The organism is Micromonospora sp. Utrum1 (assembly GCF_057197805.1).
This window is the reverse complement of record NZ_CM170071.1, coordinates 5,541,210-5,654,116: the sequence shown is the minus strand read 5'-3', so window position 1 is coordinate 5,654,116 and position 112,907 is coordinate 5,541,210. Positions and strand designations below refer to the sequence as shown.

The following is a 112,907-nucleotide window of genomic DNA, read 5'->3' as shown; positions in this document are numbered from 1 at the left end:
CTCTGACGGTGGGATAGGAGACCCCGACGGCGCGGGCAGCCTCGGCGACGGTCGCCCCGGCAAGATAGAGCTGCCGTGCGCGGGCACGTATCTCGGGTGAGTGCACACGGACATCCTCGAACACCCGTACGACACTTTCGGTGTCCCCGGTGGGACTCGAACCCACACTGTCGGAGGTTTGAGCTCCGCTTCTCTGCCGATTGGAATACGGGGACAGGCTCGCCCGACGCTCTCGCGTCGCGGCATAGGTTACCCACTACGCTAGTGGCGGCGACACCCGGCAGGGCAGGTGTCGGGTTCGAACTGGTGGGAGTGGCTCGTGGGCGAGATGCAGACGGATGCCGAGCGCAAGCGCGTTCTGATCGCCGAGGACGAGGCGCTCATCCGGCTGGACCTGGCCGAGATGCTGGTGGAAGAGGGCTACGAGGTGGTCGGCGAGGCCGGTGACGGCGAGACCGCCGTCAAGCTCGCCGAGGAGCTCAAGCCGGACCTGGTCATCCTCGACATCAAGATGCCGATCATGGACGGGCTGGCCGCCGCCGAGCGGATCGCCGGCGCGCGGATCGCCCCGGTGATCATCCTGACCGCGTTCAGCCAGCGTGACCTGGTGGAGCGGGCCCGCGCGGCCGGCGCGATGGCCTACCTGGTCAAGCCGTTCCAGAAGAGCGACCTGGTGCCGGCGGTGGAGATCGCGCTGTCCCGCTACTCGGAGATCGCGGCGCTGGAGGCGGAGGTCGCCGGCCTCACCGACCGGCTGGAGATCCGCAAGACCGTCGAGCGGGCCAAGGGCGCGCTCATGACGACGTACGGGATGACCGAGCCGCAGGCGTTCAAGTGGATCCAGCGCACCGCCATGGACCACCGGATGACCATGAAGCAGGTCGCCGAGCGGATCCTGGCCGAGACCGCCGGCGGCGAGGTGGCTCAGCCCGCTTCCTGATTCCCGACCGCCCGGCCGTCCGGCATCGCCCGGTCGGACCGCTCCGGCGCGTCCCGTCGACCCGACGGAGGCGTCGGTCGGCGGGTTCCCCGCGTCGCGCCCGGTCGATACGATCGCCGCCATGCGGCGTCCCGTGGCGGTACTCGGCCTGGTCGTCGTGCTGCTCGCCGCCTGTCACTCGACCGGTCGCGCCGAGCCGGCCCCCGCGGCGATCCGGCCGTCGTGGCAGCCGGTCACCCTGCCCATGCCGTCCGGCCTGTCCGGCCGGCTGGCGTTGCGCGACGCGGCCGCCTGCGCCGGGCGCTGGTTCGTGGTGGGCGCGGTGGTGGACGCTGCGGGGATGACGCATCCGGCGGCCTGGTCGAGCGCCGACGCGGCCACCTGGACTCCGCTGCGGCCGGCGCCGCGCAGCCCGTACGGGGTGGAGAACGTGTTGACCGCGGCGGGTTGCCGGGACGGCCGGCTGGCCGCGGTGGGCGGCAAGAGCGGCGGGGTGCACGGCAATCCGCGGATCAGCACCTGGCGGCAGGTGGCGGACGGCTCGCTGGTCGAGGTGCCGGCCGAGTTCGAGGTGTTCGGCGGCGCGGACGCGGTGAACGTGGGCCGGATCGCGGGCGGGCCGCGCGGCTGGCTGGTCTCCGGCAACCGGGCCACCGGCGCGGCGGCGTGGGTGTCGCCGGACGGGGCGGACTTCCGGTTGGTGAGCGGGGTGCCGGGGCTGGCGACGAACGCGTCCGGCCGGCCCTGGGCGGCGGACGGCACGGCGACGGCGTCGGGATGGCTCATGGTGGGCTCGGTGCTGTCGTCGGGGCGTACCGGATCGGGGGCCGTGGTGTGGACCTCGGCGGACGGGTCGGCCTGGCAGCGCGCGGTGCTGCCGGGCGGCGGCGCGGCCGAGGATCTGCAGCGGGTGGTCCGGGTGGGGGACCGGACGGTGGCGGTGGGCCGGCGCGGTGACGGCCTGGGCGCCTGGCTGGGGGAGGGCGACGCCTGGCGGCCGGGCGGGGGCCTGGGCGGCGCGGGCACGGACCGGCCGGGCCGGGTGTGGGGGTTGGCGGCGCGCGGTGACGGTGTGTGGGCGGTGGCGGCCGGGTCGGCGGCGGGCGCGGGATGGTTCTCCGCGGACGGCGCGCGGTGGTCGCCGGTGGCGCTGCCGGTGGGGGTGCCGACGGCCAGTGACCGGACCGTGGCGGTTGCCGCGGCGGGTGAGGTGGCGCTACTGCTGGTGGATGACGGCGCGCGGGCCGAGGTCTGGTCGGCGCGCGGGCCGTGGCGGCCCGTCTGAGGCTCTCACCAGGCATTTTCGGGTCGCTGTCGGATGTCCGATTCTCGCTCCCACCAGTCCCGTGTGTTACAGCACATCTGTGAATCCGGCCACTCAACGTAACGGTTAGGTCAACCCCGCCGCTCAGGTCTACCTTCGCAGCCCACAGGTGGGATAACGTCCCGCCCCAGACCGGGATCGCGGTCGGCCCGGCCAACCCCCGCAAGGTCCAATTCGTGGTGGGTGGTTTCCGGGCCATCGGACGGAGGAGGGTACGAGCCGTGAGGCAGAAGCTCGCACGGGTGCTCGGTGGCGTGGCCATCGGCGCGCTCGTTTTCAGTGGCGCGGCCTGCAAGGCTGACAGTGGTAGTGATGCGGGTGGCAGCAAGGCCGCCTGCGACCTGAAGATCGGCTTCTTCGGCCCGCTGACCGGTGACGCCGCGGGTCTCGGTATCCACATGCGCAACGGCACCAAGCTGGCCATCGACCAGTACAACAAGGACAACGCGGACTGCAAGGTCCAGCTCTCCGAGTACGACTCGCAGGGCGACCCGGCCAAGGCCCCGGCCCTGGCGCAGCAGGCGGTCGGCGACGCCAAGGTCGTCGGCATCATCGGCCCGGCGTTCTCGGGTGAGTCCGAGGTTGCGGACCCGATCTTCGACGAGGCCGGCCTGCCGATCATCACCCCGTCGGCGACCCGTCCGAGCCTGAGCACCAAGAACTGGAAGATCTTCCACCGGGGCGTCGGTAACGACACCTCGCAGGGCCCGGCCGCCGGTCGGTACATCAAGAACGTCCTCAAGGCCGACAAGGTCTACGTGGTGGACGACCAGTCGGCGTACGGCGCCGGCCTGGTGGACGAGGTGAAGAAGGTCATCGGCTCGGTCGCGGGCGAGGACAAGATCCAGGTCAAGCAGACCAACTTCTCCGCCGTGGTCACCAAGATCCAGAGCAGCGGTGCGAACGTCCTCTTCTTCGGTGGCTACTACACCGAGGCCGGCCTGCTGCTCAAGCAGCTCAAGGGCGCGGGCTGGAAGGGCACGATGGTCGCCGGTGACGGTGTCAACGACGCCAACTTCATCAAGGTCGCCGGCGAGCAGGTCGCCGAGGGCACCATCCTCACCTGCCCGTGCGCCCCGGCCACTGCGGCCAAGGGCACCTTCGTGACCGACTACAAGGCGGCCTTCGACAACGCCGAGCCGGGCACCTACGCCGACGTGTCGTTCGACATCACGAAGATCTTCCTCGAGGGCATCAAGGCCGGTAAGTCCTCTCGCGCCGACCTGCTCAGCTTCGTGAACTCCTACAACGGCACCGGCGGCGCCACCGGCGTCACCTACAAGTTCGAGTCCAACGGCGAGCTTGACCCGGCCCAGGTGCTGGTCTGGGCGTTCAAGGTGAACGCGGGCAAGGTCGTCCCCGACATCGAGATCCCCAAGTCCTGACCGGTTCGTCCGGTCCCGGCACGGGACACCAGGCGTGCGGCCGGGAGATTTCCTCCCGGCCGCACCGCTTGGCCGCACAGTTGGAGCCCCCACTTGAACTTCGATGAGCTCTTCGGGAACTTCCCGGCGCTGACCATCACCGGCCTGGAGCAGGGCGCGATCTATGCGCTCATCGCCCTCGGCTACACCCTGGTGTACGGCGTTCTGCGCCTGATCAACTTTGCTCACTCCGAGGTCTTCATGGTCGGTACCTTCACCGCCCTGTGGACCTGGCAGGCCCTCGGCTACGACCAGAACTCGGCCGCCCCGGCCCTCGGCCCGCTGATCCTGGCGATCGTCGCCGGTCTCGTGGTCGCGATGGCCGCCTCGGCGGTCACCGCGGTCACGGTCGAGCTGGTCGCCTACCGGCCGCTGCGCCGCCGCAACGCGCCGCCGCTGGCCTTCCTCATCACCGCGATCGGCGCGTCGTTCGTGCTCGCCGAGTCGTTCGGCATCAGCACCAGGCGGGCCCCGTTCGGCATGCCGGACCTGATCCCGTCCAAGACGGTCTTCACCCTTTTCGGCGCCGCGGTGACCAACGTCCAGCTGCTCATCCTCGCCGTCACGCTGATCATGATGATCGCGCTGGACCAGTTCGTGAACCGCAGCCGGCTGGGCCGTGGCATCCGCGCGGTCGCCCAGGACGCGGACACCGCCGCGCTGATGGGTGTCAACAAGAACCGGGTCATCCTGCTGGTCTTCGTGCTCGGCGGCCTGATGGCCGGCGTGGGCGCCCTGCTGTGGGACCTCCGGTTCGGCTACACCAAGTTCAACGTCGGCTTCCTGATCGGGCTCAAGGCCTTCTCGGCCGCTGTGCTCGGCGGCATCGGCAACCTGCGCGGCGCGCTGCTCGGCGGCCTGCTGCTCGGCGTGGTGGAGAACTACGCGGCCGGCCTTTTCGGCGGCGAGTGGAAGGACTTCACCGGCTTCGTGCTGCTGATCGTGCTGCTGATGTTCCGGCCGACCGGTCTGCTCGGCGAATCTCTCGGGAGGGCGCGCGCATGACCGCCACCGTGGACAAGAAGAGGACCGCGGGCTTCAAGAGCCGCTGGGCGGCCATGCCCAAGCAGGTGCGCTGGGCGGCGATCGCCGCGCTGATCGTGCTGCTCTACATCCTGCCCAACAAGTGGTTCTACGAGTACCTCGGCTTCCCCATCGGCAGCGACTACTTCGCCTTCTACACCACCCGCTCGGACTTCGCCGGGGTGCTCTTCGACACCGCGGTGTTCGTTCTGCTGGCCGTCGGCCTCAACGTGGTGGTCGGCTTCGCCGGCCTGCTCGACCTGGGCTACTTCGGCTTCTACGCGCTCGGCGCGTACACCGTGGCGTTGCTGACCTCGCCGGAGAGCCGGTTCGGCACGAACTGGCCGTGGCTGGCGGCGGTGCCGCTGGCGGTGATGGTGGCGATGGTCTCCGGCGTGATCCTCGGCGGACCGACGCTGCGCCTGCGCGGCGACTACCTGGCCATCGTGACCCTCGGCTTCGCCGAGATGATCCGGCTCTACGCCGCGCGCCAGGACGGCATCGCGCAGGGCCAGCGGGGCATCCCGGCGATCCCGCACCCGCCGGGCACCGGCACCGACGGCAAGCCGCTGTTCGGGGTGGTGGACGCGCGGCCGTACTACTGGCTGATGCTGACGCTGATCCTGATCGTGCTGCTGCTGATCCGGAACCTGGCCAACAGCCGGGTCGGCCGGGCCTGGGTGGCGATCCGCGAGGACGAGGACGCCGCCGAGATCATGGGCGTGCCGACGTTCAAGTACAAGCTGTGGGCGTTCGCCATCGGCGCGGCGGTGGCCGGTCTGACCGGCGCGGTCTTCGCCGGCAAGCAGACGTTCATCAACTCCGACCAGTTCGTGCTGGAGAGCTCCATCCTGGTGCTGGCCGCGGTGATCCTCGGCGGCGCCGGCAACATCAAGGGCGCCATCGTCGGCGGCGCGGTCACCTGGTACCTGCCGGAGTGGCTGCGCGGCGTCGGCGACCTCATCGGGGTGGAGTTCGACGCCGCCGAGTACCGGATCCTGGTCTTCGGCCTGGTGGTCATCGTCATGATGGTCTTCCGGCCGCAGGGTCTGGTGCCCAACCGGCGGCGGGCGGCGGAGTTCGCCGACCGGCGCAAGGAAGCGGTTCCCCAGGAGACGGTGCCCAATGAGTGAGCCGCAGATGCACAGCGAGCGGGACGAGACCAGCGAGCGGGACATCGCCGACGACGGTCGCAGCACGGTCGGCACCCCGCCGGAGAAGGGCGCGGACACCCCGGTCGAGCCCACGCCGGGCGAGACCCCCGCGACCGGGCGGGAGCCGCTGCTGGAGGTCGACCACGTCACCCTCCGCTTCGGCGGTGTGGTCGCCCTCAACGACGTCGCCTTCACCCTGTACAAGGGTGAGATCCTCGGCCTGATCGGCCCGAACGGCGCCGGCAAGACGACCTGCTTCAACGCGATGACCGGCGTCTACCGGCCCACCGAGGGTGAGATCCGGTTCGCCGGGCAGCGGGTCAACGGCAAGCGCCGGAGCTGGATCACCAAGGCGGGCATCGCCCGGACGTTCCAGAACATCCGGCTCTTCCCGGAGATGACCGCGCTGGAGAACGTGATGGTGGGCGCGGATGCCCACCACAAGACCAGCGTGATCGCCGCGATGCTGCGGCTGCCGCGGCACTGGCGGGAGGAGCGGGAGGGCCGCGAGAAGGCGCACGAGCTGCTGCGCTTCGTCGGCATCGAGCGCCGCGCCGGGGACCTGGCCCGCAACCTCTCGTACGGCGAGCAGCGCCGGCTGGAGATCGCCCGGGCCCTGGCCACCGATCCGACCCTGCTCTGCCTGGACGAGCCGGCCGCCGGCTTCACCCCGGCGGAGAAGGAGGAACTGCTCGGCCTGATCCGGAAGATCCGCGACAATGGCACGACGATCCTGCTCATCGAGCACGACATGCGACTCGTCATGGGCGTGACCGACCGGATCGTGGTGCTGGAGTTCGGCAAGAAGATCGCCGAGGGCCTGCCGGCCGAGGTCCGGGAGGACCCGAAGGTGATCGCCGCGTACCTGGGGGTGCCGACCGATGCTGCTTGAGATCAACGACCTGACCCTGCTGTACGGGCGGATCCAGGCGCTGCACGGGATCAGCCTGACGGTCAACGAGGGCGAGGTGGTGGCCCTGATCGGCGCGAACGGCGCCGGCAAGACCACCACCATGCGGGCCATCTCTGGGCTGCGTCCGGTGGCGTCGGGCTCGATCGTCTTCGACGGCACCGACGTCACCCGGATGCGGGCCGACCTGCGGGTGGTCCGGGGCATCGGGCAGGCGCCCGAGGGCCGGGGCGTCTTCCCCGGCATGAGCGTCATCGAGAACCTGGAGATGGGCGCGTACACCCGCAGGGACCGGTCGGGCATCGCCGAGGACATGAAGATGGTCATGGACCTCTTCCCGCGGCTGGCCGAGCGGCGCAAGCAGCCCGGCGGCACGCTCTCCGGCGGTGAGCAGCAGATGCTGGCGGTGGGCCGGGCGCTGATGGCCCGCCCGCGGCTGCTGCTGCTCGACGAGCCCTCGATGGGGCTCGCGCCGATGCTGATCCAGCAGATCTTCGAGATCATCACCCGGATCAACGAGCAGGGAACCACCATCCTGCTGGTGGAGCAGAACGCCCAGCAGGCGCTCTCCCGGGCCCACCGGGGCTACGTGCTGGAGACCGGCCGGATCGTCAAGGAGGGCACCGGCCGGGACCTGCTGCACGACCCGGCGGTCAAGGAGGCGTACCTCGGCGTCGCCTGAGCGGTACCGTCGGCGGCCGGCCGTCCCCACCCGGGGCGGCCGGCCGCCGCTTTTCGCGGTGCCGCCGTCCGTCGGGTTGTCGGCGGTACGGACTAGAGTCGCTGCCGTGACAGCTACGACGCCGCGCCTGCTCCTCGTCGACGGACACTCCCTGGCATACCGGGCATTCTTCGCCCTGCCGGTGGAGAACTTCTCCACCACCACGGGGCAGCCGACCAACGCCGTCTACGGCTTCACCTCGATGCTGATCAACGTGCTCCGCGACGAGCAGCCCAGCCACATCGTCGTCGCCTTCGACGTCTCCCGCCGCTCCTTCCGCACCGAGAAGTACGCGGAGTACAAGGCCGGCCGCAGCGAGACCCCGACCGACTTCAAGGGCCAGGTCAGCCTCGTCAAGGAGGTCCTCGCGGCGCTGCGCATCCCGGTGGTGGAGAAGGAGGGCTACGAGGCCGACGACGTCATCGCCACCCTCGCCTGCCAGGCCCGCGACCAGAGCATGGACGTGCTGATCACCACCGGCGACCGGGACGCCTTCCAGCTCGTCGGCGACCGGGTCACCGTGCTCTACCCGCGCAAGGGCGTCTCCGACCTGGCCCGGATGGATCCGGCCGCGGTCGAGGCGAAGTACGGCGTCACCCCGGACCGCTACCGCGACCTGGCCGCTCTGGTCGGCGAGACCAGCGACAACCTGCCCGGCGTCCCCGGCGTCGGCCCGAAGACCGCCGCCAAGTGGATCAACCTGTACGACGGGGTCGAGGGCGTGGTGGCCCGGGCCGACGAGATCAAGGGCAAGGCCGGCGACAGCCTGCGCGAGCGGCTCGCCGACGTGATCCGCAACTACGAGATCAACTGCCTGGTCACCGACCTGGAGCTGCCGGTGCGCCCCGAGGACGCCCGCTGGCAGGGCTGGGACCGGGAGGCCGTGCACCAGGTCTTCGACACCCTCCAGTTCCGCATCCTGCGCGACCGGCTCTATCAGTACCTGGAGGCTGTCGAGCCGGAGGCCGAGGCCGGCTTCGACCTGGCCGGGCAGGTGCTCACCGAGCCGGGCGCGCTCGCCGGCTGGCTGGCCGCGCACGCCCCGGCCGGCACCCCGGTCGGCCTGGCGGCCAAGCTCGACACCGGGCCCAACCGGCGGCACACCGCCGCGGTGACCGGCATGGCGCTGGCCACCGCCGACGGCGCGGCGGCCTGGTTCGACCCGGCCGGGCTGGTGGAGGCCGACGAGGCCGCGCTGGCCGGCTGGCTCGCCGACGAGGCCCGGCCCAAGGTGCTGCACGACAGCAAGCCGGCGGTGCTCGCCTTCGCCGCGCACGGCTGGGACCTGCAGGGCATCTCCCGCGACACCCAGATCGCCGCCTACCTGGCCCGCCCCGACCAGCGTTCCTATGACCTCACCGACCTGGCCCTGCGCTACCTGCACCGGGAGCTGCGGGTCGACGCGCCGGAGAGCGGCCAGCTCACCCTCGACGGGCTCGGCGACGACGACGCGGCCGAGCAGAACCTGATGCTCCAGGCCCGGGCCACCCTCGACCTGGCCGACGCGATCGACGCCGAGCTGTCGCGCGACGGCGAGCAGTCCGCCCGGCTGATGGCCGGCGTCGAGCTTCCGCTGATGCGGGTGCTGGCCACCATGGAGCGCACCGGCATCGCCGCCGACACTGAATACCTTTCCGAGCTGGAGGCGCACTTCGCCGCCGAGGTGAAGGCCGCCGCCCAGGGCGCCTACGCGGAGATCGGCCGGGAGTTCAACCTGGGCTCGCCCAAGCAGCTCCAGGAGATCCTCTTCGGCGAGCTGGGCCTGCCCAAGACCAAGAAGATCAAGACCGGCTACACCACCGACGCCGACGCCCTGCAGTGGCTCTACGCGCAGAACCCGCACCCGGTGCTGGCGCACCTGCTGCGCCACCGCGACGTCGCGAAGCTCAAGATGACCGTCGACGGGCTGCTCAAGTCGGTCTCCGACGACGGCCGGATCCACACCACCTTCAACCAGACGGTGGCGGCCACCGGCCGGCTCTCCTCGACCGAGCCCAACCTGCAGAACATCCCGATCCGCACCGAGGAGGGGCGGCGGATCCGGCGCGCCTTCGTGGTCGGCGAGGGCTACGAGTGCCTGCTCACCGCCGACTACAGCCAGATCGAGATGCGGATCATGGCGCACCTCTCCTCCGACGACGCGCTGATCGAGGCGTTCAACTCCGGGCACGACTTCCACGCCGCCACCGCCTCCTCGGTCTTCACCGTCGAGGTCGACCAGGTCACCGCCGACCAGCGCCGCAAGATCAAGGCGATGAACTACGGCCTGGCCTACGGACTGAGCGCGTTCGGCCTGTCCCAGCAGCTCGGCATCACCGCCGAGGAGGCCCGCGGGCTGATGGAGAACTACTTCGGCGGCTTCGGCGGGGTCCGCGACTACCTCCAGGAGGTGGTGGCCCGGGCCCGGCAGGACGGTTACACCTCCACCATCCTGGGCCGCCGCCGCTACCTGCCCGACCTGGTCAGCGACAACCGGCAGCGCCGGGAGATGGCCGAGCGGATGGCGCTCAACGCCCCGATCCAGGGCTCCGCGGCCGACATCATCAAGGTCGCCATGCTGCGCGTCGACACCGCGCTGCGCGACGCCGGGCTGCGCTCCCGCATGCTGCTCCAGGTGCACGACGAGCTGGTCTTCGAGGTCGCCCCGGGCGAGCGGCAGACCCTGGAGGCGCTGGTGCGCAAGGAGATGGGGGAGGCGTACCCGCTGTCCGTGCCGCTGGAGGTCTCCGTGGGCGAGGGCCGCGACTGGAACAGCGCCGACCACTGACCGCCGGTCCGTCGGCGACACCGAGCGTCGCAGACCTCGGCATTCGGCAACCGCCCCTGTGCTGTGACCGCTCAGCCCAGAAGTGACTCTCCGGCGGTCGGGCCGCCGCCCTCCTGGACGAGCGCGGTCAGCTCGGCAACCTCCGTGTCGTTCTGGCGGATGCTCGCGGCGGCGAGGTTCTCCCGTAGGTGGGCGAGGCTCGTCGTGCCCGGGATGGGCAGCATCGCCGGGGAGCGGTGCAGCAGCCAGGCCAGCGCGATCTGCTGGGGCGTCGCCTCGTACCTGGCGGCCAGCGGCGCGATGGCCGCGGCGACCTGGTCGGCGTTGTCCCCGCCGTCACGGAGGCTGACCGGATGCCAGGGTGAAAACACCGCCCCGGCCTTCTCCGCGGCGGCGAGGAGCGGGGCACCGGCCCGGTTGCCGACGTTGTACTGGGCGGTCACCGCGGCGATGTCCGCGACCGATCGCGCCGCCTCGAACTGGTCCGGGGTCACGTTGGACAGCCCGATGTGCCGGATGTATCCCTCGTCCTGCAGCTTCTTCAGCTCGCCGACCTGGTCCTCGAACGGGGCGTCGGTGGCGTAGCCGCTGTGCAGGTAGTACAGGTCGAACCGATCCAGGCCAAGGCGCTGCAGGCTCAGCATCGCCGACTGCCGGAGGTACTTGGGGTTGCCCACCCAGCCGAGGGTCGACAGGTCGTACCCGCCACGGACGAAGCCGCCCTTGCTCGCGATGGCCAGGCACGGCCGGTAGGGGTACAGGGCCTCGCGGATGAGCAACTGGTTGGTGTGCGGTCCGTAGACGTCGGCGGTGTCGATGAAGGTCACGCCCTCGGCCACGACGGCGCGGAGCAGGGCCACGCCACCCTCGTGGTCGGGATAGGGGCCCCAGACCTGCCTGCCGGTGAGTTGCATCGCCCCGAAGCCGATATGGCCGACCGGCAGGTCGCCGCCGATGGTGATGGTGGGCAGGGCAGAGGTGGCTTCACCGGCCATGGTCCACTCGATCCAAGTCGGGCCCCGACGGGGCGGACGGAACCTCCGCCAGACCAGAGGCCGCCTCCGGCGACGGTGACGGGCGAATCAGCGGCCTGGTCCCCGGCGTTCCTTCGGCGGGGCGCCGTGCCGCTGCAGGGCCTTGCGGGACGGGCCGCCCGGCGGCGGGAGTGGGCCCTTGACCGGGTCGTGGCCCCAGTTCATCAGCGAGTAGCGCCACCGGGTCCGGCGTACGTCGCCGCTCGGGCGCTGGGCCATGTGCCGCCGGACGTACCCGACGACCTTGCGCATGTGTTTGTAGTCGGCGTCGGTGAGCTGGTCGCGCTTGCGGCGCAGCAGGTCGATGATCTTCCGGCCGGACTCGTGGCCCACCGACTCGCCGCCCGCGGTGCCCTTCTTCCGCCAGCCCACGTGCTTGGACTCTTCGGTCTCCAGCCACTTCTGCAGCTCGGTGGGCTTCATGTTCACCGCGTCGGTGAACTCCCGGTAGGTCTGCTGCGGGTCGTCACTTGGGCTCATGGCGCAGCACCTCCGGTCGGTGGGCGACGTCCCGGCCCGAGTCGTCGTTGCGGATCCGGTACTGCGGTTCCTCCGGCGAGGCGTTCACGGCGTGCCCGCGGACGTGCGTGCGCTCGGTGAGCTTCTCCTTGACGATCCCGTACGCCCGGCCGCTGTGGCTGGCCCAGGAGACGTGGTCGCCCCGGCGGAACTCCTCGTTCTCGGCCATGGCGTCCGGTTACCCGGGGCCGGCGGGCGGAAACGGCGGGCTCAGCCGGCGGCCGGCTTCTCCGCCACGAAGATGGCGGTGCCGGGGAAGAGCCGGCCGCGCAGCGGGCTCCACTGCCCCCAGATCCCCTCGTGCCCCGCCGGCCACTCCGGCTCCACCAGGTCCAGCAGGCGGAATCCGGCGCCGACCAGCTCCCGGATCCGGTCGCCGAGCGTGCGGTGCTGCTCGACGTACGTGGCCACGCCGTGCTCGTCCTGCTCGACGTAGGGGGAGCGGTCGAAGTACGAGTGGACGGCGGTCAGCCCGCCCTCGCCCGGGTCGTCCAGGAAGATCCAGCGCATCGGGTGGGTGACCGCGAAGACCCAGCGGCCGCCCGGGCGCAGCACCCGGGCCACCTCCCGCATCGCCGCCGCCGAGTCGTCGACGAACGGGATCGCGCCGAACGCCGTGCAGACCGTGTCGAAGGCTGCGTCGGCGAACGGCAGGGCGAGCGCGTCGGCCTGCACGAGCGGTACGCGTACCCCGGTCCGGACGGCGGCCTCGGCGGCGTGCCGCAGCATGCCGGCGGAGAGGTCCAGGGCGACCGGCCGGGCGTGCTGAGTGGCGAGCCAGCGGGCGGCGGCGGCCCCGCCGCAGCCGAGTTCCAGGATCCGGTGGCCGGCCACCTCGCCGAGCAGCCGGGCGTCGGCTTCGCGCAGCCCCTCCGGGCACCAGACGAAGTCCACCTCGCCCAGGAACGCGCCGTGCTCGGCCTGGTAGGCGTCGGCGTCCGTGTCCCACCAGCCCCGGTTGGCCCGGCGGACCTCGGCCGCGCCCACCCGGCGCCGGGTCACCCTGTCGTCGTCCACCCGCTCACGCTAGGCCCCCGGGTGCCGCCCACGGCGGCCGGGCGGGCCGTGTGGCGGGTGGGGCACTTGTGACGGACGAGACAGCTGTGGCACCTTACCGCGCGAAATCTCCGCTTTCGCAGCTGACGCGCCCGAGGAGACCCGGGAGGGCTTGCACGCTGTGGTAATGCAGCGGGTAGGCTAGACGATGCGCTCGCGGATCGTGTGCCTCGGCAGGGAGCAGGTGCGCGGTCACCGGAGCCACTAATGATCTTCTCATGGCGATCGTTCGGTGTGCCCGGCGACGGATCCGCTGGCGCGGACAGGTCACTGCGACGCCACGCCTGCTGTGACAACCCATCCGACCGGAGCAACCGCCCACATGACGAGCAGCATCGAGGCCCCCTCGAGCGCCAACAAGGTCACGCACGACGATCTCGGTTCCGAGGAGGCTTTCCTCGCCGCGATCGACGAGACCATCAAGTACTTCAACGACGGCGACATTGTCGAAGGCACCGTCGTCAAGGTCGATCGGGACGAGGTCCTGCTCGACATCGGCTACAAGACCGAGGGCGTCATCCCCTCTCGGGAGTTGTCGATCAAGCACGACGTGGACCCCGCCGAGGTCGTCTCGGTCGGTGACCACATCGAGGCCCTTGTCCTCCAGAAGGAGGACAAGGAGGGGCGTCTGATCCTCTCCAAGAAGCGGGCGCAGTACGAGCGGGCCTGGGGCACGATCGAGAAGATCAAGGACGAGGACGGCGTCGTCCGCGGCTCGGTCATCGAGGTCGTCAAGGGTGGTCTCATCCTCGACATCGGCCTGCGCGGCTTCCTGCCCGCGTCGCTGGTCGAGATGCGGCGGGTGCGTGACCTGCAGCCGTACGTCGGTCGCGAGCTCGAAGCCAAGATCATCGAGCTGGACAAGAACCGCAACAACGTGGTGCTGTCCCGCCGGGCGTGGCTGGAGCAGACGCAGTCCGAGGTGCGCACCGAGTTCCTCAACAAGCTGCAGAAGGGCCAGGTCCGCAAGGGCGTCGTCTCTTCGATCGTCAACTTCGGCGCGTTCGTCGACCTGGGCGGCGTGGACGGCCTGGTGCACGTCTCCGAGCTCTCCTGGAAGCACATCGACCACCCGTCCGAGGTCGTCGAGGTGGGCCAGGAGGTCGAGGTCGAGGTCCTGGACGTCGACCTGGACCGCGAGCGGGTCTCGCTGTCGCTGAAGGCGACCCAGGAGGACCCGTGGCGGCAGTTTGCCCGCACCCACGCGATCCAGCAGATCGTGCCGGGTAAGGTCACCAAGCTCGTGCCGTTCGGCGCCTTCGTCCGGGTGGACGACGGCATCGAGGGCCTGGTCCACATCTCCGAGCTGGCCGAGCGCCACGTGGAGATCCCGGAGCAGGTCGTGCAGGTCGGCTCCGAGGTCATGGTCAAGGTCATCGACATCGACCTGGAGCGCCGTCGGATCTCGCTGTCGCTCAAGCAGGCCAACGAGGGCTTCGTCGAGGGCGAGGAGCACTTCGACCCGACCCTCTACGGCATGGCCGCGACCTACGACGAGCAGGGCAACTACATCTACCCGGAGGGCTTCGACCCGGAGACGGGCGAGTGGCTCGAGGGCTACGACAAGCAGCGCGAGGCGTGGGAGCAGCAGTACGCCGAGGCGCGCCAGCGCTGGGAGGCCCACACCAAGCAGGTGCAGACCTCCCGGGCCGCCGACGCCGAGGCCGCTGCCAACCCGGCCCCGGCCGTGACCGGCACCACGACCACGACGACGGCCCCGAGCCGTCAGGCCGAGGAGCCGGCCGGCACGCTGGCCACCGACGAGGCGCTCGCCGCGCTGCGGGAGAAGCTCGCCGGCGGCAAGTGACCCGGTGACGACTCCAGCTCGGCCTGGCTGACGCTGGAGCAGTCGTTGACGACAGGCCCCGTCTCCGCGCGATCCGGTACCACCGGGTCGCCGGGGGCGGGGCCTTCGCCGTGCCCGGGGGAAGTTGGCACCGCGAACGGTGATCGGGTTGACTGTCCCGGTGCTGAAGGTGGGGTTGACCGGCGGGATCGGGTCGGGCAAGAGCGTGGTGTCCGACCGACTGGCCGCGCTCGGCGCGGTGCTCATCGACGCGGACCGGATCGCCCGCGAGGTGGTCGCTCCGGGCAGCGAGGGTCTCGCCGAGATCGTCGCGACCTTCTCCGACCGGGTCCTCGACGCCGCCGGGGCGCTGGACCGGGCCGCCCTGGGCGCCCTGGTCTTCGGCGACGAGGCCGCCCGCCGCCGGCTGGAGGCGATCACCCACCCCCGGGTCCGGGCCCGCACCGCCGCGTTGGTCGCCGCGGCGCCCCGGGACGCCGTCGTGGTCAACGACGTGCCGCTGCTGGTGGAGGTGGGGCTCGCGCCCACGTACCACCTGGTGGTGGTGGTGCAGGCGACGGTGGCCACCCGGCTGGAGCGGCTGGCCCGCGACCGCGGCATGGATCGCGCGGAGGCGGAGCGGCGGATCGCCGCGCAGGCCGACGACGCCCGCCGGCAGGCGGCGGCGGACGTGCTGCTGGGCAACGACGGCACGCTGGCCGACCTGCACGCCGCCGTGGACACCCTCTGGCACGAGCGCCTGCTGCCCTACGAGCGCAACGTCCGGGAATGCCGCGCGGTCCGGCCCGAGCAGGTGGTGCTCACCGAGCCCGACCCGACCTGGCCCCAGCAGTACGCCCGGCTGGCCGCCCGGATCCGCCACGCGGCCGGCCCCGATCTGCGGATCGACCACATCGGCTCCACCGCCGTGCCCGGGCTGGCCGCCAAGGACGTCATCGACATCCAGCTCACCGTGCCGTCGCTGGCCGAGGCGGACGGGCCGCTCGCCGACCGGCTGGCCGAGGCCGGCTTCCCCCGGCTGCCCGGCGACTGGTGGGACAACCCGCGGCCGCCCGCCAGCCTCCGCTGGGAGAAGCGGCTGCACGGCAGCGCCGATCCCGGCCGCCCGGTGCACCTGCATCTGCGGGTGGCCGACTCGCCCGGCTGGCGGTACGCCCTGCTGACGCGCGACCACCTGCGCGCCGACCCCGGGCAGCGGGCCGCGTACCTGCAGTTGAAGCGCGAACTGGTGGCCTCCGCGCCGGACAGCGCCACCTACGGCACGCTGAAGGACCCCTGGTTCGACGAGGAGCACCTGCGGGCCGAGGAGTGGGCCGCGCAGACCGGCTGGCGCCCGTGAGCCCGCTCAGCGGCGTTTCGCCGGCGGCCTGACCGGGCGCTCGGCGCCGGGCAGCGCCGGCACCCGCCCCGGCGCGAGTTCCAACTGGGCCCAGACGCCCCGCGCGGTCCGCAGCTCCAGCCGGCGCGGCAGCCCGCCCCGGTCGATCCACCAGCGCAGCCGGCCGCGTACCTCGATGACGTCCACCGTCCGGTCCGCCACCCGGTCACCGCGGATCCGGACCGCCCCGGCGGCCGGCACGGCGGTGCGGCCGGTCTGCAGCGCCGCGTCGAGCAAGCGCTCCACGTCGTCGCCGGGCGCTCGTCCAGCCGCCCTGACCAGCCCGGCCGGTGCCGGCAGCGGCGGGGCCGCCGCGCCGCCCGCCGGCACCACGAGCCGGGCCACGCGTCCCGGCCGCGCCCGCAGCAGCGTGCGGCGTCCCGGGTTCCCGACCTCGACCACCGAGAGGTACGCGGTGGAGCCCGCCCAGCTCAGCCAGCCGGTGCCGCCCAGGTCGGCGGAGGGGGCGGCCAGGGTCAGCGTGGCGCCGCCGGCCGCCCGCAGCCGGGCCGGCAGCCGGGCCAACCGGTCGGCCTCGGCGTCGGAGAGCGCCCGGGGCAGCCCGGGACGCCCGCCGAGCGCGTCCACCGGGCGCAGTGTGGGGCGGTCGGTGCGGGCCAGCTCGACGGTGACCGGGGTGCCGTCCGGCAGCCAGCCGGCCAGGCGGTGCAGCCGGGCGTCCCGGTCCACCCAGAGCCGGAGCGGCCGGTCGGGCGCCGGCCCCGCGCCGCCTCCGGACGCGGTCGGCCGAGGTGACGCGAGGCGGGCCTCGAGGACGTCCACCGGGACGCCGTCGACGGTCTCCCGGTGCAGCCAGCGCGCCTCGGGGCCGGCGGGCTCGACCCGGTCGGCGGCGAGGCCCAGCAGCAGGTCCCGGACCGCCGGCAGGCCCCGCCCGGCCGGCAGCTCCCGCAGCCGCCACCGGTCGGCCGGTGGCACCAGCGGGGGCGGCGCCGGGGCGGGTGTGGCGGCGGGATCGGGCCGGACCAGCAGCGTCGACGCGGTCGCCTGCAGCAGTCCCCGCTCGGCGCCCGCGCCGGGGCCGGCGACATCCAGGTAGACCAGCGGCCGAGCCCAGTCGACCCAGCCGACCAGCTCAGTACGCCCGCCGCCCTCGCCCACGGTGACCCGGACGCCGGCGCGGACGTCCCGCTGGTTGGTGACCCGCAGGGCGGCCAGCCGGTCGGCCTCGGCGACGGTGAGGGGGCGGGCCGGCTCGGCGGGGTCGGCCGGCTCGGGCGACCAGCTCAGCAGGCCGGCGACCAGGGCGGCCGCCGAGGCCGTGGCGGCCGCCGCGAGCGCGACCAGGGTGGCCCGGCGGCGGGTCGGCTCGGGTGGGTCGCTGCTCCCGTCCAGCTCGGGGTCGCCGGGCGGCTCGAACGAGGCGGCTGGCCGCCTGCCGACCGGATCGGCCCGCCGGCGGTGGCCGGGGGAGGACGCGCTGACGCTGGTGCGGGCGTGGCGGTGGCCCCGGCCGGGTTCGCGGGGGGCGGGCCTCGCCTCGGATTCAGGCGCGGTGGGGCGGCCCGGGCGGCTCGGGCGGATCGAGGTGTTGGTGCGGGGGTGGATCGACGGGACGGAGGCGGGGCCGGCGGGACCGTCCGGGTCGTCCGCGGCGGGGCCGGCGGGACCGGCGGGACCGTCCGGGTGGTCCGCCGCGGGGTCGGCGGGCGCGGGCGGCTCGCCCGGAGGGCGGTCGGCGTTGGCCGTGGGCTCGCCCCCGTGCGGGGCGGCGGACGGGAGGGGATCGGGCGGGGCGGGGTGGGTGTCGTCGGTGGGGAGCGGGCCGGTGCCGCGAGCCCGTCGCGGCCGGCGTCCGGGAGAGGTCTCCACGAGTGCCCAACGCGGCGGCCGGGTTTCGGTGACGAGCAGGGGCGCTCGCGGCGGCCGGTCAGCGCATCGAGCGCGACCACCTCGGGTGCGCACGCCGGTTTCTCGGGTGCTGCGACCCCCGGTGCCGGGGGCGGCCGGGCCCCGGAGGGGCGGCCACCTGCCCGGTCGGCCGCCGCGAGCGGCCTACGGTACGAGGGTAGTCCGGTGAGATGAGGCACACAATGGGAATATCGAAGCCGATCAGGGACGGTCCGTGCTCGGCCCGGAAGTGTCGGTCCTCCGGCGTACCGTTGAGGTCATGGCGCTCGACATTCCCCGGCTCGACGGCCGCTTCCAGGTCGTCAGCGAGTTCCAGCCGGCCGGCGACCAGCCGGCAGCCATCGACGATCTTGAGCGTCGGGTGCGACGCGGCGACCGTAACACGGTGCTGCTCGGCGCGACCGGCACCGGCAAGAGCGCCACCACGGCGTGGCTGGTCGAGCGGCTGCAGCGGCCGACCCTGGTGCTCGCGCCCAACAAGACCCTCGCCGCCCAGCTCGCCAAGGAGTTCAGCGAGCTGCTGCCGCAGAACGCGGTCGAATACTTCGTCTCCTACTACGACTACTACCAGCCCGAGGCCTACATCCCGCAGACCGACACCTACATCGAGAAGGACTCCTCGATCAACGAGGAGGTCGAGCGGCTGCGGCACTCGGCGACCATGTCGCTGCTCACCCGGCGCGACGTGATCGTGGTGGCCACGGTGTCGGCGATCTACGGCCTGGGCACCCCGGAGGAATACCTCGACCGGGCCGTGCGGGTCGCCGTCGGGCAGGAGCTCGACCGTGACCAGTTGCTGCGCCGGCTGGTCGACATCCAGTACACGCGCAACGACATGGCCTTCCAGCGCGGCACCTTCCGGGTCCGGGGCGACACGCTGGAGATCATCCCGGCCTACGAGGAGCTGGCCGTCCGGATCGAGCTGTTCGGCGACGAGGTGGAGAAGCTCTACTACCTCAACCCGCTCACCGGTGACGTCGTCAAGGAGGTCGACGGGCTTGTCATCTTCCCGGCGACCCACTACGCGGCGGGCCCGGAGCGGATGGAGCGGGCGATCCGCGACATCGAGGTCGAGCTGGCCGAGCGGCTGGCCGAGCTGGAGCGGCAGGGCAAGCTGCTGGAGGCTCAGCGGCTGCGGATGCGCACCACCTACGACATCGAGATGATGCGCCAGGTCGGGTTCTGCTCCGGCATCGAGAACTACTCGATGCACATGGACGGGCGGCTGCCCGGCAGCCCGCCGCACTGCCTGCTCGACTACTTCCCCGACGACTTCCTGACCGTGGTCGACGAGTCGCACGTGACCATCCCGCAGATCGGCGGCATGTACGAGGGCGACGCCTCCCGCAAGCGGATGCTGATCGACCACGGCTTCCGGCTGCCCAGCGCGGCCGACAACCGTCCGCTGCGCTTCGACGAGTTCCTGGAGCGGGTCGGCCAGATGGTCTTCCTCTCCGCGACCCCCGGCCCGTGGGAGCTGGAGCAGGCCCAGGGCGAGTTCGTCGAGCAGGTGATCCGCCCCACCGGTCTGATCGACCCCGAGGTCGTCGTGAAGCCCACCAAGGGCCAGATCGACGATCTGATGCACGAGATCAAGCTGAGGACCGAGCGCGACGAGCGGGTCCTGGTCACCACGCTGACCAAGAAGATGGCCGAGGACCTCTCCGACTACCTGCTGGAGAACGGCATCCGGGTGCGCTACCTGCACTCCGAGGTCGACACGCTGCGCCGGGTGGAGCTGCTGCGCGAGCTGCGCAAGGGCGACTACGACGTGCTGGTGGGCATCAACCTGCTCCGCGAGGGCCTCGACCTGCCCGAGGTCTCCCTGGTGGCGATCCTCGACGCCGACAAGGAGGGCTTCCTGCGCAGCGGCCGCTCGCTGATCCAGACCATCGGTCGCGCGGCCCGTAACGTCTCGGGCCAGGTCCACATGTACGCCGACAAGATCACCCCGTCGATGGCCCAGGCGATCGAGGAGACGAACCGGCGCCGGGCCAAGCAGATCGCGCACAACGAGGCCAACGGGATCAGCCCCGAGCCGCTGCGCAAGAAGATCCACGACATCCTCGACGACATCTACCGCGAGGCGGAGGACACCGAGAACAGCCGGGTCGGCGGGGCCGTCCGGCAGCTGTCCCGGGGCAAGGCGCCGGTCAAGGAGACCCGCAGCCGGGGCCGCGGCGGCGCGGCGACCCCGTCCCGGGAGGGGATGGCCCGGGCCGACCTGGCCAACCTCATCCAGGAGCTCAACGACCAGATGCTCGCCGCCGCGCGGGAGCTGCAGTTCGAGCTGGCCGCCCGGATCCGCGACGAGGTCGCCGACCTCAAGAAGGAACTCCGCGGGATGGACGCCGCCGGGGTGAAGTGACGGACCGGGGTCGGGGGAGGCCGCCGTGCTGACCGAGGCCGTGCTCGGGCTCCCCGACCCCCGGCTCCGGCCCTACGTGGACCGCTACCTCGGCTACCGCGAGCACGCGGCCGGCCCGCTGGTGCGCCGGGAGGCCGCCGGCGCCTTCGTGGTGCTGATCCTCGGCTGGGGCGCCCCGCTCGACGTCACCGATCCGCGCGCGGCCGACCGGGGCGCGCATGACACGAGCGCGTTCCTGGCCGGGCCGTTCGACGGCTGGTGCGCGACCCGTACGGCCGGCGAGGGCGTCGGGGTACAGGTGCTGTTGACCGCCCCGGCCGCCCGCCGGCTGCTCGGGCTGCCGCTGGGCGAGCTGGCCAACCGGGCGGTCCCGGTCGACCGGCTCGACCGCTGGCTGGTCCGGCTCCGCGACGAGTTGGCCGGTCTGCCCGACTGGGCGGGCCGGTTCGCCCGGCTCGACGCCGCCCTCGCGGCCCGGCTGGCGGTGACCGGGCCGGTCGATCCGCGCCTGCTGCGAGCCTGGCGGCGGCTCGCTGGAAGCGGCGCCGGGGTGGGCGTCGCCGCGCTGTCCGAGGAGGTCGGCTGGAGCCGGCGCCACCTGGCGGTCCGGTTCCGCCAGGAGTTCGGCCTGCCGCCGAAGACCGTCGCCCGGCTGCTCCGCTTCCAGCGGGCGTACGCGATGGTGGGCCGCACGCTGGTCACCGCGCCGGTCGGGGCCGCGGAACCGGCGGCCGGTCCGGACTCGCGTGGGTGGGCGGAGCTGGCGGTGCGCTGCGGCTACTACGACCAGTCGCACCTGATCCGGGAGTTCCGCGAATTCGCCGGGGCGACTCCCGCGGCGCTGGCCCGGCCCGGGTCACATTCGTCCAATCCGGGCTGACCCGTCCCCCGGCAGACTCGGAACCATGCGAAGCATCTATCCGGTCCTCCGGTATCCCGACGCCCGCGCTGCCGTCGACTTCCTCCGGTCCGCGTTCGGCCTCACCGTCCACGAGGTGCACGAGGTGCACGAGGGGCCCGACGGCACTGTGCGGCACGCCGAACTCGGCTACGGCGACGACCTCGTCATGCTCGGCCCGGGGCCGGCCCCGGCGACCCGGCCGGCCGACGACGACTACCGCGTCTACGTGGCCGTCGACGACGTCGACGCACACCACGAGCGGGCCCGGGCGGCCGGCGCGGAGATCGTGCGGCCGCCCTTCGACACCGACTACGGCTCCCGCGACTACGTCGCCCGCGATCTGGCCGGCCTGGTCTGGTCCTTCGGCACCTACCGTCCCTGACGCCCGGCGATAGCTCTCCGCGAGCAAGGTATTGCCGTGCGTGACGGTCATGCGTACTCTCCCTCGGTGGGGAGGCGCGCATGCCGTTGTCAGCAAGTCCTGTCGTCCGGCGGGTGCGGCTCGGCGCGGAGCTGCGCCGGCTGCGCCGCCGGGAGTCGCTCACCCTGGAGCAGGTCTGCGGCCGGCTCGGCTGGGCGTCCACATCGAAGCTGTCCCGCATCGAGCTGGGGCAGAGCCGGCCGGACCTGGCCGACGTGCTCGACCTGCTCGACGTCTACGCCGTGCCACCCCACCAGCGGGACGAGCTGATCGTCATCGCCCGGGACGCCGCCACCGGCCGCGGCTGGTCCAAGGCGCTGGGCGAGATGGGGGAGCGGCAGCGGGCGTACGCGGAGCTGGAGGCGGGCGCCGTGCGCATCGTGGACTACCAGCCGGCGCTCGTGCCGGGGTTGCTCCAGATCCCGGAGTACGCCCGGCTGCGGGTGTCCGCCGGCGCGCTGCTCGCCGACGACGTGGACGTGGAGGCCGACGTGCGCGCCCGCGCGGTGCGTCAGGAGGTGCTCTGCCGGCCCGAGCCGCCGCACTACACCGCCCTGATCGACGAACGGGCCTGCGACCCGGGCGGCCTTCCCGCCGAGGTCTGGCGGGACCAGCTCCGGCACCTGGCCGCGCTCGCCGAACGCCCGCACGTCACCATCCGGCTGTTGCCCCGCGACGCCTCCCCCTACGGCGACCTGCACCCCCTCGCGCCGTTCTCCTACTACGCGTACCCGGACCCGGCCGACCCGCGCACCGTGCTGGTGGAGACGCTCACCACCGATCTGCGGCTGGTCGCCGGGGCGGACGTCGCCCGCTACGAGCGGCTGGTCGACTGGCTGCTGGCGGCGGCGCTGCCGGAGGAGGAGACGGTGGAGCTGCTGACCCGCCGGCTCGGCCCCGCGGCGGTGCCCCGGCCCCGGGAACCGCAGGACGCCGACTGAGCGCTCAGTGGCCGCGACGTTGGCGCGCGGCCACCGGGCACGGCGCCCCCGATGTGCGTCGGGACGGCTGTGCTGCCCGGCGCGGCGTTGGGCGCGCGACCACCGGGCCCGGCGCCCCCGATGCCCGTCGGGACCGGTGGCCGGCGCGTCGACCGAAAACTATGTCAGGGGTACGACAGCTCAGGCCGGCACGTCGACGAAGTGCTCGACCAGCGGCGGGCCGGCGAAGTACGGCCCGATCAGCCCGCGCCACTGCCCGAACCGCTCGCTCTGCCGGAAGTTGACGTCGTGCGCCTCGACCGTGTTCCACTCGACCAGCAGCACGAACCGGGACGGCGACTCGATGCCGCGGGTCATCCGCACCGAGCGGCAGCCCTCGGTGCCGGCGAGGATCGAGCGCGCCTGCGCGTAGGCGGCGGCGAAGTCGTCTTCGTTTCCGGGCGTCACATCGATCAGCGCGACCTCAAGAACCATGCCCGAAAGCCTCGCACGCCGCCCCCTGCCCGGTACGCCCCGGGGGCTGTTCCGCGCGCCACACCCGCTCTAGGGTGGGCGCTCGGGAAACGGGGGAGGAACAGATGCTCGACCGGCTCACCGCCACGGCGTTCACCGTCCTGGGGGCCGGCACCACCTGGGCCGAGCTGCTCGGCTTCGCCACCGGCGTGGTCAACGTCTGGCTGGTGGCCCGGCAGCACATCGCCAACTGGCCGATCGGCATCGCCAACGTGCTGCTGCTGATGCTGCTGTTCTGGACCGCCGGCCTGTACGCCGACGCCGGCCTCCAGGTCGTCTACGTCGTCCTCGGCCTCTACGGCTGGTGGCACTGGCTCTTCGGCGGGGAGCGGCGCAGCCGGCTGACCGTGGCCCGGACCGGCCGGTGGGAGTGGTGGGCGCTGGGCGCGGCCGGAGTGCTGCTCACCGTCGGGCTCTGGGCGCTGCTGGACCGGGCCACCGACTCCACGGTGCCGCTGGCCGACGCGGTCACCACCGCGCTGTCGCTGCTCGCCACCTACGGTCAGACCCGCAAGCTGGTGGAGAGCTGGTGGCTGTGGATCGCCGCCGACCTGATCTACATCCCGCTCTACGCGTACAAGGGACTCTGGCTGACCGGTGGCCTCTACCTGATCTTCCTGGCACTCTGCGTGGTCGGGCTGCGGGAGTGGCGGGCGGACCTGAGCCGGCGCGCGGCCGCGACCCCGGTGCCGCCCGGCCCGGCCCCGATCGCCGCGTGAGCGGGGGGAGCGCTCCGGCCGGCTCCGCGGCCGGGAACCGGGGAGGCCCGGTGACGGGCGACGCGGGGCGTCGGTTCCGGCACGGTCTGGTGGTCGGCAAGTTCTATCCGCCGCACGCCGGGCACCACGCGCTGATCGAGGCGGCCGCGGCCCGCTGCGCGGCGGTCACCGTGGTGGTCGCCCCGTCCCGGCGCGAGTCGATCCCGCTCGACCTGCGGGTCGCCTGGCTGCGTGAGGCGCACGCCGCCACGCCCTGGGTGCGGTTCGTCGGGCGGTACGACGACCATCCGGTCGACTACGCCGACCCGGCGGTCTGGGACCTGCACTGCGCGGTGTGCGCCGACGCGCTCGGCGGGGAGCCGGTCGACGCGGTCTTCTCCTCCGAGGCGTACGGCGAGGAGTTGGCCCGGCGTTTCGACGCGGTCGCGGTCTGCGTGGACCTGGACCGGCGCGCCGTCCCGGTCTCCGGCACCGCCGTGCGCGCGGACCCGGCGGCGCACTGGCGTCGGCTGAGCCCGCCGGTGCGGGCCTGGCTGGTCCGCCGGGTCGTGGTGGTCGGGGCCGAGTCGACCGGCACCACGGCGATGGCCGAGGCGCTCGCCGCCCACTACGGCACCCGCTGGGTCCCGGAGCACGGCCGCGAGCTGACCGAGCGCAAGCTCGCCGAGCTGCGGCAGGTCCGGCCGGAGGCGACGATCTTCGACGTCACCTGGGACCGGGACGACTTCGTCGAGGTGGTGCGCGAGCAGCAGGCCGCCGAGGACGCAACGGCCCGGGTCAGCGGCCCGCTGCTGTTCTGCGACACCGACGCGCGGGCGACCGCGATCTGGGAGGAGCGCTACCTCGCGTCGTCGTCGGCGGCGGTCCGGGCGGCCGCCCGCCGGCCGGCGCTGTACCTGCTGACCGACCACGAGGGCGTGCCCTTCGCCGACGACGGCCTGCGCGACGGGGAGCACCTGCGGGCCTGGATGACCGAGCGGTTCCGGGCGGAGCTGGCCGGCTGCGGGGTGCCGGTGGTCGAGCTGCGCGGAGCACACGAGCAGCGGCTGGCGGTCGCCGTCGGCGCCTGCGACGCCCTGCTCGCTGCGGGCTGGTCCTTCACCGATCCGCTGCCACCGAGACCCTAGCCCCCTAGGACCCCCTAGGCTGCGCGAGGCCCGCCACGACGTCGGAACGTGACGACCGCGGCAAACGAGGGCCCCGAAGATGCGCCGACCCCGGCCGATGGTGAACAATGGCGGCCGAGGAGGGGAGTATTCCCTCGTGACGGAGTCGTCAGCACGGAAGAGCGCCGGCCCCCCGGTGGCACGACCCGGCTCCGTCGGTCACCGACCCTTTCCTGGGGCCGGTGGCGGAAGAGACCTCCGACAGTCACCAGAGTCAGCGTCGACGCACCCCGGCCCGTCACCCGACGTACGGTGTGCCCGACGCTGTGTGTCTGCCGGAGGATGGATTTGAACGTGTCCGGAATGGTGTGGGCAGGGACGCTGATCGCGCTGACCGCGGTCCTGCTGGTCGACCTGTTCATCATCGGTCGCCGCCCGCACGAGCCCAGCGTCCGCGAGTCGAGCCTGTGGGTCGGCTTCTACGTGGCGCTGGCCCTGCTCTTCGGGGCGGGGTTGTGGCTCACCTCAGGCCCCAGCGTGGCCGGCCAGTTCTACACCGGCTGGCTCACCGAGTACAGCCTCTCGGTGGACAACCTCTTCGTCTTCGTGATCATCATGGCCCGCTTCGGGGTGCCCCGGCGGTACCAGCAGAAGGTGCTGCTCGTCGGGATCCTGCTGGCGCTGGTCATGCGGGGCGGCTTCATCGCCGCCGGCGCCGCGCTGATCTCCCAGTTCTCCTGGGTGTTCTACATCTTCGGCGCGTTCCTGATCTACACGGCGATCAACCTGGCCCGCCAAGGGGAGCCGGACGAGGACGAGTTCAGCGAGAACGTGCTGATCCGGTGGAGCCGCAAGGCGCTGCCGCTGTCCCGTGACTACGACGAGGCGCGGATGACCACCCACGAGAACGGTCGGCGGCTGTTCACCCCGATGCTGATCGTGATGATCGCGATCGGCACCACCGACCTGATCTTCGCCCTCGACTCGATCCCGGCGATCTTCGGCATCACCCAGGAGCCGTACCTGGTCTTCACCGCGAACGTGTTCGCGCTGATGGGGCTGCGGCAGCTCTACTTCCTGCTCGGCGGCCTGCTGGACCGGCTGATCTACCTCAGCTACGGCCTCGCCGTGGTGCTCGGCTTCATCGGGGTCAAGCTGGTCCTGGAGGCCCTCGCCGACAACAACCTGCCGTTCGTCAACGGTGGCGCGCACGTGGGCTGGGCCCCGCACATCCCGATCTGGCTGTCGCTCACCGTCATCCTGGGCACCCTCGCCGCGGCCACCGCGGCCAGCCTGGTGAAGTCGTCCCGTGACCGGCGCCGCGAGCTGGCCGAGGCCCGCGGCTGATCGCACCTACGCGAAAGGGGCGCTCCCACGGTCGGGAGCGCCCCTTTCGGCGTACGGGGGTCAGATGCGATGAACGGCCACCAGGGTCGCCTCCCGGTCCGCGGGGAGGCGCTCCTCCACCACCAGGCGCTTGACGTAGCAGGCGTGCAGCATCCGCCGGATCTCGCCCTGCGGTTCGGTGCTGACGATGCCGACGTGGTGGATCCGCCGGCCCGGCCGAGCGAAGAAGTAGAGGTCGCCGGGGCGCTCCTGGCCCAGGGCGAGGGGTGTGGTCGCCTCGGCCTGGTCGTCGGCGTCCCGGGGCAGGGTGACGCCGTACCGCCGCCAGGCCAGGTGCACCAGGCCCGAGCAGTCGATGCCATCGGTGGACAGCCCGCCCCAGACGTAGACCAGGTCGCGCAGCCGCTCGGCGACGGCGAGCACCTCCTTGGCCTCCGGCCGTTCGCCGGGCAGCGGGACCAGGTCGCCCTCGGGAGCCCAGAGCGGATCGGCCCGGCCGGGCACGAGCACCGGTCGCCAGCCGTCCACCGGCCGCCCGGCCGGGGCGAGGCGGGTGCCGAGGACCACGCCGGTCAGGGCCGGCGGGCCGTCGGGGGCGGCGCGCAGCGCGGTGTGCCCGACGTCCACCACCAGCGGGGTGGCCGGTGGGCCGGGCTCCGCCGGGGCGGCCAGCTGGGCGGCGGGCAGCCAGCCGGGATAGCCGCGTACGTCGAGCTTGGCGGCGGGCTGCGCCAGCGCGACGACGTGCGCCCAGCCGTCCGCGCGCAGCTCGGTGACCAGCACCCGCTCGCCGAGCAGCAGCTGGGTCAGGACACAGTCGCCCACCTGTTGGTCGCGGTCCATGCCGGCGACCCAGGCGGCGACGTCCGGCGGGTCGGCCAGCGCGGGGCGGTCGACCGGTCGGACCGCCTCGGGGGCGCTCCAGAGGGTCGCCACCGGGACCCGGACGACGGCCTCGCGGCCCGGCTCAAGTTCCACGCCCACCCCCACCTCACAGCGCTCTCGAGCGACCCTATGAAAAATTCCAACGGCTCTCAACCGCGAGGCTGAACTTTTGCTTCACTCACGTTCTCGATCCCGAGGCCGGGGGCGTCCGGCAGCACGACGGTCGCGCCGTCGTACCGGAGCCCGCCGGCGACCGGCGACCAGGCCAGCCACCAGGCGGCATCGAGGTCCGACACGGCCGTGGTGCCACAGGCGGCGACCAGGCTCGCCGCCGCACCCAGGCCGACCTGGCTCTCCATCATCGAGCCGACGATGGTGCCCATGCCGTGCGCGGCGGCCAGGTCGAGCAGCGACCGGGCGGTGTGCAGGCCGCCGCACTTGGCCAGCTTGACGTTGACCATGTCGGCCGCCCGGCGGCGGATCACCTCGACCAGGTCGCGCAGGTCGAAGACCGACTCGTCGGCGAGGATCGGCAGCTCCACCCGGTCGCTGACCCAGGCCAGCCCGTCCAGGTCCCGCCGGTGCACCGGCTGCTCGACCAGCTCGACGTCGAGCCCGGCGTCCTCGATGCCGCGGATCACCCGGACCGCCTCGCGCGGCGTCCAGCCCTGGTTGGCGTCCAGCCGGATCCGCACGTCGGGGCCGACCGCGGCGCGGACCGCGCGGACCCGGTCCAGGTCGCCCCGCGCGTCGGTGCCCACCTTGAGCTTCAGCACGGTGAACCCCTCGGCCCGGCGCCGGGTGGCCGCCGCGGCGAGGTCGACCGCGTCGCCGGCGGCGAGGGTGACGTCGGTCGGGACGCGCAGCGTGGTGCCGCCGAGCAACCGCACCAGGGGTACGCCGAGCCGCCGCGCGGCCAGGTCGTGCAGCGCGACGTCGACGGCCGCCCGGGCCGACTCGTTGCCCACCACCGCGCGGCGCACCTCGGCGCAGCGGGCCTGGAGGTCGTCGGCGTCCCGCCCGGTCAGCAGCGGCCCGAGCAGTTGCTGGACGCACGCCTCGGCGCCGGCGATCGACGCCCCGGTCACCTGCCAGACCTGCGGGGCCTCGCCGAAGCCCGACCGCCCGTCGGCGTCCACCACCTCGACGACCAGGGTGTCCACGGTGGTGGTGCGGCGCAGCGCGGTGACGAACGGGGTGTGTAAGGGGGCCGAGAGCCGGTGGGTGCGTACCGCGGCGATCGTCATGTGGGGCACCCTATACGGAGCTGGCAGCGATCAGGGGAGGGCCGATGACCGGGCGGGACTGGGAGCTGGTGGGCGCGCCGAACGCCCGTGACCTGGGCGGGCTGCCCACCTCGGACGGGCGGCGGGTACGCGCCGGCCGGCTGATCCGCACCGCGGCGCTCGGCCGGCTCACCGACGAGGACCTGCCCGTGCTGGGCAAGCTGGCCCCGGCCTGCGTGGTGGACCTGCGGCACGCCACCGAGCAGGCGGTCGCCCCGCCGGACCGCCTGGCCGGCGAGCCGCGGCTGGTGCACCTGCCGGTCTACGACCCGGCCCACCCGGTGTTCACCTACGTCTCGGCGGTGCTGCTCGGCCACGACCTGAACGCGTACGAGGAGTTGGCGCGGGGCGGCATGCCGGGGGCGATGGCGGCGATCTACCGCTGGTTCGTCACCGGCGACTCGGCGCGGGAGGGGTTCGGGACGGCGGTGCGGCTGGCCGCCGACGCGGCGAACCTGCCGCTGCTGTTTCACTGCTCGGCCGGCAAGGACCGCACCGGCTGGCTGTCGGTGGTGCTGCTCACCGCGCTGGGCGTGGACGAGCCGGCGATCCGGGCCGACTACCTGCGGCACAACGAGCTGACCGAAAGCCTGCGCGAGGTGCTGCTGGCCGCGATGACCCGCCAGCGGCCGGACCTGGATCCGACGATGGCCCGGCCGCTGCTGGAGGTGCGCCCGGACTACCTGGACGCCGCCTACGACGAGGTACGGCGGGTGCACGGCTCCTTCGACGCGTACCTGCGCGACGGCCTGGGGCTGACCGACGAGACGCTGGCGGCGCTGCGCGCGAACCTGCTGGACTGAGCGGTCACCCGGCCAGGTCGTGCCGGGCCGCCCAGACCCGCGCGGAGACGTGCGCGATGAGGCGGCAGGCGTCGTCCTCGACCTCTTCGCCGCTGGGGCCGCCGTCGGCCAGGTCGGTGGTGGTGCAGACCACGACGGCGTACGGCGGGGCGTCGGAGGGGAAGACCACGCCGGCGCCATGCCGGACGCCGCGTACCCAGCCGTTCTTGTGGGCGATCCGGGTGCCCTCGGGCAGCCCGGCGGCGAGGTCCTCGCGGTGCTCCTGGGCGAACAGCACGTCCAGCATGGCCGCGCAGCCGGCCGGCGAGGCGAGCGGGCCGGGCCGGCGCGCGCCGAGCGCCAGCTCGCCGAGCAGGGCGGCCAGGTCGGCGGCGGTGACCAGGTTGTCGATGCCGGCGTCCCGGGCCGCGAAGTCCTCGATGCCCCGGCCGGTGACGCTGTGCCGGGCCCCGGCCAGCTTCCACGCCTCGGCCAGCGCGGGCAGCCCGACCTTACCGAGGCAGATGTTGGTGGCCAGGTTGCTGGAGCGGACGATCATCCGTTCGGCGAGCCAGCGCAGCGGCGCCTCGCCGCCCACCCGCGCCCAGACCTCGTCGTCGTTGTCGTAGTGCTGGGCGTTGCTGAAGCGGGGCGCGCCGGGCAGGGCGGAGTCGAACGCGTTGCGCACCGGGATCGGCCCGTCCAGGTCGAGGCGGCCGGCCTCGGCGGCGCGGTGCAGTGCCACCAGCACGGCGACCTTCATGGTGCTGGCCGCGTAGTGGGTGGCGTCGGCCTGCCGGGTCCAGGTGGGCGGGGCGCCCAGCCGCCCCACGTACGCGGAGATGGTGCCGGGCACCTTGTCCAGGTGCGCGTCGAGATCCTCCCAGGTCATGCCGGAGACCGTAGCGGATCATCGCGGCCGGCGGGGGCTGCGGTCCGGCCCGCGCCGGGTCTAGCGTGCGGAGATGACGACCGCCGCGTACGACGCCATTGCCGACTGGTACGACGACTACGTCACGACCACCGCCAACGACTACAGCGACCGGGTCCGGTCGGTTCTGGCCGAGCTGCTCGGTCCGGGCACGGGGCGCTGCCTCGACCTGTGCTGCGGCACCGGGGCGCACGCCGCGGAGCTGCGTCGGCTGGGCTGGCAGCCGATCGGGGTGGACCTGTCCGCCGGGCAGTTGCGTCACGCCGGGGCGCGGCTTCCGGTGGTCCGGGCCGACGCCACCGCGCTGCCCCTGCCGGATGGCGCCCTGCCGGCCGTGGCCTGCGTGCTCGCCCACACCGACATGCCGGACTACCCGGCGGCGATCGCCGAGGCGGCCCGGGTGCTGGCGCCCGGCGGGCGGCTGGTCCACGTCGGGGTGCACCCCTGCTTCGTCGGGGCGTTCGCCGACCGCTCTCAGCCGGGCCGGGCCGTGATCGACGAGGGGTACGCCGAGCGGGATCGCAGCTTCCGGTCCTGGAACTCCGTCGGCGTCCGCGCCCGGGTGGGCGCGTGGCACCTGCCCCTGGCCGACCTTCTGGACGCGGTCCCGGCCGCCGGCCTGACGCTGACCGCCGTCCGCGAGTCCGCCCCCGGCCCCCTCCCCGACGTCCTGGCCTTCCGGGCCACCAAACCCGCCTGACCCTCCACCGTCGCCGCCCGCCCGGGCCGCCCCTGCCGCGGTCGATCATGAAGTTGACGGCGATGTCGATCTCCGAAACCGCCGCCAACTTCATGATCGCCGGGACAGGGCAGCACAGGGTGGAAAGGGTGGAGCCCGGTCCGCCGGGGTGGGCGGGCCGGGCTCCGGGTGGCTGAGTGGTCAGCCGGCGTGCTTGCGGCGGGCGGCCATCCGGCCGCGCTGGGTCTGGTCCAGCACCACCTTGCGGATCCGCACCGCGGCCGGGGTCACCTCGACGCACTCGTCCTCGCGGCAGAACTCGAGGGCCTGCTCCAGCGACAGCTTGCGCGGCGGGATCAGCTTCTCGGTCTCGTCCGCGGTCGACGACCGCATGTTGGTGAGCTTCTTCTCCTTGGTGATGTTGACGTCCATGTCGTCGGAGCGGGAGTTCTCGCCGACGATCATGCCCTCGTACACCTCGGTGCCCGGCTCCACGAAGAGCTGGCCGCGCTCCTGGAGGTTGGTCATCGCGAACGCGGTGACCGAGCCGGCGCGGTCGGCGACCAGCGAGCCGTTGTTGCGGGTGCGCAGCTCGCCGAACCACGGCTCGTACGACTCGAAGACGTGGTGCAGGATGCCGGTGCCGCGGGTCTCGGTGAGGAACTCGGTGCGGAAGCCGATCAGGCCGCGCGCCGGGACCAGCCACTCCATCCGGATCCAGCCGGTGCCGTGGTTGACCAGCTGCTCCATCCGGCCCTTGCGGGTGGCGAGGAGCTGGGTGATCGCGCCCAGGTACTCCTCCGGGGCGTCGATGGTCAGCCGCTCGACCGGCTCGCAGGTCTTGCCGTCGATCTCCTTGGTGACCACCTGCGGCTTGCCGACGGTCAGCTCGAAGGACTCGCGGCGCATCTGCTCCACCAGGATGGCCAGGGCCAGCTCACCGCGGCCCTGCACCTCCCAGGCGTCCGGCCGCTCGGTGGGCAGCACCCGCAGCGAGACGTTGCCGACCAGCTCCTTGTCCAGCCGGTCCTTGACCATGCGGGCGGTGACCTTGGCGCCCTTGACCCGGCCGACCAGCGGCGAGGTGTTGGTGCCGATGGTCATCGAGATGGCCGGCTCGTCGACGGTGATCAGCGGCAGCGGGACCGGGTTCTCCGCGTCGGCCAGGGTCTCGCCGATCATGATCTCCGGGATGCCGGCGACCGCGATGATGTCGCCCGGGCCGGCGCTGTCGGCCGGCTTGCGCTCCAGGCCCTCGGTCATCAGCAGCTCGGAGATGCGGACCCGCTGGGTGCTGCCGTCGGTGCGGCACCAGGTCACCGTCTGGCCCTTGCTGATGTTGCCCTGCCGGACCCGGCACAGCGCCAGCCGGCCGAGGAACGGCGAGGCGTCGAGGTTGGTGACGTGCGCCTGAAGCGGAGCCTCCTCCTCGTACGCGGGGGCCGGGATGGTGTCCAGCAGGGTGCGGAAGAGCGGCTCCAGGCTGTGGCTGTCGCTGGGCACCGAGCCGTCGGCCGGCTGGGTCAGCGAGGCGATGCCGTCGCGGGCGCAGGCGTAGACGATCGGGAAGTCGATCTGCTCCTCGTCGGCGTCCAGGTCGAGGAAGAGCTCGTAGGTGTCGTCCACGACCTCCTTGATCCGGGCGTCGGGGCGGTCCACCTTGTTGATCACCAGGATGATCGGCAGCCGGGCGCGCAGCGCCTTGCGGAGCACGAACCGGGTCTGCGGCAGCGGGCCCTCGCTGGCGTCGACCAGCAGCACCACACCGTCGACCATGGTGAGGCCGCGCTCGACCTCGCCGCCGAAGTCGGCGTGCCCCGGGGTGTCGATGATGTTGATCGTCACCGGCTCGGAGCCGTCCGCCGGCAGGTAGTGCACGCCGGTGTTCTTGGCGAGGATGGTGATGCCCTTCTCCCGCTCGAGGTCCATCGAGTCCATGACCCGCTCGGTGTCCTCACCACGGGCGCCGTAGGCGCCGGCCTGCCGCAACATGGCGTCGACCAGGGTCGTCTTGCCGTGGTCGACGTGGGCGATGATGGCGACGTTGCGGAGGTCGGTGCGTAGCTGCATACCCTCCATACTCCTGTCTGCGGTTGCCGGGGCACGTCTCGGGGTCACCCCGAGATCGCCCGGATCTCTGCCGAAAGTGCTGTCCCGACCGTTCCAGCGACTGGCATGCTGGCTCCCGTGCGGGGGACCGGATGCCTGACCTGCTGAACTGGCTGCAGGAGCTGCCGCCTCTGCTGATCTACCTGGTCGCCGCGATGATCGTCGCGGGCGAGACCGCGGTGATCTTCGGGCTGCTGGTGCCGGGTGAGGCGACCCTGTTGCTGGTCGGCTTCTTAGCCTACGCGGGGACGCTGCGGATTATTCCGGCGCTGCTGGCCATGACGGCGGCCGCCGTGATCGGAGACACACTCGCCTATCGCGCCGGCCGGCGGTACGGGCCGAGACTGCGCGCCTCCGGCCTCGGTGCCCGGATCGGGCCGCACCGGTGGCGGCGCGCCGACTCGCTGCTCGACCGCCTCGGCGGCCGGGGCGTGCTGGCGGCCCGCTGGGTGGCCTTCGCCCGCACCCTGGCGCCCCGGCTGGCCGGTGCGGCCGGGATGCCGTACCGGCGGTTCGCGCCGTGGAACCTGGCCGGGGTGGTGACCTGGGTCGGCGCCTCCGTGCTGGCCGGCTACGCCGCCGGTGAGTCCTACGAGCGGGTGTCCCGGTTCCTGGGGCGGGCCACCGGTGCGGTGCTCGTGCTGCTGGTCTGCCTGGTCGGCGTGGTGCTGGCCGGCCGCTGGCTGGGCCGCAACCCCGACCCGGTGCGGGCGCTGGCCGCCCGGGCCGTCGCCCTGCCCCCGCTGCGCTGGCTGCGCGCCCGCTACGGGGTGCTGTTCTTCCTGATCGCCATGCGGTTCGGCCCGGCCGTGACGCTGCTGATCAACCTGGCCGCCGGGCTGCTGCTGCTCTTCGCCGCCGGACTGGCCGTCGCGGCGGTGCTGGAGGCGGTGGTCCGGCACAGCGGGCTCGGGGTGCTCGACGGGCTGGTCGCGGACTGGTTCGCCGCCCGGCGTACCCCCGGGGTGGTCGACACGGTGCTGGCCGCCGTCTCGGTGCTGCGTGGCTGGGTGCTGATCGCCGCGGTGGCCGTGGTGGCGGCGGTGGTGGCCTGGCGGAACCGGCCCTGGCGGGCTGACCTGCTCAGCGTGCTCGGCACGGTCGGGGCGTTCGTGCCGCTGGTGGTGCTGGTGGTGGTCGCCGACCTGACCGGGCCGGGCGGCCCGGACCTGCTGCCCACCCAGAACGCGGTGGTCACCGCGAGCTTCGGCACGCTGGCCTGGCTGCTGTCCCGGGGCGCCCGCTGGCCGGTGGCGGTGGCGGTCTGGACCGGCGCGCTGGTCGGTGTGGTCGCCGTCACCGGCGCCCGGCTCTACCTGGGGTGGAGCACGGCCAGCGGCACCGCCACCTCGGTGCTGCTCGGAGCGGCCTGGGTGACCGTGTTCGTGGTCGCCTGGGCCACCCGGGACCGCGCGGTCGGCGCGGACGACCCGTCGCCCGGCGAGCCGGCCGAACCGGCCACAGGAGACGGCCCGCCGCGGCCGCGGGGCTCCCGGCCGGCGTCGCGGGTACCCCGTCCACCCGTCGACCCCTGCTAGGGTGCGGCGGACGACCACGGGGGAGGTCTGATGCGTCGAGGAGTGGGTCGCTGGGCGACGGCGGCGGTGGCCGCGCTGCTGACGGCGAGCATGGTCACCGGGTGCGGCGGCGAGGAGCCGACCCGCGAGGTGGCGGTCGAACTGCCCAGCGAGGCGCCCGTCGAGGCCCCCGCGGACGGCCCCGCCGACCTGCCGAGCGACGAACCGCCGGCGGTCGCGGCAATGGGCGGGAAGCCCAGCGCCAAGCCCAGCCCGAGCGCGTCGGCGAAGCCGAAGCCCAAACCGACCCGCACCACCACCGGCCCGCTCGCCAAGCCGAAGCCGCCCACCGAGACCCAGGTGCCGCCGCCCCCGCCGAAGCCGCCGGCGAGCGGCTGCGAGCCGACCTACCGGGGCACGCAGGCGACCCGCAGCCAGGTGAAGTCGGCGCTGTCCGACGCTGCAGCGCGGACCTACTGGCCGACCTCCGCGCCGGACATCAAGATCCCGCTGACCCTGATGAAGGCGACCGCCTGGCAGGAGAGCGGCTGGCAGTCCAACATCGTCGCCTGCGACGGCGGCATCGGGCTGATGCAGGTCATGCCCGCCACCGCCGACTGGATGAACCAGCGGTTCGGCCAGTCCTACGACATCGACGACTACGGCGACAACGCCTACCTGGGCGGCACCTACCTGGCCTGGCTCACCAAGTACATCGGCGACATGTACTTCGAGTCGGACTACCGGCTGGACGCCTCGCTCTGCACGTCGGAGCTGAACTCCTGCCTGCTCAACGCCGTGATTTCGGCGTACAACTACGGGCACGGCGCGGTGGCCCGCGAGGGCGAGCCGCTGGCCATCCCCAACCCGCAGTACGTGCGCAACGTGCGGGCGCTGATGACCGAGTGCGTCTGCCTGAACTACTGAGCTGACGGAACGGGGCCCCGGCGGACGACCGCCGGGGCCCCGCCCGGTTCAGTGCCGCGCGCCGGCCGGCGTCACGGGCGCTGGGGGCGTCTCCGCCGGGGCGTCGGGTTCGCGGGCGATCCGCCCGGGCCACCAGAACCGGTCGCCGAGCAGGAACGCCAGCGCCGGCACCAGCACCGTGCGGACCAGCAGCGTGTCCAGCAGGACGCCGACGCAGACGATGACCCCGATCTGGGTGAGGGTGATCAGTGGCAGCACGCCGAGCACGGCGAAGACCGCCGCGAGCAGCACACCCGCGCTGGTGATGACGCCGCCGGTGACCCGCAGCGCGGAGCGCATCCCGTCCCTGGTGCCCAGCCGGCGGGCGTCCTCGCGGGCCCGGGTGACCAGGAAGATGTTGTAGTCCACGCCGAGCGCCACGAGGAACACGAAGGCGAGCAGCAGCACCGCGCTGTCCAGCGCCGGGAAGCCCAGCACCCGGTCGAAGAGCAGCCAGGCCGCGCCGAGGCTGGCGAAGAACGAGGCGATGACCGTCAGCACCAGCAGCACCGGGGCCAGCAGGCCGCGGAGCAGCAGCACCAGCACCGCCCCGACCAGGAGCAGGATGAGCGGCAGGATCAGCCACAGGTCCTTCGTGTTCGCCCGGTCGGAGTCGTAGGTGGCGGCCACCGTGCCGCCCACCAGCGCGCCCTCGGGGGCGTCGGCGCCGGTGACCGCGGGCGGGGCGGAGTCCGGCACGGCGGCGACCGCCTCGCGCAGCGCCTCGACGGTCCGGTCCGAGGCCGCGGTACCCGGCTCGGCCGCCAGCACCACGTCGACCTGGGCAACCCGGTCGCCGGTGGCGCCGGGCCGGGCGGAGGCGACGCCGTCGACCGCCCCGGCGGCGGCCAGCACCGCGGGCGCCGCGCCCGGGTTGGTGAGCACGGCGACCGGCTGGGTGGTGCCGGCCGGGAAGGCCCGGGCCAGCGTCTCCGCGCCGGCCACCGCCTCCGGCTTCACCCGGAACTGTTCGGTCTCCGACAGGCCGGTGCGGATGCCCAGGCCGCCGAGGGCGAGGGCGGCGAGGAGCAGGGTGGCCAGCGCGGCGACCGGCAGCGGCCGGCGGACGACGGCGTCGCCGAGCCGGCCCCAGAGCCGGCCCTCGCGCACCGCGCCACCGACCCGGGGTACGAACGGCCAGAACAGCCCCCGCCCGAAGAGCACCAGCACGGCGGGGAGCACGAGGAGCGCGGACGCCATGGCGAAGACCACGCCGGTGGCGCAGGCCACCGCGAGCGCCCGGTTGGTCTCCTGCTCGGACAGCAGCAGGGTGAGCACGCCGAGCACCACGGTGCAGCCGCTGGCCAGGATCGGCTCGGCGGTGCGGCGCAGCGCCGCTCGCATGGCGGTGAACCGGTTCTCCTCGCGGCGCAGCTCCTCCCGGTAGCGGGCGATCAGCAGCAGCGCGTAGTCGGTCGCGGCGCCGAAGACGAGCACGCTGGCGATGCCGGTGACCTGGCCCTCCTGGAGGTGGATGCCGAGCGCGGGGACGATCGTGTCGACGGCGCGCAGGGTGAGCTGCTCGGTCGCGGCGACCACGAGCAGCGGCAGGATCCACAGGAACGGGCTGCGGTAGGTGATCAGCAGCAGCAGCGCCACCACGCCGGTGGTGACCGCGAGCAGGGTGATGTCGGCGCCGTCGAAGACCTTGGTGAGGTCGGCGGTGAAGGCGGGCGCGCCGGTCACCTCGACGGTCAGCCCGTCGGGCAGGTCGGCCAGCGCCGCGCGGAGCCGGCCCACCTTGTCCACCACGGCCTCCTGGCCGCCGACGGTGGGGAGCGGCACGGCGACCAGCGCCACCGTGCCGTCGGGGGAGAACTGGGCCGGTGCGACCCGCCCCCCGGCGGCGAGCCGGCCCAGGGTGGCGGACGCGCCGTCGAGCGCGGCCCGGTCGGGCTCGCTCAGCGGGGCCCGGTCGGCGCGGCTGACCACCACGACGGCGGGCTGCACGTCGCTGGACGGGAGCTGGTCCTGGAGCCGTTCGACCTGCGTCGACTGCCACCGGACGGACAGCCCGGTGGCGGAGACGGGCTCGGGGTTGTCGGGGCGGGGGAGGCCGAAGACGACCGCGCCGACGACGAGCGCGGCGGCCACGGTGAGCCAGGCGGCCAGCCGGCCCCGGGCGACGCGGGTGAACAGTGACATCGGGGCTGCCCTCACGTGGTTTTTCTCGCCTGCCAAGTATCTTGATGGTCGAGATTATCGGCAGGGGTTCTATGCTGCAACCGGACGGTTCGGGCGGGGGGTGGCGGCGAGACGTGGGCGCGCAGGGCATGTACCGGCGGCGGGACGATCGGCGTGGGCGGATGATCGCGGACATCACCAGCGACCTGCGCCGCTACTCGGTCGACGCACAGCACATCGGGCACGCGTTCGCCGGCCTGCACGGCCTCAACGCCACCGACCTGCACGCCCTCCTCGCCGTGATGGACGCCGAGCTGCTGGGCGACCCGATCACCCCCGGGCGGCTGGGGGAGGCGCTCAACCTCTCCTCCGGCTCGGTGACCGCGCTCGTGGACCGGCTGGAGCGGGGCGGGCACATCCGGCGCGACCGGGACACCGCCGACCGTCGCAAGGTCTTCCTGCACTACGCCGACCGGGGCGCCACCCTGGCCCGCAGCTTCTTCGCCCCGCTGGGCCGGCGGACCGACGAGGTGATGGCCCGGTTCAGCGACGACGAGCTGGCCGTCGTGCAGCGGTTCATGGCCGAGATGGTGGTCTCGATGCGCGAGCACCGGGACGCCGTGCGCGCGGCCCGGGGCGAGCCCCGGCGGGGCGGCGCGGCGCAACGCCCCGCGGACTGAACGTGCGGCCATTGCTCACCCGGCTCGCCGCGGCGGCGCTGCGGCTGCCGGCCGCCCGGGTCCGGCGCATCACGGTCACCCGGGACCTGCCGGTCCGGGTCCGCGACGGGGTGACGCTGCGCACCGACCACTACGCCCCGGATCTGCCCGGGGCGGCCTGCGTGCTGATCCGCACCCCGTACGGGCGGGGCGGTCCGGTCCGGCTGCTCGGCCGCCTCGTCGCCGAGCGCGGCTACCACGTGGTGATCCAGTCCTGCCGGGGCACGTACGGCTCCGGCGGCGAGTTCGCCCCGCTGGTGCACGAGCGCGACGACGGGCTGGACACCCTCGACTGGCTGCGTCGGCAGCCCTGGTGGACCGGCGAGTTCGGCATGTTCGGCGCCAGCTACCAGGGGTTCGTGCAGTGGGCTGTGGCCGCCGAGGCGGGCGACGAGCTGCGCGCGATGGTCGCCGTGGTCACCGCCTCGGCCACCCGGGACTCGACGTACGCGGGCGAGTCGTTCGCGCTGGACACCGTGCTCACCTGGGCGGAGCTGCTCCAGGCGCAGACCGTGCCCTGGCTGGCCCGGCAGTGGGAGCTCAAGCGCGGGCAGCCCCGGCTCACCCGGGCGCTGGCCCACCTGCCGCTGGCCGAGGCGGACCGGATCGCCACCGGGGTGACCGTGGCGTTCTTCCAGGAGTGGCTGCGCCACCACACCCCGGACGCCGACTACTGGCGGACCCGCATCTTCGGCGACCGGATCGCCGAGGTCCGCGCGCCGGTGACGATGGTCAGCGGCTGGCAGGACATCTTCCTCCCCGCCCAGCTCGACGACTACGCCCGGCTCCGGGCGGCCGGTGCCCGCCCCCGGCTGACCGTCGGCCCGTGGACCCACGGCAGCCCCGGGCTCCTCGTCGCGGCCCTGCGCGAGGGGCTCGACTGGCTCGACCAGCACCTGGCCGGGCGCCCCGCGCAGCGCCGCGCGCCGGTCCGGGTGCACGTCGGCGGCGCCGGCGGCGGCTGGCGTGACCTGCCCGACTGGCCCCCGGCGGCCGAGCCGACCCGCTGGCACCTGCACGCCGGCCAGGTGCTCGCCCCCGCGCCGCCGGTCACCTCCGCACCCGACCGGTTCTGCTACGACCCGGCCGACCCCACGCCGTCGCTCGGCGGCCCGCTGCTGGTCGCCCAGCGGGCCGGCGCGGTGGACAACCGGCCGGTGGAGACCCGGCCGGACGTGCTGACGTACAGCAGCGCACCGCTGGTCGGCCCGGTCGAGGTGGTCGGCCCGGTGCACGCCGAGATCCACATTCGCAGCGAGCTGTCCTACCTGGACGTCTTCGTCCGGCTCTGCGACGTCGACCGGCGCGGGCGGTCCTGGAACGTCTGCGACGGCCTGGTCCGGGTCGCCCCCGGGCGCTTTCCGCGCGATCCGTCCGGTGTGGTCCGGGTGCCGGTCACCCTCTGGCCGGCGGCGCACCGCTTCGCAACCGGGCACCGGCTCCGCGTCCAGGTCTCCGGTGGCGCCCACCCGCGCTACGCGCGGAACCCGGGCACCGGCGAACCGCTCGGCACCGCCATCACTCTTCGTGCTGGCTGGCGGGAGATCCTGCACGAACCCGAGCATCCTTCGGCCTTGGTGCTGCCCGTCGTCCCGGCATCGTCCACAGCGGGCCCATAGTTCCAGATAGTGCTCTGAGCTGGGCATTCACTTGCCGGTGTGGATATCCTCGGGCCAAGTGCCCGGTGCCGTGCAGCCATCCGGTGGGGCGCGGCCCCGGATCGTGCGCCTTCACGTGTAGTGATTGTCGTGCCCCATCGGACCGATCCGAGGGGAGATCCCATGACGTCGGCCCCGGCGAACCTGTTGGCCGTCCGCAACCTGTTGCTCAGCTATCTCAACGTCGACAAGGACACCGTACGAAGTCAGGACCTGGAACCGGCCGAGGTCGGTATCGTCGGCGATCCCAACCACAGGGGCGGATACCACTGCGGTTCCGACCGGGTGGTGCCCAACGACTACTCGGTGGTGGAGTCCCGCCGGGACTCGTCCGGGCTGACCCTGCACGCCTCCGCGCTGGACGTCGGGACCTTCTCCGTCTCCTCCGGCGGCGCGACCCACAACCTGCGTACCTTCTCCACCTGGTGCGTGTCGCAGTGCGCCGCGGGGGCCGCGGACGCCCGCGACATCCGGGAGATCATCTACTCCCCGGACGGCACGACCGTGAAGCGCTGGGACCGGCTGGGCAAGCGCACCAGCGGGGACAGCAGCCACCTGTTCCACACCCACTTCAGCTTCTTCCGTGACTCCACGAAGGCGGGCCGGGACGAGACCCCCCTGTTCCGTCGCTACCTGACCGCGATCGGCCTGATCGCCCCACCGAAACCGGAGCCCGACATGGAACAGACCGACAAACTCCTCAACAACACCGGATACAGCAACCGGACCGTCGGCGACGTCCTGGCCGACCTGGAGAACCTGCGCAACTGGCTCATCTCGCCAGCCGGCACCACCGGGCTCGTCGCCCCACCCCAGGCCAACTCGCCGTTGCAGCAGATGCTGGCCATGGCGCGGGCCTGGCCGGCCCTCGTCGCACAGGTGACTGCGCTGTCCGGCAAGGACTTCACCGACGAGCAGCAGATCGTCACCGGGGTGCTCGCCGGGCTGCCGCCGGAGAAGATCGCCGAGGCGATCCCGCCGCAGATCGCCCGGGACGTGGCCGACGAGTTGTCCCGGCGACTGACCTCCTGATCCGACCCGGACCCGCGGCGAGTGCCGCGCCGCGGCCCCGGGTCTCGTGAGGGAAATCAGCAACAGATATTGCGCAACAGCTCTTGCGGATGTCACGCTCTCCCCATGGAAAAGCCCGCCGTCCGGCACGTCACCGACTCCCGCGTCCTCGCCGCGCTCGCCCATCCGTTGCGGCGCCGCCTCATGGACGTCCTCAAGGTGTACGGCCCGTGCACCGTCGGCGTGCTCGCCGAGCGCACCGGCCAGGCCCCGGCCAACGTCAGCCACCACCTCAAGGTGCTGGCCGCCGCCGACCTCGTGCTGGAGGCGCCCGAACTGGCCCGGGACCGCCGGGAACACTGGTGGCGGCTACGGGACCCGGCGGTGCGCTGGTCCAACACCGACTTCGACGCCGATCCCGCCGCCCGGGCCGTGGCCGACGCGGCCGGCTCGCTGAACCTGGACCGGCACGTCGCCCTGGTCCGGGCCTGGCACGCCGCGCCCGACGAGGCCCACGCCGCCTGGGGCGACGGCCCGTTCAGCACCGACAAGTGGCTGCGGCTCACCCCGGCGGAGCTGGCCCAGCTCAGCCGCGAGGTCACCGACCTCTTCGCCCGCTGGGCCGACCGGCCCGCTCCGGACGACGGGCAGCGACGCGAGCCGGTCTTCCTGTTCGCCCACGGCGTCCCGGGCCAGCCGTGACCGCCCCGGTCCGCACCACCGCGCCGGACACCGGTTCCCGACCGCGCCGGGGCCTGGTCCGGCACCGCGACTTCCGGCTGCTCTGGGCCGGGCAGGCGGTCAGCGCCGTCGGCAGCAACGTGACCGCCGTGGCGCTGCCCCTGGTCGCGGTGGCCGTGCTCGACGCGACCACGTTCCAGGTGGCGGTGCTCACCGCCGCGGCCTGGCTGCCCTGGCTGCTGGCCGGCCTGCCCGCCGGCGCCTGGGTCGACCGGGTCCGCCGGCGCCCCGTGATGATCGCCGCCGACCTGGTCTCGGCGGCGCTGTTCGCCAGCGTCCCGGTGGCCGCCCTGCTCGATCTGCTCACGGTCGGCCAGCTCCTGGTCGTCGCCCTCGGCGCCGGCCTGGCCCGGGTGTTCTTCGAGACCGCCGACCAGGTCTACCTGCCCACCCTGCTGCGCCCCGAGCAGGTGCCCGAGGGCAATGCCAAGCTGCACGCCACGCAGACCGCCAGCTATCTCGTCGGCCCCGGGCTGGCCGGCCTGATCGCCCAGCTCGCCGGCGCCGTCACCGCCGTCCTGCTCGACGCCGTGAGCTTCCTGGTCTCCGCCGCGTGCCTCAGCCGCATCCGGGCCGTCGAGCCCCGGCCGGCGCGCCCCACCGAGGCGCCCTCACTGCGCCGGGAGGTCGCCGACGGGCTGCGCTTCGTCGCCCGCGACCCGTACCTGCGGGTGCTCACGGTCTTCGGCGCGGCCAGCAACATCGGGCTCTCCGGCTACCAGGCGGTGCTGGTGGTCTTCCTGGTCCGCTCCGCCGGGCTGCCGGCCGGGCTGGTCGGGCTCCTGATCGGACTGGCCAGTGTGGGCGGGCTCCTCGGCGCCGCCCTGGCCACCGGGCTCGCCCGGCGGCTCGGCTCGGCCCGCGCCCTGCTCGTGGCGGGCGCGCTCGCCGGCCCGCCGGCGCTGCTCATCCCGCTGGCCGGCCCGGGCAGCCGGGTGGCGTGGCTGGTGCTCGGCGGCGCGCTGGTCAGCCTGGGCGTCGCCGTGGGCAACGTGGTGAAGGGCAGCTTCCGGCAGACGTACACGCCGCACCGGCTGCTCGGGCGGGTGACCGTGAGCATGCAGCTGCTGAACTACGGCACCATCCCGCTCGCCGCCGTGCTGGCCGGGGCGCTGGGCGCCGCGTGGGGGCCGGCCGGGGCGATCCGGGTGATGACCGCCTGGCTCGCGCTGACCCCGCTCATCCTGCTCGCCGGGCCGCTGCGGCGGCGGCGTGACCTGCCGGCGGCGCCGCACTGAGAATGCGCTGCGGCGGCGGTCGGACAGCCGACCGCCGCCACCGGCACGAAGCTAGATCGGACGGACGTTGTCCGCCTGTGGGCCCTTCTGCCCCTGGGTCACCTCGAACTCGACCTTCTGGCCCTCGTTCAGCTCGCGGTAGCCGCTGGATTGAATGGCCGAGTAGTGGACGAACACGTCCGGACCTCCGCCGTCCTGCTCGATGAAGCCGAAGCCCTTTTCCGAGTTGAACCACTTGACCGTGCCGGTTGCCATGCGTCTCTCCCTGTTCAATGCGAGCGAGCACCGGTCGCGGCCGGTGATCGCCCTTTACCTTCCCGACAGTAACCGCCCGAACCGCGATTCGCTGGCGGAAGTGCGTGGCGCGCCTCGCGAATACGCCGTCAGCGGGAAAATCCCTCCGCCCCGGGGCCGAGGGGGGCATGCTTGCCCCGGTGAGGACACAGACGCCGCTGGCCGACCTGGAACGGGAGATCACAGCGCCCGGCGACGGCCTGGACCGGCTCCGGCTGGTCCACGCGCCGTTCGTGCCGGAGGTCCGTCTGCACCTCGCCGAAGACGCCATCCTCTGGTGGGCCCGGATGGAGGCGGCGGCCGGCCGGTCGCTGCCGCCGCCCTACTGGGCCTCCGTCTGGGCCGGCGGGCAGGCGCTCGCCCGGCACCTGCTCGACCACCCCGAACTGGCCGCCGGGCGGCGGGTGCTCGACCTGGCCGCCGGCTCCGGGCTGGTCGCCATCGCGGCCGCGCTCGCCGGCGCCGACCGGGTGGTCGCCAACGACGTCGACCCCTGGGCGGTGGCGGCCGTGACCGTCAACGCCCGGGCCAACCGGGTGACCGTGGCCGCCACCGGGGACGACCTGCTGGACGGCACCGCCAGCGCCGACCTGGTGCTGGCCGGGGACGTCCTCTACGACGCCGCGCTGGCCGCGCGGATGCTGCCGTACCTGCAACGGGCCGCGGACCGGGGGGTCCAGGTGCTGGTCGGCGACCCGGACCGGGGGCACCTGCCGCCGGACCGGCTGGAGCTGGTGGCGGCGTACCGGGTGCCCATCACGGAGCCCTCGGTCGACTCCCCGTTCCGCCGGGTCCAGGTCCTCCGCCCCCGCTGACCCCTCAGGGATCATCCGGAGCTGGCCTCGGGGATCGGTGGGGGTTCATGCCCGATGTGCCGGGTCGCCCGCGGGTCATAGCGTACGGAGCATGACGGATCTGCTGGCCCAGGTCGGGGAGCTGCCCACCACCCTGCTGATGGGAATGCTGGGCATGGTGATGCTCGCCGACGCCGTACCCCTGCTCGGGGTGCTGGTGCCCGGCGACGCCGCGGTCCTCGCCGCGGTCGGCGCGGGCCGGCCGGCGACCGGCCTGGCGACCGTCGTGGCGGTGGTGGCGGGCTGCCTCGCCGGCTGGTCGTTGAGCTTCCTGGCCGGGCGGCGCTGGGGCGAGCGGCTGCGGCGCAGCCGGCTGGGCGACTGGATCGGCGAGCCGCGCTGGGCGGCCGCCGAGGCGTTGCTGCGCCGCGGCGGCGGGCGGATGGTGCTGGTGGCGCCGTTCCTGCCGGTGTTCAACGCGCTGCTGCCGCTGGCCGCCGGCGGGCTGCGGATGTCGTACCGGAGGTTCGCGGCCTGCGCGGCGCTCGGCGCGACGCTCTGGGCCGGCCTCTACGTGGCCCTCGGCATCACGGCGCGGGCGCTGACCGGGCTGCTGCCCGGGGCGCCGAACCCGACCGTGCTCACCATGGCGGTCGGCCTGCTGCTCGCCGGTCCGGTGCTGCTCGGCACCCGGCACCGGCTCCGCGCGGTGACCGCCGCGGACGCCGGCTGAGCGGGCCGGCCGGGCCGGCCCGCCGCGCTCACCAGCCCCGGGCCCGCCACTGCGGCAGCGCGGGCCGCTCGGCGCCGAGCGTGCTGTCCTTCCCGTGGCCCGGGTAGAACCAGGTCTCGTCGGGCAGCCGGTCGAAGAGCTTCTGCTCGACGTCGTCGATGAGCTGGCCGAACCGTTCCGGGTCCTGCTCGGTGTTGCCGACCCCGCCGGGGAAGAGCGAGTCCCCGGTGAACAGGTGCGGCACCCCGGACGGGTCGCGGTAGAGCAGCGCGATCGAACCCGGGGTGTGCCCCCTGAGGTGGATCACCTCCAGCGCGCAGTCGCCGACCGGGACCGTGTCGCCCTCGTGCAGCGGCTCGGCCTCGATCGGCAGCCCGGCGGCGTCGTCGGAGTGCACCAGCGGGCGGGCGCTGGTCTTGGCGACCATCTCCTCCAGGGCGACCCAGTGGTCCATGTGCCGGTGGGTGGTGACCACCGCGGCCAGCCCGCCGTCACCGACCAGGTCGAGCAGGCGGGGTGCCTCGTTCGCGGCGTCGATCAGCACCTGCTCGCCGGTCTCCCGGCAGCGCAGCAGGTAGGCGTTGTTGTCCATCGGGCCCACCGACAGCTTGCTGATGGTGAGCCGGTCGAGCTCGCGCACGGCCGGCGCACCGCCGGGCGTGACGTCTCCGCTGTAGGTCATGACGGCGTTCAGATCCATTCCGGTGGAGTCGGTAGGGGACCGTCGGGAGTGACGGTGAGCACCTCGCCCGCGCTGCGGCCGGTCAGCCAGGCGGCGAGTTCCGGCGCGGGGCCGGTGACGGTGGGTGTCCCCTCGGGGTCACCCACGACGAGTTCGTGCCGGAAGCCGTCGAAGCGCAGCACCATGGCCGGCGCTTCCGGGTTGCCGGCCAGGCCGGCCGCCACCTCGTGCAGCAGCCGCTGGGCGAACGCGTCCGGCCAGTCGGCGGGCCGGTAGCCGGCGCCCAGGTCGACGTGGTGCACCTCGACCTCGCGCAGCCGGCCCCAGACCAGCATCGCCGCCGGCCACGGGCCGCGCCGGGTCTGCACGGTGGCCCCCCACGCCTCGACCGGCATCTCGGCGACCGCCGCGGTGAACCGCTGCGAGCTGCGGCGCAGGTCGTCCATGAGGTCGGCCGGACCGCGGCCGGCCCCGGCCTCGATGTCGGCGGACCGGGCCTCGGGGCTGGGGTACATCGGGATGTCCTCGCCCGTGCGGGCGGCGGTGAGCAGGTTGACGAACCCGTCGGCGTTGCGGGCCAGGTGGGTCAGGACGTGGCCGCGGGTCCAGCCCGGCAGCCGGGACGGCGCGGCGACGTCGTGGTCGCCCAGGGCCGCCGCGGTACGCAGCAGCCGGGCGGTCGCCTCGTCCAGTTCGCCGGTCAGCAGGAGGGGATCGCTCGTCACGCATCGACCCTAGCGGTACGCCGCGGTCGCGTCGCCGGGGAAATCGCTTTCGGCGCGTCGGCGCGCCCCCTACCGTCGGGCCGACGGCTTCAGGTCGCGGCGTCACACGCGCCGGGCCGAAGTCGCCGTAGGGCGCGGCACCGGGAGTCGGAGCGGAGGTGGTGAGCATGCCGGTCGTAGCACCCGTGTTCCGCCATGAATCCCCTCGACACCGATGAGGACACCCATGAACCTCGATCTGACCGCCCTCGGCTGGGACGCCGACCGGGCGGCGTACCTGAATCCACGCGGCGACCGCCGGCCGGGCCGGGTGGCCCGCGTCGATCGCGGGGTCTGCACCGTGCTCCGCCCGGAGGGGCCCGTCCGGGCCAGCCTGGGCGGCGGGGTGCTGGCCGCCGCGGCCCGCGACCTGACCGCGCTGCCCTGCGCCGGCGACTGGGTGCTGCTGGCCACCTGGCCGGACGGGCCGGTCACCGTGGAGACCGTGCTGCCCCGCCGCACCGCGCTGATCCGGCGCACCGCCGGCAAGGACGCCAGCGGCCAGGTGCTGGCCGCCAACCTCGACGCCGCCGCGGTGGTCGAGCCGGTGCACCCGGCGCCGGACGCCGCTCGCATCGAGCGGCTGCTCTCGCTGGCGCACGAGTCCGGCGCCGAGCCGCTCGTCGTGCTCACCAAGGCCGACCTGGCCCCCGACCCGGCGGCGGTGGCCCGGCAACTGGCCGCCCTGGCGCCCGGGGTGCCGGTGCTGCCGGTCAGCGCCGAGCGCGGCGCGGGGCTGGAGCCGCTGCGCTGGTACGTCGCGCCGGGGCGCACCCTCGGCCTGCTCGGGCCCTCCGGCGCAGGCAAGTCGAGCCTGGTCAACGCGCTGGCCGGGGCCGACGTGATGCGGACCCAGGCGATCCGCCGGTCCGACGGCAAGGGCCGGCACACCACCACCTGGCGGGCGCTGGTGCCGATCCCCGGCGGGGGAGCGGTGCTGGACACCCCCGGGGTGCGGGCGGTCGGCCTGCTGGACGGCTCGGCCGGCCTGGACCGGGCGTTCGCCGACATCGCCGAGCTCGCCGCCGGCTGCCGGTACGCCGACTGCGCCCACGACGCCGAGCCGGCCTGCGCGGTGCGGGCGGCGCTGGACAGCGGCGAGCTGCCGGTCCGGCGCTGGGAGAACTGGCGCCGGCTCCAGCGCGAGGTGGTCTACGAGAGCCGGCGCCGGGAGGTCCGGCTTGCCGCCGAGCGCCGGGGCAGCTGGCGCAGCGGCCGGCGGCGGACCGGGCGTCCGGCGACCCCGCCCGGATCCGGGGCACTCTAGAGGTCTGCCGGGGCGGTCGGGCGGGCCGCACCGCATCCGGCCCGACCGTGCTGACCTGGGGGAATGTCGCCGCCACGGAAGTTGTCATACCTCGGGGCTAGAGTTGCCGAGGCGTCTTCCCTGCGCCTCGTCAACCCTCGAAAACTGCCCAGACCTCGCGTCGGGCGGACAGATCCGCCTCACATTCTTCTTCCGGGAGCACACGCACCGTGGCCGACCGACTGATCATCCGTGGCGCGCGCGAGCACAACCTGCGTGACGTCAGTCTCGACCTGCCCCGGGACGCCCTGATCGTCTTCACCGGGCTCTCCGGTTCGGGCAAGTCGAGCCTGGCGTTCGACACCATCTTCGCCGAGGGCCAGCGCCGCTACGTCGAGTCGCTGTCGTCGTACGCCCGGCAGTTCCTCGGCCAGATGGACAAGCCCGACGTCGACTTCATCGAGGGCCTCAGCCCCGCGGTCTCCATCGACCAGAAGTCCACCTCGCGCAACCCGCGCTCCACCGTCGGCACCATCACCGAGGTCTACGACTACCTCCGCCTGCTCTTCGCCCGCATCGGCGAGCCGCACTGCCCGATCTGCGGCGAGCGGATCTCCAAGCAGAGCCCGCAGCAGATCGTCGACCGGGTGCTGGCCATGGCCGAGGGCACCCGGTTCATGGTGCTCGCCCCGGTGGTGCGCGGCCGCAAGGGCGAATACGTCGACCTCTTCGCCGAGCTCCAGGCCAAGGGCTACGCCCGGGCCCGGGTCGACGGCGTGGTGCACCCGCTGACCGAGCCGCCGAAGCTCAAGAAGCAGGAGAAGCACACCATCGAGGTGGTCATCGACCGGCTCAGCGTCAAGCCCAGCGCCAAGCAGCGGCTGACCGACTCGGTCGAGGCGGCGCTCGGCCTCTCCGGCGGCCTGGTGCTGCTCGACTTCGTCGACCTGGCCGAGGACGACCCGGGCCGGGAGCGCCGCTACTCCGAGCACCTGGCCTGCCCCAACGACCACCCCCTGGCGATCGAGGACCTGGAGCCCCGGGTCTTCTCCTTCAACGCGCCCTACGGCGCCTGCCCCGAGTGCACCGGCCTGGGCACCAAGAAGGAGGTCGACCCGGAGCTGGTGATCCCGGACCCGGAGCGCACCCTGCGCGAGGGCGCCATCCAGCCCTGGGCGACCGGGCACAACCTGGAATATTTCCTGCGCCTGCTGGAGGCGCTCGGCGAGGCCCAGCACTTCGACATCGACACCCCGTGGCGGGCGCTGCCCTCCCGGGCGCAGAAGACGATCCTGCACGGCTCCGACGACCAGGTGCACGTCCGCTACCGCAACAAGTACGGCCGCGAGCGCTCCTACTACACCGGCTTCGAGGGTGTGATGCAGTGGATCGAGCGCCGGCACACCGACACCGAGTCGGAGTGGTCGCGGGACAAGTACGAGGGCTACATGCGGGACGTGCCCTGCGCGGCCTGCGGCGGCACCCGGCTCAAGCCGGAGGTGCTCGCGGTCACCCTGGCCGGCAAGAGCATCGCCGAGGTCTGCAACCTGTCCGTGGGCGAGGCCGCCGACCTGCTCGCCGGCATCGAGCTGACCGACCGGCAGAAGATGATCGCCGAGCGGGTGCTCAAGGAGATCAACGCCCGGCTGAAGTTCCTGCTCGACGTCGGGCTCGACTACCTCTCCCTGGACCGCCCGGCCGGCACCCTCTCCGGCGGTGAGGCGCAGCGCATCCGGCTCGCCACCCAGATCGGCTCCGGCCTGGTCGGCGTGCTCTACGTGCTGGACGAGCCCTCCATCGGCCTGCACCAGCGGGACAACCACCGGCTGATCGAGACCCTGCTGCGGCTGCGCGGGCTGGGCAACACGCTGATCGTGGTCGAGCACGACGAGGACACCATCCGGGTCGCCGACTGGATCGTCGACATCGGCCCGGGCGCCGGCGAGCACGGCGGCAAGATCGTGCACAGCGGGTCGGTGCCGGCCCTGCTGGAGAACGAGGAGTCGGTCACCGGGGCGTACCTGTCGGGTCGGAAGTCGATCCCGACGCCGGCGACGCGCCGGCCGCAGACTCCGGGCCGCGAGCTGGTGGTGCACGGGGCGCGCGAGCACAACCTGCGCAACCTCACCGTGGGCTTCCCGCTCGGCCAGCTCATCGCGGTCACCGGGGTCAGCGGCTCCGGCAAGTCGACGCTGGTCAACGACATCCTGCACGCCGTGCTGGCAAACCAGATCAACGGCGCCCGGCTGGTGCCCGGCCGGCACACCCGGATCACCGGGCTGGAGCACGTCGACAAGGTCGTGGGCGTCGACCAGTCGCCGATCGGGCGGACCCCGCGCTCCAACCCGGCCACCTACACCGGGGTGTGGGACCACATCCGCAAGCTCTTCGCCGAGACCACCGAGGCCAAGGTCCGGGGGTACGGTCCGGGCCGCTTTTCGTTCAACGTCAAGGGCGGGCGCTGCGAGGCGTGCTCCGGCGACGGCACCATCAAGATCGAGATGAACTTCCTCCCGGACGTCTACGTCCCCTGCGAGGTCTGCAAGGGCGCCCGCTACAACCGGGAGACCCTGGAGGTCCACTACAAGGGCAGGACGGTCGCCGAGGTCCTGGACATGCCGATCGAGGAGGCGGCCGAGTTCTTCTCCGCCATCCCGGCCATCCACCGGCACCTCAAGACCCTGGTCGACGTCGGCCTCGGCTACGTGCGCCTCGGCCAGCCCGCGCCGACGCTCTCCGGCGGCGAGGCCCAGCGCGTCAAGCTCGCCTCCGAGTTGCAGAAGCGCTCCACCGGCCGGACGGTCTACGTGCTCGACGAGCCCACGACCGGCCTGCACTTCGAGGACATCCGCAAGCTGCTGATGGTGCTCGAGGGCCTGGTCGAGAAGGGCAACACGGTGATTACCATCGAGCACAACCTCGATGTGATCAAGTCGGCCGACTGGATCATCGACATGGGCCCCGAGGGCGGGCACCGGGGCGGCACCGTGCTCGCCACCGGCACGCCGGAGGAGGTCGCCGAGGTCCCGGAGAGCCACACCGGTCAGTTCCTGCGGCCGATCCTCAAGCTCGACGGCGCGGCCAAGGGCGCGAAGGCGGCCACCACCCGGGCGGCGAAGGCCAACGGCAGCGCGGTGAAGTCGCGTACCCGCAAGGTGCCGGCCGGAGCACGCTGAGCGATGGACACCGAACGGGCGGGCCGGCCACGGCCCGCCCGTTTCGGATATCCATTTCGTGACGCGTCAGTATGAACCGTGCGCCACAGTGGTTCGTGTCCTGAACTGAGGCCACTGATCACGACGGGTGGCGGCAGCCGAGAGAAAGGCCGGACATGAGTGACGACGAGGTGCTGACCGGGCCGGGTGGGCAGACTCGCCGGGCCCTGCTGGCGGGCGCCGGCGCGGTCGGGGCGGCTGTGGTGCTGACCGCCTGCGGCGACGACGCGGGCGACACGGCGGGCGGCTCGGCTCCCACCAGCGCCGGCCCTCCCGGCGCCACCAACGCCGGCGATCCCGAGGGCGGCAACCGGGACAGCAAGGGCCCGCTCGCCCGGACCACCGACATCCCGGTCGGCGGCGGTGCGGTCTTCGCCAGCCAGGGCGTCGTCATCACCCAGCCCGAGGCCGGCCAGTTCAAGGCCTTCGACCCGATCTGCACCCACCAGGGCTGCCCGGTGTCGAACGTCGACGGCGGCACCATCAACTGCACCTGCCACAACAGCCGGTTCTCGATCACCGACGGCTCGGTGAAGCAGGGCCCGGCGACCAGGCCGCTGGCGCCGAAGAACATCAAGGTCACCGGCGAGCAGATCACCCTGGCCTGACCGTCCCGGCGCGTCCCCTGCCCGCAGCCGCCGTGGCGGGGGACACGCGGCGACGGCCGGGTGTCGGGGGTGCGGACTAGGCTTGGCGCGTGGCTGACCCCTCGACCTACCGTCCCGCACCTGGCACCATCCCGGAGTCGCCAGGGGTCTACCGCTTCCGCGACGGCACCGGCCAGGTGATCTACGTCGGCAAGGCGCGCAACCTGCGCAGCCGGCTCAACTCCTACTTCGCCGACCCGGTCAACCTGCACCAGCGCACCCGGCAGATGGTCTTCACCGCCGAGTCGGTCGACTGGATCACCGTCGCCACCGAGGTCGAGGCGCTCCAGCAGGAATACACCTGGATCAAGCAGTACGACCCGCGGTTCAACGTCCGCTACCGCGACGACAAGTCGTACCCGTACCTGGCCGTGACCCTCGACGAGGAATACCCGCGGCTGCAGGTGATGCGCGGCGCCAAGCGCAAGGGGGTGCGCTACTTCGGGCCGTACTCGCACGCCTGGGCCATCCGCGAGACGCTGGACCTGCTGCTCCGGGTCTTCCCGGCGCGGACCTGCTCCTCCGGCGTGTTCAAGCGGGCCGGCCAGGTCGGCCGGCCCTGCCTGCTGGGTTACATCGGCAAGTGCTCCGCGCCCTGCGTCGGCAGCGTCACCGCCGAGGGGCACCGGGAGATCGTCAACGGCTTCTGCGACTTCATGGCCGGCCGCACCGACACCATGGTCCGCCGGCTCGAGAAGGAGATGCTGGAGGCCAGCGAGCAGCTCGAGTTCGAGCGGGCCGCCCGGCTCCGCGACGACGTGGCGGCGCTGCGCCGGGCCATGGAGAAGCAGACCGTCGTGCTCGGCGACGGCACCGACGCCGACGTGGTGGCCTTCGCCGACGACCCCCTGGAGGCCGCGGTCCAGGTCTTCCACGTCCGCGACGGCCGGGTCCGCGGCCAGCGCGGCTGGGTGGTGGAGAAGACCGAGGAGCTGACCACCGGCGACCTGGTGCACCACTTCTGCACCCAGGTCTACGGCGGCGAACAGGGCGAGGCCGACCTCCCGCGCGAGCTGCTCGTCCCCGAGCTGCCCGGCGACGTCGACGCGCTCGCCGACTGGCTCTCCACCCGCCGGGGCAGCCGGGTGTCACTGCGGGTGCCGCAGCGCGGCGACAAGCGGTCCCTGCTGGAGACCGTCGAGCGCAACGCCAAGGACGCGCTGGCCCGGCACAAGCTCAAGCGGGCCGGCGACCTGACCACCCGCAGCCAGGCCCTCGACGAGATCGCCGACTCGCTCGGCATGCGGACCTCCCCGCTGCGCATCGAGTGCTTCGACGTCTCCCAGATCCAGGGCACCGACGTGGTGGCCAGCATGGTCGTCTTCGAGGACGGCCTGCCCCGCAAGAGCGAGTACCGCCGGTTCATCGTGCGCGGGGCCACCGACGACCTCTCCGCCATGTCCGAGGTGCTGCGCCGGCGCTTCGCCCGCTACCTCGACGCCCGCGCCGAAACCGGGGAGATCGGCGACGAGACCGCCAGCGACCCCGACCGGCCCGGCATCGACCCGACCACCGGACGGCCCCGCAAGTTCGCGTACCCACCGCAGCTGGTCGTGGTCGACGGCGGCCCGCCGCAGGTGGCGGCCGCCGCGCAGGCCCTCGCCGAGCTGGGCATCGACGACGTGGCGCTCTGCGGGCTGGCCAAGCGGCTGGAGGAGGTCTGGCTGCCCGACGATGAGTTCCCCGTCATCCTGCCCCGCACCTCCGAGGCGCTCTACCTGCTCCAGCGGGTACGCGACGAGGCGCACCGCTTCGCCATCACCTTCCACCGCCAGCGGCGCTCCAAGCGGATGACCGAGTCGGCGCTGGACAACATTCCCGGCCTCGGCGAGGTACGCCGCAAGGCGCTCCTGCGGCACTTCGGCTCGCTGAAGCGGCTTTCGGCGGCGACGGTCGACGAGATCACCGAGGTGCCGGGGGTGGGCAAGCGGACCGCGGAGGCGATCCTGGCCGCCCTCGACGAAGGCGCCCAGCGGACCCCCAGCGCCTGACCGGGTCCCGGGTTCTCCGGGTTCGGGAGGTTCCACCCATGGGCGCCGGTCGAGCGGCCTGGACGCGGGTGGGTGGAATGTCCGTTACACACTCGCTGACTGCTGACTGCTGACTGCTGACTGCTGACTGCTGACTGCTGACTGCTGCGGCCGGTGGTCGCTGGCCCTCGCTCGGTCCGCCGGGCGGCGCACCTCTCGCGGCGGATCTTGGACAGTTTCCGTCCGCTGCGAACGGAAAGTGTCCAAGATCCGGGTTGTCCGTTACCGACGGCGTGCGGTTCGGGCCCTTAATGGGCGCCGAAGTGCCGGGCCGCCCGGCGGCGTGCAGTTCGGGCCGCCCGGCGGCGTGCAGTTTCGGGCGCTCGATGGGCTGCCCAAGCGCTGGCCGCCTGGCGGGCATGACGCGGGCCTCGTGCCCAAGCACCTGCCAGTTGGCGTCAGTTTCTGCGGGGATACCGGGCAAACCGCCCATTCGTCGCGTCGGCGCGGCCGATGGCCACCACCCCTGCATGATCGGCTCCGGCTCGGCGAGGTGGGGGTGTCCGTGCTGCCCGGATACCGCCACCTCGCCGACCTGGCGGTGGGCTCTGTACTGGGGCGCGGGTCAGCACCGGCTTGTGCGGCGTGGGCGGCTGTCGCGTTCGTGGTGGCCGGTGGTGGGGTCGGTGTCCGATTTCGGCCCGGTGCCGTGGGGTGGTCGGCGCCACCGTCAGGGCGGAATCATGCCGGGGGCGGGGTCGTTGAACATGGCAGACCGCGCAGCACCCCGCCCGACCTGAGGGTGAGGCCAGCTGCGGGTCGGAATGACCGGCCCCCACCGGTCGTTACAGCTGGTGGACCTCGTAGCGCCGAGCAGGCGAGCCGAGGGAATCACGTCCCGGCCCCGGTCGTTACACCCCCCAGACCCCGCACCACCGGGTGGCCGGGTCAGCCGAGGGAATGACCCCTAGGCCCCGGTCGTTACATCGCCCGGACCGCGCACCACCGGTTCGAGCCGGTGAGCCAGGGAATCGTCTCCCGGCGCCGGTGGTTACATCCCCCCGAGGACACCGGACCTTGGGCGTGGGAATCACTTCCCCGCCGCCGGTGGTTACACCCCCCGGCCGCCCGAGCAGGTCACCCCCTGATCGCCGGGCACCCACTCACAGACTTTCCCTTTCAGCGGCACCCGCACCCCCTATTGCGTGTGCCGCTCACCCCCGAACGGAAGGCGTGACTTCATCATGCGTACCAACACCATGCTTCGTAACACCGTTCTGACCGCCGCCGGCTTCGCCGCGACCGCCGGTGGGATCGCCGGCCCGGCCATCGCCGCCCAGGCCACCCCCGCCGAGAAGGCCGCCCAGGTCAGCACCGACCGTAAGGGTCACGGCGAGCGGGAGCTGGACGTCCGCTACGAGGCCCAGCCGAACTTCTACTACTGCGGCCCCGCCGCCGCCCGTAACGCCATCAGCGTGCTCGGCAAGAACATCGACGTCGACGCCATGGCCAAGGAAATGGGCACCACCGAGGCGGGCACCAACAGCATCAACGACATCACCCCCGTCCTGAACAAGGAGACCGGCAAGCACTACCGGTCGGTGGAAATCCGGGACGGCAAGGCCGACGACAAGCAGACCGACACCCTGCGGGCTGACATCGTCCGCACCGTCGACGACGGCCGCGCGATCGTCGCCAACATCGCCGGCACCGCCACCGACACCGACGGCAACACCCACTCCTTCGAAGGCGGCCACTACATCAGCGTCATCGGCTACCGCGACGGCGGGAAGACCGTGACCATCGCGGACTCCGCCGACCCGAACATGGCCTCCTACCGGATGAGCGTGGACAACCTCGCCGACTGGATCGCCACCCGCGGCTACAGCGCCTCCTGACCGGCGACCAGCTGAACAGGAGCGAGCACGAAGGGCCGGCCCTCACAAGGGGCCGGCCCTTCGTCATGTCTCAGGACCGTGTCTCAGGAGTCGGCGAGGACGGCGAGGATCCCCTCGCCGTACTTGGCCAGCTTGTTGTCGCCCACGCCGCTGATCCGGGACAGCTCGGCCAGCGAGGTCGGCGCCTCGGTGGCGATCTGCCGCAGGGTGGCGTCGTGGAAGATCACGTACGCCGGGACGCCCTGTTCCTTGGCGGTGGCCGCCCGCCAGGCGCGGAGCCGCTCGAACACTGGGACGGCGGCCGGGGCGAGGTCGGCCACCACGGTGGCCGCGCCCCGGGGCTTGGCGGACCGGCCGGACGTCGGCCGTTCCGGCTCCCGCCGCATGGTGACCGTGCGCCGGCGGCCCAGCACCTCGGCGCTCGCCTCGGTCAGGGCCAGGGTGCCGTAGTCGCCCTCGACGGCGAGCAGGCCCTCGGCGAGCAGTTGCCGCACCACGCCCCGCCACTCGGCCTCGCGCAGGTCGGTGCCGATGCCGAAGGTGCTCAGCGAGTCGTGGCCGTACTGGTCGACCTTGTCGGTGCGCTTGCCGAGCAGGATGTCCACGCAGTGCCCGGCGCCGAAGCGCTGGTTGCGTTCCCGGTCCAGCCGGTAGACGGTGGAGAGCAGCTTCTGCGCGGCGACCGTGCCGTCCCAGGACTCCGGCGGCTCCAGGCAGGTGTCGCAGTTGCCGCAGTTGGCGGTGCCGCCCTCGCCGAAGTATTCGAGCAACTGGGCGCGGCGGCAGCGGACGGTCTCGCAGAGCGCCAGCATGGCGTCGAGGTGGGCGGCGAGGTTGCGCCGGTGGGCCAGGTCGCCCTCCGACGTCTCGATCATCTTGCGCTGCTGCACCACGTCCTGGAGCCCGTAGGCCAGCCAGGCCGTCGACGGCAGCCCGTCCCGCCCGGCGCGGCCGGTCTCCTGGTAGTAGCCCTCCACCGACTTGGGCAGGTCGAGGTGGGCGACGAAGCGCACGTCGGGTTTGTCGATGCCCATGCCGAAGGCGATGGTGGCGACCATGACCAGCCCGTCCTCGCGCAGGAAGCGCTGCTGGTTGACCGCTCGGGTCCCCGCGTCGAGCCCGGCGTGGTAGGGCAGCGCCGGGATGCCGTTGGCGACCAGGAACTCGGCGGTCTTCTCCACCGAGGCCCGGGACAGGCAGTAGACGATGCCGGCGTCGCCCGGGTGCTCGTCGCGCAGCAGGGCGAGCAGTTGCTTGCGCGGCTCCCGCTTGGGGACGATCCGGTACTGGATGTTGGGCCGGTCGAAGCTGGCCACGAAGTGCCGCGCGTCGGTCAGCTTGAGCCGGGTGGCGATCTCGGTGCGGGTGGCCCCGGTGGCGGTCGCGGTCAGCGCGATCCGCGGCACGCCCGGCCAGCGCTCGTGCAGCATCGACAGGTTGAGGTAGTCGGGGCGGAAGTCGTGCCCCCACTGCGAGACGCAGTGCGCCTCGTCGATCGCGAAGAGCGCGATCCGCCCGCGCTCCAGCAGGGCGACCGTGCCGCGCGTTGCCAGCGCCTCCGGCGCCAGGTAGAGCAGGTCGAGCTCGCCGGCGAGGAACGCCGCCTCGACCCGCCGCCGCTCGGTGAGGTCCTGGGTCGAGTTGAGGAAGCCGGCCCGGACGCCGACGGCGGTGAGCGCGTCGACCTGGTCCTGCATGAGCGCGATCAGCGGCGAGACCACCACCGCCACGCCGTCGCGGACCAGCGCCGGGATCTGGTAGCAGAGCGACTTGCCGCCCCCGGTGGGCATCAGCACCAGCGCGTCGCCGCCGGCCACCACGTGCTCGACGACCTCGTGCTGGAATCCGCGGAAGGCGTCGTAGCCGAACACCCGGCGGAGCACCCGCAGCGCGTCCTCGGTCCGCTCATCGGTGGGGGAGACCATCCGCGCAGTCTACGAGCGTCCGCCGACAGCGCCCCGCCCCCGAACGGGCGTGTGGCGGCAACCCGGACCTCGACAAAACGGACAAGCAGCTGTTCCGGTCGTCACCCCGTGGAATCCCGGGCGGGGTCGCAGCCGTTAGAGTCGCTGACTGACCACGCGCGGCCGACCGGCCGCGGCGCCACGGCTGGGGGTAGCGGGTGAGCGAGGCGCGGACGGCGGGAGACCTGGTGCCGACCAACGCGGAGACAGCTCTCGGACGGCCGGCACCGGCCGAGGCGGAGACCACCCTGGTGGTGGTGACCGGCCTGTCCGGCGGTGGCCGCAGCACCGTGGCCCGGGCGCTGGAGAACGTCGGCTACTACGTGGTGGACAACCTGCCCCAGGCGCTGATGCTGGACATGGCCGAGCTGGCCTTCAAGGCCGGTGGCGCGGCCCGGCGTACGGCGATGGTGCTGGACGTCCGCTCGCGGGCCTTCTCCACCGACCTGGCCGGGGCGATCCGGGAGCTGCGCGAGCGCGGCTTCCAGCCCCGGGTGGTCTTCGTCGACGCCGACGACGAGGTGCTGATCCGCCGGTTCGAGAGCGTGCGCCGCTCGCACCCGTTGCAGGGCGACGGGCGGCTGGCCGACGGGATCGCCGTGGAGCGGGCCCTGCTGGAGGAGGCCCGGGACCAGGCCGACGTGATCATCGACACCAGCCACCTGAACGTGAACCAGCTCCGCCGCCGGGTCGAGGAGCTGTTCGGCGGGGAGGACTCCCGCCGGTTGCGGATCACCGTGCTCTCCTTCGGCTTCAAGTACGGCCTCCCGCCGGACGCCGACTTCGTGATGGACGCCCGGTTCCTGCCCAACCCGTACTGGGTGCCGGAGCTGCGCGAGCACACCGGGCGCGAGGAGGCGGTCAGCGCGTACGTGCTGGGCCAGGAGGGGGCGGACGCCTTCGTGGCCGGGTACGCGGACCTGGTCAACGCCACCACCGCCGGTTTCGAGCGGGAGGGCAAGCGCTACCTGACCGTGGCCGTCGGCTGCACGGGCGGCAAGCACCGCAGCGTGGCGATCGCCGAGGAGCTGGCCGCCCGGCTGCGCCGCTCCGGCATCGCCGCGAACGCGCAGCACCGGGACCTGGGGCGGGAATGAACCCGACCAGGGTGGTCGCCTTCGGCGGCGGGCACGGGCTCTCGGCGTCGCTGCGGGCGCTGCGGCACTGCGTACCCGAACTGGACCTGGACATCACCGCGGTGGTCACCGTCGGCGACGACGGCGGCTCCAGCGGGCGGCTGCGCGCGGAGCGCGGCGGCCTGCCCCCGGGCGACCTGCGGCAGGCGCTCGTCGCCCTGGCCGGCGACCACCCGGCCACCCGGCGCAGCGCGGCGCTCTTCCAGCACCGCTTCGCCGCCGCCGCCGCGGCCGCGGCGAGCGGGGGAGCGGCCGATTCGCTCGCCGGCCACGCGGTCGGCAACCTGCTGCTGCACGGGCTGACCGAGCTGCTCGGCGACCCGGTGGTCGCGCTCGACCACGCCGGCGCGATGCTCGGCGCGGTCGGTCGGGTGCTGCCGATGTCCCGGCAGCCGGTCGGCATCGAGGCCCGGGTACGCGGCGCCGACCCGGACCGCCCCGACGAGGTCCGCACGGTGCGCGGCCAGCACCAGGTGGCGGTCACCTCCGGCACGGTTGAGTCGCTGCGGCTCACCCCGGCCGCGCCGGCCGCCTGCGCCGAGGCGGTGACCGCGGTGCGCGCGGCCGACTGGCTGATCTTCGGGCCGGGCAGCTGGTACACCAGCGTGCTGCCGCACCTGCTGGTGCCGGGCCTGGCCGACGCGATCGTCTCCAGCCCGGCGCGTCGCCTGGTGACCCTCAACCTGGTGGCGGAGAAGGAGACCCTCGGGCTCTCCCTGCCTGACCATTTGGACACCCTCCGGCGCTATCTGCCCGAGTTGAAGGTGGACATGGTGCTGGCCGACTCCAAGGCGGTGGGTGATCCCGTGGCGGTCGAACGTGCGGCAGAATCGCTGGGTGCCCGGCTGGTCCTCGCTCCCGTCGCCGTCACCGACGGCACGCCCCGTCATGACCCGGCCGCCCTGGGCGCCGCGCTGGTGCCTGTCCTGGGCGCCGATCGTTAGACACGTACGTAATCACCGGCGACACGCCGGAACCGGTCCGTGAGGGGGCGCGCAACATGGCGATGACGGCTGCGGTCAAGGACGAGCTGAGTCGGGTCGACGTGCCCAAGCCCTGCTGCCGGCGGGCGGAGATGGCCGCCCTGCTCCGGTTCGCCGGCGGCCTGCACATCGTGTCGGGTCGCGTCGTGGTCGAGGCGGAGCTGGACACCGGCGCGGTGGCCCGGCGGCTCCGCCGGGAGATCGCCGAGGTCTACGGCTACCCGAGCGAGATCCACGTGCTGGCCTCGGGGGGCCTGCGCAAGGGCAGCCACTTCATCGTGCGGGTGGTCAAGGACGGCGAGGCCCTCGCCCGGCAGACCGGCCTGCTGGACGTCCGGGGCCGCCCGGTGCGCGGCCTGCCGCCGCACGTGGTGGCCGCCAACGTCTGCTGCGCGGTCTCCGCCTGGCGCGGCGCGTTCATGGCGCACGGCTCGCTGACCGAGCCGGGCCGGTCCAGCGCGCTGGAGATCACCTGCCCCGGCCCGGAGTCCGCGCTCGCCCTGGTCGGCGCCGCCCGCCGGATCGGCATCACCGCCAAGAACCGCGAGGTGCGCGGGGTGGACCGGGTGGTGGTCAAGGACGGCGACGCGATCGCCGCGCTGCTCACCCGGATCGGCGCCCACTCCAGCGTGCTCGCCTGGGAGGAACGGCGGGTGCGCCGCGAGGTCCGGGCCACCGCCAACCGCCTGGCCAACTTCGACGACGCCAACCTGCGCCGCTCGGCCCGCGCCGCGGTGGCCGCCGCCGCCCGGGTCACCCGCGCGCTGGAGATCCTCGCCGAGGACGCCCCCAACCACCTGACCTCGGCCGGCCGGCTGCGGCTGGAGCACCGGCAGGCCTCGCTGGAGGAACTCGGCGCGTTGGCCGACCCGCCGCTGACCAAGGACGCCATCGCCGGCCGGATTCGCCGGCTGCTCGCGCTCGCCGACAAGCGGGCCCGCGACCTGGGCATCCCGGATACCGAAGCGGCCGTCACGCCCGACATGCTCGTGGTCTGATAGGACCGGTGAGGCGTCGAGCTGCGAGGGGGATCACCACCCGCCGCAGCGAGGCGGCGCGCGCTCGGATAGGGTCGCTGCGTACGGCAAGGGGGCCGGCAAAGGCTCTCCTCGCCGTGCTCACCGCCTCGGGCGGTCTGGTCTCCTGGGACCGCGGCGGGGTGGCCGAGATGAACCGTCAACGGCCGGCTCCACCGGTCGGCGAACAATCTCCGCCGGCCGGGGTTCGACGCCGGCGGACCAGAACGCGAGGAGATGGGACCTGTGACCATCCGGGTTGGCATCAACGGCTTCGGCCGGATCGGCCGCAACTTCTTCCGGGCAGTGCTGGCGTCCGGCGCTGACATCGAGGTCGTGGCGGTCAACGACCTGACCGACAACGCCACGCTCGCCCACCTTGTCAAGTACGACAGCATCCTGGGTCGCCTCCCGCACGAGGTGAAGGCCACCGCCGACGAGATCACCGTGGGCGGCAAGACCATCAAGGCGTACGCCGAGAAGGACCCGGCCAAGCTGCCGTGGGGCGAGGTCGGCGCCGACGTCGTCATCGAGTCCACCGGTTTCTTCACCGACGCCACCAAGGCGAAGGCGCACATCGACGGCGGGGCCAAGAAGGTCATCATCTCCGCGCCGGCGAAGAACGAGGACGTCACCGTGGTCATGGGCGTCAACCAGGACCAGTACGACCCGGCCAAGCACACGATCATCTCGAACGCCTCCTGCACCACCAACTGCCTCGCTCCGATGGCCAAGGTGCTGCACGACACGTTCGGCATCCAGCACGGTCTGATGACCACGATCCACGCGTACACCCAGGACCAGAACCTGCAGGACGCGCCGCACAAGGACCTGCGCCGGGCCCGGGCCGCCGCGCTGAACATCGTGCCGACCTCGACCGGCGCCGCGAAGGCCATCGGCCTGGTGCTGCCGGATCTCAAGGGCAAGCTCGACGGGTACGCGCTGCGGGTGCCGATCCCGACCGGCTCGGTCACCGACCTCACCGTCAACGTCGCTCGGGAGACCAGCGTGGACGAGGTCAACGCCGCGCTGAAGGCCGCCGCGGACGGCCCGCTCAAGGGCATCCTGATCTACAACGAGGACCCGATCGTCTCCACCGACATCGTCACCGACCCGGCGTCGTGCATCTTCGACGCGCCGCTGACCAAGGTGGTCGGCAACCAGGTCAAGGTGGTCGGCTGGTACGACAACGAGTGGGGCTACTCCAACCGCCTGGTCGACCTGGTCAAGCTGGTGGGTTCGTCGCTGTGAGCATCCGCAACCTCGACGACCTGCTCGGCGAGGGGGTGTCGGGTCGGCGCGTGCTCGTGCGCGCCGACCTGAACGTCCCGCTCGACAAGCAGAGCGGTGAGATCACCGACGACGGCCGGATCCGGGCCGTGCTGCCGACCCTGAGCGCGCTGGTCCAGGCCGGCGCCAAGGTGGTCGTCTGCTCGCACCTGGGCCGCCCGAAGGGCGCGCCCGACCCGCAGTTCAGCCTCCGCCCGGTCGCCGGGCGGCTCGGCGAGCTGCTCGGCGCGCCGGTGCACTTCGCCGAGGACACCGTCGGCGACTCGGCCCGTTCCACCGTGGAGGGCCTGGCCGACGGTCAGGTCGCCCTGCTGGAGAACCTGCGCTTCAACAAGGGTGAGACCAGCAAGGACGACGCCGAGCGGGGCGCGTTCGCCGACCAGCTCGCCGCCTTCGGCGACGCCTACGTCGACGACGCCTTCGGCGCGGTGCACCGCAAGCACGCCAGCGTCTACGACGTGCCGGCCCGGCTGCCGCACGTCGCCGGCCGGCTCGTGCTGCGCGAGGTCGAGGTGCTCAGCAAGCTCACCGGCGACCCGGAGCGGCCGTACGTGGTGGTGCTGGGCGGCTCCAAGGTCTCCGACAAGCTGGCCGTGATCGAGGCCCTGCTGCCCACGGTCGACCGGCTGCTCATCGGCGGCGGGATGTGCTTCACCTTCCTCAAGGCCCAGGGCCACGAGGTGGGCGCCTCGCTGCTCGAGAAGGAGATGGTCGAGACCTGCCGCAACCTCCTGGAGCGCTCGGGCGGCAAGATCCTGCTCCCGGTCGACGTGGTGGCCGCGGACGCGTTCGCGCCCGACGCCACCCACGACACGGTGCCCGCCGACGGCATCCCGAGCCACCGGCTGGGGCTGGACATCGGCCCGGAGACGGTGGCCGGCTTCGCGGCCGCGCTGTCCCAGGCGAAGACGATCTTCTGGAACGGGCCGATGGGCGTGTTCGAGATGGCCGCGTTCGCCAACGGCACCCGGGGCATCGCCGAGGCGATCACCAAGGCCGACGCGTTCAGCGTGGTCGGCGGCGGCGACTCGGCCGCGGCGGTGCGGGCGCTCGGCCTGGACGAGTCCTCGTTCGGGCACATCTCCACCGGCGGTGGCGCCTCCCTGGAATACCTCGAGGGCAAGACCCTCCCCGGCATCGCGGCCCTGGAGAGCTGAATGGCGAGCACCACCCGTCGGCCGCTGATGGCCGGCAACTGGAAGATGAATTTGAACCACCTCGAGGCCAACCTGCTGGTGCAGAAGCTGGCCGCGAGCCTCAACGAGAAGCAGCTCACCGCCGTCGAGACGGTGGTCCTGCCGCCCTTCACCGACCTGCGCACCGTGCAGACCGCGGTGGACGGCGACAAGCTCCTGATCGGCTACGGCGCGCAGGACCTGTCGCCGTTCCAGTCGGGCGCCTACACCGGGGACATCGCCGGGCCGATGCTCGCCAAGCTGGGCTGCACCTACGTGGTGGTCGGCCACTCCGAGCGGCGGCAGTACCACCACGAGGACGACGCGCTGATCAACGCCAAGGTGGCCGCGGCGCTGGCGAACGGGCTCACCCCGATCCTCTGCATCGGCGAGGGGCTGGAGATCCGCGAGCAGCTCCGGCACGTGCCGCACTGCTGCGACCAGCTCGACGCCGCCCTGAAGGGGCTCACCCCGGAGCAGGTCACCCAAGTCGTGGTGGCGTACGAGCCGGTCTGGGCGATCGGCACCGGCAAGACGGCGACCCCGGAGGACGCCCAGGAGGTCTGCGGCGAGGTGCGCAAGCGCCTGGTGGAGACCTTCGGCCAGGACACGGCGGACCAGGTCCGGATCCTCTACGGCGGGTCGGTGAAGTCGTCGAACGTGGCGGCGACCATGGCGCAGCCGGACGTGGACGGGGCCCTGGTCGGGGGCGCCAGCCTGGACGCCGAGGAATTCGCGCAGATCTGCCGGTTCCCGGAGCACATCGCCCGCTGATCGCTCGCTATCCTTGACGCTGCCCGCCCACCGGTCGGTGCCGCCGTGCCCGTCAGGACCGGGCAGTGATCGCAACGAGAGGACTGACCCCCGCCATGCCGATCTGGTTCGCCTACACGATGATCGTGTTGCTGGTCATCACGAGCATCCTGCTCACCCTGCTGATCCTCCTGCACCGTGGTAAGGGCGGCGGGTTGTCGAGCATGTTCGGCGGCGGCGTCAGCTCCAGCCTGGCCGGTTCCTCCGTGGCCGAGAAGAACCTCGACCGCTACACGGTTCTGGTGGGGATCATCTGGTTCGCGTGCATCGTCGGGATCGGGCTCTGGCTCCGGCTCCAGACGGGCAGCGGCGCCTGAGCGGGCGCTCCGAGTCGTACAATCTGCGCGCGGTCCGTTACGGACCGCGCGCAGTTTTTGTGTTTCTCCACGCGTCGCCCGCCGCCCACCCCCGAAGGCGGCGGTCCCCTCCGACGACAGGAGCGAGCAGCCGTGTCCAGTGGCAACGTCATCCGCGGCACCCGGATCGGGTCCGCCCCTGAGCGCTTCGAGCAGCGCATCGAGCCGGCGCCCCGCCGGCCCGTCACCTTCTGGTGCGGGAACAACCACCGCGTCCAGTTCCTCATCGCCGCCGAGGCGGAGACCCCGGAGACCTGGGACTGCCCGCGCTGCGGTGAGCCGGCCGGCCCCGACCCGGGCAACCCGCCCGGCCGGGCTCGGGTCGAGCCCTACAAGTCCCACCTGGCGTACGTGCAGGAGCGGCGCACCCCGGAGCAGGGCGAGGCGCTGCTCGCCGAGGCCCTGGAGACGCTGCGCCGGCGGCGCGGCGGGGCCTGAACACGCGGGAGCGCCGACCCGCCCGGGCCGGGGCTCCCACCGTCGTTCAGCGCAGGCTGCGCAGCCGGGGCGGCACGTCGGCCGCCGCCGCCCGGTCCAGCAGCCAGAGGGTACGGGACACCCCGTGCACCCCGGCCGCCGGCAGCTGCACCGGCCCGGCCCCGGCGAGGGCCATCCCGACCGCCCGGGCCTTGTCCGCCCCGGCGGCGATCAGCCACACCTCCTCGGCCGTGTTGATCGCCGGCAGGGTCAGCGTCGTGCGCACCGGCGGCGGCTTGGGACTGCCGCGGACCGCGCTGCACAGCCGGGTGTCGTGGTGCACGGGATGCTCCGGGAAGACCGAGGCCACGTGCCCGTCCTCGCCGACACCCAGCATCAGCACGTCGAAGTGGGGGAGGGTGGCGGTCCCCGGCCGGGCGGCCCGGGCCAGCTCCTGCCCGTACTCGGCGGCGGCCGCCTCCGGGTCGTTGCCGGCCGGCCCGTCGGAGGCCGGCATCGGGTGGATGCGGGCCGGGTCCAGCGGCACCCCGTCCAGCAGCGCGGCCCGGGCCTGGGTCTCGTTGCGCTCCGGGTCACCCGAGGGCAGGAACCGCTCGTCGCCCCACCAGACGTCGACCCGGGACCAGTCGACCGCGTCCCGGGCCGGCAGCTGCGCCACCGCCCGGTACACCGCCGCGGCGATCCGCCCGCCGGTCAGCACCACCGACGCCTGGCCCCGCTCGGCCTGCGCGTCGAGCAGCTTCACCACCAACCGGGCCGCCACCGCCTGCGCCAGCAGGTCGGGATCGGCGTGTACGGCGACACTCGCCTCACTCATCCATCGTGCCTTCGCCCTCCGACCGCCCCACGGCGGTCACCTGTGCTGTCCGACCGCCGCGCGGCGGTGCCGCCGCGCGGCGGTGCCGCTCACTCGTTGGCGGTCGCGCCGGCGTGCGCGGTGAGCCCGGCCTCGGCCCGCTGGGCGGTCGCCGGATCCTTCCACACGTGCACCCGCTGGGCGGGCCGCTGGTCGAGCCCGGTCAGGCCGGCGGTCGCGCCGAGCGCCTCCGCGTAGACCTGGTCGGCGTCGAGCCGGCGCAGCTCCTCGGCCAGTTCGTCGCCGAGCGGCCGGCGGACCAGCGGCAGCGTCCGGTCCTCCTGGCCGGTACGCCGGAAGATGGCCACGTTCTCGTCCCGGCTCAGCGTCAGCTGGTCGCCGTTGGCGCAGCGCAGCTGCACCTCGCGCATCCGGGGGAACTCGTCGGTGTGCTGCCAGGCCGGGTCGATGCCGAGCCGAGCGATCAGCCAGCCCCGCATCAGCGCGGCCGTCGGGTCGGTCCGCGGCGCCACCACGGTCGCCTCGGTGACCCGCGCCTCGGTGGTGTCGAAGGCCCCGGCGACCAGGGTGCGCCACGGGGTGATCCGGGTCCAGGCCAGGTCGGTGTCGCCCGGGGCGTAGTCGGCGGCCCGCTGCTTGAGCGCAGCGATCGGGTCGGCGGCCTGCGCCGCGTCGGTGATCCTCCGGTCGGCCACCACGCCGAGGAAGTCGGTGGCGATCTCCTCCGGCGGTTCGCCGTGCCACCAGGTCACCACCGGCACGTCCGGCACCAGCAGCGGCATCACCACCGACTCGGCGTGCAGCGCGAGCCGGCCGTACATCCGGGTCACCACCGCCTCGCAGGGGCCGAGCCGGCCGCCGACGACGATTTCGGCGTCCAGCCGGTTGCGGTCCCGCTCGACGTCGGAGCGGACCACGACGAGCAGCCGGCACGGGTGGGCGGCGGCCGCGATGGTCGCCGCGGCCTCGGCCTCCCGGACCCGCTTCTCGTCGACCACGACGATCAGCGTGAGCGCCATGCCGCTGGCCACCCCGCCCGCGCTACGCCGCTCGGCGGCGAGCGCCTTGACCACCTCGTTCCCGGTGGTGTCCCACAGCCCGATCAATGGAACCTCCTGGTTCGCTCACAGTGCTCGCTCACGCTCTCCGCCAGGACCGGCCATCGCGGGCCAGCATCTCGTCCGCGGCCCGCGGACCCCACTCGCCGGCCCGGTACGGCTCCGGCGTGGTGCCCGTCCAAGCGTGCTCCAAGGGGTCCACCACCTGCCAGCTCTGCTCCACCTCGGCGGCGTCCGGGAACAGCGTCCGGTCGCCGATGAGCACGTCCAGCACCAGCCGCTCGTACGCCTCGGGGCTGGACTCGGTGAACGCCTCGCCGTACTGGAAGTCCATCGCGATGTCGCGGACCTCCATGGTGGTGCCCGGCACCTTGGAGCCGAACTTCAGCACCACGCCCTCGTCGGGCTGGACCCGGATGACGAGCTGGTTGGGGCCGAGCGACTCCATGTCGGCCGGGTTGAACGGCAGGTGCGGCGCCGTCTTGAACACGATGGCCACCTCGGTGACCCGCCGGGGCAGCCGCTTGCCGGCCCGGATGTAGAACGGCACCCCGGCCCAGCGCCGGTTCTGGATGCCCAGCTTCACCGCCACGTACGTCTCGGTGGTGGAGTCCGGCGGGACGCCCTCCTCCTCGAGGTAGCCGACGGCGCGCTCGCCGCCGACCCAGCCGGGCAGGTACTGGCCCCGGACGGTGTCCTGGGAGACGTCCTGCGGCACCGTGATGGCCTTGAGGACCTTGAGCTTCTCGGTCCGGATCTCGTCGGCGTCGAAGCTGGTCGGCTCCTCCATGGCCACCAGGGCGAGCAGCTGGAGCAGATGGTTCTGCAGCACGTCGCGGGCCGTGCCGACCGAGTCGTAGAAGGCGGCCCGGGTGCCGATGCCGACGTCCTCGGCCATGGTGATCTGCACCGAGTCGACGTACTTGGAGTTCCACAGCGGCTCGAACAGGTTGTTGGCGAACCGCAGGGCCAGGATGTTCTGGACCGTCTCCTTGCCCAGGTAGTGGTCGATCCGGAAGACGTCCTGCCGGGTGAACACGTCGTCGACCAGGTCGTTGAGCGCCTTCGCCGAGGGCAGGTCGTTGCCGAACGGCTTCTCCACCACCACCCGGCGCCAGCCACCGGACTTGGCGTTGTCCGCCATGCCGGTGCGGGCGAGCTGCTTGAGCACCACGGGGAAGGCCGCCGGGGGGATGGAGAAGTAGAAGGCGGCGTTGCCCGGGATGCCGTGGGTGTCGCGCAGCTCGTCGAGGGTGGCGGCGAGGTGGTCGAAGGCGGCGTCGTCGTCGAACGAGCCGCCGACGAACTTGATGTTGCCGGCGAGCCGGGCCCAGACCTCCTCCCGCCAGGCGGTACGGGCGTGCTTCTTGGCCGCCTCGTGGGCCAGCGACTCGAAGTCGCCGTCGCCCCAGTCGCGCCGGGCGAAGCCCAGGACCACGAAACCGGGCGGCAGCAGCCCCCGGTTCGCCAGGTCGTAGACCGCCGGCAGGAGCTTCTTCTTGGCCAGGTCGCCGGTCACCCCGAAGATCACCAGAGCGCACGGCTCCGGGATCCGTGGCAGCCGGCGGTCCTGAGGATCGCGCAGCGGGTTCATGCCGCCTCCTCGCTCCGCCGATGTCACGTCATTCATCGTCACGTCAGTGTCCGTCCGGCCGCATCCAGTAGCTGGGCGACGCCCGCCGCCCGCTCGGTCAGGTGCAGGCGCAGCACCGGCCGCCCGCGACCGGCGAGGGCCCGCCGGTCGCCGGCGGCCTGGGCCGCCTGAAGGTCTCCGAAGGTGTACGGGCGGCCGGGCACCGGCAGGTCGTCGGTGACCGCCCCGGTCACCTGCAGGTGGCTGCCCGCCCGCGGGCCGCCCTTGTGGTACTGCCCGGTGGAGCGCAGGTACCGCGGCCCCCACCCGAAGGTCACCGGGCGCGCCGTCGCCCGCGCCAGCAGCGGGCGCAGCCCGGCCACCGCCGCGTCGGCCCACCGGTCGAGGTACGCGGTCACCGCCAAATAGCCGTCGTCGCCCAGCCCGTCGAGCAGCCAGCGCAGCGCGCCGGCCAGGTCGGCTGGCGCCCCGGCCGGGGCGTACACCTGGACCGGGCCGTCGGTGGACGAGGGCGACTCCGGCGGCGGGCCGGCGGTGAGCAGCCGCGCGGCGTGCTCCTCGCCCTCGGCGACGTCCGGCTGGTCGAACGGGTCGACGTCGAGCACGGCGGAGGCGATCGCGGTGGCGTACTCCCAGGTGAGGAACTGCGCGCCGAGCGGGCCGTTGACCGCCACGTCGGCGGGGCCGGGCGCGACACCCGGCCCGAGGGAGCCGCCGTAGCCCACGGTCAGCACGTCCGGGCCGGTGGCGCCGGGGGCGTCCGGGGACTCCACCACCACCGGCAGGATGCCCCGGCCGGCCTTGCCGGTGGACTCGGCGAGCAGGTGCTCGGCCCAGTCACCCAGCCCGTCGAGCCCGGTGCCGTCGGACACCAGCGCGACCGTGGGCCGGCCGGTGGTGGCCGCCGCGCCGAGTGCCGCCCCGAGGGCCAGGCCCGGGTTGTCCCGGTCCCGGCCGAGCGCGCCGGCGAGGGCCTCGGCGTCGTCGAGCAGGTCGGCGACGGGCACCCCGGCCAGCGCCGCGGGGACCAGCCCGAACGCGGTGAGCGCCGAGTATGGCCCGCCCACCTCGGGGTCGGACTGGATGACCACCACGCCCAACTCGTCGGCGACCGCCTCGAGCGGGGAGCCGGGGTCGGTGACCACGACGAAGTGCCGGGCGGCCTCCGCCTCGGTCAGCCCGGCGTCCAGGAACGCCTGCCGGTACGCCCGCCGGACGCTGTCCGTCTCCACCGTGCCGTCGGACTTGCCGGCGACCACCACCACGGTGCGCTCCAGCCGGTCGGCCAGGGCCGCCCGGACCTGGCCCGGGTCGGTGGTGTCCAGCACGGTCAGCGGCCGGCCGAGGGTCCGGGCGAGCACCTCCGGGGCGAGCGCGGAGCCGCCCGTCCCGGCGAGCACCACGTGGTCCAGGTCGGCCAGCTCCTCGGTCAGCTCGGCGAGCTGGGGGAGGAGTTCCCGGCTGCGCGCGTGGGTGTCCAGCCAGCCCAGCCGGGTCCGGGCCGTCGCCTCGGCGTCCGGCCCCCAGAGGGTCGGGTCCTTGGCGGCGAGCCGGGCGGGGAGGTCCGCGGCGACCAGCGCGGCCCGCACGGACGCGGGCGCGGACCCGTCGACCGCGTCCGCGCCGTGCACGGCCAGCCCGGCGGCGATGTCCGCCCGGCCGGCCAGCAGGTCGCTCACCTCACCACCCCGTCCTCGTGGCGTGACGCGTCCCGGGGTGGTCCCCCGGGACGCGTCCGGCGCCGTCCGTCACGCGTCGCCCCCGGCCTTTTCGGCGGCCTTCGCGTTGCCCTTGGCGGCCCGGCCCGGCTGGCCGATGCCCTTGGCCGCCTCGGCCAGGGACTTCTTGACCCCGTCGATCAGCTCGAGCCAGCTCGTCTCGAACTTTTCCACGCCCTCCCGCTCGAGGGTGGCGATCACGTCGGTCATGTCCACGCCGGCCGCCTCGAGGTCGGTGAAGACCTTGCGAGCCTCGTCGTACGAGCCGGTGATGGTGTCGCCGCGGGTCTCGCCGTGGTCGGCGTAGGCGTGGATGACCGATTCCGGCATGGTGTTGACCGTGCCGGGAGCGATCAGCTCCTCCACGTAGATGACGTCCCGGTAGTCGGGGTTCTTGGTCGAGGTGGAGGCCCACAGCGGGCGCTGCGGGTGGGCGCCCGCGTCGGCCAGCTTCTTCCACCGGTCGGAGCCGAAGACCTTGCCGTAGCGCTCGTACGCCAGCTGGGCGTTGGCGATGGCCGCCTTCCCGCGCAGCGCCTTGGCCTCGTCGGAGCCGATCTTCTCCAGCCGCTTGTCCACCTCGGTGTCGACCCGGGAGACGAAGAACGAGGCCACCGAGCCGATCTTCGACAGGTCGTGACCGTTCGCCTTCGCCTGCTCGAGACCGGCCAGGAACGCCTCCATGACCTCCGAGTACCGGTCCAGGCCGAAGATCAGCGTGACGTTCACGCTGACCCCCTCGGCCAGGGTCGCGGTGATCGCCGGCAGGCCCGCCTCGGTGGCCGGGATCTTGATGAACAGGTTCGGCCGGTCGACCAGCCACCAGAGCGCCTTGGCCTCGGCGACGGTCCGGTCGGAGTCGTGGGCCAGCCGCGGGTCGACCTCGATCGACACCCGGCCGTCCACCCCGGCGCTCTTGTCGTAGGACGGGCGCATCACGTCGCAGGCCCACCGCACGTCGTACGTGGTGAGCATGCGGACCGCCTCCTCGACCTCGATGCCGCGGGTGGCGAGGTCGTGCAGCTGCCAGTTGTACTCGTCGGCGTCGCTGAGCGCCTTGGCGAAGATGGTCGGATTGGTGGTGACCCCGGCCACGTGCGACTCGCGGCGGAGCTTGTCCAGCCCGCCGGAGCTGAGTCGTACCCGGGAAAGATCGTCGAGCCAGATCGCCACACCAGCGGCCTGGAGCTCACTCAGCCTGTCCGTCATGCCGTCCACGCTCCCCTCAGTTGCCGGTCGTGAAACCGGTGATGTCGCCCACCCGGGTCAGCGCCGCGTGCGCGGCGGCCACGATCCGGTCGGGGGTGAACCCGAACTGCTCGAAGAGCACGGTGTGCGGCGCGCTCGCCCCGTAGTGCTCCAGGCTCACGCTCTCGCCGCTGTCCCCGACGATCCCCCGCCAGGACATGGCGATGCCCGCCTCCACGCTCACCCGTGCCTTTACCCCGCGCGGCAGCACCGACTCCCGGTAGGCCTCATCCTGCGCGAAGAACCACTCCTGGCAGGGCATCGAGACCACCCGGGTGGGGGTGCCGTCGGCCTCCAGCCGCTCCCGGGCGGTGAGGCAGAGCTGCACCTCGGAGCCGGTGCCCACGATGATCACCTGCGGCTTGCCGGTGGACGCCTCGGCCAGCACGTAGCCGCCCTTGGCGACGCCCTCGGCGCCGGCCAGCTCGGTGCGGTCCAGCGTCGGCAGCGCCTGCCGGCTGAGCGCCAGCGCGGTGGGCCGGTCGGTGTGCTCCAGGGCCTGCCGCCAGGCCCAGGCGGTCTCGTTGGCGTCGGCCGGGCGGACCACGTCCAGGCCGGGGATGGCGCGCAGCGCGGTCAGGTGCTCCACCGGCTGGTGGGTCGGGCCGTCCTCGCCGAGGCCGATCGAGTCGTGCGTCCAGACGTAGGTCACCGGCAGCTTCATCAGCGCGGCGAGCCGCACGGAGGGGCGCATGTAGTCGCTGAACACCAGGAAGGTGCCGCCGTACGGGCGGGTGCCGCCGTGCAGGGCGATGCCGTTGAGGATCGCGCCCATGGCGTGCTCACGGATGCCGAAGTGCAGGGTGCGGCCGTACTCGTCGCCCGGGAAGTCCTTGGTCGCGTGCTCGGCGGGGATGAAGGACGGCTCGCCCTTCATGGTGGTGTTGTTGCTCTCCGCCAGGTCGGCGGAGCCGCCCCACAGCTCGGGCAGCACCGGGGCGAGGGCCTCCAGGACCTTGCCGGAGGCGGCCCGGGTGGCGATGCCCTTGGCGTCGGCCGGGAAGGTGGGCAGCGCGTCGGCCCAGCCCTGCGGGAGCGTCCGGGTGGACATCCGCTCCCGGAGCGCCTTGCGCTCCGGGTTGGCCTTCGCCCAGGCGTCGAACCGGGTGGTCCACGCCGCCTGCGCCTCGGCGCCCCGCTCCAGCACCTGGCGGGCGTGCTTGAGCACCTCGTCGTCGACCTCGAAGGTGCGCTGCGGGTCGAAGCCGAGGATCTCCTTCGTGGCCTTCACCTCGTCGGCGCCGAGCGCCGAGCCGTGGATCTTGCCGGTGTTCTGCTTGTTGGGGGCGGGCCAGCCGATGATGGTGCGCAGCGCGATGAAGGAGGGACGGCCGGTCTCGCCCTTCGCGGCGAGCAGCGCCTGGTGGAGCGCCTCGACGTCCTCGTGGTAGTCGCCCTGGTCGGCGTCGCCGCGCCGCCAGTCGACCGTCTGCACGTGCCAGCCGTACGCCGCGTACCGGGCGGCTACGTCCTCGCTCTTGGCGATCCGGGTGTCGTCCTCGATCGAGATCTCGTTGTCGTCGTAGATCACGCAGAGGTTGCCGAGCTGCTGGTGGCCGGCGAGGGCGCTCACCTCGTGGCTGATGCCCTCCTCGATGTCACCGTCCGAGGCGATGCACCAGATGTCGTGGTCGAAGGGGGAGTCGCCGCGGTCGGACTCCGGGTCGAACAGGCCGCGCTCGCGGCGCGCCGCCATCGCCATGCCGACCGCGTTGCCGAGGCCCTGGCCGAGCGGGCCGGTGGTGGTCTCCACGCCCGGGGTGTGGCCGTGCTCCGGGTGGCCCGGGGTGAGCGAGGCCCACTGGCGCAGCGCCTTGAGGTCGTCGAGGGCCAGCGGGTAGCCGGAGAGGAAGAGCTGGATGTAGAGGGTCAGGCTGGAGTGCCCGGCGGACAGCACGAACCGGTCCCGGCCGGGCCAGTTCGGGTCGGCCGGGTTGTGGCGCATGACCCGGTTGAAGAGCAGGTACGCCGCGGGGGCGAGGCTCATGGCCGTGCCCGGGTGGCCGTTGCCGGATTTCTCCACGGCGTCCATGGCCAGCACGCGGACCGTGTCGACGGCCCTGCGGTCGAGGTCGGACCAGTTGAGAGCGGGAAGCTCGGGTCGGTTGGCAGCCACGATGGTTGTGCTCCTCGGCAGATGGGCGGAACCCTCACTGATGACCCTATCGAGCGGCCCTAAACGTCCGCCCGGGGATCTCTGCATGCTGGTCTGTGCGTCTCCGACCGGATCCACCGTTCAACTCGGAATGTGACGGCCCGCACCGTTGCCGGGTCTCCGGGGCAGCCAAAACGACGCCGCGTAGTGTGTGGGGCGGTGTGTGGGCCCGGAGGGGTCCGAGCCCGACCCCGACCTCCCCCGCCGAAGCCGGAAGGTGGCAATCCGTGAGCATGATCACCGAGCGCCCCGTCAGCGACTCTGCCGGGCAGCCGCCGGTGCGCACGGTGGCGGAGGTGGCGGCGACCGGGCGGCGGGACGTGCGGGCCGTGGTGGCCGCGTACGTGGCGCTCACCAAGCCGCGGATCGTCGAGCTGCTGCTGGTCACCACCGTGCCGGCGATGATGCTGGCCGACGGGGGCATGCCGGCGCTCTGGCTGGTCGCCGTGGTGCTGGTCGGCGGCTCGCTCGCCGCGGGCGCGGCCAGCGTGCTCAACTGCTACATCGACCGGGACATCGACCAGTTGATGCGGCGCACCAAGCGCCGTCCGCTGCCGGCGCACACCGTGTCGCCGCGCAACGCGCTGATCTTCGGCCTGGTGCTGGCGGTGGTCTCGGTGGCGCTGATGGCCGCCGCCACCAACTGGCTGGCCGCTTGGCTGACGCTGGCCGCGATCGCCTACTACGACCTGGTCTACACGCTCTGGCTGAAGCGCACCACGGCCGCCAACACCTTCTGGGGTGGCGCCTGCGGGGCCGCGCCGGTGCTGATCGGCTGGGCGGCGGTCACCGGCTCGCTGTCCCCGGCCGCCTGGGGCCTGTTCGCGGTGGTCTTCTTCTGGCAGATGCCGCACTTCTACGCGCTGGCCATCAAGTACAAGGCCGACTACGCCCGGGCCGGCATCCCGATGCTGCCGGTGGTGGCCTCGGTCCGCCGGGTCAACGCGGAGATCATCCTCTTCTCCTGGCTGACCCTGCTCTCCTCGCTGGCCGTCTGGCCGCTCGGGATGAGCCCGATCTACGGCGTCACCGCGCTGGTGGTCGGCGGGATCTTCGTGGTCGAGGCGCACAAGCTGTGCCGGCGCGCGGCCCGCGGCGAGGCGGTCAAGCCCATGCGGCTGTTCCACTGGTCCACCACCTACCTCACTATTCTGTTCGCGGCCGTCGCCCTCGACGCCCTGCTCTGATCTGTCGCCCGCGCTGACCGGGGTGGATGCTTTCCCCCTGGTGGCGGAATTCATCAGAATTTTTTTCGACCTGAGTTGGACGGGGTTAACCCGGACAGACCATGACGATCCAGGCCGCCCGATTCGCCCAGGCATAGGCGACATGCACGGGCAAATTACCTGTGGTCTTCCTTAAACCAGTAGGTAATTGGCATCACATTCAGTTCATCGTTCTCGCACATCCGGGTGCATGTCTGCTTAGGCTTCGCGTCATGGCAGATGGTTCCGATACGACGCTGACGGCTGACAAGATCGCCGAGCAGGCCCCCAACGGCCTGGTCGCGGGAATCAAGTCGTTCGCCGCCGGACACGGCGGGGCGAAGGCGGTCATCGAGTACGTCGGCAAGCGCGGCGCACGGATCGTCCTCGTGGGTGAGGACGGGGTGTGGGCCGACCAGTTCGCCGACGGCACCGACATCGCGCGGCAGGCCTGCGCCAAGGCAGGGGTCACCGTCGAGAACGCCTGGGAGCGTGAGCTGATGGACCAGATGCGTCCGAGCAACGACCTCTGGCGGTCGATGGCCCGGCGCACGATGGCCCGTTGACATAAATTGACCAACCACTACCAGCCGACCCGGGGGAAACCCCGGGTCGCTCTCGTCACCTGCACCGCCCTGCCCGACCTCGACCCGGACGACCGGCTCGTGCTCGCCCCGCTCGCCGCCCGCGGCATCGCCGCCGAGGCGGTGGTCTGGGACGACCCGGCCGTGGACTGGTCCGGCTACGACCTGGTCGTGCTCCGCTCGCCCTGGGACTACGCGCTGCGCCGCGACGAGTTCGTCGCCTGGGCGCGCACGGTGCCGGCCCTGGTTAACCCGGCCGACGTGGTCGCCTGGAACACCGACAAGCGCTATCTGGCCGAGCTGTCGGCGGCCGGGGTGCCCACCGTGCCGACCGCCTGGGTCGAGCCGGGCGAGGAGTGGGTCCCGCCGGCCGGCACCGGGGAGTACGTGATCAAGCCGGCGGTCAGCGCCGGCAGCCAGGACACCGGCCGGTACGACCTGGCCGACCCGGAGCACCGGGAGCTGGCCGTGGCCCACGTACGGCGGCTCTCCGCCGCCGGCCGGGTGACCATGGTCCAGCCGTACCTGGCGGCAGTGGACACCGCCGGGGAGACCGCGCTGCTCTTCCTGGCCGGGCCGGACGGCCTGGCGTTCAGCCACGCGATCCGCAAGGGGCCGATGCTGACCGGCCCCGACCGCGGCGTGGCCGAGCTCTACAAGGAGGAGCGGATCGACGCCCGCACGGCCACCCCGGAGCAGCTCGACACGGCCGAGAAGACCCTGGCCGTCGTGCCCGGCGGCACCGACCGGCTGCTCTACGCCCGAGTGGACCTGATCCCCGGCCCGGACGGGGCACCCGTCCTGGTCGAGCTGGAGCTGACCGAGCCGAGCCTGTTCATCGGCCACGCCGACGGCGCCCCGGACCGGCTCGCCGCGGCGATCGCCACCCACCTGGCCCGGCTGCCCTGACCCGCGCTCCGGCCCGCTGACCCGCGCTCCGGCCCGCTGACCTGCGCTCCGGCCCGCTGACGCGGGCCGGAGCCGCCTCACTCCCCGTCGGAGTGGTTGCGGTCCCAGCGCCCGCCGATCGGCGGGGTGTCCAGCCGGACGGCGGCCTCGTGCCCGGCGAAGTCGTTGTCCTCCACCCGGCACGAGACGCAACTGCCCGCCCCGGTGATCCAGAACCCGTAGGTGTGGCTGTGCTCATCCCGGTGCCAGATCCGGTTGTCCCGCACGGTGGCCGAATCGAACGGGGCGTTGACCGCGATCCCGGCGCGCTCCGGCGGGCCGGCGGGCAGCTCGTACGGCGTGCCGGGCGCCGGGGTGGTCTCGTTCCAGCCGGTGGCCCCGTCGGGCCGCACCTCGGCCAGAGACAGCTCCGTGCCGGTGTTGTCGGCCACCACCGCGGTCCGCGAGTCGACCCGGAGGATCTTGCCCCGGTGCCCCCCGGCCGGCCAGTCCGCCGACCCGTCGGTGACCCGGCGCGGGGCGTACCGCACGGTGTCGCCCGAGCCGCGGCACGCCGGCGCGGACCGGCGCCCGTTGTCCCGGATCCGGTTGCCGACCACCGCGGCGTCGAGCATCGGCCGGTCGATCCGGATCCCGTCCAGCGCGTTGTCCCAGATCTCGTTGCCCTCGATCACCACGTCCGCCGCCGCGCCCCGGTACCCGTGGCCGAGGTCGTGCTCGTGGTAGCCGTAGCCGCCGTTGCGGCTGATCCGGTTGCCCCGGACCGCGTACGGGCCGGGGGTGTTGCCCATGCTGATCCCGTCGCCGACGTTGCGGTCGATCACGCAGTCGGTGAGCAGTCCGCCCCGGCCGGCGATCCCGGCCGTGCCGTTGGCCGAGACGTCGAAGCCCGCCTCCAGGTTGTTCGTCAGCGTGCAGGCCGAGACGATCAGCCCGTCGGCGCCCCAGTCGGAGATGCCGAACCGGTTCGCCTGGCTGTGGCACCCGACGATGCGGAAGCCGCGCGGCGGCGGCCAGTAGTCCTTCTGCAGCTCGAGGAAGATCCCGTTGGTCCCGTTGCCGAGGGTGGTGCAGTTGGCGATGGTGAGCCGCTCCACGTCGCCCCAGCCGCCGATGCCGACGCCGATGCCCGCGCCGCCCATCTGCTCGCCGCTGTCCAGCCGGCCGCAGCCCACCACGACCACCCCGTCGATCAGGCTGTCCTGGAGGAAGTCGCAGCCCAGACCGGTCGCGCCGGTGTGGTGGATGTAGAGGTTGCGGAACACGCCGCGGACCACGTACTGGAGGCCGAGGCCCTTGGCGAGGTAGTTGTACTGGGTCATGCCGACCCCGGAGCCGTCGATCTCGAAGTCGGCGAACGTGCAGTCGGCGATGTGCCGGTCCCGGTCCGCGCCGTGCTGGACGGTGGTCCAGAAGGCCAGCGGGACGGGATCGCTCCGGTTGCCCTCGTTGCTGAGCAGGAACCGGGTGGCCGCCGACCCGGCGCCGACCAGCGACACCCCGCTGTGCCAGACGGTGCCGGCGTTCCGGATCGAGTAGATGCCCGGCGGGCAGTAGATCACCCGGGCCCGTCCGTCGGCGTCGTACCCCTCGCCCAGCCGGTCGACCAGGGCGGCCAGCGCCGGCTGGTCGTTGGTCACGCCGTCGCCGGTGAGCCCGAAGTCGTGGGCGTCGCACCACAGCGGCGCCCCGGCCACCGGCGTCAGGCGCTGCGGGACGGTCGTGGACAGGCCCTTGCGCGACACCGGCGGCTCCCCTCGGGCGGACGGTCCGTGACGCGGACCGCATTCCCGCTCCCGCTGGGCGGTAACGCCGCAGGGGGTGTCTCAGGCGGCCGCGGTGACCGGCTGGTCGGCCGGGGTGGCCGGCACGGCCGGGGCCGGCGGGGCGGCCGGACGCCGCTCCCGGGTGGCCCAGAGCACGCCCAGGGTGGCCAGCAGCACCAGGCAGGAGCCGAGCATGTGCGCGGCGACCAGCACGGCCGGCAGGTGGGTGAAGTACTGCACGAAGCCGATCAGGCCCTGGCCCAGCTCGACCGCGACCAGCACCCCGGCGGCCCGGGCGGCCCGGTCGGCGCCCACCGCGCGGAAGGCGAAGAGCAGCGCCACCGAGAGGCCGATGAGCAGGAACACCGCGTCGGCGTGCACCTGGGAGATCGCCTCCGGGTCCAGGCCGTTGCGGGCCGCGCCCTGGTCGCCCGCGTGCGGGCCGCTGCCGGTCACCCAGGTGCCGATCACCAGTACGGCCGCGCTCACCACGGTGGTGAGCCCGGCGAGGGTACGCAGCGGCGCCGGCACGGTCGGGCTGACCGGCCCGTCCGGCTCGACGGTGCGCCGCCAGAGCGCGTACGCGGCGGCGATCACCACCATCGAGGCGAGGAAGTGCAGGCCCACCACCCACGGGTTGAGGTTGGTGAGCACGGTGATGCCGCCGATCACCGCCTGGGCGGGGATGCCGAACAGCACGCCGATGGCCAGCGGCAGCAGCCCGCGCGGGCGGGTCCGCTGGGCCAGCACGGCGAGCACCACGGCCAGCGCGATGACGCCCACCGCGAAGGTGAGCAGCCGGTTGCCGAACTCGATGGCCCCGTTCACGCCCATCTCCGGGGTGGCGATGTACGACTCGTCGGTGCAGCGGGGCCACGTGGGGCAGCCGAGCCCGGAGCGGGTGAGCCGGACACCCCCGCCGGTGACCACGATCGCCACGTTCGCGATGATCGAGGTGTACGCGAGGCGGCGCAGCAGCGTGGGGGAGACCGGGAACCGGACGGAAGCCTTCACGGAGCGAATCCTACGCACCGTAGTTGATCCCGATCGGGTGACTCCGCCGCACCGGTGGTCGGGATCACCGGACCCCGGGTTTGCGGGCCTTCGGCGAATTACGTAACGTTGGCGTTGTGAAAAACGCGGCGGCGCTCTCCGGGCACCTCCAGGCGACCGCTCCGGTCGCCAGCACTGCCGCGTCCACCGATCTTTCCACCCGCGACCGGGTCACCCAGCTGCTGCTGGAGCAGGGCGCGACCACCGCGGCCCAGCTCGGCTCGGCGCTCGGGCTCAGCCCGGCCGCGATCCGCCGGCACCTCGACGCGATGCTCGCCGACGGCGACGTGGAGGCCCGCGAGCAGGTCGTGCGGGGCAGCCGGGGCCGGGGCCGACCGGCCAAGGTCTTCGTGCTGACCGAGGCGGCCCGGGTGCGCTGCGGCACCCACCACTACGACAACATCGCCACCGCCGCGCTGCGCTGGATCGCCCGCACGGGCGGCTCGCACGCGGTCGAGGCGTTCGCCGCCGAGCAGGTGACCGCGCTGGAGGAGCGCTGTCGCGCCGCCATGGAGGACGCCGGCGATGACCCGCTCGCCCGGGCGGAGGCGCTCGCCGGGGCGCTGACCGCCGAGGGTTACGCTGCCAACGCGTCCACGATCGCCTCCGGCGGCCAGCTGTGCCAGCACCACTGTCCGGTGGCGCACGTGGCCGCCGAGTTCCCCCAGCTGTGCGAGGCCGAGACCGCGGTGATCTCCCGTCTGGTCGGCACCCACGTGCAGCGCCTGGCCACCATCGCGCACGGCGACGGGGTGTGCACCACGCACATTCCCACCCAGCCGCGCGCCCAGTCCGGTAACACCGTCACCACTGTGAGGACAGATAGATGACCGAGCAGATCGTTCAGCCCCTGACCCAGGAGGAGCAGCTCGCCGCCCTCGGTCGCTACGAGTACGGCTGGGCCGACCCCGACGTCGCGGGGGCGGCCGCCCAGCGCGGCCTCAACGAGGCGGTGGTGCGGGACATCTCGGCCAAGAAGAACGAGCCGGCCTGGATGCTCGACCTGCGCCTGAAGGGCCTGCGGCTGTTCGGCCGCAAGCCGATGCCGGCCTGGGGCGCGGACCTCACCGGGATCGACTTCGACAACATCAAGTACTTCGTGCGGTCCACCGAGAAGCAGGCCACCAGCTGGGAGGACCTGCCCGAGGACATCAAGAACACCTACGACCGGCTGGGCATCCCCGAGGCGGAGAAGCAGCGGCTGGTCGCCGGTGTCGCGGCGCAGTACGAGTCCGAGGTCGTCTACCACAAGATCCGTGAGGACCTCGAGGAGCAGGGTGTCATCTTCCTGGACACCGACACCGCGCTGCGCGAGCACGAGGACATCTTCAAGGAGTACTTCGGCACGGTGATCCCGGTCGGCGACAACAAGTTCGCCGCGCTGAACACCTCCGTCTGGTCCGGTGGCTCGTTCATCTACGTGCCGAAGGGCGTGCAGGTGGAGATCCCGCTTCAGGCCTACTTCCGGATCAACACGGAGAACATGGGCCAGTTCGAGCGGACGCTGATCATCGTCGACGAGGGTGCGTACGTGCACTACGTCGAGGGCTGCACCGCGCCGCTCTACTCCTCCGACTCGCTGCACAGCGCGGTCGTGGAGATCATCGTCAAGAAGAACGCCCGGTGCCGTTACACGACCATCCAGAACTGGTCGAACAACGTCTACAACCTGGTCACCAAGCGCGCCGTCTGCCACGAGGGCGCGACCATGGAGTGGGTCGACGGCAACATCGGCTCCAAGGTCACCATGAAGTACCCGGCGGTCTACATGACCGGCGAGCACGCCAAGGGCGAGGTGCTCTCGGTGGCCATGGCCGGCGAGGGTCAGCACCAGGACGCGGGCGCCAAGATGGTGCATGCCGCGCCGCACACCTCCTCGACCATCGTGTCGAAGTCGATCGCCCGGGGCGGCGGCCGCACCTCCTACCGCGGCCTGGTCCAGGTGCTGGAGGGCTCGCACAGCAGCCGGAGCACGGTCAAGTGCGACGCCCTGCTGGTCGACACCATCTCCCGCTCCGACACCTACCCCTACGTCGACATCCGCGAGGACGACGTGTCGATGGGGCACGAGGCGACCGTCTCCAAGATCAGCGATGACCAGCTCTTCTACCTGATGAGCCGGGGCCTGAGCGAGGACGAGGCGATGGCGATGATCGTGCGCGGTTTCATCGAGCCGATCGCCAAGGAGCTCCCGATGGAGTACGCCCTGGAGCTCAACCGCCTGATCGAGCTCCAGATGGAGGGCGCGGTCGGCTGACCCCCGCGGCCCGGCCCGTCGGGCCGGGCCGTGCGGGCCCCGACCCACCCTCCGATCAATGACACCGTCGTCGCAGAACAGACCAAGGAAGAGATGACTACCCAGGCTTCCGCGCCGCCCGCGACCAAGTCGCAGGCGCTCCGCTCGTACGACGTCGCCGACTTCCCGGCCCTCACCGGCCTGGAGGAGGAGTGGCGCTTTACCCCGCTCAAGCGCCTGCGCGGCCTGGCCGGTGAGGCGCAGGCCGCCACCGGCGCGGTCCGCCACGAGTACGGCGACCTGCCCGAGGGCGTCACCGTCGGCCGCATCGGCAGGGACGACCCGCGGGTGGGCAGCGTGCTCACCCCGTTCGACCGGGTCAGCGCGCTGGCGTACGGCGGGGCCGACGGGGCGCTGCTGGTGCAGGTCGCCCGGGACGCCGTGGTCGCGGCGCCGGTGAGCCTGCGGGTGGTCGGCGGGGGCGCCGACGCGCTCGCCCTCGGCCACACCTTCGTCGAGGTGGGCCGGTTCGCCGAGGTGACCCTGGTGCTGGAGCACGTCGGGTCCGCCACCCTGGCCGACAACGTCGAGGTGGCCGTGGCCGACGGCGCCAAGCTCACCCTGGTCACCGTCGCCGAGTGGGCCGACGACGCGGTGCACGCGCAGCACCTCAGGGTGAAGCTGGGCCGCGACGCCAAGGTCGTTCACGTCCAGGTGAGCCTCGGTGGCGATCTGGTCCGGCAGTACACCTCGGTGGACTACACGCAGCGCGGCGGCGAGGCCGAGCTCTACGGCGTCTACTTCGCCGACTCCGGCCAGCACCTGGAGCACCGGCAGTTGGTCGACCACACCGTGCCGGACTGCCGCAGCTACGTCGGCTACCGGGGCGCCCTGCAGGGCGAGAGCGCGCACACCGTCTGGGTCGGTGACGTGCTGATCCGGGCCGAGGCGACCGGCACCGACACCTACGAGATCAACCGGAACCTGCTGCTCACCGACGGCGCCCGGGCGGACTCGGTGCCCAACCTGGAGATCGAGACCGGCGAGATCGCCGGCGCCGGGCACGCCAGCGCGACCGGCCGCTTCGACGACGAGCAGCTCTTCTACCTGATGGCCCGCGGCATCCCGGAGGGCGAGGCCCGCCGCCTGGTGGTCCGCGGCTTCTTCGCCGAGCTGATCAACAAGATCCCGGTCGAGGAGCTGCGCGAGCGGCTCGGCGACGCGATCGAGGCCCGCCTCACCAAGGCCGGCGCCTGATGATCAAGATCTGCTCGACCGAGGACGTGCCCAAGGGCACCGCGATCAGCGCCGACGTCGACGGCACGCAGATCGCCGTCGTGCACGGCGAGGACGACAACTTCTACGCCGTGTACGACGAGTGCTCGCACGCCGCCGTGGCCCTCTCCGAGGGCGAGGTCGACGGGTGCACGCTGGAATGTTGGCTGCACGGATCCCGTTTCGACCTACGGACCGGCGAGCCCACCGGGCTGCCCGCGACCGAACCCGTTCCCGTCTATCCCGTCGAAGTCCGCGACGGCGACATCTACGTCAGCCTGACGCCGAGCAATGGAGTGACCCGATAATGAGCACCCTGGAGATCCGCGACCTGAAGGTGTCGGTCAAGCTGCCCGAGGGTGAGCTCAAGCCGATCCTGCATGGGGTAGACCTGGCGGTCAGTTCGGGTCAGACCCACGCGATCATGGGCCCGAACGGCTCCGGCAAGTCGACCCTGGCGTACTCGATCGCCGGCCACCCGAAGTACGAGATCACCGGCGGCTCGGTGACCCTCGACGGCGAGGACGTGCTGGCCATGTCCGTCGACGAGCGGGCCCGTGCCGGCCTCTTCCTGGCCATGCAGTACCCGGTCGAGGTCCCCGGCGTCTCGGTGGCCAACTTCCTGCGTACCGCCAAGACCGCGATCGACGGCGAGGCGCCGAAGCTGCGCACCTGGGCCGGCGAGCTGCGCGGCGCCATGGAGAAGCTCCAGATGGACCCGGCGTTCGCCCAGCGCAACGTCAACGAGGGCTTCTCCGGCGGCGAGAAGAAGCGGCACGAGATCGTGCAGCTGGAGCTGCTCAAGCCGAAGATGGCCATCCTCGACGAGACCGACTCCGGCCTCGACGTGGACGCGCTGCGCGTGGTCAGCGAGGGCGTCAACCGGGTGCGCGACACCGGCGACACCGGCCTGCTGCTGATCACCCATTACACGCGGATCCTGCGCTACATCAAGCCCGACTTCGTGCACGTCTTCGTGGCCGGCCGGATCGTCGAGCAGGGCGGCCCGGAGCTGGCCGACAAGCTCGAGGAAGAGGGCTACGAGCGGTACGTCGCCGGGGCCGGTTCGGCGCGGGCCTGAGCACGATGACCTCCATCGCGATCCCGTCGGGCATGCCGCAGTACGACGACGTGCCCCGCTTCGACGTGGCGCGGGTGCGGGCCGACTTCCCGATCCTGGACCGGGAGGTCAACGGGCATCCGCTGGTCTACCTCGACAGCGCCAACACCTCGCACAAGCCGCGGCAGGTGCTCGACGTGCTCGCCGAGCACTACGCGCGGCACAATGCCAACGTGTCGCGCTCGGTGCACACGCTGGGCACCGAGGCGACCGAGGCGTACGAGGGGGCCCGGGCGAAGATCGCCGCGTTCATCAACGCGCCCAGCGCGGACGAGGTGGTCTTCACCAAGAACTCCACCGAGGCGATCAACCTGGTGGCGTACGCCTTCTCCAACGCCTCGCTGCGGCCGGACGCCGACCCGAGGTTCCGGATCGGGCCCGGTGACGAGATCGTCATCTCCGAGATGGAGCACCACTCGAACATCGTCCCGTGGCAGCTCCTCGCGGAGCGGACCGGCGCGACCCTGCGCTGGTTCCCGGTCACCGACCACGGGCGGCTCGACGAGTCCGGGCTGGACGACCTGGTCACCGAGCGGACGAAGATCGTCTCGCTGGTGCACATGTCCAACATCCTCGGCACGGTCAACGCCACCTCGCGGATCACCCAGCGGGTCCGCGAGGTGGGCGCGCTGCTGCTGCTCGACTGCTCGCAGTCGGTGCCGCACCTGCCGATGGACGTGGTCGACTACGACGCCGACTTCATCGTCTTCACCGGGCACAAGATGTGCGGCCCGACCGGCATCGGCGTGCTCTGGGGGCGGGGCGAACTGCTCGCCGCGATGCCGCCGGTGTTCGGCGGCGGCTCGATGATCGAGACCGTGTCGATGGCGCGCTCCACGTTCGCCGCGCCGCCGGCCCGGTTCGAGGCGGGCACCCCGCCGATCGCCGAGGCGGTCGCGCTCGGCGCGGCGGTCGACTACCTCACCGGGATCGGGATGCGGGCCATCCAGTGGCACGAGAAGGAGCTGACGGCGTACGCGCTGGACGCCCTCGCCACCGTGCCGGGGCTGCGCGTCTTCGGCCCGAACGTGCCGGTCGGCCGGGGCGGGACGATCTCCTTCGCGCTCGGCGACGTGCACCCGCACGACGTCGGGCAGGTGCTCGACTCGCTCGGCGTGCAGGTCCGGGTGGGGCATCACTGCGCCAAGCCGGTGTGCACCCGGTTCGGCGTGCCGGCCATGACCCGGGCGTCGTTCTACCTGTACACCACGACCGAGGAGATCGACGCGCTGGTGGCCGGTCTCGAGCAGGTGCGGAAGGTGTTCGACTGATGCAGCTCGACCAGCTCTACCAGGAGATCATCCTGGACCACTACAAGCACCCGCACGGCCGCGGCCTGCGGGACGCGACGGACCGGGCCGCCGCGGTCGGCGAGGCGCACCACGTCAACCCGACCTGCGGCGACGAGATCACCGTGCGGGTGGCGACCGACGGCAAGGTGTTCACCGACATCTCGTACGACGGGATGGGCTGCTCGATCAGCCAGGCGTCGGCCAGCGTGCTGCACGAGCTGCTGCGCGGCCGGGCCGCCGACGACGCCGCCGTGGTGCACGAGGCGTTCGTCGAGTTGATGTCCGGACGTGGCCAGGTCACGCCGGACGAGGAGGTACTCGGAGACGGGGTGGCGTTCGCGGGTGTCGCGCGCTATCCGGCCCGGGTGAAGTGTGCGCTGCTGTCGTGGATGGCGTTCAAGGACGCCGCGGCACGCGCCGGGGTGGGCGTGAGCCCGGAGGTGAAGGCATGAGCAGCGAAGAGACCGCCTCGACGCCGGAGACCGGCGCGGTGGCGACCGACGGCGCGGCCCCGGCCGGTGCGGCTCCGGCCAACGGCGCCGCGGCGGCCGGCAAGCCGGCCATCGACGACATCGAGGAGGCGATGAAGGACGTCGTCGACCCCGAGCTGGGCATCAACGTGGTCGACCTCGGCCTCGTGTACGGCATCCACGTCGATGATCAGAACGTGGCAACCCTGGACATGACGCTGACCTCGGCGGCCTGCCCGCTCACCGACGTCATCGAGGACCAGGCCCGGCAGGCGCTGACCACCGGGCCGGGCGGCGGCCTGGTGAACGACATCCGGATCAACTGGGTCTGGCTGCCGCCGTGGGGCCCCGACAAGATCACCGACGAGGGCCGGGACCAGCTCCGCTCCCTCGGCTTCAACGTCTGACCGTTCCCGGTCCCGGTCGAGCGCGACACCCCCCGCGGTGTCGCGCTCGACCCGTTCCGACCCCCGCCACACCCCGAACACCCAGCAGATCTTGGTGGGAATCGGCCCTGTAGGGGCCATTTCCGTCCAAGATCTCCGACGGGCTACCCCTCCACCCGGCTGATCGACTCCGGCGCGCCGGTGTGGCGGTGTCGACGGGCACCGGATACCGCCAGCTCGGCGGGGTGGCGCGTCGGGTGCGGAATTGGGTGGCGGGGTGGGGGAGGGGCGGGCACGATGGGCCGGTGATCGAGGTGTACCCGAAGCAGGTTCCTGTCCGTGCGGCCACCGCCGCGCGTCGACAGCGCACCGTGCCGCCGGCCGCCTCGACCCGCCGCCCACCGTCGTGACCGGGGCGTTCCTCGCCGGTCTGGTGGCTGGCTACGGCGTCGCCGTTCCCGTTGGCGCGATCGCGATCCTCATACTCGGGCTCAGCGCCCGTACCGGCTTCCGGGTCGGCGCGGCCGCGGCGCTCGCCGTGGCCACCGCCGACGGGCTCTACGCGGCGGTCGCCGCGCTGGGCGGCGCCGGCCTGGCCGGGCTGATCGCTCCGGTCGCCGGGCCGTTGCGCGTGGTCGCCGCGCTGGTCCTGCTCGGGCTCGCCGGTCACGGGCTGTGGCGGACCTGGTCCGCCCGACGGACCCGGGAGGTGGCGGAGGCGCCGGTGGGGCGCGGTCTGAACACGCCCGGCCGGGCGTACGCGGCGCTGCTCGGCCTTACCCTGTTGAACCCGGCGACGGTGCTCTACTTCGCCGCGTTGGTGCTCGGCCGCCAGGACACCGCCGACCCGGACGGCGCCACGGCCGCGCTCTTCGTGGCCGGCGCGTTCCTGGCCTCGGCGAGCTGGCAACTGGTCGTCGCCGGTGGCGGCACCATGGTCGGCCGGGCCCTGGCCGGGCCACGCGGCCGCCTGGTCACCGGCCTGGTCTCCAGCGCCCTGATCGCCACCCTGGCGATCGCCACCCTGCTGCCCAACTGATCGTCGCCCATCCGGCCCGACGGCAGTCGGCGGCCTCCCGACCGCTGTCTGACCGTCGTCCGGCGGCCTCCCGACCGCTGTCTGACCCTCGCCCGGCGGCCCCCGACCGCCGCTCGACCGTCGCCCGGCGGGCCGGCCGGCCCCGTCATGTCGTACGGTCGGGCGGTGACCAGCCGACCCGCAGCCGGGGGCGGCCGGTGGGTCGAGGTCGACCCGACCCGCGTCGCTCGCTGGGTCGAGGGCTTCGCCGACCGGCACGGCCCGCCCACCACCATCGTCGAGGGGTACGGCCTGCTGCTCACCGCCCCGGACGGCGCCACCGCCGAGTTGCACACCCCGCCCGGCGCCCCGGCCTCCGCTGACGTGCCCGGGTTCGTGGCCGCGGCCGGCGCGCCCCGACGGCTCGGCCTGCTGCTGGCCCGCAAGGGCGCGGTGGCGGTCGGTGTCGCCGACGGCTCCGATCTGGTCGTCTCCAAGGTGGACACCCGGTACGTGCAGGGGCGCACCGCCGCCGGCGGCTGGTCCCAGCAGCGGTTCGCCCGGCGGCGGGACAACCAGGCGAAGGCGGCCCTGGGCGACGCGGCCGAGTTGGCCGTACGCCTGCTGTTGCCGGAGGCGGCGACCCTCGCGGCGCTGGTCTGTGGTGGCGACCGGCGGGCCGTGGACACGGTGCTGGCCGACCGGCGGCTGGCCCCGCTCGCCGCCGTGCGCGCGGAGCGGCTGCTCGACGTGCCCGAGCCCCGGCACGCCGTCCTGGTCGGCGCCGTGGCAGCCGCCCGCGCGGTGCGGATCCTGATCCGGGACGCGCCCGATGGCCCCGGCTGACATCACCGGTCGGCGTGGGTGCGGCTCCTGGTCCACAACGCGCCTCACGGGGCCGACCGAAGTCAACGGTCCCCGCGTTGATGCCGCTGCGCCGGGCGGGAGGAGACGGTCACGCTCGCTGACCCCGCACCCGAACGACCGGGTCAGTCGCCCCGGTGACCGGGCCGGGCCCGGCGGCGCGGCTCAGTGGCCCGCCGACGTTGCCCTGGCCGGGTCGATCCGATCGAGGAACTCGTCCTGGTGGTCGGCGAGGTGGCCGACGAGCGGCAGCGGGACGAACCGGCAGGCGAAGCGCAGCCCGCCGTCCTCGCCGTCTCCGGCGACCCGGTGCCCCCACTTAACGGTGGGTCCGCCGGTGGCCCGGAGCTGCACGTACGTGGTGCGCCGGGCCCGGCCCGTCATCGGGTGCGGCCGCTCGCTGACGCCCAGCTCGGCAACCACCTCGACGCCGGTCAGCCCGGTCTCCTCGACGACCTCGCGGACGGCCGCCTGGGCCGGGCTCTCGCCCGGCTCGACCCCGCCGGCCGGGACCTGGGTGCCCGCCTCGGGGAAGTCGACGTGGTCGATGACGAGCAGTTCGGGGCCCTCCGGCGTGTGCCGGAGGACGTACGCGGCGACCCGTCGCCGGGGTGGGGCGGTCATCCGGACATCCTGCCCCGGGCCGGCTGGGCCCGGTGCCCGCGGACACGACGGGACCCCGGCGCCGGGGTGGTCGCCGGGGTCCGGGTGTGCGGTCGGGCGTTACAGGGTGCCGCCGAAGGTGTCGCAGGCCTTCGGGTCGCCGGTGGAGAAGCCCTTGGTGAACCACTGCTTGCGCTGCTCGGAGGTGCCGTGGGTGAACTCGTCCGGGTTCACCGGCCGGCCGGAGCGCTGCTGGATCGCGTCGTCGCCGATCTTCTCGGCGGTGTCGATCGCCTGCTGGATGTCCTGGTCGGTGATGCTCTTGAAGATCTTCTGACCCTGCTCGTCGGCGGTGCCGGTGGCGTTCTTGGCCCAGGCGCCGGCGTAGCAGTCGGCCTGGAGCTCCAGCTTCACCGAGAGCGTGTTGGCGTTCTGCGGGTCGCGCTGCTGCTGGCGGCGCATCTGCGCCTCGGTGCCGAGCAGGTCCTGTACGTGGTGCCCGTACTCGTGGGCCAGCACGTACGGCTGGGCGAACTCGCCCTGCGCGCCGAGCTGGTCGGCGAGCAGGCGGTAGAAGGTCAGATCGATGTAGACCAGGTCGTCGGCGGGGCAGTAGAACGGGCCGACCCCGGAGTCGGCCGCGCCGCAGCCGGTGCTGACGTTCTGGCTGAAGAACACGGTCTTCGACGGCCGGTACTGCTCGCCGAAGACCTCCGGCAAGGCGGTCCGCCAGTAGGCCTGGATCGAGTTGACGTAGAGGGTGTTGCGGCAGTCGAGCTGCTGCAGCGCGTCCTGCGCCGAGCACTTCTGCTCCAGCGAGGTGTTGTCGCCCTGCTCGGAGCCGCCGCCGTTGGTGGCCGCGTTCAGCCCGAAGCCGCCGCCCACCAGGGCGACCAGGACGGCGATGATGATGCCCACGATCCCGCCCCGACCGCCGCCGATCGGGATCGGAATGCCCATCCCGCCGCCTCCGCCGGACCCTCGCCGATCCTCCACCTGGCTGGTGTCGACCCGCGCGTTCTCGTTCAGCTCCATGTTGACCCCGATCACCGATTAGTCCGTATGTGGTGGTTGCGGTACCGGACCGGGTCCGGACGGAGTTTTCGGTACCCGATGATCTTGCACGGTAATCCGGCGGGCCCGCCGGGGGCGGCCCGGTACACTTGGCTCGTGCTGCGCTGCGAAGGCTGAACGGCCCCGCGCCGACGGGAACTGATGACCCGCCGGCGCTTTCGCGTGCCTTGAATCAGCCCTTCGCCGAACCCCGAGAGCGAGTACCCCGAGATGATCACTGCCACCGGCCTGGAGCTGCGCGCCGGTTCCCGGATCCTGCTGTCCGACACCACGCTGCGGGTGCAGCCGGGTGACCGGATCGGCCTGGTCGGCCGCAACGGCGCCGGCAAGACCACCACCCTCAAGGTGCTGGCCGGGGAGGGGCAGCCGTACGCCGGGCAGATTGACCGGCGCAGCGCGATCGGCTACCTGCCGCAGGACCCGCGGACCGGCGACCTGGAGGTCACCGGTCGGGACCGGGTGCTGTCCGCCCGCGGGCTGGACGTGCTCATGGCGCAGATGAAGGAGCTGGAGGAGAAGCTCGCCGAGGGCGCTGACGACGAGAAGCTGGTCCGCCGCTACGGCGCGCTGGAGGACCAGTTCGCCTCCCTCGGCGGCTACGCGGCCGAGGCCGAGGCGGCCCGGATCTGCGCCAACCTCGGCCTGCCCGACCGAGCCCTGGCGCAGACCATCGGCACCCTCTCCGGCGGCCAGCGCCGCCGCATCGAGCTGGCCCGGATCCTGTTCCGTGACGCCGGCGAGAACGGCGGCGGCATCCTGCTGCTCGACGAGCCGACCAACCACCTCGACGCCGACTCGATCACCTGGCTGCGCGGCTTCCTCGCCAGCCACAAGGGCGGCCTGATCGTGATCTCCCACGACGCGTCCCTGCTGGAGGCGGTGGTCAACAAGGTCTGGTTCCTGGACGCCACCCGCTCCGTGGTCGACGTCTACAACCTGGGCTGGAAGGCGTACCTGGAGGCGCGGGAGACCGACGAGCGGCGTCGCCGCCGGGAGCGGGCCAACGCCGAGAAGAAGGCCGGCGCGCTGATGGCCCAGGCGGACAAGATGCGGGCCAAGGCCACCAAGACCGTCGCCGCGCAGAACATGGCCCGCCGCGCGGAGAAGCTGCTCTCCGGCCTGGAGGACGTCCGGGTCGCCGACAAGGTGGCGAAGGTGCGTTTCCCCACCCCGGCGCCGTGCGGAAAGACCCCGCTCACCGCCTCCGGCCTGTCCAAGTCGTACGGCTCGTTGGAGATCTTCACCGACGTCGACGTGGCGGTGGACCGCGGCTCGCGGGTGGCCATCCTGGGCCTCAACGGCGCCGGCAAGACCACCCTGCTGCGGATGCTCGGCGGCCTGCTCGAACCGGACACCGGCGAGGTGCGCCCCGGGCACGGGCTGCGGCTCGGCTACTACGCCCAGGAGCACGAGACGCTGGACGTGGAGCGGACCATCCTGGAGCACATGCGCAGCGCCGCGGCGGACCAGACCGACACCGACCTGCGCAAGATCCTCGGCGCGTTCCTCTTCTCCGGCGAGGACGTGGACAAGCCGGCCGGGGTGCTCTCCGGCGGTGAGAAGACCCGGCTGGCCCTGGCCACCCTGGTCTGTTCCGGCGCTAACGTGCTGCTGCTGGACGAGCCGACGAACAACCTCGACCCGGTCAGCCGCGAGCAGGTGCTCGACGCGATCGCCCGCTACCCCGGCGCCATCGTGCTGGTCACCCACGACCCGGGTGCCGTCCTGGCCCTCAAGCCCGACCGCGCCATCCTCCTCCCCGACGGCGACGAGGACGCCTGGTCCGACGACCTCCTGGAACTAGTCGAACTCGCCTGACCACTCGGGTCCGCGCCACTCGCGCCCGTACCCGCGTCGATCATGAGGTTGGTGGCACTTTCGGAGATCCACATCGCCGTCAACCTCATGATCGACGCGGGGAGGGTCGTCAGGGCAGGGCGGCGGTCAGGTGGGGGAGGACGCCGGAGGTGGCCAGGATGACCACGCCGAGCAGGATGAACACGGCCGGGACCAGCCAGTGGCCGGTGCGGCCGACCAGGGAGACCACCCGGGGGTGGCTGCCGAGCAGGGCGGCGACCGCGCACCAGACGGCCACCAGGGCGGCGAAGACCAGCAGCCAGACCAGGCCGGTGGCCGGGTCGAGCGAACGGAACACCGGCACGTAGACGGCGATGTTGTCGGCGCCGTTGGCCACGGTCACCCCGGCCACGCCGAGCAGGCTGCCGACCACGGCCGGCGGCTCGTCGTCGCCGTCGCGGGCCAGCAGGGCGCGGACGCCCAGCGCGATCGGCAGCAACCCGAGCAGGCCGGTCCACGGGTCGGGCACCACCAGCAGCCCGGCGGCGACCACCACGGCGACCGCGACCAGCGCGCCGATGCCCGCGTACTGGCCGGCGACGATCTGCCAGGGGCGGGGCCGGCCGGTGCTGCGGGCCGCCACGAAGAACACGGTCAGCACGACGATGTCGTCGAGGTTGGTCGCGGCGAACACCCCGGCTGCGGCGGCCACCGCGGCGAGCAGATCGATCACCCGAGGCAGCGTACGGGTCGGCCGGCCGGGCGGCCCTTCATGATCCAGCCGGCCGGTGCGGAGTGACCGGTCAGAAGGATCACTCTATCGGGAAGCTGACATTGCATAGCGTGTCGGTTGGCGAATAGTTGATATCTGGCGCATGATCGTCCGAGGCGGTCTAATAGGTGGGACCGTATCCGAACCGCACAGTCTGGGACGTGAGGAATCAGCATGGCAGCCACCGGCACAGCCACCAGCACTGAGAAGGGTCGCCGGATCGTCGGGGCCGAGCGCCAGACGCTCGCCAAGGACCTGGTAAAGCGGTACACCTCGGGTGAGAGCATCCGTGCGCTCGCGGCCTCGACCGGCCGGTCCTACGGATTCATCCACCGGGTGCTCACCGAGTCCGGGGTGCAGCTGCGGCAGCGTGGCGGCGCCCGGCGCCGCAAGAAGGCGTGACCCGCCCCCCAGCGTCGTCCATCAGCGCTGTGCTCCGGGTGGTCCGGTGACCGCCGAGACGGCCGGAGTACGACTCGACTGCGACGGGCCGGTCGCGACGGTGACGTTGTGCCGGCCCGACGTGCTCAACGCCCAGACCCCGGCCATGTGGCGCGCGATGAGCGACTTCTCCCGGGATCTGCCCGGCGACGTCCGCGTCGTCGTGGTGCGCGGCGAGGGGCGATCCTTCTCCGCCGGCCTCGACCTCTCGGTCGCCGGCTCGTCCGGCCCGGGGTCCTTCGCCGAGCTCTCCACCCTGCCCGAGCAGGAGTGCGCCGACCGGATCGCGGAATACCAGGGTGGCTTCACCTGGCTGCACCGGCCGGACGTGATCTCGATCGCTGCCGTGCAGGGCCACGCGATCGGCGCCGGCTTCCAACTCGCCCTCGCCTGCGACCTGCGGGTGCTCGCCGAGGACGCCAAGCTCTCCATGGCCGAGGTGACCCTCGGCCTGGTTCCCGACCTGGCCGGCACCAAGCGCCTCGCCGAGCTGGTCGGCTACTCCCGCGCGCTGGAGATCTGCGCCACCGGCCGCCGGATGGACGCCGCCGAGGCGGACCGGATCGGCCTGGCCACCCTCGTCGTGCCGCCCGCGGAGCTGGACGGCGCGGTGCGCGACCTGACCGCGGGCCTGCTGGCCAACAACCGCGACGCGATCGTGGAGATCAAGGCGCTGCTCGCCGGGGCGGGCGGGCGCACCCACGCCGAGCAGCAGCGGGCCGAGCGGGAGGCGCAGACCCGGCGGATCCGCGACCTGGCCGGGCGGGGCGAATAGTAAGGACCGTTCGGGAAGATCCGGGTTACTCGCGAGGTTGTCGTAGTCGTCGGGACAATTGATCCCGACGGTCCACGGCTGCCGACGACCCGGAGGTGACGAGTGTCCAACCCGATGGCCGGTGGCGGCATGGGCGGCTGGAGCATGCTCCGGTCGATGCGCAGCCGCGACGAGATCTCCACCCACCAGCTCAAGCGCGGCACCGCCAAGCGGATCGTCGCGTTCGCCCAGCCCTACCGGCGCGACATCATCGTCTTCCTGATCACCGTCGTGATCGCCGCGGTGATCGGGGTGGCCACCCCGCTGCTCGCGGGTGACGTCATCGACGCGATCGCCGGTGGTGGCTCCGACGCGGGCGCCACCGTGGTCCGGCTCGCCCTGATCATCGCCGTGCTGGCCGTCGCCGACGCGCTCTTCTCGCTGGCCCAGCGGTGGTATTCGGCCCGGATCGGCGAGGGCATCATCCTCGACCTGCGCACCCGGGTCTACGACCACGTCCAGCGGATGCCGCTGCAGTTCTTCACCCGCACCCAGACCGGCGCGCTGGTCAGCCGGCTCAACAACGACGTGCTGGGCGCCCAGCGGGCGTTCACCTCGACGCTGTCCGGGGTGGTCAGCAACGTTATCCAGCTCGTGCTCACCGCCGGGGCGATGCTCGTCCTGTCCTGGCAGATCACCGCGCTGGCGCTGGTGCTGCTGCCGATCTTCATCATCCCGGCCCGCCGGGTCGGCCGACGGCTCGCCGAGATCACCCGCGAGTCCTACAACCTCGACGCCAAGATGAACGCGACGATGACCGAGCGGTTCGGCGTCGCGGGCGCCCTGCTGGTCAAGCTCTTCGGCTCGCCCGAGGTGGAGGCGGCCCGGTTCGCCGGCCGGGCCGAGCGGGTTCGCGACATCGGCATCCAGTCGGCCATGTACTCGCGTACCTTCTTCGTGGCCATGCTGCTGGTCGCCTCCCTCGCCCAGGCGCTCACGTACGGGCTCGGCGGCTGGCTGGCCGTCGCCGGCGCGGTCAGCGCCGGCACCGTGGTCAAGCTGGCACTGCTGCTCACCCGCCTCTACGGCCCGCTCACCGCGCTCTCCAACGTCCGGGTCGACGTGATGAGCGCGCTGGTCTCCTTCGACCGGGTCTTCGAGGTGCTCGACCTGCGCCCCGGCATCGAGGAGAAGCCCGACGCGGTGCCGGTGCCCCGGGGCAACGGCCGGGTGGAGTTCCGCGACGTACGGTTCCGCTACCCGAGCGCCGCCGAGGTCTCGCTGGCCTCCCTGGAGGAGGTCGCGGCGCTCGACCGGACGGTCAACGAGCCGGTGCTCAAGGGCGTCTCGTTCGCCGTCGAGCCGGGGCAGATGGTGGCCCTGGTCGGCCCCTCCGGCGCCGGCAAGTCCACCCTCTCGATGCTGATCTCGCGGATCTACGACGTGACCGACGGTCAGGTGCTGGTCGGTGGGGTCGACGTCCGGGACGCCACGCTCGCCTCGCTGCGCGACGAGATCGGCGTGGTCACCCAGGATTCGCACCTGTTCCACGAGACCATCCGGGAGAACCTGCGCTACGCCAAGCCGGACGCCACCGACGACGAGATCTGGGCCGCGCTGGCCGGCGCACAGGTCGCCGACCTGGTCCGCGCCCTGCCCGACGGGCTCGACACCACGGTCGGCGAGCGCGGCTACCGCTTCTCCGGCGGCGAGAAGCAGCGCATCGCCATCGCCCGGCTGCTGCTCAAGGCCCCGTCGATCGTGATCCTCGACGAGGCCACCGCACACCTCGACTCGGAGAGCGAGGCGGCGGTGCAGCGGGCGCTGTCGGTGGCGCTGACCGGGCGTACCGCGCTGGTGATCGCGCACCGGCTCTCCACCGTCCGCGACGCCGACCAGATCCTCGTCCTCGACGAGGGGCGGATCGTCGAGCGCGGCCGGCACGACGAGCTGGTCGCCGTCGGCGGCCTCTACGCCGAGCTCTACCGCACGCAGTTCGCGGTCACCGACTCGCCAGCGGCGTACGCCCAGCCGGAGCAGCCGGAGCCGGTGGTCACCACGGTGCCGGTCGGCACCTACGTGGCACAGGAGGCGCTGCCGCCGGCCGCCGCCAACTAGCCGGCGACCGCGGCGCGCAGCTCGCCGAAGGCCGCGCCGAGCGTCTCCGGGGTGAAGTGCGCGTTCAGCCCGCTCGGGTTGGGCAGCACCCAGAGCCGGGCCGCCGCGAGCGGTTCCGGCTGCGGCCCGAAGCCGGCCTTCGGCCGGGCGAACCCGATCCGGTACGCGGTGACCCCGACGACCGCCACCCAGCGCGGCCGATACCGCGCCACCTTGTCGGTCAGCTCCCGCGCGCCCTCGACCAGTTCCTCGGCGGTCAGCTCGTCGGCGCGGGCGCTGGCCCGGGCCACCATGTTGGTGATGCCCAGCCCGAGTCCGGGCAGCTCGTCCTGCTCACTGGGGTGCAACTGGCGCGGGGTGAAGCCGCCCCGGTGCAGCGCCGGCCAGAACCGGTTGCCCGGGCGGGCGAAGTGCCAGCCGGTGGCCGCCGACCACAGGCCCGGGTTGATCCCGACGAAGAGCACGTCCAGCCCGGGCGCGATCACGTCCGGGAGGAGGCGGTCGGCGGCCGCCGCGAGCTGCTCCCGGCTGGGGCGCGGGTAGCGCCGGGCCGGCGGCCCGGGCGCGGGGTCGGGCCGGCCGCCGGAGGGGCGGCGTCGGTCGCTCATCGGGGCGCCGTCACAGGCCGCGCAGCGCGCCGCCGTCGACCGGCACGGTGACCCCGGTGACGTAGCCGGCGGCGGGGGAGAGCAGGAAGGCGGCCACCCGGCCGAACTCGGCGGGGTCGCCGATCCGGCCCAGCGGGATCGACGCCTCCGCCTCGGCGCGGGCGCGTTCGGCGTCGCCGCTCGCGGCCAGGAGCTCGCGGTTGCGGTCGGTCATGATCCGCCCCGGCAGCAGGCTGACCACCCGTACGCCGCGCGGACCGTATTCGTCGGCCAGGTCCTTGGCCACCCCTGCCAGGCCGGGGCGCAGGCCGTTGGAGATGCCGAGACCGGGCAGCGGGCCACGCACCGAGGTGGACAGCACCAGCCCGATGGCGCCCCCGTCGGTGAGCGCGGCGGCCACCGTGCGGGCGGCCCGGACGCTGCCCAGGAAGACCGTCTCGAACGACTCCCGCCACTGCTCGTCGGTGATCTGGGCGGCGGTGCCCCGGGGCGGGCCGCCCACCGAGATCAGCGCCCCGTCGAGCCGGCCGAACTCCTCGCGCGCCGTTGCGACGAGCCGTTCCGGGGTGCCCGGGTCGGTGAGGTCGGCGGTCAGCCCGATCGCCCGCTCCGGCCCGCCGAGGGCCTCGACGGCGGCGGCCACCCGCTCCGGGACGCGGGACGAGATCACCACGCGGGCGCCGTCGGCGACGAGCTGCTCGGCGGTGGCGAAGCCGAGGCCGCCCGAGGCGCCGGTCAGCACGTACACCCGATCGGCGAGTCCGAGATCCATGGGGCCGATCCTGCCGTACCCGGAGGGCGCCTGCCACCCGCCTCAGCGCGGTGCCGGCCGGAGCAGGCGTACCCGGCCGGCGAGCTGGACCGCGACGGCGCCGCCGGCCCGGGCGACGGCCGGCAGCCGACGCGGCCGGGGAGCCGAGCGGCCGTCGTAGCGGGTGGCCGCCTCGCGGGCGGCCAGCTCCTCCGCGCCGAGCGGCGGCAGCGTGCCCCGGTCGCGTAGCTCCCGGGCCAGGTCCCAGCCGTCGCGCAGCGAGCCGTTGGTGGGGCGGCCGGCCGCCCAGCCGGCGAAGGTCGATAACCAGGCGTCGCCGAGGCCGGCGGCGAGCAGCGGCCAGTGCCGGGCCACGTCGCCGGCCCGCTTGCGCAGCAGCGCCCGCCGCGCCGCCTCCACCGGGGTGGGGGCGAAACCGGGCGGCAGCGGCCCGCCGGCCACCAGCGCCGCGACCAGCGCGGCCTGCCGTGCGGCCAGGTCCCCGCCGGTCACGTGACCACCGGATGCCCGGAGGCAGCGGCGAGGGCGTCCAGCTCGCCGCGCAGCTCGGCCGCGGGTGGGTAGTGACCGTCGCGTTCCAGCAGCAGCGCCGGGGGACGGCGCCGCGCGCACAGCTCGCGGACCAGGCCGAGCACCTCGGCGGGGACCGGGTCGGTGTGCGTGTCGTGGTAGAAGCCGCCCTGCTCGGCGCCACCGGCCACGTGCACGTAGGCGATCCGGTCCAGCGGCAGGCGGTCCAGCAGGGCGGCCGGGTCGCCGCCCCGGTTGCGGGCGTTGGCGTGCACGTTGGCGACGTCGAGCAGCAGCAGCGCCCCGGTCGCGTCGAGGATCTCGGTGAGGAAGTCGGCCTCGTCCAGCTCGTCGTCCGGCCAGTCGAAGAGCGCGGCGATCGGCTCCAATGCCAGCGGCACGGGCAGCTCCGCCTGCGCCCGCCGCACGTTGGCCACCACCGCGGCCACCGCGTCGCGGCTGCGCGGCAGCGGCAGCAGGTGACCGGCCTCCAGGCCGCCGGCCCGGACGAACGCGATGTGCTCGCTGACCAGCGGCGCGTCCAGCGCCGCGGCCACCCCGGCCAGGTGCGCCACCCGGGCCGGGTCGACCGGTTCCGCGCCGCCGAGGGAGAGCTTCACCCCGTGGGGTACGACGGTGACGCCCCGCCCGCGCAGCTCGGCCAGCCCGTCGGGGAGCGGCCCGGCCGGAGCGACCGTCTCCGCGACCACCTCGACGAAGCGCAGCCCGGGCAGGCCGGCCACGAAGCCGGCGATCTCCGGCCGCCATCCGATGCCCACTCCGGACGGTCCGGCGGTCATCCGCCGCACCCGCCTCCGCCGCCGCAGCCGCCGCCACCCCCGCAGGAGCTGCCCCCGCCGCACGAGCTGCCACCCCCGCAGGAGCTGCCCGAGCCGCCGCTCGTCCCCATCGCGTGGCGCTGGATCTCGGCCTGCTCGGCGAAGCCCGGGTCCATGGTCCAGAGGGTGGCGGTGCCGAACAGCGCCACGCCCATCGCCGTGTCGGACGGACCGTAGGTGGCGTACGCCGGTGCGGCGGAGGGGTGCAGCCAGGTGTGCTGGCGGCGCAGCTCGCGCAGCGCCCGGGTGGCCGCCCGGGTGCGCCACGGCACCCGGTTGAGCAGCAGGAACGCGATGAAGAGCGGCACCAGGGTGAGCATCAGCCAGCCGGCGGGGCGGCCGTTCGAGATGCCGACGAAGGCCCGGACGAAGCCGAGCGCCAGCAGGGCGCCGATCAGCATCGCGCCGCGGCGCAGCGCCGCCCGCCGCTCCTTGTCCAGCGCCAGGCCCCGCCGGACGAGGCTGTCGCGCAGCTCGTCGAGGGCGCGCCGGACCCACTCGTCCTGGCCCAGCTCCCGGGAGCGCAGGCGCCGGCTCGCGGCGTGGTGGATCGCCTGGTCGAGGGGGGTGACGCCGGCCGGGAGCGGGGCGCCGGTGGTGAGCCGCCGGTCGGGGCGCACGCCGACCGCGCCGGCACGGCGCAGCCCGCCGAGCGCGGTCCAGACGGCGAGCTGGTCGCCTCCGTTGAGGTACGCCGCCTGCTGCGGCCCGAGCGGTCCATCGTCGTGCACCGGAGTGCCGGCCAGCGCGCGCCACCGGTGGGCCAGGGTCGCGACGACCAGCACGACGGCCGCCACGAGGTACCAGCGGAGGAAGACGGGGCCGGGGATGCCCCAGGTGTCGCCCGCGAGGACTGTCATGCTCTGCTCCTGTCGCGAGGGGGTCGCGGCTCATTGTGGAGCAGGTCCGCCAGCGACGATCTTCCCGGAAGGCCGAGTTACCGGACCGAGACCGGGGCCGGTCAGTGCCGGCGGACGGCTTCCTCGACCAGGTCGAGCACCCGGCCCAGGTCACCGGCGGGACGGCCCATCGCCAGGTGCAGCACGAGCCCGTCGTACGCCAGCTCCAGGAACTGGGCCAGCACGTCGATCGGCACGTCGTCGCGGAGCACCCCGGCCTCGCGCTGGCGGACCAGGCGCTCCCGGGTGGCCTCGGCGATCGCCGCCGAGCGTTCCGCCCAGCGCTTGGCGAACGCCGGATCGGTGCGCAGCCGCCGGGAGACCTCGAGCTGGCTGCCGAGCCAGCCGGTGGTGTCCGGGGAGACCGCCCGGGACAGCAGGTCCCGCATCACCTGGACCAGGCCGTTGCGGGCCACGGTCTCCACCATGACCGCGGCGTCGTCCTCGGCCACCGCGAGGAAGAGGGAGTCCTTGTCCCGGAAGTGGTGGAAGATCGCGCCCCGGGAGAGCCCGGTGGCCTCCTCCAGCCGGCGGACGGTGGCACCCTCGTAGCCGTGCCGGGCGAAACACGCCCGTGCGGCGCCGAGGATCTCCTGTCGGCGCGCGTCGAGCTGGTCCTGACTTACTCTGGGCACGGAACGATCGTTCCAGGCGGACCCGGCTGATGCAAACCGTACGTACGGCTTGAGATGCGGTCTCGCAAGATCGGCACAGTGGGCCGCGCCGGTTAGGATCCACCGGTGACCCAGGTCGTGCCCCTCCCCACCCGTCCGCTGACCGTGGCCGCCGTGCAGGCCGAGCCGGTTCCCGGTGACGTCGCCGGCAACGCCGCCACCGCCGCCCGCCTCGTCGCCCGGGCCGCCAGCGCCCGGGTGGTGGTGCTGCCCGAGCTGTTCCTGCCCGCGTACCACCCGCCGACCCTGGGCGCCGACCCGACCGGCACCGACGTGGCCGCCGACGCCGAGGGGCGGGTCGACGACCCGCGGCTGGACCCGCTGCGCGCGGCTGCCCGCGAGGGCGGGGCGAGCGTGGTGATCGGCGCCGCCGTCCGGCACCCCGACCGGCGGCGCACCATCACCTCCCTGGTGGTCGACCCGACCGGCGCGGTCACCGCCGCGTACGACAAGCAGCAGCTCTGGAGCGGCGAGCGCGAGCTGTTCGACGCCGGCCGGCGGGGCGCCACCCTGCTGGTCGACGGCTGGCGGCTCGGCCTCGGCATCTGCTACGACGGCTGCTTCCCGGAGCACGGCCGGGCGGCCGCCGCGGACGGCGCGCACGGCTACCTCTGCCCGAGCGGCTACCTGGCCGGCTCCGAGCACCGCCGCGACCTCTACTACGCCGCGCGCGCCCTGGACAACACCATGTACGTGGTGTTCGCCAACGCGGTCGGCGGCGCGGACCCGTGGCGGTTCAACGGCGGGGCCGCGGTCTACGAGCCGGAGGGCCGACCGCTGGCCCGGGGCGCGGACACCGGCGAGGACGTACTGGTGGCGACCCTCGACCCGGCCGCCCTGGGCGCCACCCGCGCGGCCCACACCATGCTCGCCGACCGCCTGCCCGACCAGGGGCTCGCCCGAACGACGCTCGTCGGCTGACGGACGACCCGGTGCGCTCGGGCCTGTCGGTGGCGCACCCCGGTCCCGTAAGGTGCGCGAGTGCCGTTGCTCCTGCTCGACCTGGACAACACCCTGCTCGACCGCGAGGGGCCGTTTCGCGCCTGGGGTGAGCGGTTCCTGGACAGCATCGGCGCGCCGCCCACCGACATCGACTGGTTGCTCTCCGTCGACGCCGACGGCCTGACCGACCGGTGGGACGTCGCGGACGCCATCCGGGACCGCTACGGGCTGCGCATGCCCTCCATCGACCTGGTCGAGGAGCTGCACGACGGCGTGGTGGCGTTCACCAGGCTGGACCCGCTGGTGGCCTGCGCGCTGCGGATCGCCGACGACGCCGGCTGGGTGCCGGTGGTGGTCACCAACGGCACGTCACGGCAGCAGGACGCCAAGATCCGCGGAACCGGGCTGGACCGGTACGTCGCCGACTGGGTGATCTCCGAGGAGGCCGGGGTCAGCAAGCCCAACCCGCGGATCTTCGCGCTGGCCGCCCAGCGGGCCCGGATGCCGCTGCGCGGCGCCTGGGTGATCGGCGACAGCCCGGAGGCGGACATCGGCGGGGCGACCGCGGTCGGGCTGCCCAGCGTCTGGCTGCACCGCGGACGCCGCTGGCCGGACACCCGGTTCGCGCCCACCCGGACGGCGGACGGGCTGATCGCCGCGGTGGCCGCGGTCCTGGCCGGCTGAGGCGTAATTCGGTTGACCCGCCCGGGGCCGCCCATGAGCATGGTGCGGCGCGAGGGCGCAGCCGGGCGGTGCCCGGTCGAGGAGAGGAGGTCGGTCATGGCCGTCTTTGCAGGGTCGTACCACCTGCCTCCACCAGCCTCGATCGAAGGACCGATCCACCCGTGCGCGATCACGAGTTCCCGGCGCCGCAGCGCCGTGGCCGCGGCAAGAGCCGCTTTGACGACGACGAACCCAACTACCTGAAGCGGGGCCGGCACGCCGAGCCGACCCTCGCCGACCCCGATGCCGAGCCGGACGCGGAGGACCGCTGGTCCTCCTGGGACCAGGCCGTGCACGGGCCCGAACCCCACCCGGACTGGCTGGTCACCGAGCTGGCCGCGAAGGACACCGAGCTGGGGGTGCTGAAGACCGGCAAGGAGGCGGACGTCCACCTGGTCCGCCGGGCCGTGCCGGACACCGGCCGCGGCTGCCTGCTGGCGGCCAAGCGGTACCGGGACACCCAGCACCGCCTCTTCCACCGCGACGCCGGCTACCTGGAGGGGCGCCGGGTGCGCCGGTCCCGGGAGATGCGGGCGATGGCCGGCCGGACCTCGTTCGGCCGCCAGATGATCGCCGGGCAGTGGGCGGCGGCCGAGTTCGCCGCGCTCGCCCGGCTCTGGGAGATCGGCGCCGCCTCCGGGCGGATCGCCGTGCCCTACCCGGTGCAGCTGTTCGGCACCGAGCTGATGCTGGAGTTTGTCGGGGACGCCGAGTCGGGCCAGGCCGCGCCCCGGCTGGCCCAGCTCCGGCCCGAGGGCGCCGAGCTGCGCGACCTGTGGGAGCAGCTGGTCGACGCCTTGGTCGTGCTGGCCCGCGCCGGGTACGCACACGGCGACCTGTCCTCGTACAACCTGCTCGTGCACGCCGGGCGGCTGGTCATGATCGACCTGCCGCAGGTGGTCGACGTGGTGGCCAACCCGCAAGGGGCGGAGTTCCTGCACCGGGACGTCCGGGTGGTCGGCACCTGGTTCGCGGCCCGCGGCCTCCCGACCACGGACACCGACCCGGAGGCGCTGACCGAGGTGCTGCTGCGGGAGGCGGGCATCCGCTGAGCGCGCCGCGTCCCGGGCGGGAGCAGGCCCGCCCGGGACGCCGGCACGTGGCGGTTCCGCCGGCCCGCAGTCACTGGAGGTAGCGCTCGACCTCCGTCACGGGGCGCTGGCCCTGGGCCTCCGGGTCACCGTGCGCCTGGCGGGCGGCCCGGCGGCGGCGGAGCAGGTCCCAGCACTGGTCGAGGGATTCCTCCAGCGCCCGCAGCCGCTCCCGGGCATCGTCGTCGGTGCCGGCCTCGTGCTCCTGCGCGGCGGCGCGCAGCCGGTGCTCCTCGTCGACGAGTTCGGAGATCCGGCTCAGGATGGTCTTGTCGTCCATGCCCGAAGCTTGGCACAGGGGGCGGGCACGCGCCCGCATTCTGGCCATGGAGCCGCCGGCGGCCGGCTCGGCGGGGCGGGGCCGGTCCGGGGACCGGCACGCCTGGCGTGCCACCCGCCGCGCGGCGCGGACCTGCGCCGGGAGCCGGGTGCGGCGTCCATCGTGGAGGGAGGGCCCGCGCCGGAAGCCTTCCGGCGTGACGCAAATCCCACCGGCTCCATTGTCGACAGCGGGATTGCTGCGCAGTGAGATATTTTCCTGTCCGTCTTTTGATCCGTCGTTCAGGATGGCATGCTCGCGGGCAGCGTCACGGGTCATGACGACGTCGCGACCCTGAGTACAACTGAGGGAGCCATTCACGTGGACGAGTCGCCGGCCGCGCCCCGGCCCACCGGGCGGCCCCACCCCGTTCCCCTGCGGCAGATCCTGCCCGGCCTGCTCCGCGACCCGGCCCGCGCGCTGATCGACGTGGGCAACCGCACCGGCGGCGCGCTCGTCCGGCTGAACCTGGGATCGTTCCGCCCGTACCTGGCCACCCACCCCCGGCACGTCCAGCACGTGCTGCGCGACCGCGCGGACAACTACGAGCGGGCCGGCGACGGGCTGTTCTGGCGCCCGGTCAAGCGCCTGTTCGGCGAGGGCATCCTCGGCGAGGGGCAGATCTGGTCGGCCAGCCGCCGGATGCTCCAGCCGATGTTCACCGCCAAGCGGGTGGAGGCGCTGATCGACGGCATGGCCGACGCGATCCGCGACGCCGTCGACGAGCTGGACGAGCCGTTCCGCACCGGGCGCCCCGTCGACATCGGCGCCGAGCAGGCCCGGATCGTCAGCCGGGCGATCATGCGGGTGCTCTTCGCCGACAAGATCTCCGTGCCGGACGCGCTGCGGGTGATCGACGCGCAGGACGTCATCGCCACCGCCGTGATCCCCCGGATCGTCGTGCCGTTCGCCCCGCTCTCCCTGCCCATGCCGGGGGACCGCTCGTTCCGCCGCGCGGTCCGCGTCGTCGACGAGGTGCTGGTGCCGATCGTCCGGGAGACCCGGGCCGTGGCCGACCAGGGCGACGACATCATCTCCACGCTCTGGCGGGCCCGCACCGACGACGGCCGGCAGCTCGACGAGCGGCAGGTCCGCAACGACACCGTGGCCATGTTCGCGGCCACCACCGAAACCACCATCAACGTGCTCACCTGGGCCTGGCCCCACCTGGAGCAACGGCCCGACGTCGCCGACCGGCTCTACGCCGAGATCGACCGGGTGGTCGGCGACGAACCGGTCCGTCGCGAGCACCTCGCCGACCTCACCTACACCCGGATGGTCCTGGACGAGCTGCTCCGGCTCTACCCGATCGGCTGGATCATCCCGCGCCGCGCGGTGGCCGCCGACGTCATCGACGGGGTGCCCATCGAGGCCGGGGCCACCATGGTGGCCAGCCCGTTGATCACCCAGCGGATGCGGCAGTTCTGGGACCGGCCCGACGAGTTCGACCCGGAACGCTTCCGGCCCGAACGGGTCCGCGCCCGGCACCGGTACGCCCACTTCCCGTTCGGCGGCGGCCCCCACCAGTGCCTCGGGATGTACCTGTTCTACCTGGAGGCGCAGCTCATCCTCGCCACGATGCTCAGCCGCTACCGCTTCCGGCTGCGCCGCCCCGGCGTACCCGGGTTACGGCTGGCCGCGGCGCTGCGGCCCCGGGAGCGGGTCGAGCTGACCCTGCTCGCCGCCGACCGGCGGGCGGAGCCGGCATGACCGGCGGGGAGGTGTCGGACCCGGTCGCCGCCGCGGCGGAGCAGGGGCGGATCTGCGCGCTCGCCGCCAAGGGCCAGCGCGACCTGCAACGGTGCGCAGCCCGGCACTCCGAGCTGTTCCCCGGCCGGCCCTTCGACGCGGCGCTGTTCAGCAGCATCTCGCTGGCCATGACGTTCAGCGCGCCCTGGTGCACCGCCGAGGAGCTGGCGGTGACCAACCGCGCCGTGCTCTGGGGCTTCGCGGTCGACTGGCAGGTGGATCACCTGGCGGCCTCCCGGTCGGAGGTCGACCGGATCGTCAAGTCCTGCCTCGCCGTGGTCGACGGCGCCGCGCCCGACGACCCGCTCGGCCGGTTCCTCGCCGAGCTGCGCGACGACCTCGCCGCCACCCCGGCCTACGCCGAGCTGCGCGGGGCGTGGCGGGACGCCATGGAACGCACCCTGGACGCGATGGCCCGCGAGTGGGACTGGAAGCAGGCCGACCACCCCACCCTCGCCGACTACCTGGCGAACGCCGACAACCTCGCCGCCACGGTCGTGAACGTGGCGCACTGGATCCACACCGGAGACCCTGGCACGCACCGCGCGCTGCCCCGGCTGATCGCGGTGAGCGACGAGGTGCAGCGGGCCCTGCGGCTGGTCAACGACCTCGGCACCCACCAGCGCGACCGGGAGTGGGGCGACCTCAACGCGCTCATGCTGGTGGACGACCCGGCGGAGATCGAGCGACGCCTTGCGGAGCAGGTCGACCACTGCCGGCGGCTGCTGGCCGACCTCGCCCCCGACTGCCCCCGGCAGGCCGACTTCCTCGCCCGGCAGCTCGGCTTCACCAGTGGGTTCTACCGGCTCACCGACTTCTGGGGCGCCCGGTGAGCCTCACCGCCGGTCGCGCGCCGGTCACCCACCCCGACGACCGGCGCACCGGGCCGGTCCGGGACCTGGTCGCGGCCATGGTGGCCAACCCCGCGGGGGAGACCTCCGCGTCGGTCTACGAGACCGGCCGGCTGGTCGGCCTGGCGCCCTGGCTGCCCGGCCACGACGTCCGCGTCTCCTGGCTGCTCGACCGGCAGCGCGCCGACGGCGGCTGGGGCGGCCCCGGCGGGTACGCCCTGGTGCCCACGCTGAGCGCCACCGAGGCCCTGCTGACCGTGCTCCGCCGCGGCGACCACGGTCCGGCCGCGGCACTGGCCGGCGCGGCGCACCGGGGCCTGGCCTTCCTGGCCGGCGCCCTCGACGCCGGCACCCCGCCCGACCTGCCCGCGACCGACCTGATCGTGCCGGCGCTACGGGAGGCCGTCGAACGGCACCTCGCGCAGCCTCCGGCCGGGCTGGCCGAGTGGGCCGGGGCGCGCCTGCCGCTGCCGGCCGGTCTCGACCCGGGCCGGCTGAACCGGGTACGCGGCCTGCTGGCCGCCGGCCGGCCCGTCCCGGAGAAGCTGGCGCACGCCCTGGAGGTGGGCGGCGAGCAGGCCCGCCGGGCGGCCGGGGTTCGGCCCGCCGAGGCGGGTGCGGTCGGCGCCTCGCCCGCCGCGACGGCCGCCTGGCTCGGTCGCCCCGATCCCGGCCCAGCCCTGGACTACCTGCACGCGGTCGCCGGCCGCGGCCCGGTGCCCTGCGCCAGCCCGATCACCGTCTTCGAGCGCGCCTGGGTGCTCGGCATCCTGGCCCGGGCCGGCGTGCCGCTGACCGTCCCCGGGTCGCTCGTGGCCGAACTGCGGGCGACCGTCGGCGTGGCGGGCGCGGCCACCGGGCCCGGGCTGCCCGCCGACGCCGACACCACCTCGGTGACCCTCTACGCGCTCGCCCGGCTGGGCCGGCCGCTCGACGTGTCCCGGCTCGACCCGTACGACACCGGCCGGCACTTCTGCACCTGGCCGGGGGAGGACGGGGCGTCGGTGACCACGAACGCGCACGTGCTCGACGCCCTCGGCCAGCACCCCGCCCACCCCGGCGTCGCGGCCACCGTGGACCGGGTCGCGGGCTGGCTGGTCGAGCGGCAGGAGCCGGACGGGCGGTGGGCCGACCGCTGGCACGCGTCGGCGTACTACGCGACGTACTGCGTGCTGCTGGCGCTCGTCGACCACGCCCCGGGCGCCGCGGCGCGGGCCGCCGTCGACCGGGCCGTGGGCTGGCTGCTGGAGACCCAGCGCGCGGACGGCTCCTGGGGCCGGTGGGGCGGCACCGCCGAGGAGACCGCGTACGCGGTGCTGGCGCTGGCCGGCGCCGGGCGGCCGGACGACACCCGGGTCGCAGCGGCTCTCCTGCGGGGACGGCACCGACTGTCCGAGTGGGACGGACGCGCCGACGGGCCGGCGTTGTGGCACGACAAGGACCTTTACCGTCCGACACTGATCGTGCACGCGGCCGTGCTGGCCGCGTCCTGGTCAGACGGCGAATCCGCCGGCGCCGGCAACACCATGATCAGGATCGCTTGAATGGAGTTCACGACGGCTGCTAGCGTGCGCCGGAGTCGATCGGATTTCGGACTGATCGAATACCGGGCCAGGACGGTGTGATGGGTTCCCGCAGTACGAATCTCCGTACGAAGATCATCGCCCTGCTGGCGTCCCTGATCGCCCTCTGGGCCTTCGCGGCGTGGGTGACCGTCCGGGACGGCTTCAACCTGCTGGGTGTGCAGGCGCTCAACGCGCGGGTCTTCGAGCCGAGCGACCCGCTGCTGCTCCAGCTCCAGAACGAGCGGCGGCTGTCGCTGCTGTACCTGGGACAGTCCGACCCGGACCAGCTCCAGGAACTCGTCGCGCAGCGGCAGCGCACCGACGAGAGCGCCGCGGCGCTGTGGCGCTCCGCGCAGGACTGGCGCACCGAGGTCCCGGCCAGCGACGAGCTGGAGCAGCGCATCGCCGACCTGAAGACCGAGGTCGAGCAGCTCGGCGAGGTACGCGCCGAGGTGGGCCGCAAGACCATCGACCGGACCGCGACGCTGGCCGCGTACAACGAGGCGGTCGACGCCATCTTCGGGGTCTTCGACGCGCTGGGCGGTCTGGACGACGACGAGATCGCCCGGGACACCGCAGCGCTGATCGACCTGAACCGGACCCGGGAGCTGCTGTCCCAGCAGGACGCGCTGCTCACCGGCGCGGTGGCGGCCAACCGGATGACAACCTCCGAGCAGACCGCCTTCGCCCGGCTGGTCGGCGCCCAGTGGTTCCTCGCCGACCGGACCGCCCGCGACCTCGCCCCGACCGACCGGGCGCGCTACCAGCAGATGACCGAGGGAGAGGCGTTCCGGCAGCTGCGCACCCTCCAGGACCGGGTGCTCGCGGCCAAGGGCAGCGACGTGCGCCCGCCGGTCACCGCCGCGGCCTGGCAGGCCGCCGCCAGCCGTTCGATGGAGGACCTGCGCGGCGTGATCATCGCCGGTGGCGACGACATCGTCGCCCGGGCCACCCCGGTCGCCGTCGGCGTCATCCTCCGGCTGGTGCTCGCCGCCGGTCTCGGCCTGATCGCCGTGGTCGCGTCCGTCGTCGTGTCCATCACCACCGCCCGGGCGCTGGTCCGGCAGCTCGAACGGCTGCGCGAGGCGGCGTTCCGGCTGGCGAACGAGCGGCTGCCCAGCGTGGTGGAGCGGTTGGGCCACGGCGAGGAGGTGGACGTCGCCCGCGAGGCGCCGCCGCTGCAGACCGGCGACGACGAGATCGGGCAGGTCGGCAAGGCGTTCAACGCCGTGCAGGAGACCGCCATCCGGACCGCCGTCGAGCAGGCCGAGCTGCGCCGCAACGTCCGCGAGGTGTTCCTCAGCCTGGCCCGGCGCACCCAGGCGCTGGTGCACCGCCAGCTCACCCTGCTCGACTCGATGGAACGCCGTGAGCACGACGCCGAGGAACTGGAGGACCTGTTCCGCGTCGACCACCTGGCCACCCGGATGCGGCGCAACGCGGAGAACCTGATCGTCCTCTCCGGCTCGACGCCGGGCCGGGCGTGGCGGCGCAACGTGCCGATGGTCGACGTGGTCCGCGGCGCCGTCGCCGAGGTCGAGGACTACACCCGCGTGACGGTGCGGCCGCTCGGCGCGGTGTCGCTGACCGGCCGGGCCGTCGGCGACGTCATCCACCTGCTGGCCGAGCTGATCGAGAACGGCCTCTCCTTCTCGCCGCCGCACACCACGGTCGAGGTACGCGGCCAGCTGGTGGCCAACGGCTTCGCCATCGAGATCGAGGACCGCGGCCTCGGCATGGGCGCGGAGGAGCTGGCCGCCGCGAACCGGCGCATCGTGGACCGGTCCGAGCTGAACCTGGCCAACGCCGCCCGGCTCGGTCTCTTCGTGGTCAGCCGGCTCACCGAGCGGCACGGCGTGAAGGTACAGCTCAAGGAGTCGGCGTACGGCGGCACGACGGCGGTGGTGCTGATCCCCATCGAGCTGGTCACCCAGGACGGGCCGGACCCGAGCACCTCCGGCGGCTTCCCGGTCGGCACCGGGCAGCCCGCCCCGGCCGCGCCCGCCCTCACCGCGGCGCACGGCCCGACGGCCGAGCCCGTCGGCGACCGGCCCGCCGCCGGGGTGGCGGTGGCCGAGAACACCGGCGTCGCGGAGGCCGTCGAGGAGGGCACGGAGCAGACCGACCCGGCGCCCGAGGCGGATGCGGACGAGCCCCGGCTCACCCCGTCCGGGCTGCCGGCACGTACCCGGAAACGACAGCCCGCGCTGACCGAGCCCACCGCGGCGCTGACCCCGGTGGACGCCCGGCCCACCGACCCACCCTCGGCCGGGGCGGCGGACGCCGCGTCCCGGACCGACGGCGGTCTCCCGGTCCGGGTCCGCCAGGCCAACCTGGCGCCGGAGCTGCGGCACGACGCGTCCACTCCGGACGATGATGAGGACGACGACACGGTGCGCCCGCCGGAGCAGGTGCGCCGAATGATGAGCTCCTACCAGAGCGGCACCCGACGCGGCCGGACCGACGCGGCCCGGCTGCTCGGCGGGGCGCACGAGGCCGGCGCGCCGGACACCGGCGACGGTCAGGCGAGCTAGGGACGCCGATCCGGCGATCCCGCACGAGCACGGCACACCAGCCGGGGGAGAAGAGGACGACGAGTGGCGCAGAAGACGGCTTCGAGCGCGGACCTGACGTGGTTGCTGGATGACCTGGTCGGCCGGGTCAAGCAGGCGGAACACGCCGTGGCGCTCTCCACCGACGGACTGCTGATGGCCTCGTCGCGCGGGTTGAGCCGGGACGACGGCGAGCACCTGGCGGCGATGGCGGCGGGCATCCAGAGCCTGGCGCGGGGCGCGGGCAAGCGGTTCGGCGGTGGCCAGGTACAGCAGACGATCATCGAGATGCAGTCGTCGTTCCTGTTCGTCACCGCGGCCGGGCGCAACGCCTGCCTGGCCGTGCTGGCGTCCGAGGACGCCGACGTGGGCCTGATCGCGTACGAGATGGCCATGCTGGTCACCCGGGTCGGCCGGTTCGTCGCCTCACCCACCCGGGAACAGCCCCTCGGCGAGAATCCGACGCGATGAACGGCCAGGGGGAGACCGCGGAGCACGAGTGGGTGGACGACCACGCCGGTCCGGTGGTGCGCCCGTACGCGGTGACCGGTGGCCGGGCCCGCCCGGTGACCGGCACGTTCGACCTGATCTCCCTGGTCACGGCGACCCGGGCGGACGTGGCCTCGGAATCCGGGCTCGGCCCGGAGCACGTGGCGATCGTCGGCCTCTGCCAGCGGATCCAGTCCGTGGCCGAGATCGCCGCCCATCTCGACCTGCCGGTGGGCACCGTCCGGGTTCTCCTGGGCGACCTGGCAGCCCGCAGCCTGGTGCAGGTCCGTGAGCCGCGCGCGACCCCCGCCGGCCTTCCCGACGACAGTGTTTTCGAGGCGGTAATCAATGGACTACGGGCGCTCTGAGCGGCCGGCGGGCGCGACGCCGCTGCCCACCGCGATCAAGATCCTGATCGCCGGCGGTTTCGGCGTCGGCAAGACCACCCTGGTCGGCGCGGTCAGCGAGACCCGGCCGCTGCGGACGGAGGAGGTGCTGACCGAGACCGGGATCGGCATCGACGACCTGTCCGGCGTGGAGACGAAGACCACCACCACCGTGGCGATGGACTTCGGCCGGATCACCCTCAGCGACGACCTGGTGCTCTACCTGTTCGGCACCCCCGGGCAGGACCGGTTCTGGTTCGTCTGGGACGAGCTGGCGCTGGGTGCGATCGGGGCGGTGGTGCTCGCCGACACCCGGCGGCTGGCCGACTGCTTCCCCTCGATCGACTACTTCGAGGGGCGGGGCACGCCCTTCGTGGTGGCGGTGAACTGCTTCGAGGGCGCCAAGCGTTACCGGCTCGACGAGGTGCAGGGTGCGCTCGACCTGGACCCGGAGGTGCCCGTGGTGCTCTGCGACGCGCGGAATCGGGAGTCGGTCAAGGAGGTGCTGATCACGCTGCTGGAGTACGCCATGAAGCTGCGCGAGGAGCGCCGCCGCGCCGCCGCCGACTGACCAGGCGGACCGGGGGACGGGCTAGTACCGCGTTTCCGGTCGGCTGGCAGTGGCACTCACGTCAGTTCGGCGATCACTGCGCGGACCATTCGGCGGCCGTGCTCGGCCATGCGCGAGAAGGTGTGCCGGTAGTAGTCGATGCCGGTCAGCGACGGCGCGAGGGCCCAGCCGCAGGCGCGGCGCCACGTGGCGCCGTCGTACGCGATCGCCTCTCGGTAGGCTTCCCGGGCCGCGCCGGTGAAGGTCCACAGCGCCGGAGCCACGTCCGGCGCCGGATCGCCGACACCGAGTGCGCCGAAGTCGATGACCGCGGCCAGTCGGCCGCCGTCGGTGACCAGGTTGCCCGGCTGCAGATCACCGTGGATCCATACGGGGTCCCGGTCCCACTCCGGGGCGGCCAGGCAGGCGTCCCAGGCCGCCTCGGCCGCGGTCACGTCGAAGCCGTCGTCATGCTCTGCGAGCCGGGGCAGCACACGGCGGACGGCTGCATCGGCGTGGCGCAGGGCGGACCCGCGAGAGCCCGGTGGCTTGAGTGGACCCCCAGCCGAATCCACCCGGTGGAGGGCGCGAACGAAGGCCGCCACATCGTGGGCCAGGGGTACGTCGTCGCAGCCGAGCCTGGGAGGCGTGCTCCCCACGACCCACGGCACCACGGTCCACCGCCACGGGTATCCCGCGCCCGGCTCGCCCAGGTGAAGCGGAACGGGAATCCGCACCGGCAGGTGGGAGGCCAGCAAGGGCAGCCATCGCGCATCGGAATCGGCCTGGTCGACCGCCCCAGCGATCTTGGGCATTCGGGCGACGAGTTCGTTGCCGATCCGGAAGAGCACGTGGTCGGTGCCCTCCAACTCGTCCGCCAGGGGTGTCACGGGAAGGGCGGCCCACTGCGGGCACTGGGCCGCCAGCAGGCGGCGGACCTGCCCGACGGTGGCTCGGACCTCGTCGTCATGGATGGGCACGGCTGGCACGCTAATGCGGTCAGGCGGTGTGGTGCCAACCGATTAGGTCGGTGTGGATGTCGGCTTGCCACACCCGGCCTGACCTATGGCTGGTCGACCCATTGGACGTTGGTGGGTCGACGGCCGGTGCGGAGGAATTCGTGGGCTGCCCGGCGGGCCTGTCCTTCGGTGATTTCGAAGGGTTCGGCGCCTTCGACGGTGAACCACGGGTCGGAGAACGCGTCTTCGGCGTCGCCGGCTGTCATGCCGGGTGGGGCACCGGGCGGTACCGGTCCTCAGCTGAGCATCATCTCGTCCTCGGCCTCCCACACCAGCCCGGATCGGCCCCCAGCAAGGGTGACGTGCAAGGACCGGACGCCGTCCTCGCTGATCAGCGACAGGCCGCTGGACGGCATCCGGTCGAGGACGGCGTCGAGGTCGGCGGCGCCGGTCACGGTCGTGCGGGTGCCGTCGATCCACGCTTGCGCAGCTGCCTTCACGGGTTGCTCGCGAGCCATGGGGTCGCGCAGCCATTCCGGCACCACGGTCAGCCGGTTGCCGGTCAGATCGAGCCGAGCGAGTGCGGCCAGGGTGCCCAGTGACTCGGGCAGCACGGTGAGCCGGTTGTCGGTCAGATCCAACCGGGTCAACGCCGTCAGGTTGCCGAGCCATTCCGGCAGCACCGCCAGCTCGTTGTCGGTCAGGTCCAGCCAGGTGAGCGCCGCCAGGTTGCCCAGCGACTCAGGCAGCACCGACAGCCGGTTGCCGGAAAGGCCCAGCCAGGTCAGGGCGGTCAGGTTGCCCAGCGACTCCGGCAGAGCGGTGAGCCGGTTGTTGCCCAGGCCCAGCTCGGTGAGAGCGGTCAGGTCACCCAGCCATTCCGGTAGCGATGACAGCTGATTGCCGGCCAGGATCAGCCTGGTGAGGGCGGTCAGGCTGCCCAATGACTCCGGCAGGCTTCCCAACGAGCGCCCAGACAGATCCAGCGACGAGGCACCACTGCGCCGTGCCGCCTCGATCTGATCCTCGAGCCAGTCCATCTCGCTCCTACATCCTGGCGTCATCGACAGTCAGTCGAACACCGACCAGCAGATGTCGTTCCGCAACCGCTGGTCGTCGAGCACGAGCTCGCGAATCGCCTCCGGGAGCTGGTCACGCTGCCATCGGCACTCAAGTCGCCCTGCGGCCTCGCTCTCGCCTTTCGGCGCGGCTGCACGTGCGGCCTTGATCGCATAGGCGGCCGCACCGAGTTCGTGCGCGGCGACGTGGGCGACAACCCCTGCCTGGCCGGCGGCGTACGCGGCATGCCGTGCTGCCCCACGCAGGTCTCTGGCCGCGCCCATGGCATGGCCGCCCGCGGCGCGCGCCTGCATCATCGTGACCTCACCACGCACCCAGGCGCGGGCGTGCTCGATCGCTTCACGTGGTCGTGGGTCCTCAGGCTGAACCGACTCGAACAGGTGAAGGACGTGCTCGGCGCACGACGCCGCCCAGAGAGCGAGGAGGTGATGATTCGAATCAGTGAGGGTTCCACCGCGACGAAGCGTGATGAAGCGAGGGTCCCGAACCTTCGGGAGGATCATGCTGTGCCCTCCTTCTCCAAGGGACGGACATCTTCAACTGTCTCGTCGTTCGAGCTGGAGCAGGCCGTCGGGCGTCGTGCGCTCCGACCCGGGGTCGCCGGCCGTGTGCAGGGTAGCTGCTTCCTACTCGGGGCGGCCGTCGGCGAGCCACTGGGCGAGGCCGCGCAGCCCGACCGCCCACCGCCCGAGGTCGGTGACCTCCGCGTGCTCGGTG

Annotated in this window: 107 protein-coding genes and 1 tRNA gene (2 of these 108 cut by a window edge); 68 read left to right on the top strand and 40 right to left on the bottom strand. The window is 73.1% G+C overall.

The genetic code is table 11. The annotated features are described in order from the left end of the window. Together AC0OLQ_RS26510 and AC0OLQ_RS26505 are read right to left on the bottom strand one after the other, a co-directional pair. Nucleotides 1-124, bottom strand: the start of a protein-coding gene (locus tag AC0OLQ_RS26510) for a helix-turn-helix domain-containing protein (protein ID WP_484528529.1). It extends 560 nt beyond the left edge of the window; the window shows 124 of its 684 coding nt (coding positions 1-124); the start codon lies at nt 122-124; the stop codon falls past the left edge of the window. Nucleotides 125-141: 17 nt separating this feature from the next. Continuing rightward, nucleotides 142-215, bottom strand: a tRNA-Leu gene (locus tag AC0OLQ_RS26505). Nucleotides 216-319: 104 nt separating this feature from the next. On the opposite strand from AC0OLQ_RS26505, the gene AC0OLQ_RS26500 reads away from it, so the two are divergent. The 8 genes from AC0OLQ_RS26500 to polA all read left to right on the top strand — a co-directional run bounded on the left by AC0OLQ_RS26500 (nt 320) and on the right by polA (nt 10,263). Then, nucleotides 320-940, top strand: coding sequence for an ANTAR domain-containing response regulator (locus tag AC0OLQ_RS26500; protein ID WP_484528528.1), 621 nt, complete (start codon nt 320-322; stop codon nt 938-940). A 121-nt stretch (nt 941-1,061) separates the two neighbouring features. Further along, on the top strand, nt 1,062-2,225 hold the full coding sequence (locus AC0OLQ_RS26495) for a hypothetical protein (protein ID WP_484528527.1): 1,164 nt from the start codon (nt 1,062-1,064) through the stop codon (nt 2,223-2,225). 260 nt (nt 2,226-2,485) lie between these two features. Continuing rightward, nucleotides 2,486-3,649 carry a branched-chain amino acid ABC transporter substrate-binding protein gene (locus tag AC0OLQ_RS26490; protein ID WP_484528526.1) on the top strand — a complete coding sequence of 388 codons (1,164 nt, stop codon included), beginning with the start codon at nt 2,486-2,488 and terminating at the stop codon, nt 3,647-3,649. Between the two features lie 93 nt (nt 3,650-3,742). Further along, nucleotides 3,743-4,693 carry a branched-chain amino acid ABC transporter permease gene (locus tag AC0OLQ_RS26485; protein WP_484528525.1) on the top strand — a complete coding sequence of 317 codons (951 nt, stop codon included), beginning with the start codon at nt 3,743-3,745 and terminating at the stop codon, nt 4,691-4,693. Next, complete coding sequence (locus AC0OLQ_RS26480; RefSeq protein WP_484528524.1) at nt 4,690-5,844, top strand: branched-chain amino acid ABC transporter permease; 1,155 nt, start codon at nt 4,690-4,692, stop codon at nt 5,842-5,844. Before AC0OLQ_RS26485 ends, AC0OLQ_RS26480 begins: the two co-directional genes overlap by 4 nt. Next, the gene (locus tag AC0OLQ_RS26475) at nt 5,837-6,757 is read left to right on the top strand and encodes an ABC transporter ATP-binding protein (RefSeq protein WP_484528523.1); all 921 of its coding nucleotides are present in this window, start codon (nt 5,837-5,839) and stop codon (nt 6,755-6,757) included. The genes AC0OLQ_RS26480 and AC0OLQ_RS26475 overlap by 8 nt, the downstream gene beginning before the upstream one ends. Next, nucleotides 6,747-7,457, top strand: a complete 711-nt coding sequence (locus AC0OLQ_RS26470) for an ABC transporter ATP-binding protein (RefSeq protein WP_357343006.1) — start codon at nt 6,747-6,749, stop codon at nt 7,455-7,457. Before AC0OLQ_RS26475 ends, AC0OLQ_RS26470 begins: the two co-directional genes overlap by 11 nt. A 106-nt stretch (nt 7,458-7,563) precedes the next feature. Continuing rightward, nucleotides 7,564-10,263 (top strand): DNA polymerase I, encoded by a 2,700-nt coding sequence (gene polA, locus AC0OLQ_RS26465; protein WP_484528522.1) that lies wholly within the window; start codon nt 7,564-7,566, stop codon nt 10,261-10,263. Nucleotides 10,264-10,334: 71 nt separating this feature from the next. Here the strand turns inward: polA and AC0OLQ_RS26460 are convergent, their stop codons facing one another. From AC0OLQ_RS26460 to AC0OLQ_RS26445, 4 genes are all read right to left on the bottom strand, one after another. Continuing rightward, a complete protein-coding gene (locus tag AC0OLQ_RS26460) occupies nt 10,335-11,258 on the bottom strand; it encodes an aldo/keto reductase (protein WP_484528521.1) in 924 nt (307 codons plus the stop codon). Between the two features lie 87 nt (nt 11,259-11,345). After that, nucleotides 11,346-11,777 (bottom strand): DUF3140 domain-containing protein, encoded by a 432-nt coding sequence (locus AC0OLQ_RS26455; protein WP_484528520.1) that lies wholly within the window; start codon nt 11,775-11,777, stop codon nt 11,346-11,348. Next, nucleotides 11,764-11,985, bottom strand: a complete 222-nt coding sequence (locus tag AC0OLQ_RS26450) for a hypervirulence associated TUDOR domain-containing protein (RefSeq protein ID WP_484528519.1) — start codon at nt 11,983-11,985, stop codon at nt 11,764-11,766. The genes AC0OLQ_RS26455 and AC0OLQ_RS26450 overlap by 14 nt, the downstream gene beginning before the upstream one ends. Before the next feature lie 41 nt (nt 11,986-12,026). Next, nucleotides 12,027-12,833: a class I SAM-dependent methyltransferase gene (locus tag AC0OLQ_RS26445; protein ID WP_484528518.1), complete on the bottom strand. Its 807-nt coding sequence runs from the start codon at nt 12,831-12,833 to the stop codon at nt 12,027-12,029. Nucleotides 12,834-13,194: 361 nt separating this feature from the next. On the opposite strand from AC0OLQ_RS26445, the gene rpsA reads away from it, so the two are divergent. Then, nucleotides 13,195-14,679 (top strand): 30S ribosomal protein S1, encoded by a 1,485-nt coding sequence (gene rpsA / locus AC0OLQ_RS26440; protein WP_357342994.1) that lies wholly within the window; start codon nt 13,195-13,197, stop codon nt 14,677-14,679. 160 nt (nt 14,680-14,839) lie between these two features. Beyond that, the gene (gene coaE, locus AC0OLQ_RS26435; protein WP_484532437.1) at nt 14,840-16,018 is read left to right on the top strand and encodes a dephospho-CoA kinase; all 1,179 of its coding nucleotides are present in this window, start codon (nt 14,840-14,842) and stop codon (nt 16,016-16,018) included. 6 nt (nt 16,019-16,024) lie between these two features. On the opposite strand, the gene AC0OLQ_RS26430 is transcribed toward coaE, so the two are convergent. Then, entirely contained in the window at nt 16,025-17,890 is a 1,866-nt protein-coding gene (locus AC0OLQ_RS26430; protein WP_484528517.1) for a hypothetical protein, read from the bottom strand. Nucleotides 17,891-18,188: 298 nt separating this feature from the next. Here AC0OLQ_RS26430 and uvrB point away from each other — a divergent pair, with 298 nt between their 5' ends. From uvrB to AC0OLQ_RS26410, 4 genes are all read left to right on the top strand, one after another. Beyond that, nucleotides 18,189-20,297: an excinuclease ABC subunit UvrB gene (uvrB, locus tag AC0OLQ_RS26425; protein ID WP_484528516.1), complete on the top strand. Its 2,109-nt coding sequence runs from the start codon at nt 18,189-18,191 to the stop codon at nt 20,295-20,297. Between the two features lie 25 nt (nt 20,298-20,322). After that, nucleotides 20,323-21,177, top strand: coding sequence for a helix-turn-helix domain-containing protein (locus tag AC0OLQ_RS26420; RefSeq protein WP_484528515.1), 855 nt, complete (start codon nt 20,323-20,325; stop codon nt 21,175-21,177). Nucleotides 21,178-21,202: 25 nt separating this feature from the next. Then, nucleotides 21,203-21,580 (top strand): VOC family protein, encoded by a 378-nt coding sequence (locus tag AC0OLQ_RS26415; RefSeq protein WP_484528514.1) that lies wholly within the window; start codon nt 21,203-21,205, stop codon nt 21,578-21,580. Nucleotides 21,581-21,660: 80 nt separating this feature from the next. After that, complete coding sequence (locus tag AC0OLQ_RS26410; protein ID WP_484528513.1) at nt 21,661-22,560, top strand: DUF5753 domain-containing protein; 900 nt, start codon at nt 21,661-21,663, stop codon at nt 22,558-22,560. 180 nt (nt 22,561-22,740) lie between these two features. Here AC0OLQ_RS26410 and AC0OLQ_RS26405 read toward each other — a convergent pair whose 3' ends face one another. Beyond that, nucleotides 22,741-23,034: an antibiotic biosynthesis monooxygenase family protein gene (locus tag AC0OLQ_RS26405; protein WP_484528512.1), complete on the bottom strand. Its 294-nt coding sequence runs from the start codon at nt 23,032-23,034 to the stop codon at nt 22,741-22,743. A gap of 104 nt (nt 23,035-23,138) precedes the next feature. On the opposite strand from AC0OLQ_RS26405, the gene pnuC reads away from it, so the two are divergent. The 3 genes from pnuC (at nt 23,139) to AC0OLQ_RS26390 (ending at nt 26,245) form a co-directional block, all read left to right on the top strand. Then, nucleotides 23,139-23,792 (top strand): nicotinamide riboside transporter PnuC, encoded by a 654-nt coding sequence (gene pnuC / locus AC0OLQ_RS26400; protein ID WP_484528511.1) that lies wholly within the window; start codon nt 23,139-23,141, stop codon nt 23,790-23,792. A gap of 50 nt (nt 23,793-23,842) precedes the next feature. Further along, nucleotides 23,843-24,919 carry an AAA family ATPase gene (locus AC0OLQ_RS26395; RefSeq protein ID WP_484528510.1) on the top strand — a complete coding sequence of 359 codons (1,077 nt, stop codon included), beginning with the start codon at nt 23,843-23,845 and terminating at the stop codon, nt 24,917-24,919. Between the two features lie 327 nt (nt 24,920-25,246). Beyond that, nucleotides 25,247-26,245: a TerC family protein gene (locus AC0OLQ_RS26390; protein ID WP_357342977.1), complete on the top strand. Its 999-nt coding sequence runs from the start codon at nt 25,247-25,249 to the stop codon at nt 26,243-26,245. Between the two features lie 60 nt (nt 26,246-26,305). Here AC0OLQ_RS26390 and AC0OLQ_RS26385 read toward each other — a convergent pair whose 3' ends face one another. Both AC0OLQ_RS26385 and AC0OLQ_RS26380 read right to left on the bottom strand, forming a co-directional pair. Further along, nucleotides 26,306-27,223, bottom strand: coding sequence for a C40 family peptidase (locus AC0OLQ_RS26385; RefSeq protein ID WP_484528509.1), 918 nt, complete (start codon nt 27,221-27,223; stop codon nt 26,306-26,308). 56 nt (nt 27,224-27,279) lie between these two features. Beyond that, nucleotides 27,280-28,377, bottom strand: coding sequence for a mandelate racemase/muconate lactonizing enzyme family protein (locus AC0OLQ_RS26380; protein WP_484528508.1), 1,098 nt, complete (start codon nt 28,375-28,377; stop codon nt 27,280-27,282). Nucleotides 28,378-28,421: 44 nt separating this feature from the next. Between AC0OLQ_RS26380 and AC0OLQ_RS26375 the strand changes: the two genes are divergently transcribed. After that, complete coding sequence (locus tag AC0OLQ_RS26375) at nt 28,422-29,219, top strand: tyrosine-protein phosphatase (protein WP_484528507.1); 798 nt, start codon at nt 28,422-28,424, stop codon at nt 29,217-29,219. Between the two features lie 4 nt (nt 29,220-29,223). Here the strand turns inward: AC0OLQ_RS26375 and AC0OLQ_RS26370 are convergent, their stop codons facing one another. Continuing rightward, nucleotides 29,224-30,090: a serine hydrolase gene (locus AC0OLQ_RS26370; RefSeq protein WP_484528506.1), complete on the bottom strand. Its 867-nt coding sequence runs from the start codon at nt 30,088-30,090 to the stop codon at nt 29,224-29,226. A 73-nt stretch (nt 30,091-30,163) separates the two neighbouring features. Here AC0OLQ_RS26370 and AC0OLQ_RS26365 point away from each other — a divergent pair, with 73 nt between their 5' ends. After that, on the top strand, nt 30,164-30,829 hold the full coding sequence (locus tag AC0OLQ_RS26365) for a class I SAM-dependent methyltransferase (RefSeq protein ID WP_484528505.1): 666 nt from the start codon (nt 30,164-30,166) through the stop codon (nt 30,827-30,829). Between the two features lie 180 nt (nt 30,830-31,009). Here AC0OLQ_RS26365 and typA read toward each other — a convergent pair whose 3' ends face one another. Continuing rightward, on the bottom strand, nt 31,010-32,878 hold the full coding sequence (typA, locus tag AC0OLQ_RS26360; protein ID WP_357342965.1) for a translational GTPase TypA: 1,869 nt from the start codon (nt 32,876-32,878) through the stop codon (nt 31,010-31,012). Nucleotides 32,879-33,009: 131 nt separating this feature from the next. Between typA and AC0OLQ_RS26355 the strand changes: the two genes are divergently transcribed. Together AC0OLQ_RS26355 and AC0OLQ_RS26350 are read left to right on the top strand one after the other, a co-directional pair. Further along, nucleotides 33,010-34,455, top strand: a complete 1,446-nt coding sequence (locus AC0OLQ_RS26355; RefSeq protein WP_484528504.1) for a DedA family protein — start codon at nt 33,010-33,012, stop codon at nt 34,453-34,455. A 30-nt stretch (nt 34,456-34,485) separates the two neighbouring features. Beyond that, complete coding sequence (locus tag AC0OLQ_RS26350) at nt 34,486-35,361, top strand: transglycosylase SLT domain-containing protein (RefSeq protein ID WP_357342961.1); 876 nt, start codon at nt 34,486-34,488, stop codon at nt 35,359-35,361. A gap of 48 nt (nt 35,362-35,409) precedes the next feature. Here AC0OLQ_RS26350 and AC0OLQ_RS26345 read toward each other — a convergent pair whose 3' ends face one another. After that, nucleotides 35,410-37,545 (bottom strand): MMPL family transporter, encoded by a 2,136-nt coding sequence (locus AC0OLQ_RS26345; RefSeq protein WP_484528503.1) that lies wholly within the window; start codon nt 37,543-37,545, stop codon nt 35,410-35,412. Nucleotides 37,546-37,673: 128 nt separating this feature from the next. Between AC0OLQ_RS26345 and AC0OLQ_RS26340 the strand changes: the two genes are divergently transcribed. The 5 genes from AC0OLQ_RS26340 to AC0OLQ_RS26320 all read left to right on the top strand — a co-directional run bounded on the left by AC0OLQ_RS26340 (nt 37,674) and on the right by AC0OLQ_RS26320 (nt 42,891). Further along, nucleotides 37,674-38,204 (top strand): MarR family transcriptional regulator, encoded by a 531-nt coding sequence (locus AC0OLQ_RS26340; RefSeq protein ID WP_484532436.1) that lies wholly within the window; start codon nt 37,674-37,676, stop codon nt 38,202-38,204. A 2-nt stretch (nt 38,205-38,206) separates the two neighbouring features. Continuing rightward, complete coding sequence (locus tag AC0OLQ_RS26335; protein WP_484528502.1) at nt 38,207-39,862, top strand: CocE/NonD family hydrolase; 1,656 nt, start codon at nt 38,207-38,209, stop codon at nt 39,860-39,862. A gap of 162 nt (nt 39,863-40,024) precedes the next feature. Beyond that, on the top strand, nt 40,025-40,933 hold the full coding sequence (locus AC0OLQ_RS26330; protein ID WP_484528501.1) for a hypothetical protein: 909 nt from the start codon (nt 40,025-40,027) through the stop codon (nt 40,931-40,933). A 105-nt stretch (nt 40,934-41,038) separates the two neighbouring features. Further along, nucleotides 41,039-41,614 (top strand): ArsR/SmtB family transcription factor, encoded by a 576-nt coding sequence (locus tag AC0OLQ_RS26325; protein ID WP_484528500.1) that lies wholly within the window; start codon nt 41,039-41,041, stop codon nt 41,612-41,614. Beyond that, nucleotides 41,611-42,891, top strand: coding sequence for an MFS transporter (locus tag AC0OLQ_RS26320; protein ID WP_484528499.1), 1,281 nt, complete (start codon nt 41,611-41,613; stop codon nt 42,889-42,891). Before AC0OLQ_RS26325 ends, AC0OLQ_RS26320 begins: the two co-directional genes overlap by 4 nt. A 51-nt stretch (nt 42,892-42,942) precedes the next feature. Here AC0OLQ_RS26320 and AC0OLQ_RS26315 read toward each other — a convergent pair whose 3' ends face one another. Beyond that, nucleotides 42,943-43,146: a cold-shock protein gene (locus AC0OLQ_RS26315; RefSeq protein WP_091663412.1), complete on the bottom strand. Its 204-nt coding sequence runs from the start codon at nt 43,144-43,146 to the stop codon at nt 42,943-42,945. Nucleotides 43,147-43,313: 167 nt separating this feature from the next. On the opposite strand from AC0OLQ_RS26315, the gene AC0OLQ_RS26310 reads away from it, so the two are divergent. Further along, nucleotides 43,314-44,000 (top strand): class I SAM-dependent methyltransferase, encoded by a 687-nt coding sequence (locus tag AC0OLQ_RS26310; protein WP_357342948.1) that lies wholly within the window; start codon nt 43,314-43,316, stop codon nt 43,998-44,000. A gap of 91 nt (nt 44,001-44,091) precedes the next feature. Next, complete coding sequence (locus AC0OLQ_RS26305) at nt 44,092-44,712, top strand: DedA family protein (protein WP_357342946.1); 621 nt, start codon at nt 44,092-44,094, stop codon at nt 44,710-44,712. A 28-nt stretch (nt 44,713-44,740) separates the two neighbouring features. Here AC0OLQ_RS26305 and AC0OLQ_RS26300 read toward each other — a convergent pair whose 3' ends face one another. Both AC0OLQ_RS26300 and AC0OLQ_RS26295 read right to left on the bottom strand, forming a co-directional pair. After that, nucleotides 44,741-45,394, bottom strand: a complete 654-nt coding sequence (locus AC0OLQ_RS26300; RefSeq protein ID WP_484528498.1) for an MBL fold metallo-hydrolase — start codon at nt 45,392-45,394, stop codon at nt 44,741-44,743. Between the two features lie 8 nt (nt 45,395-45,402). Further along, nucleotides 45,403-46,119 carry a maleylpyruvate isomerase family mycothiol-dependent enzyme gene (locus AC0OLQ_RS26295; protein ID WP_484528497.1) on the bottom strand — a complete coding sequence of 239 codons (717 nt, stop codon included), beginning with the start codon at nt 46,117-46,119 and terminating at the stop codon, nt 45,403-45,405. Nucleotides 46,120-46,345: 226 nt separating this feature from the next. On the opposite strand from AC0OLQ_RS26295, the gene rsgA reads away from it, so the two are divergent. The 5 genes from rsgA (at nt 46,346) to AC0OLQ_RS26270 (ending at nt 55,134) form a co-directional block, all read left to right on the top strand. Further along, nucleotides 46,346-47,425: a ribosome small subunit-dependent GTPase A gene (gene rsgA, locus AC0OLQ_RS26290; RefSeq protein ID WP_484528496.1), complete on the top strand. Its 1,080-nt coding sequence runs from the start codon at nt 46,346-46,348 to the stop codon at nt 47,423-47,425. A gap of 209 nt (nt 47,426-47,634) precedes the next feature. Next, nucleotides 47,635-50,580: an excinuclease ABC subunit UvrA gene (gene uvrA, locus AC0OLQ_RS26285; protein WP_357342938.1), complete on the top strand. Its 2,946-nt coding sequence runs from the start codon at nt 47,635-47,637 to the stop codon at nt 50,578-50,580. Nucleotides 50,581-50,735: 155 nt separating this feature from the next. Next, on the top strand, nt 50,736-51,227 hold the full coding sequence (locus AC0OLQ_RS26280) for a Rieske (2Fe-2S) protein (RefSeq protein ID WP_357342936.1): 492 nt from the start codon (nt 50,736-50,738) through the stop codon (nt 51,225-51,227). A gap of 89 nt (nt 51,228-51,316) precedes the next feature. Continuing rightward, a complete protein-coding gene (gene uvrC, locus AC0OLQ_RS26275) occupies nt 51,317-53,257 on the top strand; it encodes an excinuclease ABC subunit UvrC (protein WP_484528495.1) in 1,941 nt (646 codons plus the stop codon). A gap of 1,223 nt (nt 53,258-54,480) precedes the next feature. Beyond that, complete coding sequence (locus AC0OLQ_RS26270; protein WP_484528494.1) at nt 54,481-55,134, top strand: C39 family peptidase; 654 nt, start codon at nt 54,481-54,483, stop codon at nt 55,132-55,134. An 83-nt stretch (nt 55,135-55,217) separates the two neighbouring features. Here AC0OLQ_RS26270 and recQ read toward each other — a convergent pair whose 3' ends face one another. After that, on the bottom strand, nt 55,218-57,059 hold the full coding sequence (gene recQ, locus AC0OLQ_RS26265; RefSeq protein WP_484528493.1) for a DNA helicase RecQ: 1,842 nt from the start codon (nt 57,057-57,059) through the stop codon (nt 55,218-55,220). Between the two features lie 227 nt (nt 57,060-57,286). Here recQ and rapZ point away from each other — a divergent pair, with 227 nt between their 5' ends. The 8 genes from rapZ (at nt 57,287) to AC0OLQ_RS26225 (ending at nt 64,305) form a co-directional block, all read left to right on the top strand. Beyond that, complete coding sequence (gene rapZ / locus AC0OLQ_RS26260; RefSeq protein ID WP_355667025.1) at nt 57,287-58,195, top strand: RNase adapter RapZ; 909 nt, start codon at nt 57,287-57,289, stop codon at nt 58,193-58,195. Continuing rightward, nucleotides 58,192-59,178, top strand: a complete 987-nt coding sequence (locus AC0OLQ_RS26255) for a gluconeogenesis factor YvcK family protein (protein WP_484528492.1) — start codon at nt 58,192-58,194, stop codon at nt 59,176-59,178. The genes rapZ and AC0OLQ_RS26255 overlap by 4 nt, the downstream gene beginning before the upstream one ends. A 56-nt stretch (nt 59,179-59,234) precedes the next feature. Next, on the top strand, nt 59,235-60,215 hold the full coding sequence (gene whiA, locus AC0OLQ_RS26250) for a DNA-binding protein WhiA (protein ID WP_088999356.1): 981 nt from the start codon (nt 59,235-59,237) through the stop codon (nt 60,213-60,215). Nucleotides 60,216-60,479: 264 nt separating this feature from the next. Beyond that, a complete protein-coding gene (gene gap / locus AC0OLQ_RS26245; protein ID WP_357343854.1) occupies nt 60,480-61,484 on the top strand; it encodes a type I glyceraldehyde-3-phosphate dehydrogenase in 1,005 nt (334 codons plus the stop codon). Next, on the top strand, nt 61,481-62,680 hold the full coding sequence (locus AC0OLQ_RS26240) for a phosphoglycerate kinase (protein ID WP_484528491.1): 1,200 nt from the start codon (nt 61,481-61,483) through the stop codon (nt 62,678-62,680). Before gap ends, AC0OLQ_RS26240 begins: the two co-directional genes overlap by 4 nt. Next, nucleotides 62,681-63,472, top strand: a complete 792-nt coding sequence (gene tpiA / locus AC0OLQ_RS26235; RefSeq protein WP_357343850.1) for a triose-phosphate isomerase — start codon at nt 62,681-62,683, stop codon at nt 63,470-63,472. A 95-nt stretch (nt 63,473-63,567) separates the two neighbouring features. After that, on the top strand, nt 63,568-63,828 hold the full coding sequence (secG, locus tag AC0OLQ_RS26230; RefSeq protein ID WP_151461972.1) for a preprotein translocase subunit SecG: 261 nt from the start codon (nt 63,568-63,570) through the stop codon (nt 63,826-63,828). Nucleotides 63,829-63,960: 132 nt separating this feature from the next. Continuing rightward, entirely contained in the window at nt 63,961-64,305 is a 345-nt protein-coding gene (locus tag AC0OLQ_RS26225) for an RNA polymerase-binding protein RbpA (RefSeq protein WP_357343847.1), read from the top strand. A gap of 46 nt (nt 64,306-64,351) precedes the next feature. Here the strand turns inward: AC0OLQ_RS26225 and pgl are convergent, their stop codons facing one another. The 6 genes from pgl to tkt all read right to left on the bottom strand — a co-directional run bounded on the left by pgl (nt 64,352) and on the right by tkt (nt 72,856). Next, on the bottom strand, nt 64,352-65,122 hold the full coding sequence (gene pgl, locus AC0OLQ_RS26220; RefSeq protein ID WP_357343845.1) for a 6-phosphogluconolactonase: 771 nt from the start codon (nt 65,120-65,122) through the stop codon (nt 64,352-64,354). Nucleotides 65,123-65,211: 89 nt separating this feature from the next. Continuing rightward, nucleotides 65,212-66,228, bottom strand: a complete 1,017-nt coding sequence (locus AC0OLQ_RS26215) for a glucose-6-phosphate dehydrogenase assembly protein OpcA (RefSeq protein WP_357343843.1) — start codon at nt 66,226-66,228, stop codon at nt 65,212-65,214. Nucleotides 66,229-66,259: 31 nt separating this feature from the next. Continuing rightward, nucleotides 66,260-67,774 (bottom strand): glucose-6-phosphate dehydrogenase, encoded by a 1,515-nt coding sequence (zwf, locus tag AC0OLQ_RS26210; protein WP_484528490.1) that lies wholly within the window; start codon nt 67,772-67,774, stop codon nt 66,260-66,262. A 38-nt stretch (nt 67,775-67,812) separates the two neighbouring features. Beyond that, nucleotides 67,813-69,453, bottom strand: coding sequence for a glucose-6-phosphate isomerase (locus AC0OLQ_RS26205; RefSeq protein WP_484528489.1), 1,641 nt, complete (start codon nt 69,451-69,453; stop codon nt 67,813-67,815). A 69-nt stretch (nt 69,454-69,522) separates the two neighbouring features. Continuing rightward, nucleotides 69,523-70,701 (bottom strand): transaldolase, encoded by a 1,179-nt coding sequence (tal, locus tag AC0OLQ_RS26200; RefSeq protein WP_484528488.1) that lies wholly within the window; start codon nt 70,699-70,701, stop codon nt 69,523-69,525. Nucleotides 70,702-70,717: 16 nt separating this feature from the next. Beyond that, nucleotides 70,718-72,856 carry a transketolase gene (gene tkt, locus AC0OLQ_RS26195; RefSeq protein ID WP_484528487.1) on the bottom strand — a complete coding sequence of 713 codons (2,139 nt, stop codon included), beginning with the start codon at nt 72,854-72,856 and terminating at the stop codon, nt 70,718-70,720. Nucleotides 72,857-73,122: 266 nt separating this feature from the next. On the opposite strand from tkt, the gene AC0OLQ_RS26190 reads away from it, so the two are divergent. From AC0OLQ_RS26190 to AC0OLQ_RS26180, 3 genes are all read left to right on the top strand, one after another. Continuing rightward, nucleotides 73,123-74,082, top strand: coding sequence for a heme o synthase (locus AC0OLQ_RS26190; RefSeq protein WP_484528486.1), 960 nt, complete (start codon nt 73,123-73,125; stop codon nt 74,080-74,082). 251 nt (nt 74,083-74,333) lie between these two features. Continuing rightward, complete coding sequence (locus AC0OLQ_RS26185) at nt 74,334-74,666, top strand: hypothetical protein (RefSeq protein WP_357343830.1); 333 nt, start codon at nt 74,334-74,336, stop codon at nt 74,664-74,666. Between the two features lie 6 nt (nt 74,667-74,672). Then, on the top strand, nt 74,673-75,593 hold the full coding sequence (locus AC0OLQ_RS26180; RefSeq protein ID WP_484528485.1) for an ATP-grasp domain-containing protein: 921 nt from the start codon (nt 74,673-74,675) through the stop codon (nt 75,591-75,593). 77 nt (nt 75,594-75,670) lie between these two features. Here AC0OLQ_RS26180 and AC0OLQ_RS26175 read toward each other — a convergent pair whose 3' ends face one another. Together AC0OLQ_RS26175 and AC0OLQ_RS26170 are read right to left on the bottom strand one after the other, a co-directional pair. Next, nucleotides 75,671-77,338, bottom strand: coding sequence for a right-handed parallel beta-helix repeat-containing protein (locus AC0OLQ_RS26175; RefSeq protein ID WP_484528484.1), 1,668 nt, complete (start codon nt 77,336-77,338; stop codon nt 75,671-75,673). Nucleotides 77,339-77,419: 81 nt separating this feature from the next. Then, nucleotides 77,420-78,391: a COX15/CtaA family protein gene (locus tag AC0OLQ_RS26170; protein ID WP_484528483.1), complete on the bottom strand. Its 972-nt coding sequence runs from the start codon at nt 78,389-78,391 to the stop codon at nt 77,420-77,422. 98 nt (nt 78,392-78,489) lie between these two features. Here AC0OLQ_RS26170 and AC0OLQ_RS26165 point away from each other — a divergent pair, with 98 nt between their 5' ends. The 10 genes from AC0OLQ_RS26165 to AC0OLQ_RS26120 all read left to right on the top strand — a co-directional run bounded on the left by AC0OLQ_RS26165 (nt 78,490) and on the right by AC0OLQ_RS26120 (nt 87,055). Next, the gene (locus AC0OLQ_RS26165; protein WP_484528482.1) at nt 78,490-79,242 is read left to right on the top strand and encodes a helix-turn-helix transcriptional regulator; all 753 of its coding nucleotides are present in this window, start codon (nt 78,490-78,492) and stop codon (nt 79,240-79,242) included. Beyond that, entirely contained in the window at nt 79,239-80,669 is a 1,431-nt protein-coding gene (gene sufB / locus AC0OLQ_RS26160; protein WP_355061032.1) for a Fe-S cluster assembly protein SufB, read from the top strand. Before AC0OLQ_RS26165 ends, sufB begins: the two co-directional genes overlap by 4 nt. Before the next feature lie 93 nt (nt 80,670-80,762). Further along, entirely contained in the window at nt 80,763-81,905 is a 1,143-nt protein-coding gene (gene sufD, locus AC0OLQ_RS26155; RefSeq protein ID WP_484528481.1) for a Fe-S cluster assembly protein SufD, read from the top strand. Continuing rightward, on the top strand, nt 81,905-82,231 hold the full coding sequence (locus AC0OLQ_RS26150; RefSeq protein WP_091320789.1) for a non-heme iron oxygenase ferredoxin subunit: 327 nt from the start codon (nt 81,905-81,907) through the stop codon (nt 82,229-82,231). Before sufD ends, AC0OLQ_RS26150 begins: the two co-directional genes overlap by 1 nt. Next, nucleotides 82,231-83,004, top strand: a complete 774-nt coding sequence (gene sufC, locus AC0OLQ_RS26145) for a Fe-S cluster assembly ATPase SufC (RefSeq protein WP_484528480.1) — start codon at nt 82,231-82,233, stop codon at nt 83,002-83,004. Before AC0OLQ_RS26150 ends, sufC begins: the two co-directional genes overlap by 1 nt. 5 nt (nt 83,005-83,009) lie before the next feature. Further along, nucleotides 83,010-84,314, top strand: coding sequence for a cysteine desulfurase (locus AC0OLQ_RS26140; protein WP_484528479.1), 1,305 nt, complete (start codon nt 83,010-83,012; stop codon nt 84,312-84,314). Further along, entirely contained in the window at nt 84,314-84,787 is a 474-nt protein-coding gene (gene sufU, locus AC0OLQ_RS26135; RefSeq protein WP_357343815.1) for a Fe-S cluster assembly sulfur transfer protein SufU, read from the top strand. The genes AC0OLQ_RS26140 and sufU overlap by 1 nt, the downstream gene beginning before the upstream one ends. Beyond that, on the top strand, nt 84,784-85,212 hold the full coding sequence (locus AC0OLQ_RS26130) for a metal-sulfur cluster assembly factor (protein WP_357343813.1): 429 nt from the start codon (nt 84,784-84,786) through the stop codon (nt 85,210-85,212). The genes sufU and AC0OLQ_RS26130 overlap by 4 nt, the downstream gene beginning before the upstream one ends. Before the next feature lie 385 nt (nt 85,213-85,597). Next, nucleotides 85,598-86,230 (top strand): LysE family transporter, encoded by a 633-nt coding sequence (locus AC0OLQ_RS26125; protein ID WP_484528478.1) that lies wholly within the window; start codon nt 85,598-85,600, stop codon nt 86,228-86,230. 165 nt (nt 86,231-86,395) lie between these two features. Continuing rightward, nucleotides 86,396-87,055 carry an acVLRF1 family peptidyl-tRNA hydrolase gene (locus tag AC0OLQ_RS26120; RefSeq protein ID WP_484528477.1) on the top strand — a complete coding sequence of 220 codons (660 nt, stop codon included), beginning with the start codon at nt 86,396-86,398 and terminating at the stop codon, nt 87,053-87,055. Between the two features lie 183 nt (nt 87,056-87,238). On the opposite strand, the gene AC0OLQ_RS26115 is transcribed toward AC0OLQ_RS26120, so the two are convergent. Continuing rightward, nucleotides 87,239-87,697, bottom strand: coding sequence for an NUDIX hydrolase (locus tag AC0OLQ_RS26115; protein WP_484528476.1), 459 nt, complete (start codon nt 87,695-87,697; stop codon nt 87,239-87,241). Between the two features lie 99 nt (nt 87,698-87,796). Then, a complete protein-coding gene (gene ypfJ / locus AC0OLQ_RS26110; RefSeq protein ID WP_484532435.1) occupies nt 87,797-88,711 on the bottom strand; it encodes a KPN_02809 family neutral zinc metallopeptidase in 915 nt (304 codons plus the stop codon). A gap of 249 nt (nt 88,712-88,960) precedes the next feature. On the opposite strand from ypfJ, the gene AC0OLQ_RS26105 reads away from it, so the two are divergent. Further along, nucleotides 88,961-90,568, top strand: a complete 1,608-nt coding sequence (locus tag AC0OLQ_RS26105) for an ABC-F family ATP-binding cassette domain-containing protein (protein ID WP_484528475.1) — start codon at nt 88,961-88,963, stop codon at nt 90,566-90,568. 109 nt (nt 90,569-90,677) lie between these two features. Here AC0OLQ_RS26105 and AC0OLQ_RS26100 read toward each other — a convergent pair whose 3' ends face one another. After that, nucleotides 90,678-91,280: a cadmium resistance transporter gene (locus AC0OLQ_RS26100; RefSeq protein ID WP_484528474.1), complete on the bottom strand. Its 603-nt coding sequence runs from the start codon at nt 91,278-91,280 to the stop codon at nt 90,678-90,680. 213 nt (nt 91,281-91,493) lie between these two features. Here AC0OLQ_RS26100 and AC0OLQ_RS26095 point away from each other — a divergent pair, with 213 nt between their 5' ends. The 3 genes from AC0OLQ_RS26095 to AC0OLQ_RS26085 all read left to right on the top strand — a co-directional run bounded on the left by AC0OLQ_RS26095 (nt 91,494) and on the right by AC0OLQ_RS26085 (nt 94,632). Then, complete coding sequence (locus tag AC0OLQ_RS26095) at nt 91,494-91,721, top strand: helix-turn-helix domain-containing protein (protein WP_007462679.1); 228 nt, start codon at nt 91,494-91,496, stop codon at nt 91,719-91,721. 46 nt (nt 91,722-91,767) lie between these two features. Further along, nucleotides 91,768-92,535, top strand: coding sequence for an enoyl-CoA hydratase/isomerase family protein (locus tag AC0OLQ_RS26090; RefSeq protein ID WP_484528473.1), 768 nt, complete (start codon nt 91,768-91,770; stop codon nt 92,533-92,535). A gap of 114 nt (nt 92,536-92,649) precedes the next feature. Next, nucleotides 92,650-94,632 carry an ABC transporter ATP-binding protein gene (locus AC0OLQ_RS26085; protein WP_484532434.1) on the top strand — a complete coding sequence of 661 codons (1,983 nt, stop codon included), beginning with the start codon at nt 92,650-92,652 and terminating at the stop codon, nt 94,630-94,632. On the opposite strand, the gene mug is transcribed toward AC0OLQ_RS26085, so the two are convergent. The 6 genes from mug to AC0OLQ_RS26055 all read right to left on the bottom strand — a co-directional run bounded on the left by mug (nt 94,629) and on the right by AC0OLQ_RS26055 (nt 98,895). Beyond that, complete coding sequence (gene mug / locus AC0OLQ_RS26080; RefSeq protein WP_484528472.1) at nt 94,629-95,240, bottom strand: G/U mismatch-specific DNA glycosylase; 612 nt, start codon at nt 95,238-95,240, stop codon at nt 94,629-94,631. The two genes, AC0OLQ_RS26085 and mug, sit on opposite strands and share 4 nt — an antisense overlap. A gap of 10 nt (nt 95,241-95,250) precedes the next feature. Further along, the gene (locus AC0OLQ_RS26075) at nt 95,251-96,012 is read right to left on the bottom strand and encodes an SDR family oxidoreductase (protein ID WP_357343799.1); all 762 of its coding nucleotides are present in this window, start codon (nt 96,010-96,012) and stop codon (nt 95,251-95,253) included. A gap of 42 nt (nt 96,013-96,054) precedes the next feature. After that, nucleotides 96,055-96,504: an SCO6045 C-terminal-like domain-containing protein gene (locus AC0OLQ_RS26070; RefSeq protein ID WP_484528471.1), complete on the bottom strand. Its 450-nt coding sequence runs from the start codon at nt 96,502-96,504 to the stop codon at nt 96,055-96,057. Then, nucleotides 96,501-97,322, bottom strand: coding sequence for an MbnB/TglH/ChrH family RiPP precursor modification enzyme (locus AC0OLQ_RS26065; protein ID WP_357343795.1), 822 nt, complete (start codon nt 97,320-97,322; stop codon nt 96,501-96,503). The genes AC0OLQ_RS26070 and AC0OLQ_RS26065 overlap by 4 nt, the downstream gene beginning before the upstream one ends. Continuing rightward, complete coding sequence (locus AC0OLQ_RS26060) at nt 97,319-98,221, bottom strand: TIGR04222 domain-containing membrane protein (RefSeq protein WP_484528470.1); 903 nt, start codon at nt 98,219-98,221, stop codon at nt 97,319-97,321. The genes AC0OLQ_RS26065 and AC0OLQ_RS26060 overlap by 4 nt, the downstream gene beginning before the upstream one ends. Nucleotides 98,222-98,322: 101 nt before the next feature. Then, a complete protein-coding gene (locus tag AC0OLQ_RS26055) occupies nt 98,323-98,895 on the bottom strand; it encodes a TetR/AcrR family transcriptional regulator (protein ID WP_357343791.1) in 573 nt (190 codons plus the stop codon). A gap of 105 nt (nt 98,896-99,000) precedes the next feature. Between AC0OLQ_RS26055 and AC0OLQ_RS26050 the strand changes: the two genes are divergently transcribed. From AC0OLQ_RS26050 to AC0OLQ_RS26040, 3 genes are all read left to right on the top strand, one after another. Further along, complete coding sequence (locus tag AC0OLQ_RS26050; protein WP_484528469.1) at nt 99,001-99,855, top strand: carbon-nitrogen hydrolase family protein; 855 nt, start codon at nt 99,001-99,003, stop codon at nt 99,853-99,855. A 60-nt stretch (nt 99,856-99,915) separates the two neighbouring features. After that, a complete protein-coding gene (locus tag AC0OLQ_RS26045) occupies nt 99,916-100,560 on the top strand; it encodes an HAD family hydrolase (RefSeq protein ID WP_484528468.1) in 645 nt (214 codons plus the stop codon). Between the two features lie 161 nt (nt 100,561-100,721). Next, complete coding sequence (locus tag AC0OLQ_RS26040) at nt 100,722-101,651, top strand: serine protein kinase RIO (protein WP_484528467.1); 930 nt, start codon at nt 100,722-100,724, stop codon at nt 101,649-101,651. A 70-nt stretch (nt 101,652-101,721) separates the two neighbouring features. Here the strand turns inward: AC0OLQ_RS26040 and AC0OLQ_RS26035 are convergent, their stop codons facing one another. Continuing rightward, on the bottom strand, nt 101,722-101,970 hold the full coding sequence (locus AC0OLQ_RS26035) for a DUF2630 family protein (protein ID WP_357343783.1): 249 nt from the start codon (nt 101,968-101,970) through the stop codon (nt 101,722-101,724). Nucleotides 101,971-102,330: 360 nt separating this feature from the next. Between AC0OLQ_RS26035 and AC0OLQ_RS26030 the strand changes: the two genes are divergently transcribed. The 7 genes from AC0OLQ_RS26030 to AC0OLQ_RS26000 all read left to right on the top strand — a co-directional run bounded on the left by AC0OLQ_RS26030 (nt 102,331) and on the right by AC0OLQ_RS26000 (nt 110,172). Beyond that, nucleotides 102,331-103,719 (top strand): cytochrome P450, encoded by a 1,389-nt coding sequence (locus AC0OLQ_RS26030; RefSeq protein ID WP_484528466.1) that lies wholly within the window; start codon nt 102,331-102,333, stop codon nt 103,717-103,719. Next, nucleotides 103,716-104,591: a terpene synthase family protein gene (locus AC0OLQ_RS26025; protein WP_484528465.1), complete on the top strand. Its 876-nt coding sequence runs from the start codon at nt 103,716-103,718 to the stop codon at nt 104,589-104,591. Before AC0OLQ_RS26030 ends, AC0OLQ_RS26025 begins: the two co-directional genes overlap by 4 nt. After that, nucleotides 104,588-106,153, top strand: coding sequence for a prenyltransferase/squalene oxidase repeat-containing protein (locus AC0OLQ_RS26020; RefSeq protein WP_484528464.1), 1,566 nt, complete (start codon nt 104,588-104,590; stop codon nt 106,151-106,153). Before AC0OLQ_RS26025 ends, AC0OLQ_RS26020 begins: the two co-directional genes overlap by 4 nt. 80 nt (nt 106,154-106,233) lie before the next feature. Next, nucleotides 106,234-108,708, top strand: coding sequence for a sensor histidine kinase (locus tag AC0OLQ_RS26015; protein WP_484528463.1), 2,475 nt, complete (start codon nt 106,234-106,236; stop codon nt 108,706-108,708). Nucleotides 108,709-108,771: 63 nt separating this feature from the next. After that, a complete protein-coding gene (locus AC0OLQ_RS26010; protein WP_107078620.1) occupies nt 108,772-109,197 on the top strand; it encodes a roadblock/LC7 domain-containing protein in 426 nt (141 codons plus the stop codon). Further along, nucleotides 109,194-109,583 (top strand): DUF742 domain-containing protein, encoded by a 390-nt coding sequence (locus tag AC0OLQ_RS26005; protein WP_357343773.1) that lies wholly within the window; start codon nt 109,194-109,196, stop codon nt 109,581-109,583. The genes AC0OLQ_RS26010 and AC0OLQ_RS26005 overlap by 4 nt, the downstream gene beginning before the upstream one ends. Continuing rightward, nucleotides 109,564-110,172, top strand: a complete 609-nt coding sequence (locus AC0OLQ_RS26000) for a GTP-binding protein (protein ID WP_357343771.1) — start codon at nt 109,564-109,566, stop codon at nt 110,170-110,172. Before AC0OLQ_RS26005 ends, AC0OLQ_RS26000 begins: the two co-directional genes overlap by 20 nt. 56 nt (nt 110,173-110,228) lie before the next feature. Here AC0OLQ_RS26000 and AC0OLQ_RS25995 read toward each other — a convergent pair whose 3' ends face one another. The 5 genes from AC0OLQ_RS25995 to AC0OLQ_RS25975 all read right to left on the bottom strand — a co-directional run. Then, entirely contained in the window at nt 110,229-111,020 is a 792-nt protein-coding gene (locus AC0OLQ_RS25995; protein ID WP_484528462.1) for an aminoglycoside phosphotransferase family protein, read from the bottom strand. Nucleotides 111,021-111,214: 194 nt separating this feature from the next. After that, complete coding sequence (locus AC0OLQ_RS25990; RefSeq protein WP_484528461.1) at nt 111,215-111,376, bottom strand: Imm1 family immunity protein; 162 nt, start codon at nt 111,374-111,376, stop codon at nt 111,215-111,217. A gap of 30 nt (nt 111,377-111,406) precedes the next feature. Then, the gene (locus AC0OLQ_RS25985; RefSeq protein ID WP_484528460.1) at nt 111,407-112,150 is read right to left on the bottom strand and encodes a leucine-rich repeat domain-containing protein; all 744 of its coding nucleotides are present in this window, start codon (nt 112,148-112,150) and stop codon (nt 111,407-111,409) included. Nucleotides 112,151-112,180: 30 nt separating this feature from the next. Continuing rightward, nucleotides 112,181-112,693: a putative immunity protein gene (locus tag AC0OLQ_RS25980; RefSeq protein WP_357343765.1), complete on the bottom strand. Its 513-nt coding sequence runs from the start codon at nt 112,691-112,693 to the stop codon at nt 112,181-112,183. Between the two features lie 123 nt (nt 112,694-112,816). Then, nucleotides 112,817-112,907: the 3' portion of a tetratricopeptide repeat protein gene (locus AC0OLQ_RS25975; protein WP_484528459.1), read on the bottom strand. 437 nt of this gene lie beyond the right edge of the window; 91 of the gene's 528 nt are visible here — the last part of the coding sequence; the start codon falls outside the window, past its right edge; its stop codon occupies nt 112,817-112,819.

Bases quoted from the DNA above. Each gene is read 5' to 3' on its own strand.
- whiA (WP_088999356.1), top strand. From the start codon at position 59,235: ATGGCGATGACGGCTGCGGTCAAGGACGAGCTGAGTCGGGTCGACGTG.
- AC0OLQ_RS26480 (WP_484528524.1), top strand. From the start codon at position 4,690: ATGACCGCCACCGTGGACAAGAAGAGGACCGCGGGCTTCAAGAGCCGC.
- sufD (WP_484528481.1), top strand. From the start codon at position 80,763: ATGACTACCCAGGCTTCCGCGCCGCCCGCGACCAAGTCGCAGGCGCTC.
- AC0OLQ_RS26280 (WP_357342936.1), top strand. From the start codon at position 50,736: ATGAGTGACGACGAGGTGCTGACCGGGCCGGGTGGGCAGACTCGCCGG.
- AC0OLQ_RS26470 (WP_357343006.1), top strand. From the start codon at position 6,747: ATGCTGCTTGAGATCAACGACCTGACCCTGCTGTACGGGCGGATCCAG.
- uvrB (WP_484528516.1), top strand. From the start codon at position 18,189: ATGGCGCTCGACATTCCCCGGCTCGACGGCCGCTTCCAGGTCGTCAGC.
- AC0OLQ_RS26355 (WP_484528504.1), top strand. From the start codon at position 33,010: ATGCCTGACCTGCTGAACTGGCTGCAGGAGCTGCCGCCTCTGCTGATC.
- AC0OLQ_RS26025 (WP_484528465.1), top strand. From the start codon at position 103,716: ATGACCGGCGGGGAGGTGTCGGACCCGGTCGCCGCCGCGGCGGAGCAG.
- AC0OLQ_RS26085 (WP_484532434.1), top strand. From the start codon at position 92,650: ATGGCCGGTGGCGGCATGGGCGGCTGGAGCATGCTCCGGTCGATGCGC.
- mug (WP_484528472.1), bottom strand. From the start codon at position 95,240: ATGAGCGACCGACGCCGCCCCTCCGGCGGCCGGCCCGACCCCGCGCCC.
- AC0OLQ_RS26495 (WP_484528527.1), top strand. From the start codon at position 1,062: ATGCGGCGTCCCGTGGCGGTACTCGGCCTGGTCGTCGTGCTGCTCGCC.
- zwf (WP_484528490.1), bottom strand. From the start codon at position 67,774: ATGAACCCGCTGCGCGATCCTCAGGACCGCCGGCTGCCACGGATCCCG.
- AC0OLQ_RS26340 (WP_484532436.1), top strand. From the start codon at position 37,674: ATGTACCGGCGGCGGGACGATCGGCGTGGGCGGATGATCGCGGACATC.
- AC0OLQ_RS26315 (WP_091663412.1), bottom strand. From the start codon at position 43,146: ATGGCAACCGGCACGGTCAAGTGGTTCAACTCGGAAAAGGGCTTCGGC.
- recQ (WP_484528493.1), bottom strand. From the start codon at position 57,059: ATGGTCTCCCCCACCGATGAGCGGACCGAGGACGCGCTGCGGGTGCTC.
- AC0OLQ_RS26115 (WP_484528476.1), bottom strand. From the start codon at position 87,697: ATGACCGCCCCACCCCGGCGACGGGTCGCCGCGTACGTCCTCCGGCAC.
- AC0OLQ_RS25980 (WP_357343765.1), bottom strand. From the start codon at position 112,693: ATGATCCTCCCGAAGGTTCGGGACCCTCGCTTCATCACGCTTCGTCGC.
- AC0OLQ_RS26305 (WP_357342946.1), top strand. From the start codon at position 44,092: ATGACGGATCTGCTGGCCCAGGTCGGGGAGCTGCCCACCACCCTGCTG.
- secG (WP_151461972.1), top strand. From the start codon at position 63,568: ATGCCGATCTGGTTCGCCTACACGATGATCGTGTTGCTGGTCATCACG.
- tal (WP_484528488.1), bottom strand. From the start codon at position 70,701: ATGACGGACAGGCTGAGTGAGCTCCAGGCCGCTGGTGTGGCGATCTGG.
- AC0OLQ_RS25990 (WP_484528461.1), bottom strand. From the start codon at position 111,376: ATGACAGCCGGCGACGCCGAAGACGCGTTCTCCGACCCGTGGTTCACC.
- AC0OLQ_RS26370 (WP_484528506.1), bottom strand. From the start codon at position 30,090: ATGACCTGGGAGGATCTCGACGCGCACCTGGACAAGGTGCCCGGCACC.
- AC0OLQ_RS26185 (WP_357343830.1), top strand. From the start codon at position 74,334: ATGGCAGATGGTTCCGATACGACGCTGACGGCTGACAAGATCGCCGAG.
- sufC (WP_484528480.1), top strand. From the start codon at position 82,231: ATGAGCACCCTGGAGATCCGCGACCTGAAGGTGTCGGTCAAGCTGCCC.
- pgl (WP_357343845.1), bottom strand. From the start codon at position 65,122: ATGAGTGAGGCGAGTGTCGCCGTACACGCCGATCCCGACCTGCTGGCG.
- AC0OLQ_RS26095 (WP_007462679.1), top strand. From the start codon at position 91,494: ATGGCAGCCACCGGCACAGCCACCAGCACTGAGAAGGGTCGCCGGATC.
- AC0OLQ_RS26375 (WP_484528507.1), top strand. From the start codon at position 28,422: ATGACCGGGCGGGACTGGGAGCTGGTGGGCGCGCCGAACGCCCGTGAC.
- typA (WP_357342965.1), bottom strand. From the start codon at position 32,878: ATGCAGCTACGCACCGACCTCCGCAACGTCGCCATCATCGCCCACGTC.
- AC0OLQ_RS26000 (WP_357343771.1), top strand. From the start codon at position 109,564: ATGGACTACGGGCGCTCTGAGCGGCCGGCGGGCGCGACGCCGCTGCCC.
- AC0OLQ_RS26365 (WP_484528505.1), top strand. From the start codon at position 30,164: ATGACGACCGCCGCGTACGACGCCATTGCCGACTGGTACGACGACTAC.
- AC0OLQ_RS26350 (WP_357342961.1), top strand. From the start codon at position 34,486: ATGCGTCGAGGAGTGGGTCGCTGGGCGACGGCGGCGGTGGCCGCGCTG.
- sufU (WP_357343815.1), top strand. From the start codon at position 84,314: ATGCAGCTCGACCAGCTCTACCAGGAGATCATCCTGGACCACTACAAG.
- AC0OLQ_RS26345 (WP_484528503.1), bottom strand. From the start codon at position 37,545: ATGTCACTGTTCACCCGCGTCGCCCGGGGCCGGCTGGCCGCCTGGCTC.
- AC0OLQ_RS26455 (WP_484528520.1), bottom strand. From the start codon at position 11,777: ATGAGCCCAAGTGACGACCCGCAGCAGACCTACCGGGAGTTCACCGAC.
- sufB (WP_355061032.1), top strand. From the start codon at position 79,239: ATGACCGAGCAGATCGTTCAGCCCCTGACCCAGGAGGAGCAGCTCGCC.
- AC0OLQ_RS25985 (WP_484528460.1), bottom strand. From the start codon at position 112,150: ATGGACTGGCTCGAGGATCAGATCGAGGCGGCACGGCGCAGTGGTGCC.
- tpiA (WP_357343850.1), top strand. From the start codon at position 62,681: ATGGCGAGCACCACCCGTCGGCCGCTGATGGCCGGCAACTGGAAGATG.
- AC0OLQ_RS26460 (WP_484528521.1), bottom strand. From the start codon at position 11,258: ATGGCCGGTGAAGCCACCTCTGCCCTGCCCACCATCACCATCGGCGGC.
- AC0OLQ_RS26405 (WP_484528512.1), bottom strand. From the start codon at position 23,034: ATGGTTCTTGAGGTCGCGCTGATCGATGTGACGCCCGGAAACGAAGAC.
- AC0OLQ_RS26415 (WP_484528514.1), top strand. From the start codon at position 21,203: ATGCGAAGCATCTATCCGGTCCTCCGGTATCCCGACGCCCGCGCTGCC.
- AC0OLQ_RS26330 (WP_484528501.1), top strand. From the start codon at position 40,025: ATGACGTCGGCCCCGGCGAACCTGTTGGCCGTCCGCAACCTGTTGCTC.
- AC0OLQ_RS26015 (WP_484528463.1), top strand. From the start codon at position 106,234: ATGGGTTCCCGCAGTACGAATCTCCGTACGAAGATCATCGCCCTGCTG.
- AC0OLQ_RS26270 (WP_484528494.1), top strand. From the start codon at position 54,481: ATGCGTACCAACACCATGCTTCGTAACACCGTTCTGACCGCCGCCGGC.
- AC0OLQ_RS26060 (WP_484528470.1), bottom strand. From the start codon at position 98,221: ATGACAGTCCTCGCGGGCGACACCTGGGGCATCCCCGGCCCCGTCTTC.
- AC0OLQ_RS26150 (WP_091320789.1), top strand. From the start codon at position 81,905: ATGATCAAGATCTGCTCGACCGAGGACGTGCCCAAGGGCACCGCGATC.
- AC0OLQ_RS26140 (WP_484528479.1), top strand. From the start codon at position 83,010: ATGACCTCCATCGCGATCCCGTCGGGCATGCCGCAGTACGACGACGTG.
- AC0OLQ_RS26475 (WP_484528523.1), top strand. From the start codon at position 5,837: ATGAGTGAGCCGCAGATGCACAGCGAGCGGGACGAGACCAGCGAGCGG.
- AC0OLQ_RS26325 (WP_484528500.1), top strand. From the start codon at position 41,039: ATGGAAAAGCCCGCCGTCCGGCACGTCACCGACTCCCGCGTCCTCGCC.
- AC0OLQ_RS26255 (WP_484528492.1), top strand. From the start codon at position 58,192: ATGAACCCGACCAGGGTGGTCGCCTTCGGCGGCGGGCACGGGCTCTCG.
- AC0OLQ_RS26300 (WP_484528498.1), bottom strand. From the start codon at position 45,394: ATGACCTACAGCGGAGACGTCACGCCCGGCGGTGCGCCGGCCGTGCGC.
- pnuC (WP_484528511.1), top strand. From the start codon at position 23,139: ATGCTCGACCGGCTCACCGCCACGGCGTTCACCGTCCTGGGGGCCGGC.
- AC0OLQ_RS26380 (WP_484528508.1), bottom strand. From the start codon at position 28,377: ATGACGATCGCCGCGGTACGCACCCACCGGCTCTCGGCCCCCTTACAC.
- AC0OLQ_RS26005 (WP_357343773.1), top strand. From the start codon at position 109,194: ATGAACGGCCAGGGGGAGACCGCGGAGCACGAGTGGGTGGACGACCAC.
- AC0OLQ_RS26410 (WP_484528513.1), top strand. From the start codon at position 21,661: ATGCCGTTGTCAGCAAGTCCTGTCGTCCGGCGGGTGCGGCTCGGCGCG.
- AC0OLQ_RS26310 (WP_357342948.1), top strand. From the start codon at position 43,314: ATGCTTGCCCCGGTGAGGACACAGACGCCGCTGGCCGACCTGGAACGG.
- AC0OLQ_RS26075 (WP_357343799.1), bottom strand. From the start codon at position 96,012: ATGGATCTCGGACTCGCCGATCGGGTGTACGTGCTGACCGGCGCCTCG.
- rsgA (WP_484528496.1), top strand. From the start codon at position 46,346: ATGAACCTCGATCTGACCGCCCTCGGCTGGGACGCCGACCGGGCGGCG.
- AC0OLQ_RS26130 (WP_357343813.1), top strand. From the start codon at position 84,784: ATGAGCAGCGAAGAGACCGCCTCGACGCCGGAGACCGGCGCGGTGGCG.
- ypfJ (WP_484532435.1), bottom strand. From the start codon at position 88,711: ATGGAGCTGAACGAGAACGCGCGGGTCGACACCAGCCAGGTGGAGGAT.
- AC0OLQ_RS26065 (WP_357343795.1), bottom strand. From the start codon at position 97,322: ATGACCGCCGGACCGTCCGGAGTGGGCATCGGATGGCGGCCGGAGATC.
- AC0OLQ_RS26105 (WP_484528475.1), top strand. From the start codon at position 88,961: ATGATCACTGCCACCGGCCTGGAGCTGCGCGCCGGTTCCCGGATCCTG.
- AC0OLQ_RS26035 (WP_357343783.1), bottom strand. From the start codon at position 101,970: ATGGACGACAAGACCATCCTGAGCCGGATCTCCGAACTCGTCGACGAG.
- rpsA (WP_357342994.1), top strand. From the start codon at position 13,195: ATGACGAGCAGCATCGAGGCCCCCTCGAGCGCCAACAAGGTCACGCAC.
- AC0OLQ_RS26450 (WP_484528519.1), bottom strand. From the start codon at position 11,985: ATGGCCGAGAACGAGGAGTTCCGCCGGGGCGACCACGTCTCCTGGGCC.